The following is a 111,055-nucleotide window of genomic DNA, read 5'->3' on the forward strand; positions in this document are numbered from 1 at the left end:
GACCACTGCCGAGCGTGCCGCCGCCTCGTTGCTGCCGTTGCCACCGCGAGTGCCGGACGGTCCGGGTCAGTTTGCGTTCGCGGATGCGGACAAGGTGCGGTGGATTCTGGAGTCGGCGAGTTGGAGCGAGGTGGCGATCACGCCGCTGGACATGTCCTGCGAGATCGCACGCGACGATCTGCGCACCTACCTCTCGCTCTTAGGACCAGTCGGCACCGCGCTGCGCAACGAAACGCTGGACGCGGCAGAACGCGAGCACATTCTGGACACCCTCGAAGCCGCCTTCTCGCCCTTCATAGTCGGCGACCGCGTGCAGTTCACCGCCGCCTGCTGGGTGATCAAAGGCGCGAACCCATAGAGCCGGGCTTGCCCGGCTGAACCACCGACCCACCCACCGTAGGGACGCGCATTGCGAGTCCGTCAGATCGCCCGGCACCGCGATGACACGCATGGCATGTCATCACGCCACCCGCAGCACCACCGCCCCCGCCACAATCAACCCGGCCGCCACCCACCGCCGCCGGGTCACCCGCTCACGCAGCACCCACGCCGAAATCAACACCCCAAACAGAATCGAGGTCTCGCGCAGCGCGGACACCATCGCCACCGGAGCCAGCGTCATCGCCCACAACGCCAGCCCATACGACACCAGCGTCCCAACACCGCCAACCACCCCATAGCCCCAGTTACCACGCGCATACACACCCAGCTGCCTGGCCCGCGTACACAGCGCCCACACCGGCAACGGCAAGCCCGACAACAGGAACAACCACAGCGTGTAAGCCGGCGCAGAGCCGGACAAGCGGGCTCCGGTCGCATCCACCAGCGTGTAGGTCGCAATCACCATCGCGTTGATCAGGGGCAACGCCAGATGCCGACGTTGCACGCCATGGGTCATGCTCAGAATGCCCAGGCACACCAGCCCGATACCGCCCCAGGCCAGCGCAGGCAAGCGTTCACCCAGCCACTGCGCACCCACCACCGCCACCAGCAGCGGGGCCAACCCACGCATCACCGGGTAGGACGCACTCATGTCGGTGACCCGATAGGTCCGCGCCACCAGCACGTAGTAGCCCGCCTGCAGCACCGTGGACGCCGCCAACCACGGCCAACTGCGCGGATCGATCGCCGGAACGAACGGCAGCAACGCCGCCGAGATGACGGCCGCCGACCCGGTCACCAGCAACGTGGTGAGCAGCGTATCGGTACCGCGCTTGACGATGGCATTCCAGCTGGCATGCAGCAGGCCGGCGAACACCACGATGCAGAACAGGAAGGGAGACATTGCCCCGGATTGTAACGACCCACCATCACCGACCCACCACCGTAGAGCCGGGCTTGCCCGGCTGAACCACCGACCCACCCACCGTAGGGACGCGCCATGCGCGTCCATCGGACCGCCCGGCATGCGATGCTGAACCCCTCTCAGCCGGAGCAGCGCCATGGATCGTCGCGATTGTCTGAAAGCAGGCCTGGGCCTGTCCCTGTTGCCCCTCTCCAACGCGATGGCGTCCAACGCCCTCCCCACCCGCGCCACGGTGCGCCCCGGCGATGCAGGCTGGCCCAGCCAGGCCCAATGGGACCGCCTCTCCGAACAGGTCGGCGGCCAGCTCTCCACCCCGATCTCACCCTTCCTGGCCGACGAAGCCACGCGCGCTGAAGCACTCGCGCAGATCAAGAACCCCTTCTACATCGGCGACCAGCCAGCACTCACCCAGACCAGCGGCTACCACGGTGCGTGGCTGTCGCAGCCCAGCGCCCAGGTGGTCGCCGCACGCAACAGTGCCGACGTCGTCGCTGCGGTGAACTTCGCCCGCGAACACAGGCTGCGGCTGGTGGTGAAAGGCGGCGGCCACAGTTACCACGGCACCTCCTGTGCTCCCGATTCGTTGCTGATCTGGACGCGGGCGATGAAGCAGGTGGAGCTGCACGATGCGTTCGTGCCCGCAGGTGCGCCAAGCGGGAGTGCCCCACTACCGGCGGTCAGCCTCGGCGCGGGTGCGATGTGGATCCACGCTTACGATGCCGTGACCACCCGCGCCGGGCGGTATGTGCAGGGCGGCGGCTGCACCACCGTCGGGGTAACGGGGCTGGTCACAGGCGGCGGCTTCGGCAGTTTCTCCAAGGCGCACGGCACTGCGGCAGCCAGTCTGCTCGAGGCCGAAGTAGTCACCGCCGACGGCCAACTCCGCGTGGTCAACGCTCACCAGGATCCGGATCTGTTCTGGGCCTTGAAGGGAGGCTGCGGCGGCAGCTTCGGCGTGGTCACCCGCATCACCCTGCGCACCCACGCGCTGCCCGACTTCTTCGGCGGTGTCTCGCTGAAGGTGCAGGTGGCCGACGAGGCCAGCTGGCAGGCGCTGGTGGCGCACAGTCTGCGCTTCTACCGCGATGCGCTGTGCAATCCGCACTGGGGCGAGCAGCTGCGGTTCGATGACGAGCGCTGCCTGCAGGTGTCGATGGTGTTCCAGGGCATCAACGAGCGCGAGGCCAAGGAAGCCTGGACTCCGTTCCTGGCGTGGCTGGGTGAGAACCCTGCGTATTCCATCGTTGAGCCACTGCAGGTGTCTGCCCTGCCCGCCGAGCACATGTGGGACGCGGCGTTCTTCCGCAAGTACGCGCCGCAGTTCATCGCCCGCGATACCCGTGCCGGCTCACCGTCGATCCATATGCTGTGGAAGGGCGATCAGGGTCAGGTCGGCTGGTACCTGCATGGCTACGCCTCGGCGTGGATGCCGTCGAAGCTGCTGGATGATGCGCAGCGCGATGCGGCAGCCAAGGCGATCTGCACGGCGGCGGCGCATATGCCGGTGGAACTGCATTGCAACAAGGGGTTGTTCGGGGCACCGAAGGAGGCGCTGGACGCAACACGAAACACGGCCATGCATCCGGCCGTGCTGGATGCGTTTGCGCTGGCGTTGATCGGCAATGCCGGTGATCCGGCCTACGCTGGTAGTGGTGGTGTGGTGAATGAGAAGAAGGCTGAGAGAGGGGCCCAGCGGGTGCAGGCGTCGTATGACGCGTTGCGCGCTGTTTTGCCTTCTGCGCCGACGTATGTGTCGGAGTGCGATTTCTTCCAGCGCGACTGGCAGCAGGCATTCTGGGGGCCGAATTATCCGAGGCTGTTGAAGGCGAAGCGGCGCTATGACCCGGATGGAATGTTCGTGATTCATCATGGGATCGGAACGTAGTGACACGCCATGCGTGTCAGCTCTTCGTTCCGGCGTCATGAACCCCTGACACGCGGCTTCGGCTTGGGTTAAACGTCGGACGCATTCGATTGCCGGTACCGATTCGCCTTCGAAGGCTTGTGCCGCGCGTTGCGCGGTTGACACGCATGGCGTGTCACTACGAATTGTTACGTGCGCAGGACGATGGCGCTGTTCGCCGGGGTGTTGCCCGGCGGCGCACATTTCGCGCACTGCGGTCAATCGAACAACCGTGTTTCTTCGATTGATTTCTTCGATTGTGGAACAGGGTTCGCGGTTCTGGTGAGCCAGACGCGACAGCCCCCTTGTCGCACAGGGGTTCCGAAGAACACGTCGTTTTTGCCTGTTTCAATGCGATTGCGGAAGGCGCACTGTCTGCGTCGGGTTTAGTAGCCCTTCCACAAGCCATAATGTTCGCGCATCCCGAGTCGGGAGGGTGGTTAATACAACACCCTTTTTGGGGGAATACGCCACACCGTGTGCTTGTGGACGGCTACTAACCTCCCGACCCCTCTCGCCGCAATGGCGAGAGGTCTTCCAGAACAATGGAGACTGTGTATGCGCAATACCGATTTTGATAACGACGACACCACACCCAAGGCGGAACGCTGCAAGTGCTGCAACAGCGTGCTCCGGCCGCCGCACCTTCCGCACAAGCCCGCGCCGTTCCTGCTGCTGCATGGGGCGTGGATGACCCATGTGGGCATCGCGGTGGGTTCGCGGGTGCGGGTTGAAGGCGGACCGGGCCAGATCAAGGTCACCCTGGTGGGGCCGCCGCGACGGGTGCGTTCGGTGATTCCGGAGGGGCCGACCGGTGAGGTGCGCCACGTGCATTACGTGGACGTGCACGCGGATCCCATTCCGCCCATGCCGTCTGCGGCGTAACGCAGGATAGAACGGAGGTGTCCGACCGGCCGGCGGACACACCGTTGTGACACCCCTTGCGTGTCAACGTTTCGCCCCACCATGCGGTACGCTGCAACCCACCTGCCCGCCCGGAACGCCGCCTGTGAAGCCACGTCCGTCCGCCCTCGCCTTATGCCTTGCCCTCTGCACCGCCCTGCCGCCCGGCATCGCCCTGGCCCAGGACGAACCGGTGGCCACCGCCGCCGAAGAGGCCAGCGCCTACAACACCCTGCTGGACGCGCAGACCATGGCGGCAATCAACGCCGATCCGGAACTGCGCACGCTGCTGGGCCTCAATGGCGGACCGGCCGGTGACACCTCAGACCAGCTCACCGACGTGTCGCTGGAACGGCGCGCGATCAACCGGCAGATGCTGGCCGACAATCTGGCCGCGTTGAAGGCCTGGAAAGGCCCGCCGCTGGATGCGCAGCAGCGGCTGAGCGACGGCCTGGCGCGCTGGTTCTACCAGTCACAGATCGACCTGATGGCGGTGCCGTGGAGCGCGGCATGGCTGCCGGTGGGCGGCAGCACCTATGCCATCGACCAGTTGTTCAGCCTGCCGGTGAACCTGCCGCAGTTCTTCGACAATCAACACGCGGTGACCGACCTCACCAGCGCCGAGCACTACATCGCCCGCTTGAACGCACTGGGCCCGAAGCTGGACCAGGTGCTGGCAAACGCCGACCTGCAAGCCGAACACGGTGTGGTGCCGCCAGAAGTCGCACTCGAGGGGGCGGCCAACCAGTTCCGCACGCTGCTGGAACCGGCCCCGAAGGACAGCCTGTGGGTGACCTCGTTCCGGCGCAAGCTTGAAAAGGTACCCTCGATCAAGCCGGCCGAACGCGCAGCGCTGGTCGCGCAGGCCATTGCCGCCGTCAGCACCTCGGTGAATCCCGGCTACCAGCGCCTGCTCGAGCGCAGCGAGGCGCTGTTGGCCACGCATCCGGGCAACACCGGCATGTGGTCGCTACCAAACGGCGATGCCTACTACGATGCGGCGCTGCGCTGGTACACCAGCACCAACCTGGGGGCGGACGCGATCCATCAGATCGGCCTGAATGAGGTGGCCCGGCTGGAAACGGCGATGGACGAACGTCTGCGCCAGCTCGGCCTTGAAGAAGGCAGCGTGGCCGAACGCGTGCAGGCGCTGGCTGCGGACCCGCGCTACACCTATGCCGACAGCGACGCCGGCCGCGCCGAGGTGCTTGCCGACATCGAAAAGCGCCTGCGTGCGCTGGACCCGATCCTGCCGGACTACTTCGGCCTGCTGCCGTCACAGAAGCTGCTGGTTCAACCGGTACCAGCGCACATGCAGGCCACCTCACCCGGCGGTTACTACTATCCGCCGGCGATGGACGGCTCGCGCCCGGGTACGTTCTTCATAAACCTGGGGGACATGAAGGCCAATACGCGCTGGAGCGTGCCGACGCTTACCTATCACGAAGGGGCACCGGGACATCACTTCCAGATTGCGATTGGCCAGACCCTGGAGCACCTGCCGATGCTGCGCCGCAGCCTCAACCCCAGTGCCTTCAGTGAAGGCTGGGCGCTGTATGCGGAACAGTTGATGGCCGAGGCCGGGGTTTACGAGGACAACCCGGCGGGCGACCTGGGCCGGCTGCAGGCCGAGATGTTCCGCTCGGTGCGGCTGGTGCTGGACACCGGCCTGCACCGCAAGCGCTGGACGCTGGAGCAGGCGATGGCCTACATGCAGGAGAAAACCGGCATGACCGAGGCCGAGGTGCGGGTGGAAGTGAACCGGTATCTGGTGCAGCCTGGGCAGGCGTCGTCGTACAAGATGGGGCATCTGCGTTTGCTGGAGCTGCGCGAGCAGGCGAAGCAGCAACTGGGAGATCGCTTTGACATCCGCCGGTTCCATGACCTGATTCTGGGCAATGGGGCGATGCCGATGACGGTGGTGACGCAGGCGGTGGACGCGTGGGTGGCGGAAGGCGGGGGGAACCCTCCCCCTCGGTAATTTTACTGGTGGCTCCTCGGTGTATCTCCGCTTGTTCGTGCCGCCCGGCCTGCGCAATGTGACGCTTTGGGACGGACACGGAGCGTGCCATGCACTCATTGCGTCGCTGCCTGATGGGCATGGTGATCCTGACCGCCGGGTTGCTGGCCGCCCCGGCGGCCTCAGCAGCCGCAGATCCTGCCATCGACCCCGCCGCGATCACGGCGGTAGAACAGATGGGCAAGGCGCTGCGGGCGCTGCCGAAGTTCGCACTCACCGCCAGCACGCGCACCGAATACGTGCTGGATGATGGCCAGAAGCTGTCGCTGGCGGGAACGGTGAACTACAAGGTGCTCGGCGCGGACCACTTCTTCGTGGAGATTCTCAGCGACCAGCAGCACCGGCAGCTGTTCTACGACGGCCACACCCTCACCCTGTTCGCGCCGCGCCTGAAGTACTACACCACGGTGGAGAATCTGGATCGCAGCAGCCAGGCGCTGGTGGCCGATGCGGCCACCGAGCTGGGCGTGGAGTTCCCGCTGGCGGACCTGTTCCTGTGGGGTACGCTGGCCTTCCCGACCACCTCATTCCAGTCCGCCTTGAAGGTCGGCAGCGAAACGATTGAGGGCGACGCCACCGACCATTTCGCGTTCCGCCAGCCGGGCGTGGATTGGCAGGTGTGGATCTCGCGGCGTACGAATCTTCCACGCGAGGTGCAGATCACCAGCCACAGTGACCCTGCCCTGCCCACCTATCAAGCCACACTGGACTGGGATACGCGGCGGGCGATCAGCACGGCGGATGTGACCTTCAAACCCGGCGATGCAACCCGCATCGCCTTCGTGCCGGCGGTGGCGGTGGTCGATGACACGGCGGGAGGTCGCTGAGATGGCCATCCTCTCGTTGCGACACACGCTGCTGAGCGCAGTGCTGGTATCCCTTGCTGCCGCCACGCTGGCACCGGATGCACACGCGCGGCCGGGGTTGCGTGGTTTCGCGCACCCGTCCATCTCGCACGCCGGTGGCTTTGGCGGCGGTGGCTTCAGCGGTGGCGGGCACGGCGGCTTCACTCCGCATCCCGGACCGGGCCCTGCGCCTCGTCCGGGCCCCGGTCCACGTCCGGGTCCGGGTCCAGGGCCGGGTCCACATCCTGACCCTGGTCCGCACCCTGGGCCTGGCCCTGGTCCCCACCCTGGCCCTGGACCGCATCCGCCAGGTCCGGGTCCGGGTCCCGGCCCTGGCCCTCATCCGCCGGGTCCACGTCCGCCGCCGCCTCCACCTCCGCCGTACTGGGACCATCCGTTCTGGGACGCGGCCGCATTCGGTGCGGGCGTGGCAGTGACCTCAGCCATGATCGGCTCGATCGTGTACAGCCTGCCTGCCGACTGCACCACCGTCATCGTCAACGGCATCGGCTACCAGCAATGCAGCAATGGCTGGTACCAGCCGCAGTACATGGGAACCACGGTGCAGTACGTGGTGGTGGACGCACCGCAATGAAGGGAGCACGACCATGCCACGACTGAAGCGCACGGCCTTTGCGATGGCGCTCGCGGCGACCGCGCTCGCCGGTCTGCCGGGTTGCCGTCCGGCGTCGATTGCGCGGGCGACGACGCCGAGTACCGGTGGCGCGTTGGCCGGTGCATCCGAGCTGCCTGCACGACGAGCGCTGGCGCGGGAGCTCTATGTGGCGGGTGTTCCGCTGCTGGCGCGTTATGCGGTGGTGCATGCGCGGAATATTGATCGTGGTGGTGCGGAGTATCAGGGGCCGTTGAATGTGTTGCATTGGGTGACGGATTCCGCGGAGAGCAGCCGGGCAGAGCCCGGCTCTACGGTGTCCGCGAGTCTGGATCTGCGCGCCGAGCCGGTGGTGGTGCGCGTGCCTGCACTGCCGGCCGAGCGCACCTACGTGTTGCAGTTGACCGACCTGCAGGCGTCGGTGCCGGCGCAGATCAGCAGCCGCAGCACGGGCAACCAGGCCGGTGATTACCTGGTGGTGGGCCCGGGCTGGCACGGTGAGGTACCGGTAGGCATCGTTGATGTGATCCATGCCGATACCACATTGGTCAGTGTCAGCGGTTGGGTGCAGGGGCTGGACAGCGATAGCGCACGGATCCAGCAGACACTGCAGCGGGGCTTTCAAGTGAAGCCGCTGTCCCGGCATCTCGCCATTGCGCCACCGCCCGCCACGCTCGATGACTGGCCGCAGCCCTTGCCTGCCGATATGGCGCGGCATTCGGCGCTGTTCTTTGCACAGCTGGAGGCCTTGCTGTCGTTCGCACCGGCGCAACCCGGCGAGGTGGATATTCGCCAGCGCCTGCAGCAGTTGGAGGTCACTCCACGCAGCACACTGGCGCAGGCCGCCACCCGCGCCCTGCGCGAAGGCATGGCGGACGGGCAGCGCGAGATCGACCAGCGCCGCGCGGCACTCAGTGGCTGCGATGCTGGCGACGCGGATGCCGCGCACAGCGATGCCATCACGCGTGCCTGTGCCGCGCAGCGCACATCGCAGGAGGGGTGATGCCACAGCATCCCTGGCTCTGGATGGCCGCGCTGTTCCTTGTGCCGTTGATGGCGGCGCTGGTGGTGAGCCTGATCGTGCGCAAGCGAGGGCTGCGCGCGAATGCGGTGCTGGCGTGGTTTGTGCTGGTGTGCTGGATCGGGGCGCTGACGGTGATCTGGTTGCAGGTTACGTGACGTTACAAGGTCTGGCCCAATTCGATGAACACCACGCGTTCGCCGCCTTCGCGCATGCCCATGCCGAAGATCAACGGGCCAATCCAGGAATCGAAGCCGAGGAACAGGCTGCCGTTCCAGATACCGTCTTCCAGCGACATGTCGCTGCGCCGCTGCCAGGCGTTGCCGTATTCCACGGTGCCACCGACCTGCGCCGAACGCCCCAGCACTTTGCCCAGCTCATAGGTGTAACCCACAAACCCCAACGCGTAATGCTGTCCGGTCAACTGGTTGTGCTGGAAGCCGGCCAATCGCCAGCGTCCGCCCAGCCGGTACAGGTTCTGCACCGGGGCCTCACCGGAAGCCGTGACGTGATAGCGCAGCCCCAGCTGTACCGCCTGCTTGCCGAACGGGAACGCGCCGACAGCGTCCAGATCGACCTGCCCGAAGCGGGTATCGGCCCCCAGCGCCTCGCGCGACTGGTAGGTGCCCAGGGTGGCCAGGAAACCGTCACGCGGGAAGTACAGGCTGTCGATGTTGTCGTACGTCGCGCTGGCGGTGAACGCACCTTCGTCGAAGTCGGTGCGCGGTATGGTCGGGTCACCCACCTCGACCTTGGCATTGCCGCGATAGCGCTCCACCCCAACACGCAGGGCAAGAACGTTGGATACCTCGCGCACCAGGCCGATCGACGCGCCCGTGCGCTGCACCCGGAACCGCGCGATCTTGTTGTCATCGTCATCATCGAACAGGTTGAAGGACCGGGTCTGGAAGCCACCCGCGGCTTCGAAGCCGTAACGATTGTGCAGGTCGAACGGATGGTAGTAGCTGCCGGTCAGCGCCGGCTCGCTGCCCACCTGCAGGGTCACCCGCGCTTCGGCCCCATACGGCGACAGGGGTGCGAACAGCAGCCCGGCGCGCAGGTTGCTTTCGTGGTTGCCTTCAAAGTCGTTGCTGATGGTCCAGCCGGCCTGCAGATAGGCGGGGCCATTCGGCTTGGCGCGTGCGCTGATGCGTACCCCGGCCTGGCCGTCGCGCTCGATCTGTTCGTAGCTGAAGCTCGCCAGGGTATCCATGCCATAGCCGCGCAGGATGCCTTGCTGCATGGCTTCGCTATCCAATGGTTTGCCCACCTCCACCGGCAGGTAGGACAGCAGCACGGCATCGGCATAGCCGGTCTGGTTGTCGACCTCGATGAACGCAATCGGCGCGGGCGCGGCCGACACCGCCCGCTGCTGCCGGGCCACCTGCCATTGCTGATATGCCGCGGACGGCTGCGAGAAGGCGCGCAGGGCCGGAGCAGCAGCATCGGCAGCCTGCTGGCCGATCTGCAATGCCAGGGGGGCCTTGTTGAAATCACCGGTAGCCACCTGCCCGGTCAGCGGTGGCGTGATCAGCAGATCCTGTGCTCCCAACGTAGCCAGTTGCTGATTCGCGTTGCGAGTGGTGAGGAAGCCACTGAGCTGTCCGATCACATCCAGCAGGCTGGCATCCTGGTCCAGCTCGCTCAGTGGCGTGCCCACGTCCACGGCGATGACCCGCTCGGCCCCCATGGCGCGCACCACGTCCACCGGCACGTTGTCGGCGACGCCGCCATCCAGCAGCACGCGACCGTCAACGCTCACCGGACGGAAAATGCCGGGCAAGGACATGCTGGCGCGCATCGCCATCGGCAGGTTGCCGTGCGACAACACCACCGCCTGGCCGGTATTGAGGTCGGTGGCCACGGCGCGATAGGGAGTCGCCAGCTTGTCAAAGTCACTGCTGATGCGGCTGCCGCCGGTGGCGCGCTCGAACAGCGCGATCAGGCGTTCGCCCTGCGACACACCGCCGGACACCTGCACGCGTTTGCCGGCACCGCCCAGGCCGATGCCCACCGCCGTCATCTGGGTGTAGTCGTCGCCCTTGCGACGCAAAGAACGATCGCGGCGCGGCAGGGTGTCGCTGAACATCGCCATCCATTCGGTATCCAGCACCACCTGCTCTATCTGCGCCGGGCTCTGACCCGAGGCATACAACGCACCTACCAGCGCACCGGCGCTGGTGCCGGCAATGCAGTCCACTGGAATGTTCAGCTCCTCCAGCTTGCGCAGGATGCGCACGTGGGCAATGCCACGCGCCCCACCTCCACCCATCGCCAGGCCAATCCGCGGCCGGGTGTCACCGGCCACGCGCACGCCGCAACTGTTGCCGGTGGGCATGTTGACCACGTCCACCGCCTGCGCCGCTGCGGAAGCGCACAGCAGCGCGAACAATGCGATCCATCGAGCCACGTTCAGCGCCATGGCGAGCCCACCTGGATGTAGAAGGTTTCATCCTCCGGACCCCATGCGTAGTCGACGCCCACGTGCATACCCAGCTTGCGGGCGATCAGATAGCGGAAGCCGGCTCCCTTGGCCACTTCGTCGCTGCCCTCGCTGAAACTGTTGTGTCGCCCCCAGGTCCGCCCTGCCCCCACGAAGCCGACCAGCGCCCAGCGCGAGGTCATGTTCCAGCGCAGCTCGGTTTCCAGCACCGCCGCGCGGGTGTCCTGATAGCGCGCCGACCCGATACCGCGCAGGTCGATGTACGGCAACCGGTAGAACGGAATGTCACCGTTGGCCCAACGTGCATCCACGCGCCCGCCCAGCACGAAGGCCTTGCCCAGCGGCCAGTAGCCGTAGGCGTGCCCGCGATAGCTCTGAAACGCATTGTCGCTGCCGATGCCCGGCAGGTAGGCATTGCCCTCGATCATGCCCAGCCAGCCGCTGGACGGGCTGAAGGTGTTGTCGCGGCTGTCGTACTCCAGCGACAGCCCCAGCCCCGAACTCTTCGACGCCAGCTCGCGCGGGGTGAAGTTGCCCCGGTCCGAGGCGACATCGAAGCCGATGTCCATGTCCATGTAGATCCAGGCCAGACCCAGATAGAGATCGCGCGTTCCCAGGCGACGGAAGCCCTGCTGGAACGACACAATGCCATCCACGTTGTAGTCGATCTCCAGCGGCGGCAGTCGCCGCCCCGGCGTGTGATAGGCCAGGTTGAGGGATGCTTTGGCGACGCCGCCGCGATAGCGCCAGCGGTCATCGTCGAAATGCAGCGACGCACCTACGCCATAGAATTCACTACCGTTGCTGGTACGTGCGCCACCGGCACCATACAGATTCGGGCGGGTCACCGTCGCACCCTCTGACCCTGGGGCAGTAGCACCACCGTGCGGCCGCTGGAAGAAGGCCAATGCCAAACCGCCGCCATTACCCAGTGCGGGGTCGGTGATGATGATCGGCACCGGCAGAAAACCGCGATGATCCAGCAGCCAACGCGACATGTCGAAGCGGCCGTCTTCAGGGTCGCGGAACATCGACGCTTTCGGAGCATCAGAAGCTGGGGGCTGCGCCTGGGCCGCTACGACAAAAGGCAGCAGTACCAGGCAGGCGATGATCAACGGTGAGCGGATCGACACGGCATCACCTCGTGCCGCGCTGCACCCGCGCGGAAGGGAGTAGAGATGCACGGCGTCGCGTCGCTGGGGAGGGAGAGCCGCGACGCGACGCCGCGCGGTGAACCGAAGCGCGGCTCAGCGTGCCGCTGCGCTGCCCGGCGGGAAGTCGGCGAACATCTTGTCGAGTCCCGCTTCAACGGCCGCATTCACCCGATCGGTGGAACTGGGCACGGTGCCGCTGGCCGACCCGCGCCACACCGCCTGCTTGGTGCGCGAATCGAACATGTCCACCACCAGGGTGCCGACGTCATAGGTATGCACGGTCGTCGTGGACGAGGCCATGCCCATGCCGCCGCCCCAGCCACCGCGCCAGCCCCAGCCGCCCATGCCGGTGCCGGTGTAGAACGTGTCCAGGGTCTGGCGCTGGCTGTTGGCGATGTTGGCGACCAGCGCGATGTCACCATTGGGGGCTTCGGTCAGGCCGCGCGCACGCAGCCGCGCATCCACCCCATCCACGATCCGCTGGACCACCAGTGGCGACGCGCCCTGCGGCTTCTGCGCCCAGCTGTAGGTCTTGAAGGAGGCAAAGTTGGCGCTCGGGTCATGGTCGGTGCGCACCGTGGGCGACGACGCACAGGCCACCAGGCCGGTCGCCAGAACAGCAAGGACGAAGGCTTTCATCACAGCAGGCTCCAGCGTCGTGAACAGGGTTTCAGGCTAGCGCTCCGCCACCGGCCGGAGCATCCGCATAACTACGCAGAACGGGCAGAAAAACTACCGGTTCAGCGCGGGGCGTTGATCACCACGTACTGCACGCTGGTGCCGGCGTAGCGCGGCTCATACCAGTCGTTCCCGCACTGCTGGTAAGCCACGCCGTTGATCACGGTGGTCACGCAGCTGGGCGGCAGCGAATACACGATGGACCCGATCACTGCCCGCGTGACTGCCACACCCGCCGTCACGGCGGCAGCAGTGGCAAAGGGATGGTCATCCCAGTCGTTCCAGTGGTCGTCATGGTCGTAGTGGTGATCCACATCGACGTGGACGTCACGGTCGATGTTGCGGTTCACATTCCGGTTCACGTCGCGGTTGCGGTCGATGTTCCGGTTGTGGTCGATGTTGCGGTTGGCACCGCCGCCGGCAGGCCGGTTCACCGGATGATTCGCAGGTCGCTGGGCGGCACGGTTCACATTGGCGTGCGCCGAGGCGCGTGCACCACCGCCGCCGCGATGCCCGTGCTGGGCCGACGCGGTTTCGAACATCGCCGGGGCCAGCCCCAGCGCGGCAGAGGCCAGCGCCGTCAGCAGCAGCGTTCTTACAGAGGGCATGCTCATCTCAGTTCTCCGCGTCAGGCGCAACAACGGCAACAGCCACCGGCACCAGCTTGATCCGATGGGCGTCCGCCGGCGGGGTGAAGACGAATGCGCTATCCGGCACCGGCGTGCGGGTATCCCAGCGCAGGCGGGCCCGGTACTGAGGCTGCGCCGGGTCATCCAGCGAATTGATGATCAGCTTCACCGGCAGTGAGCTCGCCTTGGAGATCCACACCTGCCAATCCACGCCGTCCTGCTGGAAGGCGTACTGTTCAATCGGCTGACCGTCCTGGGTGCCGCCGCCAATATGCCGTGCGCTGCGGATCAGGCTGCTGGGGGCTTTATCGGTGCCCCACAGGAACATGTCCGCCAGCGGAAACTCGATGTCGTAGCGCGTGGCGGCCTGTTCCACCAGCTCGCCCAGGGTCGCATGCAGGCCGTCCACCTGCGCGTAGTACTTCAGCTTCGGGGCATACACCGTGAGCGCCTTGCCGTCATAGATCAGCTGGCGCTGCTGGCGGTCGCTGTCGAGCGCCACGAACACCTGGTTGGGTCGTTTGACCCGGTAGCTGACCTTGCCGTCCAGCTCGATCTTCTGCCCGTCCTCCAGTACCACCTCGGTACTGGCATCGGAGGTCAACGAAAATTGATTGAGTGCGCGCAATGCCGCGCCCATGCCTTCAAGTGCGGCCAGCGCGTCGGGGTCGCGTTCGGATGCGGGTGCTGACGTAGCGGTTGCGGTCGCTTTGGGCGTGGCCGCCTGCGCGGGCAGGCCCAGCGTGCCCAACCCTGCCAGCAGCAGGCAGGTGGCGGTGCTGAGTGCAGTTGTGGAACGGATCATGCGCTTGTCTCCTTAGAACCCAGCACTGATCGACACGCTCCAGGGATCCCCCTCGAAGCGGTTGCGCACGCTGAATTCACTGATGTAACGGAACGAGATGTCCAGGTGTTCGCCCCCGGACCACTTCTTGCCATAGGTCAGCACTGGGCCTACGCCCCACGAGCGTCCTTTGAACCCATTCAACTGATCGGCCAGATCGCTGTCGTCGTCCTGCACCTGCTGGATCCACCCGGCCGCCGCGCCAAAACCCCAGCCGCTGGGCGTGCGTTTCACCAGCAGTGCGTCGGTACGCAGTACCAGGCCGTTCTTGTAGTCGGTGTCGTCATTGCGGCTGTACCAGTCGAACGCGCCCAGCACGCTGAACTCCAGCGTGCCCTGCTGGAACAGATGGGTGTAGCCGACGCTGGGCGACAGCGTCCAGACATTCAGACCGGGGTTGGCAAGGTTGTCGGGGTTGTACTTCGCGGTCGGGGCGTACACGTACAGCCCCATCGAGACATGCTCGACCTCGCTGATGTGATAGCCGGCAATGAACGGCGCGAAGTACACGTCGAACAGGTTGGAGGCGCTGTCGCTGACCCGGATCTGGTTGCCCAGCGGGCCCTGCAAACCGGCATCGATGTCGGCGTCGATATAGGGAACCGTCAACATCGAGGCGAAGTTCCAGCGCCCGGTTTTGGTGGGCCACACGTACACACCGGTGGCGGCGGTGAGGCTGACATCCGCCTCCAGACCGAGCGAAACACGCCCCGCGATAGGAGCCGAACGACTGCCGCTGATCTTGCCGTCATAGCCGATGTAGCTCAGCGACCACTGGAAGCCGGGCTCGGGTGGAATGACACCGGCATAGGGGGTGATCTGCATGCCCGTGATGGAGCGACCCAGCGCCCCTTCGGTCGCCTGCGCTCCGCCTGCAAGCACCAGCATGGTCAACGCCAGCAGCGCCATGGCTGGCCGCACGCGGCGGAATCGGACCTCGTTCATGACTTCACCTCCAGGGGTGGCGTTGTGTGGTCTTCACGTCCCTCGCGACGCTCTCTTACCCGGCGCTGACGCTCGCGTATTTCGGCGATGTCCTTTTCCAGGAAGTAATTGAGGAAGGTCCGGATCACGGCGATTGCTGCGAGCTGGCCGATGCTGTCCCAGCTGGTGTAGATGGCCGACTCCAGAATGTCCGCGGCCAGCTGCACCGACAGGCCGGCCACCAGCCAGCGGCCGTATTCCAGCCAGATCGAGCGTCGCTGGTCGCCATCCGCATCGCCGCGGATCAACAGCCAGAGGCCCTGGAAGAACAGCTTCACCGTGGCCAGCGTGATCAGAATCAGCGCCATGAACTCGATCAGGGTGACGATGGGTTCGGTGATCGTCACCAGCACTTCGTGCAGTTCGAACATGGCAGGCTCCTGGTCAGCCGCGCTCGACGCAGCGGAAGCCGACGTGGCAGGTGGTGGTATCCACCGGCTGCGCCATCCGTGCGGCGGGCCGGTAGCGGCGGCAGTAGTTCGGCGCGCACAGGTGCGAGCCGCCCTTCATCACCCGACGTGGAATGGACACGGGGTCGCGCGGGTCGCGGCTACCGTCACGCGTGCCGCCACGCGGGTTCTCGATCGCGCAGCAGGGTTTGCCCTGCAGCACGCCATGGTGCTGGTACCAGTCGCCGGTCCACTCCCATACATTGCCGATCATGTCGTACAGGCCGTAGCCATTCGGCGCGAAGCTGCCAACCGGTGACGTCCAGCGGTAGCCGTCCTCGTCGAGGCTCTGCCACGGGAACTCGCCCTGCCAGGTGTTGGCCTGATGCCGGCCGCGCAAGGTGAGCGTGTCTCCCCAGGCGAACTCCTCCCCGTCCCGGCCACCGCGCGCGGCAAACTCCCATTCCGCCTCGGTGGGCAGGTCCTTGCCGGCCCACGCAGCATAGGCGAGCGCGTCGTCGAAACCGATATGCACCACCGGGTGATCATCCAGCCCGGCCAGGCTGGAATCCGGCCCGCGTGGGTGACGCCAATCCGCACCGGCAATGTACTGCCACCAGTTGTGCGTGTTGCGCATGTCCACACGCTGCGTCGGTTGTATGAACACCACCGACGACGGCACCAGCAACGCCGGATCCGCGCCCGGATAGTCGCGTGGGTCAGCGGGCTTTTCCGGCGCGGTCACATAGCCGGTCTCACTGACAAAGCGTGAGAACTCGCGGTTGGTCACCGGGTAGCGGTCAATCCGGAAGGCCGCCACTTTTACTTTGTGCGCCGGCGCTTCTTCCGGATAGTGGTCGTTGGACCCCATCAGGAACACGCCACCGGCGATGTCGACCATGTCATCCACGACCGCATTCATGGGCAACCCCGTGCGTTGAACGGCAGCGTTGCGGGGAACAGGCACTGTGTCATCGAAGCGCTCCATGGTCAGCCGAACGGCCAGGTGTTGAAGCTCATGCTGGTGATCGCCGCCAGCCCCAGCAGCCACAGCAGCCCGGCGGTGATCAACGTCAGCGAAATGGGGTAGTGGCTCTCGCCGTGGACGAGCCCTTCCTTGATCATCAGCTCGCGCTCCTTACGCAGGCCCTGCATGTAACGCAGGTGATAGACGATGCCCAGGGTCAGCATCACCAGCCCCAGCATTACCAGTGCCATGCCGAAGTTGCGCGGCGCTTCCGGCTTCAACGTGCTGCCCGGCAGCTCCAGCACGTGGCCGAAGAACTGGAAGATGGTGAAGCCGAAGCCGATCAGCGACAGCGCGGTGCGGATGATCGACATCAGCGTGCGGTCGGCGCTCATGCGGGTGCGCTGGAACGACATGCCGGTGCGCCGCGAGGACAGTTCCAGCGACGCGGCATCGCTGCTGCCGAGAATCTGGCTGGCACGCTCGATGTTCAGCGCACTCGTCTCCAATGCACGGGTCGGATCCTGCTCGGTCATCATGCATCTCCTCGTTGCTTGATCCAGCGCCCCGCCAGCCGCCGGAACGGGCCGCGCAGCAGCAGGTAGGGAATGAAGGCCAGCAGCACCGCCACCACGAACGCCTCCAACGGGTACGGGAAGCCACCAAACGTGCGGATCTGGTAGATCACATCCATCGCCACACCCAGCAACAGAATGCGCGCTGTGGCACTTACCCCATCGCGCAGTACCGTCCTGCGTTCGATGTAGCCCGGTGCATGCAGCAGCCGTTGGAAGTACGGACCACGCCCGGCGCGGGCATCACGCATGCCATCAATCAAGGCCGTGATCAACGCCATGATCGGCTGCAGGAACAGACGGAAGGTCATGACCCCGTCGGTGCGTGCGATGAGGTCGGACCAGAACCGGGTCAGGAAATCGATCACCAGAAGCATGTTCATCGGCCGCTGCACTGGGCCTTTAGAGTCGCCTGCGTGCACAGCTTCGGCATCGGGAGACGTACTGCACTGCATCCAGTATTTTTACTGCTCCATCGCGCCGGCAGCCCGGCGCTATGCTGACGCATGGGCGCCTATCACTATTCGCTGATGCGCGGTGGTCTGGTCCACCGCCTGCTGCACGCCAGTGGCACACTGCAGCGTACCCGCCATCTTTCAGTCTGGCTGGCGGTGCTCCTGCTGGTGCTGGCGCTGGTGCCCCTGCTGCTGTTGACCGCGCAGGCGGGCACCCTGTGGCCCACACCCGAGGCGGCACCCGGACATATTGCCCTGCTGGCCGACTACGATACGCTGGCGCGCCTGCTGATCGCCCTGCCCCTGCTGGTGCTGACCGCGCCGCGCGCCGACGCCCTCCTGCGCGGTGCGGTGCGCCAGCTGACCCGCAGCCATGTGGTGCACGCGGTGCGCGCGCCACGTCTGGAAGCTTTGCTGGAGCACGTGCGCACCCAGCGTGACAGCTGGTTGCCGGAAGCGGTGTGCCTGGCGCTGGCGTTTGCCCCGGCGTGGTCCGGTGCACCGGTGGCGGGCGTGCTGCCAGGGCTGGACGACTGGCGCTTCCACGGGGCCAGCCCAAGCGCGGCCGGCCTGTGGTTCTCGGCCGTGGCCGTACCCCTGCTGCGCCTGTTGCTGCTGCTCTGGTTCTGGCGCTTCCTGCTGTGGACGCTGGTGCTGTGGCGGCTGCCGCAGGTGGGGCTGGATCTGCATCCACAACACCCGGACCGGGCCGGCGGTCTTGCCTTCCTCGGCCGCGCGGAGATGCGCTTCAGTCCACTCGCTGCCGCGGGCGGGATCATGCTGGCGGGCGCGTTTCTCAATCAGATGCTGCACCAGGACCAGACTTTGTACGGCCTGCGCCACCTGATCGCCGGCTACGTGATCGGCTCGACCCTGCTGCTGATCGCGCCATTGCTGTTGCTGGCACCGGCATTGATCCATGCCAAGCGGCATGCGCTGTACCGTTTCGATGCGCTGGGCAGCCGTGCCGCACGCGTGTTCGACCAGCGTTGGCGGGTGGGTGGCGAGGCACGCGCGGACGGCGACTCGTTGCTGGACCACAATGATGCGTCGGCCTACTGCGACTTCGGCGGCGTCTATCAGGGTGTCTCGGCGATGCGGGTGATACCGCTGTCGCGCTGGAACATGCTTGGCCTGGCGCTGCCCGCGCTGGCCCCGATGCTGCCGTTGCTGCTGGTGGCGATGTCGGTGGATGAACTGGTGGCCAAGCTAATGGGCCTGCTGGCCTGACGACCGTAGTGTCCGCAGCGAATGGGAAAGATAGGTCTCACCCTGTAGCGCCGCCTGCACTGCCGGCAGCAGGTCTTCGCCTGCATCGGCCTTCAGCACATAACTGCAGGGACCCAGCGCCATCGCCCGGGCCACCATCTGCGGTTCTGCATGCACCGTGGCAAACACCACGCCCAGCACCGGGCGCTGTGCCCGCAGCTGCCGCACCGCTTCAAGCCCATCCAGTTGCGGCATGGCGATGTCGGTCACCACCACGTCGGGCAGCATGCGCTGGGCCGCGTTCAGCAGCGAGGCTCCGTCCTGGACCAGTCCGATGACGTCGTAGGCATCGGTCAGCAGTCCACGCAGTTGCCGGCCCATGGCGGAGCCGTCTTCAGCCAGCAGCACCCGGACTGCGCTCATGCTCTTCCGCCATCGCCCACCGAGTCTTGATGGTGGGCGGCGCTGCGGACACCGGCAATGGAAAAACAACGGGACGGCGGCAAGTAAAATTACTGCCGGATGGTCCGCGATGACACGCATGGCGTGTCACTACGCGTCGGCAACACACCGATGGCGTGTCATTACCGGTCTGCGGCATCGGTGGCGGACAACGGTAGTGACGCGCCATGCGCGTCATCGCGTCAATGCCGGATCAAGCCTTCCAGCTCGGCCTTGCGCACCAGTTCCAGCGTGCCATGCACCCCCAGCTCCTGCATGATCGCGTACTTGTGCGATTCGATGGTGCGCACCGACACCCCCAGCTCATAGGCAATCTGCTTGGAGCGCAGGCCGCGCGCCACGTATTCCAGAATGCGCAGCTGCTTCTCGGTAAGCAGATAGCGCGGCCGCCCGGTGCTGACGATCGCATCCGCGGCCAGGGTCGGAGTGACATAGGTCCGCCCGTCCATCACCCCGTCCAGGGCGCGCACCAGCTCCTCACCGGCCGCGCTCTTGAGCACATAGCCCCGGGCACCTGCGCGCAGTGCCTGCGCCGCCATGTTGGTCTCATCGTGCATGGTGAGAAACACCACCGGCACGTCGTAGCCTTCCTCGAGGATCACCCGCATCGCATCGATGCCACTCAGGCCGGGCATGCTGATGTCGGCGACCACCACATCCGGCGGATCGCGCCGCACCGACTCCACCAGCGCCTCACCCGAGGTCACCAGTTCGATGTTGTCGAAACGACCCACCAGCAACTGCTCGATTCCCTGCGCGACCACCCGATGGTCGTCGGCCAGAACCACCCTGCGATAACGACATTCTTCCTGCACCTGCAAGGCCTGCATAGTCGTGTCTCCGGTTGCGTCCACCCTTCCCTGTGGCGGGTGCCTCCCGCATTCTTGAACGGCACCTGCACAAGGTTATGACGGTGCTTCCACCGCCGTGACGGGAACGTGATGCGAACGCATCAAAACCGTGACATTGCGCTCAACCGCGCAGGGTGTCGCGCGGGCTCTCGCCAAAAACATCCCGGTACATCACCGAGAAGCGCCCCAGGTGGCCAAAACCGTAGCGGGTGGCCACATCGGTCACCGCCCCTTGGCCGCGGGCCTGGCGCAACGCGCTGCGGGCCAGGTTCAGCCGTGCCATCTGGTGCCATTGGCAGGGGCCATGGCCATAGGCATCACGGAACAGGCGCTCCAACTGGCGTTCGCCGACCCCCAGTGCCGTGGTCAGCGCCCGGCTGTCATAGGGCCGGTCGGACTGTGTTTTCAGGTAGTTTTCGGCACGCCTTACTACTGCGTCGCGGTAGCGCTCGCTGTAGCTGCCCAACGCACGTGGTGGCTGCCCCGCATCGGTAGCGGCCACGGACGCCAGGAACGCGGTCAGCAACGTCTGCGCCTGCACCTGGATCTGCGCCGGGGTCACCAGTCCCTTCGGATGCGCGGCATCCTCCAAGGTGTTCAGCACAGTGCGGCGCAGCCGCGCGGCATCGGTGGCGCTGGCCGTGCGGCTGTACCAGCCTGAACGCGGCACCTGCAGTTCGCGCCCCAGCCAGGTCACCGCTGCACGCTGCAATACCGGTCGTGAGATCAGCAGCACCGCCCATTGCCAGCCGCCCGGACGCGGCCGCACATTCAGCTCGCTGTCTTCGGCGAACACCATGATCTGACCGGCCGGAATCCAGCGCCCGTTGGCCCACATCGGCCCGTCGCTGTTGACCGCCATGGCCAGGCCGATCAGGTCCTCGCCGAAGCTGCCACTGGCAAAAATGGGAAGGTTGTAAGCCCCGCTGTCGAGGCTGAATTCGGGAAAGACGACCCGCTGCACGCAGGCTTTGAACTGTCCACCCGCCAGCAGGCGCTGCTCGAAACGGGTGTCACGCACGACCCCCAGCAGCGCGTCGGCGTCAAAGCCGTCGACGTCGAAGCGACTGTACTGGGCAAGCGAATCGTCCATGCCAACTCCGGGTTCATGTCGGAAAGTGGATAGCGCGGGACACAACAACCTGCTTGTATGCGAGCGATTGTGCGACCGTAATGCAGCGCCGACAAGCCTTTTTGACCCCCCGCGGCCCCGTACTCCGGGTGACCCTCCCGCGACCGCTTATGAGGTGCGACGTGCAGGCAGGCAGTCAAGCATCCCGTGTGGGCACCCGTCCGCGTACCGTGCGCAGACCGGGTGCGGATGCCGTACCCCGCACGCACGCACCCGGTTCAATGGAGTTGCGCCGGCTGCTGCTGCGTACCCTGCCCTTGCTGGCTGGGTGTCTGCTGGGCCAATGCCTTCCGTATCTGATCCCCCAGCCTGGCGTGTCCTTGCACTTGTTCTGGCTGCCAGGCCCGCTGCTGCTCGGCTGGCTGCTGTCCCTGCCGCTGCACCAGTGGCGCGAAGCCCTGGTGGCCGCCACAGCCGGCAGCCTGCTGGCGCTGTTGCTGGTCCCCGCCGCTGCCTACGCCCAGGTCCTGACCAGCCTCGGCGAATTTTCGATGGTGGCGATGTTTGCCTGGGCGCTGGTGCGCTGGCAGCAGCAGCGTCCGCTGCTGGAGGGGTATCGCGACCTCACCCTGTTTCTGCTGATGGGGTGCGTGCTGCTGCCGCTGTGCTGCGCGTGGTGGTATGCGCTGGCCAACGGTGCCCGGATCTCCAGTGTCCAGGACCTGCGTGGACTGGCCCTTGGCCATGCCGTGAGCTACCTGCTGGTGGTCCCGGCGGTATACAACCTGGGCCGTTGCTTCCGTTCACCACAGCGTCGGCAGGGCTGGCATCTGAACGCCGCCGCGCTTGCGTCGGTGCTGCTGGCGCTGCTGGTACTGCTGTGGACGGTCGACTGGCGCGACGGGGTGGTCACGCCCCTGCTGTCGCTGGCCCCGGTGCCGATTCTGGTCTGGGCGTTGATCGTGTTTGGTGTCGCCGGTGCGTCGGTAGGCATGCTGCTGGTGGCGGCGCTGGGCTCCGTGCTGGGGCAGTATGGCCTGGGACCGTTCGGCTTCTGGAGCCCGGAGCGCAATCTGCTTACCGCGCAGACCTGGACCATCGGCACGGGCCTTGCGCTGCTGTTCCTGGGTGCACTGTCGGACCAGAAGATGTCCAGCCGCATCAAGCTTCACCGCGCGTACCAGCGCCTGGGTGAGGTGACCGGTCGCATGCTGGTGGTGCAGGAAGAAGAGCGCACCCGGATCGCCCGCGACCTGCACGACGACATCAACCAGTCACTGGCGGCCATCTCGATCCGGATGAGCGCGCTGCGTCATCAGCTGCCTGACCGCGAGCGCCCGATCGTGACCGAACTGCAGGACCAGTTGTTGGCGGTGTCCAACGACATCCGCTCGATTTCGCACGAACTGCATCCCAGCATCCTGCGCTTCACCGGCCTGGCCAGCGCACTGGACGCGTTCTGCAACAAGCGTAATGCGCGCGGCAGCCTGCGGCTGTGCTGCAGCATCGACTGCGCGCCCCGCCTGGGCGAGGACAGCGAACTGAGCGTGTTCCGCATCGTCCAGGAAGCGCTCAACAACGTTGATCGCCATGCCCGTGCCAGCGTCGCCGACGTGCGCATCAATGTGCAGGGAAACGACGTGGTGCTGCGGGTGGACGATGACGGCGTGGGCATGTCGTCGTCCGGCAGCACCCGTGCGCCGGGGCTGGGGTTGATCAGCATGGAAGAACGCGCGCGGCTGCTCGGCGGCAGCCTGCAGGTCAGCCAGAGTCCGCTGGGCGGAACCCGCATCGAAGTGCGCTTCCCGGTGCCCGGCACGCGTCCCCAGGCCGCAGCGGCTCAGTAGTTTTACTGAGGCCCCCTCAGTAAATCGCCGGTTGTCGGGCTGCCCGGCAACTTCGAAAGTAACACCAGCCATTCCGCACCCGTACACCGGGGCCCTCCCTTACCGGGTGTACGGGTGCGGGATTGGCTGACCCCTGTCCAAGGAAGGTCACCATGCGCACACCCAGCCGTCGTCTGGCCCCCTTCAGCGCCGTGCTGGTCTGTTCCGTCCTGTCCGCGTGCGCGACGGGTCCTTTGGAACCAACGGCCGCCGCGGTACCGCCAACCGCGGCGGCCCCTTCCCCGGTTCCTGAGATACGCCCCGGCATTCCGGCCGGGTACCTCGGTCGTAACCTGCCTGACAGTCTGGCCCTGTTACCGCCGCCGCCCGCCAAGGGCAGCGCTTCATTCGCGCGAGACCAGGCCACACACGCCGCTGCACGCAAGCTGCGCGGCACGCCGCGCTACGCGCTGGCCACGCGTGATGCCAACCTCGACTTTCCGCAGGTGGCCAGCACGTTCTCGTGCGCGCTCGGTGTGCCGGTCAGCAAGGCCGACACGCCACGCCTGTACCTGCTGCTGCAGCGAAGCATGGTCGACGCCGGCCTGGCAACGTATGTGGCCAAGGATCACTACAAGCGCACGCGACCGTTCGTGTTCTACAAGGAAAGCACCTGCGCGCCCGGCGACGAGGACGCGCTGCGCAAGGATGGCTCCTATCCTTCAGGGCATACCGCAGTGAGCTGGGCCTGGGCGTTGATCCTGACCGAATTGAGTCCCGACCAGGCCGACGCCGTGCTGGCGCGTGGCCGTGCGTTTGGCGAGAACCGCCTGATCTGCAATGCGCATTGGCAGAGTGATGTGCTGCAGGGCCGCGCGGTGGCGGCCGGTGCGGTTGCCAAGCTGCACGCCAATGCGGATTTTCTGGCCGACATGAAAGCGGCGCGCGCCGAGATCGATGCGCTGCGTGGTGCGGGCGTTCCTGCGACCGACTGCGAGACCGAAGCGACTGCGTTGAAGCTGAAGATAGCCGGCGTCGAATAGGTTCGGCGTCCGCCGCACTGCTGTTGGATCTACCTGCTGCCAAAACAGATGACCTGGCTCGCTGCTCCCTCAGCGATGACGGGGGAGACATCCCGCGGCCGACAGCGAGCCAGGTCAAGCTCTGCACCCATGCGACCTGAACTCCATGCATGGATACGTATCCGGTCCAACGACTTCCCCCTGTTACGGTGCGCACATTCGTCGCTTGCCCGTGATGTGGGTGTGATGGATTTGAAAGCAACAATCCTGTTTCTCTTACCCGGCATTAACTTTATTTTAAAGACGAACGAAAACAAGGACTTGAGAGATACTTTACCGTCCGGTTCTGATTATCTTTCCGCTATTTTCTTGCCAGCTGCGCAATGCCGGATATTTCAACCCGGCGATTTGGCGCAAGACAGTCGATCAGTGCGTCGCCGGGGGGCTGCGCGCACGCCACTACCGGAGCGGTTTCACCGCGCCCTTCGGCCACGATCGCCGTTGACGGCACGCCACCGGCAATCAGCGCCGCGCGTACGGCCTCGGCCCGACGCTGCGACAGCTTGTGGTTGTAGTCGTCTGCGCCAATGCGGTCGGTGTAACCGGTGACCGCAATCATCTGTACCTGGCTTGCCGCTCGTACGCGCTGTACCAGCGCATCGACGCTGCGACGTCCCTGCGCTGTCAAACTGTCGCTGTCGAATCCAAACAATGCGTCGGCCTGCAGCGCCAACGGCTGCGCGGGCAGCGGCTGCGCAGTGGATGCGGCCGGCGCAGCGTTACCCGCCTGCAGCATCGCCGCGCAGGACTGTGGCTTCCAGTAACTCTCCTGGGCGATCCCGTTGCGGTCGAAGTGCACCTGGAACTGGCAGGAGAAGTAGTCGCCGTTGGGCTGGCTGCGGAAGTTGAACAGATAATTCCATTCCCTCACACCCCACATGCCTTCATTGAAGTGCGGCGTGCCCAACAGTCCGTACAACTGGCGCTTGCTCATGCCACGTGCGTATTGCCTCAGGTTGTCGAGATTGACGAACAGTCCGCCTCTCGGCGAGGCCTTCGCCGTGTCGGGGAAGGCGACGGCTGCAGCGGCGTCGGACCCCCTCATGGGGGCGTGGGTGGCGCAGGCGCTGAACAGCAGCGTGGCCAGCGCCAGACCCAGCGAGCGCACCAGTGCGGTGTCGTGTGCGATCTGCGTTTTCATGGCTGTCTCCCCAGGGCTCACCATTGGAAACCTGCGCCCACCGACACACCGCCTTCGCCACGGCTGTTGGTGGACCCGCTGGCCTTGTAGATCCAGCGCCCGCCCTGGGACACACCAGACAGGCCCACTGCCAGACCCGACTCACCGTTGTAGCTGCCTGCCGCCACGGCGACCATACTGCGCCCGGCTTCGGAAGGCTGCGGCAATCCCGCCGTCGCCATCGCGCTGGCAACGCCGGCCGAGGCCCGGTTGTCGGTGCGGCGCAGATCACGGTCAAAACCGCCCATGCGTTCATCGGTATAGGCCTTGGACGCGTCCAGGGTCTGGTTCATGCCGGCACGCAGCTGGTCGACGTTGACCGCATCGGTACCTGCGGTTCCGGGGCCGACGTTGTGCACCACGGTGGTGCCGCCGCCGGGTGCGCCGAGGGTGACGCTGTTGTAGTTGGTATCACCCTGCACGGTGGTGTCGTAGCGCAGCGTGCCCTGCTGCGATGCCTGCAGCTGGCGCAGATTGACCGCGTCGGTAACCTCGGTGCCGTCGCCCACGTTTGTGATCTGACGGGTGGCGGCAGCGCTGCCCACCGACACCGCGTTGTCGCGGTCGGCGACCGAACCGGCCCCCAATGCCACGCTGTTGGTCGCCGTTGCGGAGGCCGTGTCGCCGATGGCAATGCTGCCTGCACCGCTGGCGCTGGCGACGCCGCCAACCGCGATGCTGTCAGTGCCGCTGGCGTTGGCGGCCGCCTTGGTCGAGTTGACCTGGAAGTAAGGGCTTGATGTCGACGGCAGGCGCGGCATCTGGTTGATGCGCGTGTTGAGGGTGGTCAGCGACGCATCCACTGCAGCAAAGGCCGAAGTAACGTCGGCATAGACGTCGGTGCTGGCGCTGCCACTCATGCCGAATGAGGAGATCGCAAAGCTCGGCGGGGTCCACGCGCCGGTGCCGCCATCGAACCCGGTGCTGCCGCCGAAGAACGCTGCCAGCGTGCTGTGGGTCTGGAACAGCTGCCCGCCATTGATCGCCTCGGTGCTGCTGGCAGTGATCTGGCCCGCGGCGAGATTGCCGATCGCTACCCCTGCCCCGCTGCCGTCACCGACCAGGCTGACCCGGTTGACCGCGTTGCCGCTGCCATCCACGTCGTACTTCACCGCCAGCCGGTCCACCGTGTCGGTCTGCTCGGCTACGTTGGCCAACGACAGGCTCACTGCATCGAAGGCACTGCCGACGTTGGTGTAGGTGCCCGGCGTGACCACACCGGTGCTGGACACGGAGTTGATGGTGTAGGTCGGTGCCGTCACATTGCCGTTGGCATCCAGGGTCGAGCCACCGCCCAGATGGGTGGACACCGCCTGGTTGGCCGCGAACAGCTGCGCGCCGTTGACCGCGTCACTGCTGCCTGCGTTGACCGCGCCAGCAGCGAGGTTGGTCACCGTGGTCGGGCCCGCCCCGTTGCCCAGGGTCACCCTGGCGTAGTTCGGCTGGCCGGTGCCGTCATCGTCGTAGGACACCGCGAAGATGTCGGCTGCCGCGCTGATCTGCGAGATAGCGCCCTGCAGCTGCGCGACGTTCACCGCGTCAGTGCCTGCGCTGCCGGCGGCCACGTTGCTGATCTGACGCTCGCCGCCGGCAAAGCCCACCGACACCTCGCCCGCCGACACCTGCGAAGCAGTCAGACCGTAGGCCGCGTACGCGGCCTGCGCGCCGCGGTCGGCCACGCTGCGGAAGCCCAATGCCACACTGTTGGCCTGGGTGGAACGCGCTTCCGCGCCCAGCAGTACCTGGCCATTGGCCGTACCGACGGCACTGTCGCCCACCACCACGGAATGGCCCATGCGCGCCGCGTAGTCGGCCGTGGGCACGCCGGTCGGATCGGTCGGGTCGTTCAGACCCGCACCCGGGAACGCCACGTTGGCATCGACCTGTGGCAGTTCATGCCGCGCATTGGCACCGATCACTACTTCGCGCGAACCGTTGGCATAGGCCCCGTCGCCCATCAGCACCTGGTAGTCCTGTGCCGGATTGAGCGCCCAGCAGTCGATGTCGGCCACCAGCAGGTCCACGCACTTGCTGGCCCACGCCGGGGCCTGGCCCGGCAGGATCAGACCAAGCAGGCCGTTCGGGTCGCCATTGTTGATGTTGTAGATATAGCTGTCGGAGGTGACGCCACCGATCAGGGTCAGATGTGAGTTGCCGCCGGTGGTGGCCCCGCCCAGCCCGTCCAGCAGGGTGCCGACCGGACTCAGGTTCACGACCGGAAGGCCGAGCACGTTGGTGACCGAGTACGCCTGCATCACATTGGCACTACTGACCGCCAGGTTGCCGTTGCGCACATAGCCGTCGCCGCCGAGCAGCCCCTGCGCGGTCGGCCCCACCAGCTCACTCAGACTGCCGGTCAGCCCGCCGGTGCCGATGATCAGGCCCGCGTTCGGGTCGCTGGCCGCCGGTGCCTTCGGGCTGCCCGGCGGCAAGGCGTTGACCACGCCGCCGCCCAGCCCATTGCCAACCGCTCCGACCAGGCCTCCGAGATCGCCAACCGTATTGCCAAGGCCATTGCCCAGTTCACCCAGCAGGCCAGAGCCGGCTACGGTGCTGCCGACGTTCTGGACCACGCCTCCGACCACGGTGGCGAGATCACCCACGCCGCCCAGCAGGCCACCCACGAGTCCCTCCCGGTTGTTCTGCAGCGCGCTGGTCTGCACGCTTACGTCGGCTGCTACGAGCTTGTCATTGCGATCAGCAACCTGCACCTGCGCCTGCACGGCCTGCACATCCGCGGTGCCGTCGACGCTGGCGACCACACTCGCACGCAGCGCCTCATCGGCCTCCACCGTGGCATCCACGCTGGCATCCAGGGCAACGGCGTCGACCAGGTTCACCTCGACGGGAACATGCACGGACGCCGCCACCGGCAACCGCGATGCGGTCCGCGCGTTGAGGCCAACCCGCGCGGCCGCTGCCACCGGCCGCGGTGCGGGCGCTGCGAGCGCTGTTGCACGCGTGCCCAATCCCACCTGTACATGGGCGGCAACGTCAGCCAGGGGCGACGTGGGGGGCGTGGCTGACGTTGCCGAAACCAGCGTCTTCAACGCCACTTCGGCGTCGACCTGCACCGGCAGGTATTTGTCGGTGAGCGCCTGCAGGTCACTCAGGGTCTGGTTGTCCGACGCCAGCGCCGAGCCACTGCCCAGCGCGCAGGCCAGGCCCAGCGCGAGCAGCTTCAACGGCACCTTCAGGTGTACGACCACCGGACCGGCGACCAGGCTGCCACGCGAGGTGGCGATTTCCGAGACCACCACCAGCGCATTGAGCTGGTGGTTCCATACCAAACGGAAAATGCGGTTCATGATCACTCCCCCCGTTGGAGTTCTGACGGCGTGCCCGCCGGCACGTGGGGGTCATTACAGGCGCTTGCGCGAACGCGGGGCACTTCATTCCGGCAGCACGAACGTGCGTTCCGGCAAGAGACGGCAGGAAACCGGCAGGCGAATGTGCAATTCCGGCAGATTGCCGGAAACGTGCAATCAGGCCGGATGGCCCATCGACGCTGGCGCGCGCATCAGCGTGTCGCGCGGCAGCTCGCCAAACACCCGACGATAATTGTCGGCAAACCGGGACAGGTCCCACAGCCCGCAGCTGAGCGCGACCGCCTTCACCGACTTGCGATGGGCGTCGGCGGTGGACAGCCCCCGGCATGCCGCGCACAGGCGCAACATGGACAGATACCGGTTGGGCGAGGTGCCGAACAGGTCTTCGAAGGCATAGCGCAGCGCGCGCTCGCTGACCCCGGCGGCATCGCAGATTTCATGCATGTAGATGTAGCGGCGCAGGTTCTGGCGCATGAAATTCTCGGCGCGCTGCGCTATCAGGTAATGCGTACGGCGTGCGCGGCTGCAGCTCGGACGCTCCTGCGACTCCGCACCCAGCAGTGCCTGCACGTGCTCGTGCAGCAGACGCTCCACGGCGTCATCGGGCAACCCCTGGCCACCGCCGTCCAGCCACGCGGGCAATTGCGCGTAGCGCTGCGCCAGCCGTGTGGCTCCAGTACCGGTGTCGCCCATGAAGACAGAGAGCGCCTGGCCCGATGGCAGCGTGCTGCGCAGGGTCAGTTCGGCCAGCTTGCGTTGCAGGCGACGGGTCGGGGTGAGCAGCAGGCTCAGCTGCGTGCCCGCACTCAAAGAAAACTCACTGATGCCTTCCGGCAACACAGTGACGGCCATACCTGCGGTCAGCGGCAATCCATGGCACCAGCTGCGCTCGGGATCGGTGGCGTGAATGAAACCGAGCAGGCACCAGTCCGGCGGCAGCATGAAACGGCCGCGAAACTGGAAACCGCAGGTCGCAAAAAGAAACAGGGATTCATCGTGCACCTGCGACTGCACACTGGCACGCGGACCGTTGGCATCCAGCAATACCAGTTCAATATCACACACGCGCAGCACGCCACCCAGCGTGGCCAGGTCGAACGTTTTCAGCGGATTTACTCCAGCCGCCTCCCCCGCACCATCGACCATGACAGTGAAGCCCCCTTGTGATTCAACGTCCCGGCAGCGCCGCCAGCGCGCCGGGCCTGTCCGCCAACGGACGAGGCCAGTATGCCTTAATCGCTACGGCGCAAATCAAGCCGTTTGCGACATTAACTGCCACATTAACCATTAAGCCAAACCCATGATTTCTGGCTGTTTATGCGTCAATTTTCCGACATCACGGCGCATTCACAAAGAATATACGAACGCTTCACTGTCAGGACTTTACATCGGAGATACGCGAGGTGTAGTTTTGCCACCGCGGTCACAGATATAAACTCAAGTTCGTCACTGGAATGCCGTTTCTGTGCATTGCCAGGCAGGAAAATGTTCAAGAGTTAATGCAGCACAGCCCGGCACGTTCTTGGCGGAAATCCGGACTGACCACAAGGGGGATGCAATGCAGCAGCTTCATATCGCGTCGCGACAGTTCTGTCGCCGCCGCCATCGGGTGTTCGCCACCCGCAGCGGCCGGACGCTCATTCCCTGTTGACCCACTCTGCGTGATGCGGGCTTCGGCCTGGCGCAGTTCAATGGTGGTGCCCGGTGCAACCCGGCGCGGCCACTCCAGCAGTACAGATGATTGACCGGAACAGGGAGACGACCGTCATGAACGTTTCAATCCGCAGTTTTCTTGCCGAAGAAGATGGCGTGACCGCACTCGAGTACGGCCTGCTGGCCGCGGTGATCGCCGGGGTCCTGGTGGTCGCCGGCCGCGAAGGCCTCAGCGAGATGTTCTCCACGCTGTTCACCAAGCTCAAAGAGCTGGTGGAAAGCACCATCGGCACCACCGGCGGCGGTAGCACCAGTACCTGATTCCCCTACGCCAGGCCTGACGGCCCTGCCCCACCGTTTGCTTGGGCGTACGGTGATGGGTTCGTTCGGCCTGGCGTCGGGGGCACCGCAGCGTCCTGCTCTGGAGGAGCACCCGGATGTCCTTTCTCGCCCTGCTCGCGCTGTTGTTGAGCCTGCGGATCGCGATCAGCGATCTGTATGCGCGACGCGTGCCCAACGCCTGGCTGCTGGCCGGCGCGTGCGGTGCCGCGCTCGGGTTGCTGGGTGCGCAGCTGGCAGGCCAACCGGCTGCGGTCAGTGACCATCTTCTGGGTGCGGGGGCGGGGCTGGTGGCGTTGTTGCCGTTCTATCTGGTCGGTTGGATGGGCGCGGGTGACGTCAAGTACTTCGCCGTGCTGGGCCTGCTGCTGGGGCTGCACGCGTTGTTGCCGGTGTGGCTGGGAGCCAGCGCGCTGGCGGGCGTGCATGTGCTGTGCGTGGTGGGGCTGCCGCGTCTGCGCGCCGTACTGCCGCTTCCGTTACAACACCTGCAGGCACGGGCGGTGCAACAGTGGCAGCAGCACCCTGCCCTGGTGCAGATGCACCACGCGCGGCAAGGCCGGGTGGGCATTCCGTTCGCGGCCTACCTGGCCATCGCCACGCTGGCCTGGGTGCTGTGGCCGGCGCAGGGAGCATCGTCATGACCGCCAGACGTGCACGGGGTGCGGCCACGATCGAGTTCGCCTTCATGCTGATCTTCGGCCTGCTGCCGTTGCTGATGCTGACCTATACCGGGGTGATGATCATGGCAGTGCAGCAGACCTTGTCGCTGGCCGCCGCCGAGGGCGCACGTGCCTCGCTGCGCTATGCCGCCCCCAACGAGCGCCGCGCCGCCGCCTGTGAAGCCGCGCGCAGGTCGATGCAATGGCTGTTGAGCTACGCCGGTCAATCGCCCAACTGCGCTGCGGCCAGCGCGGCCCCCATCGTGGTGTCCGCACCGACCCCGTGCAGCGGTCTGCCCAGCGCGCAGTGCATGCAGATTTCAGTGAGCTATGACTACCAGGCCAAGCCGTTCCTGCCCGGCACCGGCCGGGTGTATGGCTGGGTGATGACCCAACCGATCCGCAGCACCGCCGTGGCCCAACTTGACCTGGGAACACCGTGATGACGCTTTCCTTCTTCCAGGAGTCGTACGCATGCTCAAGCTGACCCGCCTGGCCGCGATTGGACTGATCGCACTGGCCGTGGTGCTGGCGCTGGCCGCCTTTGCGATGAGCCGGCGTGCACCCGCATCCACTGTCGCTCCCTCCACCGTGGACCACGCGGTGACGCCACAGCGTGTGCCCGTCGTGGAAGCCAGCACCATGCTGCGTGCCGGGCAACCGATCCGTGCCGCCGACCTGCGCATGGGTGAGGCAGCAGCCGCACCCGCGGGTGCCTACACCAGCGTGGCGGAGGCCGCAGGCGCGGTGCCGGTGCGCGACCTGCCCGCAGGCAGCGCGCTGGATCGCGGGCTGATGGCACAGGGCTACGCGCTGCGGCTCAACCCGGGTGAGAGGGCGCTGGCGGTACCCGTCGATGAGCTCGTCGCCGCGGGCAACCGCATTCTGCCGGGCGACTACGTCGACGTGTTCCTCAACCTGCGCGCACCACCCGGGATCAACACCGACGGCCAGGCCCAGGCGCGCCTGCTGCTGTCGCGTCTGCGCGTGCTCAGCTACGGCGCGACCGACACGGCCCCCGCCGTTGCGGCAGCCCCTGCCAGCGGTGATGCCGCCGACAGCCGCGCCGCCGACATCCAGGGCAGCAGCTCCGCCAGCGGCAGTTCCTCGGACAGCACATCGGCACCGGCCCGAAGCGCAGTGCTGGCGGTGCCGGTGGAGGAAGCCAATCGGCTGCTGCTGGGCGCGCAACAGGGCAAGTTGTTCCTGGCACTGCGCAACCCCACCGACGTCGGCCTGCCCGACCAGGACCTGTTCGCCCCGAGCGTGGCGGTGCTGAGCCCGCGCCGGGCGCTCAGTCCGGAACAGCAACTGGCGCTGGCCTCGCCCGAAAACGATGCGTTCGCCGGTATCGACGCCGACGCACTGGCCGGTCGTCGCACCGGCCAGGGTGCTGCACCCGCACCCGTCGCCCGTGTCGCGGCCCCGGTGCGTCGCTCCGCCCCACGACTCAGCCCCGGCGTGGAGATCATCCGCGGCGAGCCTTCCTCCCACAGCGGTTCTCGTTGACACCATGCAGAGACCTTTCATGACGCGTCGTCCCGCTGCCATCGCTCCCCTGCTGCCGCCCATCGCCGTGCTGGTGGCGTTGCTGCTTGCGTTCGTGCTGTTCCCGCAGCCCGCCTGGGCACGCGCCGACGTGGTGCTGCAGGTGCGCGAGCAGCGGCCGTGGACACTGCCCGCGAATCTGGAACGCGTGGCCATCGCCGACCCTGGCGTTGCCGACGTGGTGATGTTGAAGAATCGCCAGGCGCTGCTGGTCGGCAAAAACGCCGGTGTCACCACGCTGCTGTTGTGGCAGCACAAACAGACCGAACCGCAGCGCCTGCAGGTGGAGGTGCGCAGTGCGGTACACGGCGCGCTGGCCGAGGATGACGCTCTGCAGCTGACCGTGCAGGAGCAACAGGGCCTGCTGCAGGGCAGCGCCCCCAGCCTGCTGGCCCACGAACGCAGCCGCAAGGCCGCGCAGGCCACGCTGGGTCGCGAGGGCCAGTTGGCGGACGTTTCCACGGTGGCCAGCAGCGGCGTGGTCCAGGTGGAAGTGAAGGTGGTGGAGTTCAATAAGACCGTGCTGCGCCAGATCGGGATGAACTTCGCCAACCAGAACAACGGCTTCTCGTATGGCGTGGTTCGCCCGGGTGGCCTCGTGCCTGGCATCACGCCGCCGGTCGGCAGTGTCACCACTGACACCGACGCCAATCCGCTGTCATCGGCGTTCGGCCTGGTGTTCAAATCGCTCACCCATGGCTGGGCCGCCAACATCGACCTGCTGCAGAGCAACGGCATGGCCCGGGTGCTGGCCGAGCCGACCCTGGTGGCGTTATCCGGCCAGAGCGCCAGTTTCCTCGCTGGCGGCGAACTGCCCATACTGGAACCGCAGGGCCTGGGCACCACCACCGTGACCTTCAAACCCTTCGGCATCGGCCTCACCGTCACCCCGACCGTGCTCAGCCCGGACCGCATCGCGCTGAAGGTGGCTCCGGAAGCCAGCGACCTCAACTACGCCGCCGGCATTGCCTACAACGGTGTGCAGATTCCCTCCATCACCACCCGCCGCGCCGACACCACGGTGGAGCTGGGTGATGGCGAAACCTTCGTGATCGGCGGGCTGGTCAGCAGTTCAGTCAGCTCCAACGTCGACAAGGTCCCACTGCTCGGCGACCTGCCGATCATCGGATCGTTCTTCCGCAGCCTGAACTACAAGAAAGAGGAGAAGGAACTCGTGATCATCGTGACCCCGCGTCTGGTGCAACCGCTGGCCAAGGGCACCACTGTGCCGCTGCCGGGCGAACGCGAAGCCACGCCCAACCAGCCGGTGTGGGGTGCATGGCTGCTCAGCCCTGCCTCCTCCGACCAGCTGCCTGGTTTCTCCCGCTGACCCCGTGCCAGGACCGTCGCTTCCATGTCCGCCTCTTTGCAGCTTCTGCACCCTGCCCCGGCTCCCATGACCCTGGTGCTGTTCGCGCCGGTACGCGATCTCGCCGGCCTGCTCGGCGAACGCCTGCCGGTGGGCGTCAGCGTGCACTGGATCGACAGCGCCGGCGGCGCTGCCGCGCTGGACGCGCACCGTCGCCAACCGCACTGCGTGGTGCTGCTGGACTTCCGTCGCGCCGCCGCCTGCGCCTCCACCGAACTCGCTCGCCAACTGCAGCGCAGCCAACCGGAGCTGGCACTGGTAGCGGTGGGCTCCACCACCAGCGATCAGGTCGACGGCATTGTCGCGGCGGTCCGCTGCGGGCTGCGCGACATCCTCGACATGGACACCAGTACCGCCGACATCGACGCGGTACTGCGCCGCGCGGCCGGCACCAGCGGCGCCCGCGCCGCGCCGGTGGAAGCACCGCACAAGGCACGCCTGGTGCTGGTGCTGGGCGTGCGGGCCGGCGTCGGCAGCAGCACCCTGGCCGCGCACCTGGGCGTGCTGGCGCAGCAGCTGAGCCAACCATCGGCTGCCGATGGCAGCGATCCAACGGCACCGGCCACCGCCAACAGCACGCTGCTGCTGGACCTGGGGCAGCCCGCTGGCGACACCGCGCTGTACCTCAACCTGGACAGCCAGTTCCACTTCGATGATGCCCTGCGCCACGCCGGACGCATTGACGCCACCTTGGTACGCACCGCGATGACCCGGCACAGCGGCGGCCTGACCCTGCTTGGCCAGCCGGCCGGCAGCGACGGCGGCCTGCTGCCCGATCCGGCGGTGCTGGTGCAGCGCCTGCGTGGCGTGTTTGAGACCGTACTGTGCGATCTGGGCGGTGTGCCGGTACGGCAGATTCCACGTTCGCTGTTCAACAGCGCCGACGAGGTCTGGCTGGTCGCCGACCAGGCCATCGGCACCCTGGTGTCGCTGGACCAGGTGCTGAAGCAGCTGGAATCGCTGGGCCTGCGCGACACCCGCCTGCAACTGGTGATCAACCGGCATGAAGAAGACGGCGGGCTGACCCCGGCGCAGATTTCCGAGCGTTTCAGTCTGCCGCTGCTGGCCACCCTGCCGGACTGCCACCGCCTGCGCAGCAGTGCCAACCATGGCCACCTGCTATTGCAGGACGCACCGCGCGACCCGTACCTGCGCGCACTTACGCCGCTGCTGCTGCACCTGGACCAGGCCGCCGCGCGCGCCCTGCCGCGCAGCTGGCGCGAAAAACTGGCACTTGCCCTGGGGGGCCTGCAATGGAAGACAAAGTGACGCCCTTTGCCAGCGAGCGCGGCGACGCCCCGGATGCAGCGGGTGCCGCAGCGGTTCCGTTCGCCCAGTCCGACGAGTACCAGAAGGTGCTGGTGGCCGCGCACGAGCATCTGCTCAATGCGATTGAGGACGAGCGCATCGACATCGATGCCTGGGCTCCGGATACCGTGGCGCGCTACGTGCGCACCCAGACCGCGCAGTTCGTGCAGCAGTGGCGTATTCCGGTCAACGAAGCGGAAATGGAAGTGGTGGCCGCCGCCCTGGTAAAGGAACTGACCGGGTTCGGGCCGCTCGACGACCTGCTGCACGACCCGGCCATCGAAGACATCCTGATCAACGGCTACAAGGACATCCATGTATCGCAGGGCGGCCGGCTGGTGCGCGCGCCGCAGCGCTTCAGCGACGACAGCCACCTGCTGCGCATCCTGCGCCGCATCCTGGCCCCGCTGGGGCGGCGGCTGGACGAGTCCAATCCGATGGTGGACGCGCGCCTGCCCAACGGCGGACGCCTCAACGCGATCATCTCGCCGCTGGCGGTCGACGGCCCGATGGTGTCGATCCGCAAATTCCGCAAGGACCCGTTCACGCCGGACGAACTGCAGCGGATGGGCACCTTCGACACCGCCATGCAGGCCTTGTTGCATGCCATGGTGCTGGGCCGCTGCAACATCCTGGTGTCCGGTGGGACCAGCTCGGGCAAGACGTCGCTGCTGAATGCGCTGGCCAGCTACGTTCCGGCCGAGGAACGGGTGATCACGGTGGAAGACACCGCCGAACTCTCGCTCAACCATCCGCATGTGGTGCGGCTGGAAAGTCGACTGGGTGGCGCTGACGGGCACGGCGCGGTCAGCATCCGCGATCTGGTGCGCAACAGCCTGCGCATGCGCCCGGACCGCATCGTGGTCGGCGAAGTGCGCGGCGCGGAAGTGCTGGAAATGCTGCAGGCGATGAACACCGGCCATGACGGTTCGATGGCCACCATCCACGCCAACTCGCCGCGCGACTGCCTGTACCGGATCGAGATGCTGGCCGGGTTTGCCGGCTTCCAGGGCAGCGAGGACAGCCTGCGCCGGCAGATTGCCAGCGCCATCGACTTCATCGTGCAGATCTCGCGCCTGGGCAGTGGCCGCCGCGTGCTGGTGTCGATCACGGAGATCACCGGGGTCAGCGACAACCTGATCAGCACCCAGGAAATGTTCCGTCACGAAGTGATGATCGACGCCGACGGCAAAGAACGCGACCGCTGGATCGGCCTCGGCTTCCAACCGCATTCGCACAAGCTGGAGCCGTTCCGTCGGCTGCTGCGCGAAGCCCTCGACGGAGGGTACTGAACATGACCGGGGTGTTGCTGCTGTGCAGTGCGGTGCTGGTGCTGGTGGCGGCGGCCATCGAGCTGTGGTGGGGCGCGGCCCGCCGCGAGCGCCAGCGCGCCTCGCTGCAGCACACCGAACAGCGCCTGGCCGCGGCTCTGCCGGTGACCCAGCTGGCCGGCATGAGTCCGCGTGCACCTGCTGCTGCGCCCGCCGCACCAGCACCGGCAGCGCTGCCGTGGGATGCCCTGCTGCAGCGCGCCGGGTTGCGCGGCGGCTGGACCTTGCCCCTTGTGTGGCTGGTCAGCGGCCTGCTGCTGGCATGGCTGGCTGCAGCGCGCATCGGCACTGCATGGATGTGGCCGATCACCTTGGCCCTGTTCGCGCTGGTGCTGGGGGTGTGGCTGTCGCGCCGCATCCTCGGCCTGCAGCGCAGGCTGCTGCGCCAGCTGCCTGACTTCCTGGACAACCTGGTGCGCCTGACCGCTTTGGGCAACAGCCTGCAGATGGCGTTCCAGACTGCCAGCCAGCAGGTGCCCGCGCCACTGCGCGGGCTGCTCGACGACACCCTTTCCGGCGCGCGCAGCGGATTGGACCTGGACCGTGCACTCAGCCAGGCCAGCCGCCCCTATCGCCTGGAAGTGCTCGACGTGCTGGCCGTGGTGCTGGGCGTGAGCATCCGCATCGGCGGCCGTTCCGATCAGATTCTGCAGCGCATGAGCGACTTCATGCGCGACCTCGAACAGGCCCAGCAGGAACTGATGGCGACCACCTCGGAAACCCGCATGTCGGCCTGGGTGCTGGGCCTGTTGCCGCCGCTGTGCGCGTTGCTGATGGCGATTGCCAGCCCGGATTTCTTCCAGCCGGTGCTGCACGCCCCGCTCGGCCATAAACTGCTCGGCGCGGCGCTGCTGCTGGAATTGATCGGCGGCTTCCTGTTGTATCGACTGGCACGCTCGCTATGAACGCGCATCCGTTGTGGTTCATCGCGCTGTTGCTGCTGGCGGCCGGGCTGTGCCTGCTGGGCGTGGTCGCGCTGCTGCGCGGTGCCCAGCAGCAGCGAAATGCGGCAGCCTTGCAGAGCGCACTGCGCCCGCGCGAGCCCAGCGCGGATGCCGCCGCGACGGCCAGCACAGGCACCACACCCACGCCCACTGCCACCGCCGACAGCGGCCCGCGCGGACTCGGCTGGCTGGCCGCACTGGGCGAACGCTTCCATGGCGGCCGTCTGCAGGCCGCGCTGCTGGCCCCGGAAGACCGCCTGCTGCTGGACCAGGCCGGCTGGAACACGCGCAGCGGCACCGCGATCTTCCTGGCCCTGCGGCTGCTGCTGGCGGTGCTGTGCCTGCTGCTGGCCGTGGCGCTGTTCGATACCAGCGGGGTACAGCGCGCGGTGGTGATGCTGGCTGCGCTGGCGTTCGGCATCCTGCTGCCCAAGTTCGCACTGCGCGCGTGGGCCGGCCGCCTGCGCCAGCGCGTCAATGCCGAGCTGCCGCTGCTGATCGACCTGCTGCGCCTGCTGCAGGGCGTGGGCTTCAGCATGGACCAGAGCCTGCAGACCCTGGGCGACAAACTGCGCGGGGCGATTCCGGTGCTGGGCCGGGAAATCCACCAGGCCAACATCGCCTACATGCATGGGCGCACCCGCGCGCAGTCGCTGCGGCGGCTGGGCGAGTCATTCGACGACGAGGACCTGCGCAGCCTGGTGCAGCTGATGCTGCAGGTGCATGAGCACGGCGGTGCGGTGCAGGAACCGCTCAAGCAGTTCAGCCTGCGTCTGCGCGAACACCGCCGCGCCACGTTGAAAGAGAAGGTCGGCAAGCTCTCGGTGAAGATGACCGTGGTGATGATGCTGACCCTTTTACCGGCATTGATGCTGGTGCTGTCCGGCCCGGCGATCATCGCCCTGGCCGACGCCATGACCAGACTGGGGTCCTGACATGCGGATGCACGTTCTCCCGTTGCTGATGCTGCTGGGCGCGACGGCGCTGACCGGCTGCAACACCACCTCCGTCGCTCAGTACAAGCAGGATCCGGTCAGTCTGGCCGCACCGGAGCGCCCACCGCAGGACGACAAACAGCTGTACCTGGAGCTGATCACCCAGATGCAGCGGCAGAGTGCGTGGTACGCCTCGCTGGCGCATGTGGACGCGTACCGCCAGCGTTATGGCGACAGCCCGGCGCTGCGACTGCTGCAGGCCGACGCGCTGCGCGAAACCGGTCAGCTGCCCGGCGCGCAGACCTTGTACACCAGCCTCACCAATGGCCCGCAGGCCGCGGCCGCATGGCATGGACTGGGACTGATCGCCGTGCGCAACGGCGACGACACCCAGGCCGAGCAGGCGCTGGCCCGGGCGGTGCAGCTGCAACCGCTGAATACCGATTACCTGGGTGACCTCGGATTTGCACGCCTGCGCGCCGGCCAGCTGGACCAGGCACGCGAACCGCTGGCGAAGGCGGCCGAGCTCGCGCCGGGCAACGTCAAGGCCAACGCCAACCTGGCGGTGTACGCACTGCTGCGCAATGACACCGCTACCGCGGAACGGATCTTCAGCAGCGCTGCGCTGCCGGAGGCCGCCCGTCAGGAGGTGCGCCGGCTGGCCCAGCAGCTGCGTCAGCCCGCCGCACGCGCCGTGGAGCCCACCACCGCACCCACAGCGGCGACGCCCCCGCTTCGCCGCGGCACCGCGGCGTCGGCACCGGCAGCGCCGCGCAGCGAGCCCCGCCTGGCCCCTTCGATGCTGGAACGCTTCGGTAGCACCCCGACTTCCCAGGAGAGCACCCCATGAGTGATGCCATCCGCACCCTCGCCCACCTGCACGCCGCCCTGCTGCTGGCGCTGCTGGGCACCGCGCCGGCCACCGCCCAGCAGCGCCCGCTGACCGGGCAGATGCTCGGCGAGCAACCGCCTCCACCACCGCCTGCGCCACCCGTGACGCCTGCGCCGGTGGTGGTGCCGGTTGCGGTGACACCCGCACCGGTGGCCTTGGCGCTGCCACCCCGTCCGCAGCTGGGCGATACCACCCGCGCGCTGCTGCAGCTGCAGGCCAGCGGCGAACGTGCGGGCAAGCCGCACACCGTGCTCGGCGACCAGGCCAGCCGCAGCTACGCACGCTACCTCAACAGCTTCGATCACCCCATTCCCGAATACCTGGAGTACAGCGTGCGCAAGGATGTCGCCAGCGAGGGCGGGGAATAGTCCATGAGCGGCCTGCGCCAGCTGCCATTCTCCCGACGCCGCGTGCAGCGCGGCGGCATGTCGGTCACCATGATGCTGGTCATGCTCGGCCTCGTTGGCATGCTGGGACTGATCGAGATCGGTTACCTCTACTGGGCCAAGCGCGATGTGCAGAAGACCGCCGATCTGGCTGCGCTGGCCGGCGCGCAGCGATTGGACCTGTGCAGCGCCGACCGTGCCGATAACGCGGCGGCACGTGCCAATGCCGTGAATGCCAACCGCTTCCCCGGCACGCTCCGGGTGCAGTGCGGTGACTGGAATCCCGCCCATACCACCGAGGACAACTTCGCCGCGGTTTCCCCTGCTGCTCCGCCCAACGCGGTGAAGGTGGTTGCCGAACGCTCGGTGTTGCCGTTCCTTGGCCAGAACCAGAACCTGCCCACCGTGCGCGCGCAGGCCGTGGCGACCCGTGCACCGCCCTTTGCGGTGCTCAGCGTCGGCTCGCAGCTGCTGCGGGTGAACGGCAACACCCCACTGGGCGGCGTGCTCAAGCTGGTCGGCGTGGACCTGGACCAGACCACCCTGCTCGGCTATGACGGGCTGGCCCAGGTCAAGGTCACCCCAAAGGGTCTGCTCGAGGCGCTGGAGATTCCTGTCAAGGCAGACATCAGCATCGGCGAGTTCAATGCGCTGCTGGCGGCGAACAAGGTGTCACTGGGCAGGCTGGTGGAGGCCACGGCCACGGTGCTGTCCCAGAGCGGTGTGGCCCATGCCGATCTGGACGCACTTCAAAATGCATTGGCGGCCAAACTGGATGTCGACCGGCTTGCGATCCAGCTCGGCAGCAATGATGCCGCCAGCGGGCTGTTCGGCCGCATTGTCGCGCCCGACGGTCCGGCCACCGCGGCATTGGATGCGCAGGTGAACGCACTGGACCTGCTGACCACCGCCATCAGCATTGCCAACAGCGGCCGCGCGGTGGAGGTGAGCCAGCTCAATGTGCTGGGCGTGCAGGCCAAAGCGGCCATCATTGAACCGCCGTCCATTGCGATCGGCGGGGTCGGTACCCGCGCCTACAACGCGCAGGTACGCCTGTTCCTCGACATCGACAGCAACAACCTGGCGCTGGGCCTGGGCAAGGTGCTTACCGCGCTGGGCATCCGCCTGCGCCTGCCGATCCATGCCGATGTCACCAACGCCATGGCCACGGTCACCAGCCTGCAGTGCAGCGCGATCCCGGCCACCGCCACCGTGCAGGTGGATTCGTCGGTACTGCGTGCCTGCGTCGGCAAGGTCGCCGAGGCCGACCGCTTCTCCACCCGCAATGTCTGCGAAGCGTCCCTGCAGAACGAGCAGCTGCTGACCCTGCTGGGTGCACCGCTGATCAACGACCGCATCCAGCTCAACGCGCTCAGCCACAGCGAGAACCTGACCCTCGCAGCAGGCGAAACCAAATCCACCTGGATCAATCCGGCGCAGATCGGCACTGCGGTCAGCGACCTGGTGCAGCAACTGCTGCGGGTGCTGGGCGGCATGCTCAATCCCGCGGCCAAGGGCATGAACACCGCCAGCACCGCCGACCAGCTGGCCGATCAGTTCCTCAAGGCCTCCAACCCGGGCAACGGCGTGTACGACGTGGACCGCACCATCGCGCTGCTGCGCAACGGTAACCCCGCGCAGGGCATTTCCGCATTCGGCGACTGGCAGGTGCACAATGGCGTGCCGTATGCGTGCGTGCTGGGGCTGGGCACCTGCTACAAGGACGGCTCGGTCTGGGAGGGCTACCGCGCCACCGTTACCGGCCAAGGCCTGGGCCTGCTGGATGGCGTGCTGGGCACGCTGCTCGGCGGTCTGGTGATCAACCGCTGCAGCGGGCTGGTCAGCGCGCTGCTGGCCTACAACGCCTGCGTCAAAGGCAATCTCGCCTCGTACATGCAGACCGCTCCGGCCGGCGTGCTTGACGCCTACCAGGGCAGCGGCAGCGTCACCGATCCCGGCACCAACACCGTGGCCTGCAGCGGCCTGCTCTGCACCCTGCTGCGCCCGGTGTTGGAAGGCGTTCTCAAACCCCTGCTCAACGGGGTGGGCACCCTGCTCACGGCCACCCTGGCCACCGTGCTGGGCATTGAACTTGGCCGTACCGATGTGCACCTGCAGGCCACGCACTGCAATCCCGCGCAGCTTGTCTACTGAACCTACTGATGGAAGCCCCGATGATGACCACCACCCTCTCTACTGTTTCCGTCAGCCGCAGCCTGTTGGCCATCGGCGTACTGCTGGCGTCGCTGACCCTGTGCCCTGACGCCCAGGCCCGCCGCGGCAAGAACGACGCGCCGGACATCGACCGCAGCGCCCCGGTGGTGCGCAACACCGTGGACGAGCTGCGCCAGCTGATGGACGGCCAGCAGCTCACCGAGCTGCGCACCACGTACAATGGCACTTACGGTGCCAGCCTGCTGTTCAATGCCAGCACGCTGCAGTACTACGTGTCGTTGTTCCAGGGGAAAGAATTCTGGCGGGTGATCAAGACCGATTCGGTGGAGACCGCCGAAAATGTGTACGAGACGTTCGTGAAGCAGACCCGCGACCTCGCACAGGTGAACATCGACACCATCCGCCTGGAAGCCGGCAAGCGCTACACCGAAAGCCTGGTGGCCTACAACGAGCAGCGGCTGCGCAGCCTGCAGCAGGAAGCCGACCTGCAGCGCCAGCAGGCCCAGCAGGTCAGCAGCGCGATCCAACAGGCCAAGCAGCAGGCCGTGTCGCTGAGCACCGACCTGCGCAGCAGCAACACCCAGCTGGAACAGCTCAACCAGCGCATCCAGGCGTTGCAGGCACAGCAGGGCAATCCCGAACTGTCGCTGCCGACGCCGGCGCACCCCACGGCCAGCACCGCACATCCGGTGGCGGGGGAAGCGGGAACGCCGTGAGGGCAAGGGGCACCCGGTGGGTGGGTCGGGATGCCGGTACAACGGACGCTGCCCCGACGCAGGGGATGCTGGGGATGCTGGATGTTGGTAGGGTCGCACGATGGTCGACCGCCGATAACGGCGGGTACTTCATTGGGGCATGACCACTGAACGAAGGCGCTTCTCCGTTCCATGGTCATGCGTTACCGATCCCGGCCACATGGTCGGCGGTCGACTATCGTCCGACCCTACCATCTCCCATTTTCCATGCGACGTGGGCCACGACCACATCGACCATCCTCCATAATGCACAACGTGCTCCTATGGACTGTCACCATGTCATCCCCCGATTCGCCGCTGGTCTTCTACGTCCGCCTGCAGGTCAAACCCGAGCGCACCCAGGACTGGCTCGACGCCGTCCACACACTGATCGACCGCATGTCCGAGGAACCGGCCTTCATTTCCTGCGACCTGCATCGTGACGCGCACGATCCAACCCTGTTCACGCTCTATGAGCGCTGGGATGAGGCGTCGGTGCAGGACTTCCTGGCCCATCAATCCACGGATTACCGCGCCGCCTACGATGCGCTGCTGCCTGATCTGCTGCAGAAGCCACGCGAACCGCAGGTGCTGGAGCTGGTACAGAGCTGGGGGTGATGCAGAGGGTGGTGATGGTGATGCCGGGGCGATTGGGGCGTTGGGGCTATTGGGATATTGGGATATTGGGATATTGGTAGAGTCGCACGACAGTCGACTGCCGATGACGCTTGGCACTGCATTGGGGCATGACCACTGAACGAAAGCGCATTTCCGTTCAATGGTCATGCGTTACCGAGCGCGGGCCTGCCATCGGCGGTCGTCTTTCGACCGACCCTACCCGCCCCCAACCACCCCGAACACGCTGGCGCGCCAGCACGCCGGACATCCCAGCACCCATCAGGCATTCCGCATTCCGCATCACGCACAGGTGATCGCGTTGTCGCGCCATTCCCCACAAACAAGAACGGCGACCCGGAGGTCGCCGTTCCCACATCACATCACCGGCATGATCAGGCCGCCTTGGCCTGCTCGCTCTGGCGCTTCACCAGCGCGTTGAAACGCGACAGCGAGGTCAGGTGGTGGTGCACCAGCGCCAGCCAGCCGTTGCGGTGCCAGGCCAGCACGATATCGTCCGGCAGCTTGGCGAACTTTTCCACGTCGACGACGTGGAAGCCGTTCACCGACATCTTCTCACCATTGTTCAGGGTGACGTCGATGCTGCGCTCGACCAGCAGGTCCTGGGCCAGCAGCGCGGCGCTGAACTGACGGGTCTGCTCGTACTCGCGGGTGAAATCGGCGCAGAACTTCATGGCATTGTCGACCAGCTCGGTGGCCTTGCCGTCAACGAACAGCGGCTCACCTTCGTCGCTGGTGCCCTGATTCACCTGCTCGGACGCAGCGTCCAGCGCCAGCAGGAAGTTGCCTTCGTCATCGGACTGCATGAACACGAACGGGTAGCGGCGCAGGTAGGCCGGCGCGTAGGTGTCATCCGCCCACTTGCCGTCGGTGACGAACAGATTGTTGCGGCTCAGGCCCACGGCCACGATCGGCGAGGCGTCCTGGCCAGTGAACAGGATCGGGAAATGCTGTGCGGCCATGCCGAACTCGCCGATCACTGCCGGAATGGCGTTGGTTTCAGCAGCGAACGCCAGCGAACCCGGGCGCAGACGCCAGTTGGCGTGCTTGTCCGATTGCAGCGGCAGCGGCTCACGGTAGAACAGCGGACCGGAAGCCTGGGCCGGAGCGGCCGGCGGAGTAGTCGTTTCAGCAGTCATGGAATTGGTCAGGTACGACGCGCCAGACAGCCCGGGCGCGAAAGCGGGCACCACATTGATCGGTCACTATAGCGTGGCTTTTTGACGATTTCTGCCATGCCGGTTGGCACGGTCCACTACAGCCCGGTGAATTCGCTGCAGTCCGGCAGCGGGGTGTCAGGTCGATACTGGCCTTCCTGCCAGCGCAGGCGGCGCTGGTAGGTGCAGGTGCGGTCGGTTTCGGTGCTCAGGTCCTTGGCGGTCAACGGCCCCTTTTCCAGCGAATCGCCAAAGCGTGAAACACCGGCTGGGAAACGGGTGGCCCGGGTGTGGAACTGCAGCACGGGCATGCCCCGACCCGCCGGATCCAGCCCCAACTGCGCAGCAAAGCGGTATTCATCGTGGCAGGCATCCGCCCGCGCGGCGACGTCCGCCTCGCTGAAGCAGGCCCGGATCATCGCGTTGCCCGCCATCGGCAGGGTTGCCACCGTGTCGATCTGGATGCCGTCGTTCTCGTGATACAGACGCACCAGCATCAGCTCGGAGGTGCTGGCCCCGCCGCCTGAATACGATGTCCGCCACTGGCGTAGCGCCCCCACCAGCACATTCTGCAGCGCTGCCTGCCCAGCATCCGTCGGCGCTTGCGGCGCACCGATGCCCGGGCCCAGTCGCACAATGAAGGGCCAGGGCTGCTCGCTGTCCGCCTCATCCTCGCTGGGCAGCGGCACGTAGCGCAGGCGGACGTCGCGCTCCCCGGCTACCTGCTGGGCCAGTTCCAGTTGCGCCCCGGCTTCGTCCCGTACGGTGCGCACGCACCAGGCACGGTCCGTGGTGCAGTACCACGCCGAGGAATCCGCATCGGCAGCCGCTGCACCGGGCGGTGCCGCCTGTTCGGTCAGCGGCTCCAGCCGGTTGCCGGCAGCATCCTGCGCGTGAGTCGCTGGCTGGGCCTGGGCGCTGCCGGCGGTCAAGGCCAACAGCAGCAGGGAATGGGAAAAGCGTCGGCGTGATGCCGTCATGGGAATACGTCCTTGTGGTGCCCTTTCGGACCCATCATGACACGCATGGCGGCGTATCGAACGCACGGGCATGGCGTTGACACGCATGGCGTGTCACTACGACCCTTGGTCGAATAACCTGTAGTGACGCGCCATGCGCGTCAACGCACCCCGTCCAGCGCCTCCGAGGCCCCGGTCAGCACCGCGCAGGCATGGTCCTGCAGTTCCTCGCCACTGGCCTGGTGGCCGGCGTCGGCATCGGCCTGGGTCGCCAGCAGCACGAAACCCGGCGCGCGGGCGTCGTCGCCCTGCCCCACCACCACCAGCGACCAGCGCCCCATCTCGCCGGGCGCGGCCAGGTCATCGGCCAGCAGGCGAATGGGATCGGCGGTCAGCGTTTCACCGTCCAGCCGCCTGGCTTGATACACATGCCCGCGCAGCGGCTGCGGCAGAGGCTGCCACGTCGGGCCGATGGCCGGCTGCATCGCCTGCAGCTGGTCGCGGATGTCCGCGCGCAGGCAATCCACATGGATGTGCAACTGGTTCTGCGAACGGCCGTGTGCGGAATTCAGCGCCAGGCTGGCCACGTCACGCGGCAGCGGCTGGCCCAGCGCGCGTTCGGTGTAGGCGCGCGCCTGCCAGGCGGCGGCGAAGTAGTTGGGCGTACCCGCCTGCAGCAGATGCGGGCTTTCAATGCCGGCCACCTTGTCCAGCGGCATCAGCAGGAACTGGTAATCGCCGTGGGTGTCCTTGACCAGCACATCGCGACGCTGCGGGGCGGTTGAGACCGCCAGGCAGGAGCCGCGTGGGGCATCGGTACCCACGCAATCGCGCTGGATCACGCCCCACAGGGCATCGGGATTCGGGGCCGGCTTCGGCGGTGGCGCGGTGGTGCAGGCGGCCAGGCACAGCGGCAGCGCCAGCAGGGAAACACGGAGGGAAGACACAGGACAGCAGTTCCATCACCCGGCCCGGTGCGGGGGGCTTTGGTGGACATTGTAGCGGTCACCCCATCACCCCGCCCCCACCGCACGGTGGTATGGTCGCCACAGGCTACCGCAGGAGCGACCGATGTCACGGCATACCCGCATTGCAGTTCCCGTCCTGGCCGTCGCGGCCACCCTGCTGTCTGGCTGCGTCAGCAGTCCGGGGCCTGAGGTACGCGGCAGCGGCCAATGTCACGACGCACCGCTGCAATGGGCGGTGGGCCAGCCCGCTGCGGAAGAGACCATGCGCAAGCTGTTCCGCGAAAGCGGAGCCGGCCTGATCAATCCCATCGGCCCGGCCACGGTAGTCAGCAAGGACCGCCGCGACGACCGCCTGCGGGTGTTCATCGACAAGGACAATGTGATTACCGCCGCGCGGTGCGAATAACGGACACCCTCAGCCACCGCGATCGATCCGGCACCGCGTTGACGCGCATGGCGCGTCACTACAGGTCGTTCGACCCAGGATCGTAGTGACACGCCATGCGTGTCAACGCCATCCACGTCCGTTCGATCCACCGCCAATGGCCAACGCCTCACGCCCGATATCGGCGACGGTCCGCGCGCCGGTCAGGGTCATCGCCACCCGCATTTCCTTCGCAATCAGATCCAGCAGATTGGCCACCGCGGCCTCCCCGCCGGTGGCCAGCGCATAAACGAACGCGCGCCCAAGCAACACGGTATCGGCCCCCAACGCCAGCATCCGTACCACATCCAACCCTGAGCGCACACCCGAATCCACCAGCACCTTCAGCTCGCCCTGCACGGCATCGGCAATGGCCGGCAATGCGCGCGCGGTGGACAACACCCCATCCAGCTGACGGCCGCCATGGTTGGACACCACGATGCCATCGGCACCGAAGCGCACCGCATCGCGCGCGTCGTCCGGGTCCAGGATGCCCTTGATCACCATCGGCCCGGTCCAGAACTCGCGGATCCACTCCAGGTCCTTCCACGAAATGGAAGGATCAAAATTCGCCCCCAGCCAGCCGATGTAATCGGCCAGACCGGTCGGTGCCCCCCGATACGCCGACACATTGCCCAGGTCATGCGGCCGCCCGAGCAACCCCACGTCCCACGCCCAGCGCGGATGGGTCACCGCCTGCAGCATGCGCCGCAGCGGTCCATTCGGCCCGCTCATGCCCGAATGCGCATCGCGGTAACGCGCCCCGGGCACCGGCATGTCGACGGTGAACACCAGGGTGGTCACGCCCGCCGCCTTGGCCCGCTCCAGTGCGTTGCGCATGAAGCCACGGTCCTTCAGCACATACAGCTGGAACCACATCGGCCGGGGAATCTTCGGAGCCACCTCCTCGATCGGGCACACCGACACCGTCGACAAGGTAAACGGAATGCCCCGGCTGGCGGCCGCGCGCGCGGCCTGTACTTCGCCGCGCCGGGCGAACATGCCGGTCAGGCCTACGGGGGCCAACGCCACCGGCATCGCCAGCCGCTCACCGAACAGCTCGGTGTCCAGGCTCAGCTCGGACATGTCGCGCAGCACGCGCTGGCGCAGCGCCACATCGGACAGGTCGGACACGTTGCGGCGCAGGGTCTGCTCGGCGTACGCACCGCCGTCAATGTAGTGGAACAGAAACGGCGGCAGGCGACGCTGCGCGGCAGCGTGGTAATCCGAAGCAGCAGAAATGATCATGGGTCAGCAACACCGGGCAACAGTCCGCTCACAGCATACCGGGGCACCCTGCCCCGCTGCGCACGCCACGCATTAGACCAAAGGGTAGGTGCCGACCGTTGGTCGGCACATCGGCCGCAGCCGTGTGCCTCAGCAACCGCAGTCGCTGCTTGGCCCCTTCAACTCCACGCCATTGCCATCGGGATCCTGCACGTACAGCGACAGTCCGTCGCCCTCGGCACCGAAATTGCTGCTGGCCGGGGCATCCACGGCGATGCCGTGCATCTGCAGGTGTTCGCGCAGCTGCGCTTCGTTGAACGGCTCCACGCGCAGGCACAGGTGCGCCATGTTGCGGCCCTGTGCACCCGCAGCGGCCCCGCCGGGAAGCCCCAGCTTGCCGTGGATGTCGACCAGGTCGATCATCGAACTGCCCGCATGCAGATGCACCATGCCCAGCGACGGCCGTTCGCGCGCCACCGTGCAGCCCAGTACATCCCGGTAGAAGTGCAGCGCGCGCGGCAGGTCGCTGACCCGCAGCACCACATGGTCCAGGCACTGCACGGCGAAGGTGGTTTGTCGGGCGGCGGTGGCGTTCATAACTTCTCCAGCTTGTCGGAAACCCGGCGGAAAACCGCCAGCACCAGCACGCAGAGCACACTCACGCCCAGCGCGATCACATATTCGCCAATGCCGACGGCAATGCCGATGGCCGCGGCCATCACCAGCGAGCTGGCGGTGGTCAGCCCGCTGACCTGGTCGTCGCGGCTGCCGCGCAGAATGGTGCCGGCAGCCACGAAGCCAACGCAGGCCACCACGGCCTCGATCAGACGCACCGGATCGACCTGCAGCAGGTCGCGGTAACGCTCCTGCTGGAAATGTTCGGCAATGCTGTCGCCCAGGCCGACGATCAATGCGGCGGCCCCGGCAATCAGCATGTGCGTGCGCAATCCGGCAGCGTGCTTGCCGAGCTCGCGCTCGATGCCCAGCACCCCGCCGAACAGCATGGCCGCGGCCACCCGCAGCAACAACGACAGATCCTGCTCCCAGCCCATCCGCGTCTCCTCGGCGATGCAGGAAGCGTTGCGCGAAGCGCGTGGCAGCGCTGTGAAACGATGTGAATGCGGCTGTGACCGGCAACCTCAGTGCGCCAGATAGCCGCCGTCGATGGCGTAGTAGGTGCCGGTGGCGAACGAGGCATCGTCACTGGCCAGCCAGGCCACCAGGGCGGCCACCTCTTCGGAGCGGCCCAAGCGGTTGAGCGCGTGCTTGGCCTCCAGCGCCTTGCGCACCGCCGGGTCCATCTTGTCCAGCAGCGGCGTGGCAATGAAGCCCGGGCCGACCGCATTCACGCGGATCTTGTCCGCGGCATGCTCCCAGGCAGCGGTCTGGGTCAAACCGACCACGCCATGCTTGGCCGCCACATAGGCCGCCGAGTTGTCGAAGCCCACCTGGCCGAGGATCGAGGCCATGTTGATGATGCTACCGCCCTTGCCGGCCTTGCGCAGCGCCTGGATCTGTGCGCGCTGGCACAGGAACACGCTGTTGAGGTTCACATCGATCACGCGCCTCCAGCCATCGACCGGATAGTCGCCACTGGGCGCAGACGGTCCACCGATACCGGCGTTGTTGACCGCGATGTCCAGGCCGCCCAGTTCCTGCACGGTCTGCTTCACTGCTGCGTCAACGGCGGCTTCATCGGTGACATCCAGGGCAATGCCGAGGGTCTTCACGCCGCGTGCGGCCAGCGCTTCAGCGGTCTTCTTCACTGCGTCTTCCTTCAGGTCCCACACCGCCACGGCCGCACCGGAGTCGGCGAACAGTTCGGCTACGGCCAGGCCGATGCCGGATACGCCGCCGGTGACGATGGCGACCTTGCCCTTGAGCTGGTAATCAATCATTGCGTGTGTCTCCACAGGTATCAGGGGGGGGAAAGCACCCCTACGCTACGCCTGTGATGCGTTGCACAAGGTGCATGCAAGGCGCTTTCCGACCGCAACAAACCTTCCCATCGCTGCAACGCACGCAGCCGTATGCTGAAGGTCGTACCGTTCTTCCCTTCCCCACAAGGCCCTGCACATGACTGCAACGACCGACGGTTTGCTGTTCACCCCCACCCGGCTGGGTTCCATCGACCTGCGCAACCGCATTGCGATGGCCCCGCTCACCCGCAACCGCGCCATTGAAGGCCGCGTGCCCAACCCGCTGGCGGTGCAGTACTACCAGCAGCGTGCCAGTGCCGGGCTGATCATTGCCGAGGCCACCCAGATCAGTCCGCTCGGCCAGGGCTATCTGGACACGCCCGGCATCTACAGCCAGGCGCAGATTGACGCCTGGCGCAAGGTCACCGACGCGGTGCACGCCGAGGGTGGACGCATCGTGTTGCAGCTGTGGCACGTGGGCCGCATTTCGCACACCAGCCTGCTGCCGGAAGGCGAAGTGCCGGTGGCCCCCAGTGCGGTGCAGGCCAAGGCCAAGACCTTCACCGCCAAGGGGTTTGAAGATGTATCCGCGCCGCGTGCACTGGAACTGGAAGAGATTCCCGCGCTGATCCAGGACTACCGCCAGGCCGCACGCAACGCCATCATCGCCGGCTTTGACGGCGTCGAAGTGCATGCGGCTAACGGGTATCTGATTGATCAGTTCCTGCGCGACGGCAGCAACCTGCGCACCGACGAGTACGGCGGCAGCATCGAGAACCGCACCCGCCTGCTGGACGAAGTGGTGCGCGCGGTCGCCGCCGAGATCGGGGCCGAACGCACGGGCGTGCGCCTGTCACCGACCACGCCGGCCAGCGATGCCTACGACTCCAATCCGCAGCCGCTGTTCGAGCGTGCGGTGGAGCGACTGGATGCGATTGGCCACCTGGCCTTCGTGCATGTGATCGAAGGGGCCACCGGTGGCCCGCGTGACAACATTCCGTTCGATTACGCCGCGCTGCGTTCGAAGTTCCGCGGCCCGTGGATCGCCAACAATGGGTATGACAAGGACAGCGCCGAGGCTGCCATCGCCAGTGGCTATGCCGACGTGATTGCGTTCGGTCGTGCTTTCATCGCCAACCCGGACCTGGTGGAACGCCTGCGCTTCGGGGTGCCGCTGTCAGAGTTCAACCCCGACACGCTGTATGGCGGCGGGGCTGAGGGGTATACCGATTATCCGAGCGTATCCGGGTCCAACGTCGCTGAATGACGTTGGATGGGGTCATTCAATACACCGGTAACGTGATCGAACTGGCCTGCTGCGGCGAATGCCAGATCTGCTGCGTCGCCTTCTGGTAATCGCCCGGCTTGGCCAGGTAGATGTTGGGCACGAAGGTCTGCGGGTTGCGGTCGTACAGCGGGAACAACGTCGACTGCACCTGCACCATCACCCGGTGCCCCGGCCGGAACACATGGTTGGCGGTGGGCAGGCCGAAGCGGTAGTCCAGCACCTGATTCGAGGCGAGCGCCTTGGGGGCGCTGAAGCTTTCACGATAACGCCCGCGGAAGATCGCCATCGACACCGCCAGCTCATAACCGCCCATTTCCGGCGTGGACGGCACCTGGTCGGGATAGACATCGATCAGCTTCACCACCCAGTCGCTGTCACTGCCACTAGTGGCGGCCTGCAGGTTCACCTGCGGTGCACCGCCAATCCGCAGCGGCTCGGTCAGCGGTTCGCTGACGAAGGTCAGCACATCCGGGCGGCCATCGACAAAGCGCTGGTCCTTGACCAGCCAGCTGGTCCACATGTCACGGTCGGCGAAGCGTACCGGGCGCGGCACGAACGGTACCGGCTTGGCCGGGTCGGAGACATACGCCTCGTAGTTGGCCTCACCGGCCTGCGGGGCGTCGAACGACAGCTTGCCGCCAGCTCGCAGATACAGCGGGCGGCTTTGTGCCGTGGTGCGCGGCCACTGCTGCAGGCGGTCCCAGTGATTTTCACCGGTGTTGTAGATCAGCACCGGCGGCGTATCGGCCTTGCCCGCGCCGTCCACCAGGTACTGGTCGAAGAACGGCTTGAGCACATCGCGGCGGAACTGCAGCGCGGTATCACCGTCAAACTTCAGCGCGCCCAGGCTGCTGCCATCGTAGTTCACCTGGCTGTGTCGCCACGGCCCCATCACCAGGTAGTTGAGGGTATTGGTCGAATCGCGCGGCTCCATCGCCGCATAGCTGTGCACCGCGCCCCACATGTCCTCCTGGTCCCACAGGCCCTGCAGCCACATCGTGGGCACCTTCAGCGGGGTTTTGGCCATGCGCGCATCCAGCGCCTGTTCCTGCCAGAACGCGTCATAAGCCGGGTGCTCGACCAGCTTGTGCCACCACGGCAGCTGCTCCAGGCCGTTGGCCTTGGCGTAATCACCCGCCGAACCGGCGCGAAGGAAGGTGGTGTAGTCGTCATAGCCGACGCTGGGAATGGCCGGTCCCTTGCCGCGCTGGGCCAGTTGGCCGGTGAAGTAACCGAAGTTGACCTGGCGGAACGCGCCGTAATTGAGCCAGTCGTCCCCCATCCAGCCGTCGATCATCGGGCTCTGCGGCGCGGCCACTTTCAATGCCGGGTGCGGGTCGTTCAGCGCCATCACCACGGTGAAGCCTTCGTACGAGGAGCCCAGCATGCCGACCTTGCCGTTGCTTTCCGGCACGTGCTTGACCAGCCAGTCGATGGTGTCCCATGCATCAGTCGCATGGTCCACCTTGGTGTTGTTCAGCGGACCGCGCAGCGGCCGGGTCATCACGTAATCGCCTTCGGAGCCGTGCTTGCCGCGGATGTCCTGGAACACGCGGATGTAGCCGGCGTCAACGAACACCTCGTCGCCCTGCGGCAGGATGTCACGCATATGCGGCGAATCCAGGCGCTTGGCGCGGTTGGCGGCGTCATACGGCGTACGGGTGAGCAGCATCGGCGCGTTGTGCGCGCCCTTGGGCACCACGATCACCGTGTACAGCTTGGTGCCATCGCGCATGGGAATCATCACCACGCGCTTGTCGTAGTCGTAACCCGCGGTCGGGGTGACGAAGCCCTTGGCCGGAATGTCCGGCGTCATCGGCGCGGTCTGCGCCGATACGCTGGCGGCGATCATCAGGCTCAACAGCACAACAGGTACGGCACGCACACACATGGCTCTCTCCGGTGGCACCGGGCGGTGCCCGGATATCCGGACACCCTACGCCCAAGCCGTGTGTGCGATATGTGCCGTAGGTTGGCCGCGAACGGACAGGGTCGGCAAAGGTAGCGCACGACCGTTGGTCGTGCGCCATATCGTCACCGGACGACCGTCGCCTCCAACTGCACCGGCACCCGCTGCAGCGGCTCGCTGGCCGAGCGCGACAGCTGCACCTCGTACTGCCCGGCCGCGATCTTCCACTGCTTGTCGGCGGTGTCGAAGCTGGCCAGGGTCTTCGGCTCGGCCTCGATCTGGATGCGGCGGGTCTCGCCCGGTTGCAGCGTCACCTTCTGGAACCCAACCAGCCGGATCGGGGTGGCACTGCCTTCCGGCAGTTTCAGATACAACTGCGCCACATCCGCACCGGCCACCATGCCGGTGTTGCGCACGTCCACCGTCGCAAGCACGCGCTGGCCGTCGGCCACCACGCTCAGGTTGTCATAGGCGAACTGCGTGTAGGACAGCCCATGGCCGAACGCGAACTGCGGCACCAGACCCTTGGCGGCAAACCACTTGTAGCCGACGTTGGCCCCTTCGATGTCGTAATTGATGGTCTCGTCCGGCTTGTGCTTCGGATTGAAGCCCAGCCCGTTCACCTCCGGACGCGGCAGCTGGCTGGCATCCACCGGCCAGGTCACCGGCAGGCGGCCGGACGGATTGACCTTGCCGGTCAGCAGCGCGGCAATGCCTTCGCCGCCGCGGATGCCCGGGTACCACGCCTGCAGCAGCGCCGGCACCTGCTGCAGCCACGGCAGCTCGACCGGGCCGTTGGTTTCCAGCACCACCACGGTGTTCGGATTGGCCTTGGCCACGCCGGCAATCAGCGCGTCCTGGTTGTCGGGCAGGCGCATGTGCGGCAGGTCGACCGATTCGGCCGACCACTGGGTGGCGAACACAATCGCCACTTCGGCCGCGGCAGCCGCACGTGCGGCAGCGGCCACATTGGTGCCATCCACGTAGTCGATGGTTGCGTTCGGCAGCTCGGCGCGCAGCGCCTCCAGCGGCGAGGACGGGTGGAAGATCACCGGGCCCGGCCAGGTGGTCGGCAGCACACCCGGCACCGCATTGGTGCCACGGGCGGTGTAGCCCACGTGCGACGAGCCGCCGCCACCGATCACGCCCTTGTCGGCATGCCCGCCGATCACCACGATGCGCTTCACGTCGGCCGCCAGCGGCAGCACGTTGCGTTCATTGCGCAGCAGCACGCTGCCCTCTTCCACCGTGCGCTGGGCGGCATCGAAACCGGCCTGCACGTCGATGGCCACATGCTCCGGCGGCAGGTCGAAGTTGCCGTGCGCGAACATCGTGCGCAGGATGCGCGCGACCATGTCGTCCAGGCGCGCCTGCGGCACCACCCCGCCCGCCACAGCCAGGCGCAGCGGTTCATCGAAGTACACCGCCTTGTCGAACACCTCGCCCGCCGACTGCTGGTCCAGCCCGGCCAGTGCCGCCTTCGAGCCGCTGTGCACGCCGCCCCAGTCGGACATCACGTAACCGGGGAACTTCCATTCCTGCTTGAGCACTTGGTTCATCAGGTAGTCGTGTTCGCAGCCGTAGGTGCCGTTGATCTTGTTGTACGAGCACATCACCGAACCGGGCTTGCCCTCTTCCAGCGCGATTTCAAACGCCAGCAGGTCCGATTCACGCATGGCCTGCTCGCCGATCTCGGCGCTGTGGAAGTTGCGCGAGGTCTCCATGTCATTCAGCGCGAAGTGCTTCATGGTGGAGATCACGTGCTGGCGCTGCACGCCACGGATCGATTCGCCGACCATGCGACCGGCCAGCAGCGGGTCTTCACCGGCGTATTCGAAGTTGCGGCCGTTGCGCGGGTCGCGCTGCAGGTTGACGCTGCCGGCCAGCAGGATGTTGAAACGCTGCTGCCAGGCTTCACGGCCCATGGTGGCACCGCCGGTGTAGGCGATCTGCGGGTTCCAGCTGGAGGCGGTCGACGGGCCCGACGGCATCGCGGTGGCGATGTCGCCCTTGCGGATGCCGCCGGGGTTGGTCACGCCCACGCCGGCATCGGCCGACTGCTGGGCGGGAATGCCCAGGCGCGGCACGCCCGGCACGAAGCCGGCTGAGCCTACCGCGCCTTCCGGCAGCGGACCGCCGTCCTTGCCCAGCCCGAAGTAGCTGTGCAGCATCTGGAATTTCTCGTCCACCGTCATCTGCGCCACCAGCAGGCGGGCGCGCGCGTCGGCGCTCAGGCCGGTGTCCATCCACGGGGTGGCACCACCCACCGGCGCGGTGTAATCGAGGGTCAGCAGCTGAGCCGTCAGCGGCTTGCCGTTGGCGCTGACCTGCAGCTTCACGTCCTGGGCACGGGCTGCGCTGAAGCCCTGGCGATAGCCGGCGGCACCTTCCAGCGCCACATAGCCGGTGGCTTCAGCGCGCGCGGTGTCCACGGCCCCCAGCAGCAGGGCCGGTGCACCCATGCGCGTCTGCGCGGCGGTATCGACGACCCGTGCAGGGTCGGCCTTTGGAGCCGGCGCATACAGGGCCACCACGTGGCGGCCATCGTTCAAGCGCAGGTAGCTCACGCCCGGCGCTTCCACGCCGGAAGCGGCTTCCACCGGCAGGCGCGAGAGCACCACGCGGCCGCGCGATCCGGCCGCAGCGGGGTCCACGGTGATGAAACGCGCGGTGTAGCCCAGCGCATCGGCCAGGGCCACCAGCCGGTCAGCCTCTGCGCGCTCGACGTCTTCCACGGTCAGCGCATCCACGTCCAGCGTCTGCAACTGCGCGCCCACGGTGGCGGCGTCGAGCGTGGCAGGCACCTGTTGCAGACGCAGCACGGTGAAGGCGTCCGGGCCCGCGGCCGGTGCAGCGGCGGCGGTAGCGGCCAGCGACAAGGCAATGGCAGTGGTCAGGACGAGCGGCTTTGTAATCGTTTTCATAAGCGGGCGAAACACCTTTGCTGACGCAGAAAATCCGGGGAGTCTTGCCGCAGAAGGGTGCAGCGCAGGCTGCGGAACGCGGCACGATCAGGCCCCTCCGCCTGTCGCAATGCCATTGCGCCCACAGGGGGTGAAGAGTGGTCGAGCGCGTTCATGTCTGTCAACACGACGTTGGCATGACGCGTACCGACCCGCCATGTGCGTGTTCCGATAATGGATCCGGAGCCCCGCCGGGCGTGCGCCCGGCGAACGGCGCGATCGTCCTGTGCCCGTACCAATTCGTAGTGACGCGCCACGCGTCAACCGCGCGCAGCGCGGCGCAAGCATCGGAAGACGATATCCCCGAAATTGCGCGCCATTGCCCGACGTTTGTATATGATCGAAACCGCGCGGCAGGCGTTCATGACGCCGGAACGAAAAGCAGACGCGCATGGCGCGTCTCTACGGAGCCCCCGGGCGCGCCCATCTCGGACTATTAGTATTTTTGCTAATTCCCGGTAGCATGTCGGTCTCAGCTCTTGATCTTTGCTTTCCCGACACTCCCACCATGCCCCGGCCCTCCGCCCCCGCCCAGCAGCCCTCACCCCACCAGGAGACCCCCTGATGGCCGCCGTGCGGGCGCTGGAAGACCTGCTGGCCAGCCGCCAGGTCTGGCGTGGGCAGCCGCGGGCGGTGCCTTCGGAAGCCCCGGCCCACCCGACCGGGCATCCGGCACTGGATGCGCGCCTGCCCGGTGGCGGCTGGCCGCCGGCCTCGCTCGCTGAAGTGCTGCTGGCTGCCCCCGGCCAGGGTGAACTGGCGCTGGTGTGGCCAACCCTGGCGCGGTTGAGCCAGCAACAGCAGACCGTGGTGCTGGTCGCCCCGCCCTACCTGCCGCACGCGCCGGCCTGGAGCCGCGCAGGACTGGCGCTGGCCCAGCTGCAGGTGGTGCACGCGTCCCCGCGCGAAGCGCTGTGGGCGGCCGAACAATGCCTGCGCTCGGCGGCCTGCGCGGCGGTGCTGTGCTGGCCGCAGACCACCGACGACCGCGCCCTGCGCCGCCTGCAGGTGGCCGCCGAAAGCGGCCAGTGCCTGGGCATCGCCTTCCGCGACGCGCGCTGGAGCCGCAACCCCTCCCCCGCGCCACTGCGCCTGCAACTGGACGACGGCCAGGTGCGGGTTCTCAAATGCCGCGGCGGCCAGGCACCGGCACAGCCGCTGCCGCTGGCCCGGGTGCAGTGAGGACGCGCCGTGCACTGGGCCTGCCTGCTGCTGCCACAACTGGCGCTGGACGCTGCCCTGCGCCAGCAGCCGGACCCGCGCGCGCCGCTGGTGCTGGTCACCGGCCCGATGCAGCGCCGGGTGTTGCATGCGGTCAGCCCGAGCGCGCGCCAGCTCGGCCTGCGCCGGGGCATGCTGCTGTCCGCCGCACAGGTGCTCACCCGCGACCTGCGCACGCTGGAGTACGACCCGCGCGCCGAACAGGACACCCGCCAGCTGCTGGCCAGCTGGCTGTATGGCATCAGCTCGCAGGTCAGCCTGGCCTTTCCGCATGCGCTGGCACTGGAGATCGGGGCCAGCCGTGCCCTGTTCGGCGACTGGCCGGCAATTGAACAGCGCCTGCGCGACGGGCTGAAGGAACTGGGCTTCCGCCACCGCCTGGTGGCCGCGCCCAATCCGCATGCGGCCTGGGTGCTGACCGGTGTGCATGCCCGCCTGGGCGTCGATGCGACCACGCTGGAAGCGGCCCTGGCCGACATTCCGATCAAGCGCAGTGGCCTGCCTGCAGAGGCGGTCACGGTGCTGGCCCGCTCCGGCCTGCGCACCCTGGGCACCGCCTTCGCCCTGCCCCGCGAAAGCCTGGCGCGGCGTTTTCCGCCGCAGGTACTGACCCATCTGGATGCCCTGCGCGGGCTGCATGCCGCGCCGCTGTCGTACTTCCAGCCCCCCGACCGCTTCGATGCGCGCATCGAATTCGAGTACGAGATCGAATCCACCCAGGCGCTGCTGTTCCCGCTGCGCCGCCTGACCACCGACCTCGCCGCCTTCCTGTGCTCGCGCGATGGCGGCGTGCAGCAGTTCGACCTGTGGTTCGAACACGAAAGCCACCCGGACACGCAGCTGCGCGTGGGTCTGCTGTCACCCGAACGCGATGCCGGCGTGTTGTTCGACCTGGCCCGCAACCGCGTCGACCATCTGCAGCTGCCCGCCGGCAGCCGTGCCCTGCGCCTGCAGGCCACGCACCTGCCGCCGTTCGTGCCGGCCGCGCGCGACCTGTTCGACCCGCGCCCGCAGCAGGCGATGCCGTGGGAACAGCTGCGCGAACGGCTGCGGGCGCGGCTGGGCGATGACGCGGTGCAGAGCGTGGGACTACGCGCCGAACACCGCCCGGAACGCGCCAGCGGTGATGCCAGCGGTGCCCCCAAGGCCCCGCCGCCGGCGCTGCCGCTGCGCCCGGGCTGGCTGCTGCCGACCCCGCAACTGCTGCGCGACCCGGAGCTGCGCATTCTGTCCGGACCGGAACGAATCGAATCGGGCTGGTGGGACGAAGGCGACGTGCGCCGCGACTACTACGTGGTGGAAACCGGCACCGGCCAGCGCGGCTGGGCCTACACCGCCGCCGGCGCGCGACATGGTCCGTTCATGCTGCATGGCTGGTTCGCATGAGCACCGACCTGCCCGACTACGCCGAACTGCATTGTCTTTCAGCCTTCAGTTTCCAGCGCGGTGCCTCGATTGCCGACGAGCTGTTCGAGCGCGCCAAAGAACAGGGATACCGCGCGCTGGCGATCACCGACGAGTGCTCGCTGGCCGGCATCGTACGCGCCTGGCAGGCGGCGAAGAAACACGAACTGGCGCTGATCACCGGTGCTGAATTCCAGATCGAAAACGGCCCCAAAGTGGTGTTGCTGTGCACCGACCTGGCCGCCTATGCCGCGCTGTGCCAGCTGATCACCACCTGCCGCCGGCGCGCACCCAAGGGCCAGTACCAGTGCCTGCGCGAAGACTTCGACGCATTGCCCGACGGCCTGTTATGCCTGTGGCCAGCACGCACGCCCAATTCGGAAGATGCACGTTGGCTGCAGGCGCGCTTTCCGCACCGGCTGTGGCTGGCGGTGGAACTGCACCGCGAAGCCGATGACGTGGAACGGCTGGAAGCCCTGCTGGAGTTCGGCTATGCCCACGACATCCCGCTGGTGGCCAGCGGCGACGTGCACATGCACGTGCGCCGCCGCCGCGCGCTGCAGGACACACTGACCGCGATCCGCCAGCACTGCACCATCGCCGATGCCGGCTGGCACCTGTTTCCCAATGGCGAACGCCACCTGCGCACGCGCCAGGCGCTGGCCGCGCTGTACCCGGCCGAACTGCTGGAAGAAACCCTGCGTATTGCCGCGCGCTGCACGTTTGATCTCAAACAGCTGCAATACACCTATCCGCACGAACTGGTGCCGGCCGACCACGACCCGGCCAGCTGGCTGCGCGCGCTGGTCGAAGAAGGCATCCGCTGGCGCTGGCCGGGCGGCACCTCGACCCGGCAGCGCAACCTGATCGAGCACGAACTGAAACTGATCAACGGCAAACAGTACGAGTCGTATTTTTTAACCGTGCACGACATCGTGCGCTTCGCGCGCAGCCAGCAGATCCTGTGCCAGGGCCGCGGCTCGGCGGCCAACTCGGTGGTGTGTTACGTGCTGGGCGTGACCGAGATCGACCCCAGCCACATGGAACTGCTGTTTGAGCGTTTTATTTCGGCAGAGCGCGACGAACCGCCGGACATCGACATCGATTTCGAGCACGAACGCCGTGAGGAAGTGCTGCAGTACGTATTCAACCGCTATGGCCGCGAGCGTGCCGCGCTCACTGCGGTGGCGATCAGCTATCGCGGCCGCAGCGCGGTGCGCGACGTGGCCCGTGTACTCGGCCTGCCCCCGGACCAGGTCAACGAACTGGCCGCCTGCCTGGATCGCTGGAGCAGCCACGAACCGCTGCCCGAGGCGCTGCGCGAACGCGGCTTCGACCCGGACACCCCGCTGATGCAGCGGGTGGTGGCGCTGACCGCCGAGCTGGTGGATTTCCCACGTCACCTGTCTCAGCACCCGGGCGGTTTCGTGATTTCCGAACACCCGCTGTCCACCTTGGTGCCGGTGGAAAACGCGGCCATGAACCACCGCACGGTGATCCAGTGGGACAAGGACGACCTGGATGCCACCGGGCTGATGAAGGTCGACTGCCTGGCGCTGGGCATGCTCACTGCGGTGCGCAAATGCCTGGCGGTGCTGCAGGGGCGAGGCGTACGCACGACTGCGGGCGAGGTGCTGACCATGGCGCGCCTTCCCGCCGACGATGTACCCACCTACGACATGATCTGCCGCGCCGACACCCTGGGCGTGTTCCAGATTGAATCGCGCGCGCAGATGGCGATGCTGCCGCGCATGCAGCCGCGCTGCTTCTATGACCTGGTGATTGAAGTGGCGATCGTGCGACCCGGTCCGATCCAGGGCGACATGGTGCATCCCTACCTCAACCGGCGGAAGCAGCTGAAGGAAACAGGCACCGAAGAGATCGACTACCCGCCGGAGCTGGAGAAAGTCTTCAAACGCACCCTCGGCGTGCCGCTGTTCCAGGAACAGGTGATGCAGCTGGCGGTGGCCGCGGCCGATTTCACGCCCGGTGAAGCCGACGCGCTGCGCCGCTCGATGGCCGCCTGGAAACGCCATGGCGGGCTGGAGCCGCACCGCGACAAGCTGCTGGCCGGCATGGCGAAGAACGGCTACAGCCGCGAATACGGCGAACGCCTGTTCGAGCAGATCAAGGGCTTCGGCAGCTACGGTTTCCCGGAAAGCCACGCCGCCAGCTTCGCGCTGATCACCTATGTGAGCTGCTGGCTGAAATGCCACCATCCGGCTGCGTTCGCCGCCAGCCTGATCAACAGCCAGCCGCTGGGGTTCTATACCCCCGACCAGATCCTGCAGGACGCGCGCCGGCATGGCGTGGCGGTGCTGCCGGTAGATGTGCGCCACAGCGACTGGGACTGCACGCTGACGCCGGACCCGGACAGCCCCGGCATCCGCCTGGGTCTGCGCATGATCGACGGCTTCAGCGAGACGATGGCGCTGGCGCTGATGCAGGCGCGTGCGCGTGGGGCGTTCGACAGCGTGGCCGATCTCAGCCAGCGCGCGCGGCTGGACCGTCGCCACCAGGGCCTGCTGGCCGACGCCGGGGCATTGAAGGGCTTGAGCGGACACCGGCACCGCGCCCGCTGGGATGTGTCCGGTGTGGAAAAGCCGCTGCCGCTGTTCGACAACGTGCGCGCCACAGACGATGCCGAGGTCGCGCTGCCCGCACCGAGTGCGTTCGAGGACATGCAGGCCGACTACAACAGCACCGGCACCACCCTGGGCCGGCATATGGTGTCGTTCATCCGCCCGCTGCTGGAGCAGCGCCGCTGCCAGCGCTCGGACCAGCTGGCGCAGCTACCACACGGGCGCAGCGTGCGCTTTGCCGGGCTGGTGCGCATGCGCCAGCGCCCGCAGACCGCCAGCGGCGTGACCTTTCTAACGCTGGAAGACGAGTACGGCATGGTCAATGCCGTGGTCTGGCGACGCACCGCCGACCGCCAGCACCGGGTGCTGGTGGAAGCGCAGCTGATGCAGATCGACGGCCGCCTGGAACGGGTGGATGGCGTGCAGCACCTGATCGTGCAGCGCATGCATAACATCGACGAGCTGATTGCCGGGATCCGCACGTCCAGCCGCGATTTCCATTGACGGCCTGTGACCTGCTTCACGCAAACGAACCGATTCGGACTTTTCTGACTGGTGTCATAAACCCGCAATCGGGTATTGTCGCTGCCATTCCAAGGATCCGGAGCCGCCTGTGTCGCGCGCACTCACTCTCACCACGCTGGTGGTATCCAGTCTTGCCCTTATCGTTTCGGGGTGGACCGCCATCAAGCTGCACCAGAGCCAGTCTGACCAGCGCGTCATCACCGCACGGGGGCTGGTCATCCAGGACGCCAACGGCCAGGCCCGGGTCATTCTGGGCGCACCGGTGCCCGACCCGGTCAGCCAGGGGGTCACCCAGGGGCCCCGCGCCTCACCGCTGTCCGGCTTGATCCTGCTCGGGGCGGATGGCTCCGAACGGGGCGGCTATGGCACCGCCGATGTCGGCGACGAAGCCGTGCTCACCCTCGACGACGCCCGCGGCACCACGGAAGTCTTCAAGGTCACCGCCAACCCGGACCGCGGTGCCACCCTGGTGGTGAAGCACCAGAACAACACCGGGGCCATGCTGAGTTCCTGGCAGGGCAAACCGGAACTGATCTTCCTCAGCGACAACGGCCAGTCGCATTACGTCCGCCCGGGGTCTCAAGCAGCCCCCTGACGTGACCACCCGCGTGCGAAAATCCCTATACATCCGCACCCGGTTCGGCCCGTGTCCATTGCCCCGCCCGTCTGGCCACAAGCCAGCACCGTTGAAGACTTCCGCCACAACCTGGACGCCGTGCACGCGCGCATTGCCGCCGCCTGCGCCCGTGCCGGCCGCGATCCGCACAGCGTGCGCCTGCTGCCGGTCAGCAAGACCGTCGACGAAGCCCGGCTGCGGCTGGCCTACCAAGCCGGCTGCACCGAACTGGGCGAAAACAAGGTGCAGGAAGCCAAGGCCAAAGCCGAAGCGATGGCCGACCTCGGCATCCGCTGGTCGGTGATCGGCCACCTGCAGACCAACAAGGCCCGCGACGTCGCCCGCTTCGCCAGCGAGTTCCAGGCGCTGGACAGCCTGCGTGTGGCCCAGGCGCTGGACCAGCGCCTGGAACTGGAACAGCGTCAGCTGGATGTGTTCGTGCAGGTCAACACCTCCGGCGAAGCCAGCAAGTACGGGCTGGATCCGATTGAAGTGGCTGACTTCGTGCAGCAGCTGCCGGCCTTCCAGAACCTGCGCGTACGCGGGCTGATGACCCTGGCGCTGTTCTCACCCGATCCCGAACAGGTGCGCCCCTGCTTCGTGCGCCTGCGCGAACTGCGTGAGCGCCTGCAGCCCACCCTGCCCGCGGGTGTCAGCCTGGATGAACTGTCGATGGGCATGTCCGGCGATTTCGAGATCGCCATCGAGGAAGGTGCGACGGTGGTGCGTGTGGGCCAGGCGATCTTTGGAGCGCGGGCGACGCCGGATAGTCATTATTGGCCGTCAGCCGGGTGATCCGGTCATGTGGGCTGCATGGGCCTTGGCTTCTGCCATCACCCATTCGCGGAACGCCAGGAACCCCTGATGCGTCGCCGAGCGCGCGGGATACACCAGCCAGTGCGACCAGCGCGTTTTCAGGCGATGCGGTGACAACGCGATCAACTGCCCGGACTGCAGCAACAGCTGCGCTCGTGTCACCCGTCCCAATGCCACGCCGATCCCATCCAGCGCCGCACGGTGGTGCGATTCGGAATCGTTGAGCATGGCGACGTAACGGCTCGGCGCGCGCTCGCCAGTCAACGCAAACCAACGCTGCCATTCGCCGTCCGGATCCCCCAGCAACGGCCATTGCGACAACGCGATGGTCTCCACGCCCCCCATCCGCGCCACCAGCGCCGGGCTGGCCATCGGCACCAGCCAGTCGTCGAACAGCGGCTCGGCGGTCACCCCGGGCCACTGCCCGGACCCCACGCGCAACGCCGCATCCACCTGCAGTTGCCGCTCGAAATCGGTCAGCCGCTCGGTCGATTCCAGATTGATCTCGATCTGCGGATACGCGGCCACGAACTGACCCAGGCGCGGCACCAGCCAGTTCGATGCCATCGACGGCACCGCACTCACCGTCAGCACCCGATCGTGCCGTGCGGCGAACGGCTGGAACGCCTCGCCAATTGCATCCAGATGCGGCCCCACCTGCTCCAGCAGGCGCTGCCCTTCCGGGGTCAGCCGCACCCCGCGTGCCTGCCGCAGCAGCAGCGGATAGCCCAGGCGCTGCTCCAACTGACGCATCTGGTGGCTGAGCGCGCTGACCGTCAGGTTCATCGATTCGGCGGCACGGGTCAGGTTGCCCAGGCGGGCCGCGACCACGAAATTGTGCAGCGCCTGCAAGGGCATCCGGGACATTGAGGCTTGAATCCTGTTCAAGTCGAAGTTGCGGAAATGTCGCTTTTCCGGTGCCGATGGTGCGCTCAAGATGACGGCTATTCAAGCCTTGAGGTGACGCCATGAACATCTACGAAGGGTTGTTGTTCCTGCACGGGCACGTGGCCAGCGCCGAGCTGGCCCGGCAGTTGGTTGAGCCTGAAATTGTGGAACCCGTAGTGACACGCCATGCGTGTCATGAACCGCCGGAATGCGCGGAAGACGCATCTTTACCGTCATGAGCGACCAGAGTTCACGTTGACACGCATGGCGTGTCACTACGCGTATATTCCGAGCAAGCCCGCCCCCCACACCCGTCGTGGCCGTAGCGTCCACCATTTGGCACATAGATGCCTGGGTCAGGGGCGGGCCCTTTTCCGTCAACGCGGGGCCGGCAGCACGCGCGGCCGGCTCTCGTACCACTCGCGCGCGCCGGCCAGATGCCACTGGCGCTGGTCGCCGTCCAGCTCGATGCCCGCGCCCAGCACGCCCCAGCGCAGATACAGGTCCCCCTTCTTCTGCGCCTTGGCCATCTGCAATCGCGCTCGCAGCGACAGGCGCTCGTTCTCTGCCTGCAGATCGTCAATGGTCACCGCGCCGCGCTTCCAACGCAGCTGCCCGGTCGCCTGCACCTCCCCCGAATCCAGCAGCCCCAGCACCCAGCGCGGGTACGCGCTGCGTTCGGCGAACACGCCCAGCAGCGGCCCCGCATCACGCAGGCGCACATCTGTCTGTGCATCCACCTCGAACGGTGCCGCCGCGTCGATCTTGCCCTCACGCAGGGTCAAGCTGCCCCACCATGCTGCATCGCCCTTGCCGTCGCCGGTGCGGATATTCCGCAACAACACCGTGCTGCCGCCCAGATCGAACTGCTTGGCCTCCAGGTCCGCGCGTTTCAGTTGCGCCTTGACCTGCGCATCGCCGGCCAACTGCATCCCGGCCACCTGAAGCTGTGCACCGCGCCCACGCAGGTCGGCGCGACCGCGCCCTACCCGGCCCGACGTATCCAGCTCCACATCGCCGCTCAGCAGTCCGGTACCGCCGAGCAGGCGCACGCTGCCTTCGCCCAGATATCGGTTGTACGCGGTCAGGTCGGGTACCCGTGCGTCGGTGAACTGCAGCCGCGATTGCAGCGTGTCGCGCATCTGCTGCAAGCGGGCATCGGCCTGCAGTGCCAGGTCCATGTTCTGCCCTTCAAACAGCACCTGCTTCTCGCCGGATGCCGCCGCGCGGAACGTCGGAATGCGCACATCCAGATGTGCCTGCGCCGGCTTGCCTGCTGCAATGCGTCCCTTGGCCCGCGCATCGCCCTGCATGCGCACGCCGGCCACTTCGGCCACCGCCGCCACCTTGGGGATATCCAGCGTACTGCCCGGGGCCAGCGTGCCATCCACGATCTTGAGGTCGGCGTTGAGCAAGCCGCCGCCATCCAGATGGAACCACGGCTTGCGCACGAACAGGTCGGCGATCCAGTTCAGCGACTCGAACTGCCACGCGCCACGCACCTCGCCCGACAGTCGCGGCAGCAACGTGGCCGGGGCCTCGAACGGAATCTTCCGCCCTGCCACTTTCAGGTCTGCATCCAGCTCACTGCCCGTGTCTTCATCGCGCGGTAACCGCGCCTGAACGCGGATGTCCTGCGCCACGTCCAACTGCAAGGCCAGCAGCCCGCGGTCGGTGGCGTGCACGCCGGCATGCAGCGGCAAGCGCCACACCAGCCGGCTGCCCGGGCGTAGTTCGCCACGATCCAACCCCAGTGCGCCCTTGATGTGCGCTTCGGCCGGTGCCGTGCCGACCTTGGCGTGCGCCCCGGCGGTATCGATCTGCAAGGCGCGACTGCGGCCCTCGATCTCCAGGCTGGCCTGCACCAGTCCGAACTTGCGGATACCCGGCGCTTCGTCGCGGTAATGCCGCGGGTAGCTGAAGCGCGCATCCAGCCGCGTGTCTTCCAGCAGCTTTACACCGTCCCAGCTCACCGTGGCGTCTTTGAACCCGGCGTTGGAATCCAGCAGCTCTGACGGGCCGCCCTTGATCTGCTTGACGAAGCCGACCGTACCATCGCCCTTGCCGGCAATCATCAACTTGCCGAAACGGGCGCTGTGGATGCTGTCGCTGTGGATCGCATCCAACCGCATCACCCAGCCGCGGTCACCGCGCGGCGGTGGCGGGATGGCTTTCTCCACCCGTTCCACTTCAGCCTCGACATCGGTCGCGTTGATGCGCGGAATGTGGACCTCCTTGCGTACCAGTGCCGGCAGCGAAATCCACGCGCTGGCGCGTTCGGCGCGGAAGATATACACCGTGTGGTTGGCCTGGCCGCGAATACGGATGTTCCAGACAATGGCGTGCCCCGGCAGCAGGGTCACGGCGGGCCCGGTCTGCAGGGTGAACTTCTCCGGCTTGCGGTTCACCACTGTTTCGAACAACGGCGTGTTGAGAAACACGTTTCCGGCCAGCAGGTACACCGCGTAGATCGCCAGGAACCACAGCAGCGCGGTGCGCCATGGCCAGGGCAATCGTCGCACACGCTCAGGAATCAACGGCATCGGGGAAGGAGGAAGAACGCAGACATGCGTCCACTATCGGCAACGCCCGCGCGATGCCGCGTGAAAGCCCCCGCGTTCTGCTTACCGGTTCAGCCCGGGCGACGCTCCGGGTCCCAGGCATTGGGCTGCCACAGTTCGACCTTGTTGCCGTCCGGATCGACGATCCACGCGAACGCCCCGTTCTCGTGCGGCTCCGGCCCGGCCACCACCTGCACGCCGGCCTCACGCAACTGCGCCAGCAATGCGTCCAGGTCATCGACCCGGTAGTTGATCATGAAGGCCGAGTCACTGGGGCTGAACCATTGCGTGTCGCGCTCGGCTACATGCCAGACGGTCAGGCCGCCATCATCGGCGCGGTCATCCGGCCAGCGCAGCACCGCGCCGCCAAAGTCCTCCAGCGCCATGCCCAGGTGCTGGCGGTACCAGTCGGCCAGTTCCTTGCGGTCGCCACGCGCCTTGAAGAACACCCCACCAATTCCGGTCACCTTCGCCATCACGCCCTCGAGCACCGTTATGTGCGCCGAGGGTACACCAGGGCAGGGAAAAAAAACGGCAGACCGTTGCCGGCCTGCCGTCCGCATCGACGAGGATGCTGGTAACGCGTGCTATCAAAAACGGAATTCGCCACCCAGGCTGTAGGTGTCCACGTCCACGTCCACGCCGCTGAAGTCACCCTGGCGACGGTCATAGTTCAGGCTCAGGCCCCAGCGACGGCTGAAGTCGTAGCCAACGTTCACGCCGTAGTACGGCTTGGTCGAGCTTTCGTCATCGACCACGTCCCAGGTGTCTTCGCGGACCTGCGCGGTCATGCGCGCGATACCTGCACGGGCACCGATGAAGAAGCCGGTGTTGTCCGCGCCGAAGTTCTTCTTGACCACCAGACCGGCACCGATCGAGACCAGGTCCAGCTCTTCGTCGTAGCCCACGCTCTTGTTGTACAGCGAGCCGACATGGCCTTCCACACCGATGTTCGGGGTGAACCAGTAGCCACCGCCGAGGATCGCGGCGGTGTCGGATTCGCTGCCGCGGAAGCCGTCGAAGCTGACTTCGGTTTCGCTGCTGCCGAGCTCGCCGCGGACAAAGGCCTGGCCGGCGAAGGCGTTGGTGGACAGGGTGGCCAGTGCAAGGGCGGCGGCCAGGGAGACGTACTTCTTCATTGAAATCCTTCCAGGGAGTTTTTGGTGCCCATCCGGGCGGTGCCAACTCTGCCCTCTGTTCATGCTCATGTCAATTTTCCGTTAATACCGCCTTCACGCATCACTCAGCGCTCGCTACAGGGCTGGACAGCCCCCAGTCTTATCGTTTATCAATAAATAGACGGCCACTGGCGGCCGTCCATTCCGGAGGCCCGCGTGGCAGGCAGTACCGACCGCCCCCCTGCGTCGGGCGACATCGTTCACTTCACCCGCATCGCACTGCGCGCCGTCATGGCCCTGTGCTGGCTGGGCATCCTGGCGGCGCTGTGCGCCTTCCCCATCGTCTACTTCGACCGCAGTTGGCTGCTGCAGGCTGCAGGCCTTAGCGCCGAGCAGGCGCAGCAGCAGTGGCTGTTCCCGCACTTCAGCCTGGGCCTGCTCGGCATCGTGGTGCTGCTCAGCATCGGCCTGGTGTTCCTGCGCCACCTGCAGCGCTTCGTGCGTGCGGTGCGCGGCGGGCACCTGTTCGCGCACGGCCATGCGCTTCGGCTGCGGCGCATGGCCTGGCTGATGCTGGCAATGGAACTGCTGTCGATTGCCATTGGTCTGCATGCCAGCTGGATGGGCCCAGCGTTCGCGTGGATGGAGGTCGGCGGCGGCATGTCGATCACCGGCCTGATCGCGGTGCTGATGCTGTTCGTGATGGCGCGCGTGTTCGAGGCCGGTGCGGCCATGCGCGAAGACCTGGACGGCGTGGTCTGATGGCGGTGGTCATCACCTTGGACCAGATGCTGGCCAAGCGGGGAATGACCCTGTCAGAGCTGTCCGCGCGGGTGGACATCACCCTGGCCAATCTGTCGATCCTGAAGACCGGCAAGGCCAAAGCCATCCGTTTTTCCACGCTGGACGCCATCTGCCGTGAGCTGCAGTGCCAGCCCGGCGATTTGATGATGCATGACCCTGATAAGGCAGATATTTAATGGAATGGCTCGCTGACCCCAACCTCTGGCTGGGGCTTGCAACCTTGGTGGTGCTGGAAATCGTTCTCGGCATCGACAACCTCGTCTTCATCGCGATCCTTGCCGACAAGCTGCCGCCGCATCAGCGCGACCGCGCACGGATGATCGGCCTGACCCTGGCCCTGCTGATGCGGCTGGTGCTGCTGGCCGCGCTGTCGTGGATCATGAAGCTCACCGAGCCCCTGTTCGAGGTGTTCGGGCACAGCTTCTCCGGACGCGACCTGATCCTGCTCGGCGGCGGCATATTCCTGCTGTTCAAGGGCACCATGGAGCTGCACGAGCGCCTGGAAGGCCGCGAACACAACGAGAATGGCAGCAAGGTGTACGCGGGTTTCGCCGCTGTGGTCACCCAGATCGTGGTGCTGGACGCGGTGTTCTCGCTGGACTCGGTAATCACCGCAGTCGGCATGGTCGACCACCTGGGCGTGATGTACGCCGCGGTGACCATCGCCATGGCAGTGATGATGCTGGCCAGCAAGCCGCTGACGCGCTTCGTCAACAAGCACCCCACCGTGGTGGTGCTGTGCCTGGGCTTCCTGTTGATGATCGGTTTCAGCCTGGTCGCCGAAGGCTTGGGTTACAAGATTCCGAAGGGCTATCTGTACGCCGCGATTGCGTTCTCGATCCTGGTGGAAAGCTTCAACCAGTGGGTACGTTTCAACCGTGAGCGCAACGAAAAGCGCCTGCCGTTCCGTCAGCGCACGGCCGATGCGGTGCTACGCATGCTGGGCGCACAGCCCAGGCAGGGCCATGACGACGAACACGAAGAAGGTACGGACGAAGAGCGCTTGGAGCCAGCCGAGCAGGACATGATCCGCAGTGTGCTCAGCCTGGCCGATCGTCCGGTGTCGAGCGTCATGACGGTGCGTGCGGATCTGGAATGGATCGACACCGGTCGTGGTGAGGCGCATGCGATGCAGAAGCTGATCGACTCGCCGCACACCCGCATGCTGGTGGCCGAGGGCGACCTGGACCAGGTGCAGGGCATCGTGCAGAGCCGCGACCTGCTGGCGGGCGTGCTGAAGGGCAAGCCGCTGTCATTGCAGGATGCGCTGCGCGAGCCGGCGTATGTGATTTCCAGCGCCAGCGTGCTGCAGGCGCTGGAGGTGATCCGCGAACAGCCGGTGCCGGTGGCGGTCGTGGTGGATGAGTACGGCAGCGTGGAAGGCCTGGTCACCGCCAACGACCTGCTGGCGGCGATTGCTGGCGACCTGGCCGACACCCAGGATGAACGTTATGGCGTGCAGACGCAGGCTGACGGCAGCTGGGAAGCCGACGGTGCCCTGACCCTGGATGACCTGCAGCGCCTCACGGGGATCAACTTCCCACGACACGCGCGCTACCAGACCCTGGCCGGTTTGCTGCTGCAGCAGTTGGATCGTCTGCCGGTGGAAGGCGACGCCATTGAGCACGAGGGTTACACAGTGCAGGTGGAGGCCATGGACCGCAGGCGCGTCACCCGCCTGCGGATCAACGCTCCGGCAACTTCGCCACCACCTTGAACTCCACGTCGAACCCGGCCAGCCAGGTCACCCCTACTGCGGTCAGCGTCGGATGCGGGGCCTCGCCCCAGTACTCCATCACCACCGGCCACACCCGTTCCAGGATGTTGGCCGGGTCGATCATGAACACTGTCACATCCTGCACGTCATCGAACGTGCAGCCGGCCTCGGCGAGGATCGCGTTGAGGTTCTGAAACGCCCGCCGGACCTGCGCCTCGACGTCCGGCTCGGGGGAACCGTCTTCCCGACTCCCGACCTGCCCGGAAACAAACAGCAGGCCGTTGGTCTTCACCGCCGGCGAATAGCGGTAACGGTCATACAGATCCTGCCGCCCCTTCGGAAACACCACATCACGCTTAGCCATGAAACTCTCCACGGGGCTGCGCCCCTGATTGCGATGGCACCATGCTGGACCTGCCCCGGCCACGGATAAACCGCCCCGTTTGTCCATCACTGTTTGTAGAATCCAAACAATCACCCCCTCAGGAGCGCCGATGGACCGCTTCGATGCCATGCGCGCCTTTGCCCGGGTCGTGGAGACCGGCAGCTTCACCCAGGCCGCGCAGACCCTGCATATGAGCCGCACCACCGTGACCCAGTTGGTACAGCAGTTGGAGGCCCGGTTGCGGGTGCGCCTGCTCAACCGCACCACCCGGCAGGTCAACGTCACTGCCGACGGCGCGGCCTACTACGAGCGGGTGATTCGCCTGCTGGCCGACCTCGACGATGCCGAGACCAGCCTGTCCACCTTCGCTGCAAACCCCCGCGGTCGGCTGCGGGTGGACGTGCCCAGCCCGCTGGCACGGCTGATCATCGTCCCTGCCCTGCACGACTTCCACGCCCGCTGGCCGGACATCCAGCTCGACCTGGGTGCCAGCGACCGCCATGTCGATCTGATCGACGAGAACGTGGACTGCGTGATCCGTGGTGGTGCGATCACCGATCCTTCGCTGGTGGCCCGCCATATCGGCGACCTGCAGGCCGGGTTGTATGCCGCACCGGCCTACCTGGAAAAACATGGCACCCCGGTACACCCGTCCGAACTGGAAGCCGAGCCGCACCAGATCATCGGCTACCTGCGCAAACACGGCGGACGCCTGCTGCACGTCACCCTGCAGCGCGGTACTGAACGGCTCACCGTGCAGGGGCGACACACCTTCGCCATGGACGACGGCAATACCTACATGGCGGCGGGGCTGGCCGGGTTGGGCGCGATCTGGTTGCCCGACTACATGGCCGATGCGCACGTGCAGCGCGGCGAACTGGTACGGTTGTTCCCGGACTGGACGCTGGATGCGATGCCCTTGAACCTCGCCTTCCCGCCCAACCGGCATGTCAGCGCCAAGCTGCGGGTGTTCATTGACTGGGTGGTGGAACTGATGGATCGACACGTACCGGTACGGAGGCCGACGCAATGATCGAGGGCATGCTGGATATCTTTGGTACACGTCTCACACTGACTTTTGCGGCGATCGCGCTGCTGTATCTGCTGTGGTCGACCGCGCCGATCTGGTGGCCAATGCAGCGGGTGCTGCGGCGGAAGGACCTCCAGCAGCGGTGGAGTTTTGTCTTTACTGCACTTGCGTTGATCTATGGCGCAACTGCACTGGTGCTTGTTCCGCTGGTTGCGATGCTGAAGCTGCATGAGCTGTTGGTTCAACCCGCTCATCTGCCGTGGTCATGGATCGTGACGCCTGGTGCGTGGGTGATCGAACATGACCGAAAGGTATTTGCTGCAGTGTTGGCACTTTCTCCCCTGCTGTTGACCTGGTGGATCACCCGCACGCTGGCCACACACTGGACAGTGCTGTGCACACGCAGTGCCACTCCGCCCAAGGACCCACGCTGATGCAACTGTCTGACGATGGATTCAACTGGCTGATGTGGCTGTTGTTTGAACAGGGGCTGTGGATCGTCTGGATCAGCACACCGATCTGGTGGCCGGCACTCCGGGTGCTGATACAGCGCGGCCGTCTGCCGCGCCCGCTGGCTTACATCACCGTCTGCGCCGCGCTGGGCTATGGCTTTGTTGCCGCCGTGCTGCTGGTTGCCGTTGTTCCGGTCAAAGTCATCGGCATCTATCTGGTGCCGCAACTGCTGGAGGCCGGCATTGCCGGTGGCGAGCAACTGCAGGCCGCGGACCAGGAAATGAGCTTCCTGACGGCAGCACTGCTCTTCTCCGTGCCGTTCGCGGCGATCTTCGGCTCGCGCACGCTGACCCGCCGCTGGCCCGCGCTCTGCGGCCTCGGGACATCTAACGACCGGACAACCGGATGACCGGATGACCGGATGACCGGATGACTGGTAGGGTCCCGCATCTCGTTACAATTGCCGCAACGGACTCTCTGCAAGGATCGCAATGCAACCGGCAACGGTCGAAACCTATTTCCGCACTCGACGTGTTCTCACCAGCCTGCTGGTCTGGCTGCTGTGTGCACCCGGCATCTTCTTTCATTGCGCGTTTGCCATCATTGCAGGGGGATCGCTCCTTACCGGGCAACACCTCTCTCCATTTGACGCCAGCGAAGTACTGGCCGGCGTGTTCGGCGTCATCACCCTGTTCGCCTGGGTTGCGCTGGGCTGGATGGATTACCGCTGGATGGAAGACCGTACCTTTCATTGGGCGTGGCCCGTATTTGGAACCCTGATCGCGCTCGTCGCAGCTGTATTCACCCATATCCTTGCGCTGATCTTCGCTGGACCCGGCATTCTGTTGGCGACCTACCTCTGCATCTGGCACATCCGCCGGGCGCGGCTGGACGCGGCTGGGGCGGCCGGCTGACCAACGGTCATGCCTTCCCGAACGCGGCACCGCTATCGGCGGTCGACTGTCGTGCGACCCTACCGCGTCTCATTGCCGCGGCAACGGCACTATCACCAACGTATCACCCTTGCACGCATCCACATCGCGATACACCGCTTGACGCCCATTGCGAAACTGCAGGCGCACATCAAAGCGGCAACCCGCCTGCCCCAGCCGCACCGTCGTACTCCCACCGCCTCCGGGCACCGGGTCGATCACGCGCGGCAGGTAAGCCTCACTCCCCTGCGCGGCCACCTCCACCGCAACAACACTGTCATGCGCACGATTGAGCAGCGTCAGGTAGCGCGCCTGACCGGCCAGCGCCACACCCGAAAGCAACAGAGTGCACATCACGGCAATACGCGTCACGATCATGGCAGCAGCTCCTTCAGTTGGGGGTGGCTGCATCAGAGCCCCCCGCAACCGGGCACGCCACCGATCGGGGACGAATCGTAGCCACACCGGGACCAATCGCAGCGGGCCCATTCCCACACTTCTCCCACCACCCCACCACGCCTAAGATGACCCTGGCCCTTCGGCCCAGGACCCCGGTCATGCCCATCCGCCTTGGCACCACCTCCCTGCCCGTGCACCGTTACCTCGCACTCTGGGGCGTGGTAATCGTGGTTTTCGCCATCCAGGACTGGATCGCCGGGCATGTCCACGGCCAGCACTGGTCATGGTTCACCCACCTGCGCTGGTCGGCCATTCAATGGGGCACCTGGGCCGCATTGGCTCCCCTCGTGTTCCGCCTGGGCGCACGCTATCCGCTGCTCAGCGAAGCACGCTGGGTCGGTCTGGGCCGCCACATACTGCTCAGCTTCGGCATCACCTCGGCCGCCATGGCGATCGGTGCGCTGGTGTCCACCTTCTTTGAACCCAGCGGCTTCTTTGAACAGCTGGCGTACTTCATTGCCCAGCACTTCGCCATCGGCCTGCTCACCTACTGGGCGCTGCTGGCGATCCAGCAGGCGCTGCACTACCACGCCGAAAAATCGCGCCGTGAACTGGAATCCGCACGACTGGCTACCGAACTGGCACAGTCGCGGCTGGTCGCGCTGAAGTCGCAGCTGCAGCCGCATTTCCTGTTCAACACGCTGCACGCCATCATCACCCTGCTTGACGAAGATAAGCTGTCCGCCGAAGACATGCTGCTGCGCCTGAGCGAACTGCTGCGTGCCTTCCTGGAGGATTACGACGGCCAGGAGATCCAGCTGCGGCAGGAACTGGATCTGCTGGAGCTGTACCTGGGCATCCAGCGCACCCGCTTCAAGGACAGGCTCACGACCCGCACCTACATCGCCCCCGACGCGTTGGATTGCGCGGTGCCCAGCCTGATCCTGCAACCGCTGGTGGAGAACGCCGTCCGCCACGGCATCGGCCAGCGCGTCGGCAGTGACGTAATTGAAATTGAAGCGCGTCGCGACGGCGACAGCCTGCTGCTGGAGGTCCGCAACCGCAACAGCGTGCTGGAAGCCGGCGACAGCAAGGCGGCCGGCCACGGCATCGGCATGGCCAACACCCGCCTGCGACTGCGTGAGCTGTACGGCGACGCCGCCGAGGTCCGGCTGGACATTACCTGGCCCGAAGGCGTGGCCTGCCGTGTGCGCCTGCCGTTCCGGGAAATGGAAAACGCGGAGGATGCGCCCGAGTTCAATACCGGACTGGCGGCACCATGAGCATCACCGCACTGGTGGTGGACGACGAGCCGATCGCGCGACGGGCCATTGTGCGGCTGCTGGAGCAGGATCCCGACATCACCGTGCTGGGTGAATGCGGCGACGGCGTATCGGCAGTCAAGGACATTCGCGCGCAGTCACCCGACCTGGTGTTTCTGGACATCCAGATGCCCGCCATCACCGGGCTGGATGTGGTCGCGACCATTGGTGCGGAACGCATGCCCGCCACGGTGTTCGTCACCGCCTACGAGCAATACGCGGTGAAGGCGTTCGAAGCGAACGCGGTGGACTACCTGGTCAAGCCTTTCAGCCGTGAACGTTTCGCCGCCACGCTGCAGCGGGCCAAGGCGCGGCTGACGCAGGCCGGCGGCACCGGCGCACAGACGTCGCAACAGATCCTGCAGGCGCTGGATGCCTTGCGTCAGCGCGACCAGTACCTCGAACGCATTCCGGTTCGGGTGGACGAGCATGTCGTGCTGGTGCCGGTGGATGACATCATCTGGATCAAGGCGTCACGCAACAGCGTGCTGATCCATGTACCGGGGCATGTGCATGAACTGCGGCAGACCATGACCCAGCTCACAGCCCAGCTGGATCCTCGTCACTTTGCTCGCGTTCACCGCTCGGCTATCGTGAATGTGCGGCGGGTGAAAGCGATCCATCCGTGGTTCAACGGCCATCACGTAGTGACGCTGGATAACGGGCAGCAGCTGCGGATGAGCCGATACCAGAACGAGGCGTTCCTGAAATTGGTGTCGACGCGGACGTGATTGTGGGCTGTGGCTGTGGCTGTGGCTGTGGCTGTGGCTGTGGCTGTGGCTGTGGCTCTGACGTGGACGTGGACGTGGACGTGGACGTGAAATGGTAGGGTCGCACGACAGTCGACCGCCGATAGGCGATCAACGTCCGGTAGGGCATGACATTGGACGACAACGTATGCCCGTCAGAGTCCATGCCCTAATGCGCCGATCACCTTTATCGGCGGTCGACTGTCGTGCGACCCTACCGAGCCTCCGCCTGTCCGGCATCGGGCAGTCAAACAACCCGCTACCCCGTCAGCACATCCGCTATGATCCAAGCAGGCAAAGATGATCCAAAGGCAAGGGGACGAAGTGAATCGATGGGACAAGCCCTTCCAGCTGGGGTGGGGCCGTTTTGCTCGCGTGGCCATTATGTTCCTGCTGCTTGCCGCAGGCTGTATTGCATTGGACTCAGGCGAAGATGACATCGGCGCGGGCACCCCCATGGCAATCTCGGTGGTGCTGATGCTGGCTTATCAGGCGACTGGATGGCGGCGCATGCAGAGGGCGCACGCGGTCGAGCCCCTTTCGCTGTCGCAGCTGGATCGCGTGATGAAGGTGATGATCGGTCCGATCATCCCGGCCGTCATCTGGGTAGTGGTCATCATCGCCCCGATTCCAATCTACCTGATCTACTTCATCATCAATCTCCGGTAGGGTCGCACGCCAGTCGACCGCCAATAACGGCGATCGGTGCTGCAGGGCATGGACCCTGCCGGGCATAGGCTTTCTCCAAAGTTCATGCCCTACCGGGCGTTGAACGCCTATCGACGGTCGACTGTCGTGCGACCCCACCATGCGTTTCCGCGAACTGCGCGAAGCACGCCAGAACGCCAGAACGCCAGAACGCCAGAACGCATGTTACGCAGGACCGAGTCCGATGGTGTTTCCATCGCTGGAATGACGGATCATGATTTTCCCCCTGTTCCCATTCTGATCCCAGTAAAACGCTTCCAGGTGCTCGGCAATGGACGGATTGGGATAGATCCAGCACGAGATGCGCGCCACCGATGCTTTCCCTGAATACTTATTCACCGTGAACCACGGTGCCAGATGCTCCTCTCCTGATGGAGGGTTACTGGGATAACGGAAGCTGCGCTTCTCCCCCACGGCGAATGCAATGTGAACCTTGGAACGCCAGCCGCCCTTCTCCCACCGATAGTGCGGCTTGTTCAGTTCGTGGGAGTTGGATAGATCCCTCACGATCCGTAACGATTCATCCTTGAACCCGATGTAGTACATGTCGATGTCCACCCACATGGAGTCCAGTTCATCCTCCCGTTCGATCTTGAAGGAATCAACGGTATGAACGACCTCCGGAACCATGATCGCTTGAATCCAACTGTCGAAATGTCCAGGACCGGTGGTAGTGTGGTTTGTCTTGAACGTACTGCCGTCAGGCGAAATGACCATCGCGGAAGCTTTGATGTTCGTGCTTCTCGCCGCAATCAGGTAGCGCATGACCGTCTGGACACCCGCAGGCGCAGCCTCCGTTGCCGCAGCATCACCGTCCCCCTGCTCGCGTCCAACCGTCCATCCGTACTCAAAGACGGGGTTGTACTGTGCCGTCGGCAAAGAGCTCTCGTCGTAGAAGTCGATCAACTTGATTCCGTCCAACTGACTCTGACTCAGCGTAACGACGTTACCGTTTGCGTCCAAAGCCCTGATTTCGATAGAAATCGGCATCTGTTGGTAGCCGTTGGCATATATGGGGGCGTCGACAAACTCCCTGCCCTGGCATTTAACCCGAAACCAATCCAGCGTCTTCCACGCTGTCTGCGCTTCAACGCCGTCGTCGGGAGTCTTCTGCCCTACTGAATCTGCAGAATCATTGCTCATCACACGTTTCTCCTTGGTTGGATCCGTTTGGCTTGAACAGCAACCAACATGGATCGCAAGCAGGGAGGGCGCGCGACGCACAGAAGCGCCCGCGCAGGGCTGCACCGAACAGATGAAGTCACAACAGGACACGGTATCGCCTTGGCCGCCCCGCCGGACCGTCCACCGCTCGCGATTCACCCCCGTGAGGCTCGGACGCTACGCCCGGCGCTGTTAGAAGCGCGTCATGATCTGAAAGACTGAAGAGCAATGCTGAGGTTGCTTCGGTAGGGTCGCACGACAGTCGACCGCCGATAACGGCGATCGGCGCTTTAGGGCATGGACTCTGACGGGCATAGGCTTTCCCCCAAGGTCATGCCCTACAGGACGTTGAACGCCTATCGGCGGTCGACTGTCGTGCGACCCTACCAAAGCACCAGCAAAGCACCAGCAAAGCACCAGCAAAGCACCACCAGAGCGCCACCCTCCACCGCACCATCCGCGGCGATCAAGGGGCGCGCTCGCCCTCGCGCACCGTCAACACCTGCACACCATCAGCGGTCACCAGCACGGTGTGCTCGAACTGCGCGGAAAGCTTGCCGTCGCGCGTGGTCACGGTCCAACCGTCATCGCTGTGGTCAATCGCCGCGCGCCCCTGGTTGATCATCGGCTCGATGGTGAAGGTCATGCCCTCTTCCAGCTCCAGCCCGGCACCGCGCTTGCCGTAGTGCAGCACCTGCGGCTCTTCATGCATCTCACGGCCAATGCCGTGGCCGCAGAATTCCTTCACTACGCTATAGCCGTGCGCCTTGGCGTGCTGCTGAATGGCGAAGCCGATATCACCCAGCGTTGCCCCAGGGCGCACCACCTCGATGCCTTTCCACATCGCCTCGCGGGTGACCCGCACCAGGCGCTTGGCGGCGTAGTCCACCTCGCCGATCAGGTAGGTCTTGCTGGAATCGGCGATGAAGCCGTTCTTCTCGAGGGTGATATCGAGGTTCACGATGCTGCCGGCACGCAGGATGTCGTTGGCCGAGGGCACGCCGTGGCAGACCACGGTGTCGATGGAGGTGTTGAGCACGTATTCGAAGCCGTACTGACCCTTGCTGGCCGGGCGGGCCTGCAGTTCGTCGACGATGAAGCGCTCCACCCAGTCGTTGACCTGCAGGGTGGACATGCCTTCCAGCTGCAGCTGGTCCAGCGCTTCGAACACGCGTGCCAGCAGACGACCGGATTCGGCCATCAGGCGGCGTTCTTCGGGGGTCTTGATCATGCTTCGGCCACCCTCAGTGCGCCGGGGTCGACCCCGGCGGCGCGTAGTTCGCGACAGACGATCTCCTGGTAGCTCAGGCCGGGGTTCATTTCGCAGAGCATGCCGACCTTGATCCAGAAGCCCGCTTGGGCATTGATGGAGCGGCCGGAAACGGCGCTGGCGCGGCGCAGGTTGTCGTGCAGCTGGTCGTCAATGTTGACGATGCCCATGGGGGCTCCGGGTGTATATGAACCATATATGGTACGCATATGCCCCGGTAGAGTCGACCCCCGGTCGACTGCACGGAACCGATCAACGTTCGATATCGGCATGACCGTCGAACGGTGATGCGCGTTGCCGTTGTGGATACGGCCTTCGCCGCGCCGATCACCGTTATCGGCGGTCGACTGTCGTGCGACCCTACCAATCGTCTCCCCGTCCAATCGTTCCAATCGTTCCAATCGCGCCGATTGTTCCAATCATTCGGAACGTTTCGAACGCGCCCGCCATTACGCCCCTCACGTCCACGCGGGGTCTGCGGTGAAATCAATCGTCAGCCAGAAGTCGCTCCCCCGCGCATCCAGCCGCTCGGCAATCTCGTCCCGCAACGCATCCACATTGCCGATGCTGCCGATCACCGTATCCGGGCGGGTCAGGATATGAATCTCCACGAACCGCATCCGCCCCATCTTGGCCACGTGGCTGGTGAAGTCCAGATACCCATGCTCAGCCACGAACGCACTCATCACCGCCTGCACCCGCGCATCCAGCGTGTCAGGAGCCACCTGCAGCACCTCACGCATCGCCCGCCAAGCCCCACGCAAGGGCACCGGAAGCACCGCCAGACTGATCGCAGCCAGTACCAGCGGATCCAGATAGGGAATCCAATGCGCGTGCTCTCCATCGCGCAACAGCAACGCAATCGCAAACGCCAGCACCACGGCCAGACTCATCAGCCCGCTCAGCAGCCACGCACGCACATCCAGCCACAGCAGTCCGGACTGCAACCTCTGCGCATAAACCCGAACAATTGCGGCCATGGCCAGATTGCTCACGCACAACAGCGAGGCCCACGCCAGCGCAGGCCCGGCCTTGACCGTATGCCCGCCGGTGGTCAGCCCAATGATCGAGTTGGCCAGCGCATAGATGCAGGCCAGCGCCAGGATCGCCCCGCCCAGTGCCTCCACCATCGGTTCCAGATGCCAATAGCCATACTGGAAGCGCGGGCTTTCCTCCCGCGCCACCAGCCGCAGCACCGCCAGCGCCACCAAGGTGAGCGCCACGTCCACCAGACTGTAGACGCCGTCGAACAGAATCGCCTGCGACCCCACCAGCAGGCCGCCGACGAAGCCGGTGGCGCTGACCGCCACCGTGACCCCGATCGAGAACTTCAGAACCCGCTGCTCGCGTGCTGTATCCATCGCCCGCCAAAGGTCCTGTGCGTGCGCTCAGACCTTCAGCACCTCCACCTTGTAGCTCGGCGCGTCGCCGCTGCGGTCGATGATAAGCCCGTGCACGTCCGACTCGAAACCCGGGAACCGGGCGTTCTGCTCGCGGGCAATTCGCAGCGACTGGATGATGGGCTCATCGGAGGCCCCGAAGCGCTCCCCCGGCATGATGGTCGGAATGCCCGGCGGGTACGGCACCAGCATGGTGCCGGCGATGCGCCCGCTCAGCGCCTCGATATCGACCCGCTCGATCTCCCCGCGCACCAGATGGTCGTAAGCCTTGGCCGGGGTCATCACCGGCGTGGGCAGGTCCACGTACATCTCGCGCATCACCTTGGCGACCGCGAACTCGCGGTTGAAGTCATGCAGGGCCTGGCACAGGTCGCGCAGGCCCCAGCCGTCGTAGATGGCTCCATAGTCGGCGGCCAGGTCCGGCAGCGCCCGACTCAGCGGCGCGTTGTGGTCGTACAGCTCCTTGAACGCCATCAGCTCGGTCACCAGGGTGCTCCACTTGCCCTTGGTGATGCCCATCGAGAACAGGAACAGCACCGAGTACAGATTGGTCTTCTCCACGGTGATTCCGCGCGTCCACAGGAACTTGCTGAGCACCGCGGCGGGGATGCCATGCTCGGCCACCTCGCCACTGATCGACAACCCCGGGGTCAGAAGGGTGACCTTGATCGGGTCGATCAGCACGTAGTCTTCCACCAGCCCGTCGAAGCCGTGCCAGTACGCATCCGGCTGCAGATACCATTCCTCGCGCTTGGCCACCAGCGGGGCCGGCGCATCGCCCTTGGCCAGCGAACGCTCCAGCTTGTCCGGCTGCCAGACGCTGAACCACCAGTCATCGCGCCCCAGATCATCGCGCACATGCAGCATGGCACGGCGGAACGCGATGGCCTCATCGTGCATTTCCTGCACCAGTGATTCGCCGGCTGGCCCCTCCATCATCTTCGAGGCCACATCACAGGCAGCAATCACCCCGTAATGCGGGCTGGTGGTGGTGTGCATCATGAACGCCTCGTTGAAACGCTCGGCATCCAGCTCACGGGTGGCGGCATTGCGCACGTGGATCATCGACGCCTGCGAGAACGCGGCCAGCAGCTTGTGCGTGGAATGGGTGGTGAAGATGATCGCATCCTGCTCGCGCGCCTTGCCCTTGGCCATGCCGTAATGGTTCTCATAGAACGGATGGAAGGCCGCGTAGGCGTACCAAGCCTCGTCAAAGTGCAGGAAGTCCACCGCGCTACCGATCTCGTCGGCAATCTTCTCGGCGTTGTAGCACAGCCCGTCGTAGGTGGAATTGGTGACCACGGCGATGCGCGGCTTGGAACCCGCCTGGAACGCCTGGCTGGCCAGGGGATTGGCGGCAATCGCCTGCAGCAGCGCCTCGGGCGTGAACTGATCCAGGCTGATCGGCCCGATGATGCCGTGCGCATTACGGCTGGGGGTGAAGTAGACCGGAACGCCGCCGGTCATGATCAACGCATGCAACAGCGATTTGTGACAGTTACGGTCCACGAACACCACATCGCCGCGCCCCACCGTGCCGTGCCAGACAATCTTGTTGGCGGTGGAGGTGCCATTGGTCACGAAGAAGGTGTGGTCTGCACCAAAGTTGCGTGCGGCCTCGTTCTCGGCCTCCTTGATCGGCCCGCTATGGTCGAGCAGCGAGCCCAGCTCGGGAACCGATATGGAAAGATCGCTGCGCAGCGTGTTCTCGCCATAGAACTGATGGAACGCGCGCCCCACGGGTGATTTGGTGAAGGCCACGCCACCGGCATGCCCCGGCGTATGCCAGGAGTAGTTGGACTCGGCCGCGTGATGGATCAGCGCCTTGAAGAACGGCGGCAACAGCGTATGCATGTAGTCTTCGGCCGCACGCATCACCTGGCGGGCAATGAAGCTCTTGGTGTCCTCGAACAGGAAGATGTAGCCGTGCACGTACTTCAGCAGCTTGCTCGGCACCTTCTCGATGGTACGGCGCTCACCGTACAGGAACACCGGCAAGCCTCCTCGGCGCGCGCTCTGCTCACGCAGGAAACCGAGCAGGCGCTGGAACTCAGTGGGCTCATCCTCGGTGCCGTCGATGGAGATCAGCACCGCCGACGCAGCCACATAGGTGCGCGCCCCGGCTTGGGCGTCCGCCAGAGTCAGCCCGCAGAGCACGCGCTGCTCGTTCTTGCGCAGCTCCTCCACCAGCGCGCGGATCAGAATGCCACCAATGCGCGGCGACTCGTAGTCGGCATCGATGACGATGACCGGGTAATCCAATGATTTGAAGTACACAGCATTTCTCCTGGGGGCAGACTCACGAAGCCTTCGACGCATCCAGCGGCGGCAGCTGGCCGCGCTGGCGGCGGCGCTCCTCGCTGAAGAACGGGTAGAACACGGTGATGAACAGCACGAACAGGAACGCGTACTGCACGATGCTGCCGGACGAGCCGAATATCGCCCACAGGCAATACACGACGGTGATGCTGGTCAGGAACCAGAACGCGCCGATGTGCACCAGCGTGTGCGAACGTTCCACCACGAAGTAGCAGGCCACGCAGGAGTAGATGTACGGCAGCAGCGTCAACACCACGGCCGCCGAGGTGATGACATCGAACTGGGCCGAGGCGGTTTCCGAGGTCGACGTCACAAGCACGGCGACGGTCATCAGCACCGCCACGATCAGCACGCCCTTGACCGGCACGTCGTCTTTGTTGGTCTTGCTGAAGATGCTGGGAAACAGGCCGTCATCCGAGGCCGCCTTGGCACTCTGTGCGGTCAGCAGGATCCAGCCGCCGAGCGAACCCGCCGCACCGACGAAGGCGCACAGGCTGACCGCCGCCCCACCCCATCCGCCTACCGCGTTGGCGGCGGCCAGCGCGAACGGCGCATCGGAGGTCTGCAGCTCGCCATTGGGGACCATCCCCATGATTACTGAAGAACTGGCGATGTAGGCGATGGCGGCCAGGAACACGCCGGCCAGGGTCGCACGCGCGACATTCTTCTCCGGGTTCTCCACCACGCCGGCGGTCACCGAGGCCGATTCCACCCCGATGAATGCCCACAAGGTGAGCGCGGCGGCGCTGGAAATCGCGCCGAAGTTGGATTCGCCGGACACGTTGTACGCGCCCTTGAAAATGGCCGGATCGAAGAAGAACCAGCCGAAGATCGCGATCCCGAGTATGGGAATCAAGGCGAAGCTGGTGGTCACGGTCTGCACGCGGCTGACAAAGGCCGGCCCGATCACATTGGCGAAACTGAGCACCCACACCAGCGCCAGCACCGCGATGCAGCGCGGAATGGGTTGGGACAGAATCGGGAAGAAGTAGCTGAAATAGCCTACCGCCGCGATGGGAATGGCGACATTGCCGATCCAGTTGGCGAACCAGTAGATGGTGTTGGTCTGGAAGCCCATGTACGGCCCAAACCAGTCGCGCGCATACGCGTAAGGACCACCGGCCTTGGGGGCGAGCTTGCCCAGTTTGGCGAACACAAAGGCCAGCAGCAGCGCGCCGGCGGTGGTGATCAACCACCCCCAGATTGACGCGGTACCGATCTTGGCCAGGCTGGACGGCAGCAGAAACACCCCCGACCCCATCATGTTGCCGGCCACCAGGAAGGTGGCTCCGACCACTCCGATCTTCTTGCCCTGCGCCATGACGCTTCTCCTCGGCCGCTACTTGATGAAGTTGTATTGAAGGCTGCCCTGCAGCCGCATCGTGTCGGCGCGTTGGCCGTCCTGTTGTTCCAGCTGCCCGTACAGCAGCTCCATGCCCATGGTCCAGGACGGGGCCGGACTCCAGATCAGGTTCAGCACCCCGTAGCGGCTCTGTCGGAACGCATCGGCCGCCAGCGCGTCGTCACGTCCGAGCGTGAGCTGGCCCAGCACCAGGTTCGAACGCCACATCGGTGACCAGTAATGGGTGTAGCCGACGAAGCCACCGGCCAGAGACAGCATCCGCAGCCGACCATCCAGCGCGATGGCGGCGTCCAGGCCGGAGCCGGTGAGATCGGCGGTGTAGCGGCTCAGGCCCTTGCCACCGAGCACACCGAACAGCAGCAGGTCCTGCTCGCCGACACTGGCCGAGCCACTCAACTGCACGCCACCGCCGAGCTTGCGCTCATCACGGTCGATGCCGTCGTAGCCGATGCTGCGTGCCACCGCGCCCAGTTGCAGGTGGCCCCAGTCACGTTCCATGCGCGCGGTCAGGGTCACGTCGGGCAAGCGGCTTTCAGCGCGGGTGTCGTCAGTGGTGCCAGCAAGTTCGCTGTCCGGGTCCTCCGCGGCAATCGTCAACGTATTGCCCTTGCCCATGGCGAAGGTGTGGTGGATGCCGGCCACCAGCAGGTAGCCTGCGCCGCCCGGACCTGCGAAGTCCAGGGTGTCGGGCAGGCTGTCGGCATCCATGAAGCTCGAATAGCCGTAACCGGCGTACGTGTTGCCCAGTTGTCCGTAGGCATGACGCAGGCGGAACTCATAGCCGTCGCTGCTGCCGAAAAAGTCGTTCTCCAGATAGAAGCGCAGGTTGCCGCGCGTGGTCGGGCGGCGTGCCTCGAAACTGAAACGGGTCTGCTTGGCATGCAGATTGAGGTTGCGCATGTCGCGGTGGTCGCCGCCCACCGGAATGGTCGAGGTGATGAACTGGTCCTCGTCACCACTGGCGCGCGCATCGGCAATCGCATCCAGCTTGGCGTAGCCGCCAATGCGGATCATCGTGTCGGTGTTGGGAATGGCGAAGAAGCCTTTCAGCTCCGGGTCGGTCGGACCGGCGGCGCTGTCAGGGCGCGAGGCTGCGGTGGAGGGATCACCGACCGAATCACGCGGCGGCAGAATCGCCTGGCCAGTGCCGGGCACCTGGGCAGCGCGCGCCAAGGTACTGGCAGGAGCCGTGGCGACTACCGCGGGCGGCGGTGACGCGACGGCAGCCGCAGGCGTACCGGCCTCGGTCTGCTCCAGCGCCTGCAGGCGCTGCTCCATGCTTTCCAGCGTTCGACGCAGGGTCTGGATGTCCTGGCGCAACGCCTGCGCCGAATCCTGCGCCTGTGCCGGCATCGCCGCCGCACAAAGCGCGCACATCACCATCCACACAGACAGGCGCATCGCATCCTCCGTGAACTGCAGTCAACACTGCCGGTCCACGTGAACGCACAGGCGCTACGAGGTCAGACCGGCAACCCGGTACTGCAACGCAGGATTGTGATGCGCAACACACTGCGTGACCGCGCACGCAGTGAACTCGCCCTCAGGCACCCGCGTGGGATTCCCTCCTCATCCCGGGTGATCTGCCGTTCGCCGGCGGCAGACCAGCGCCTTGATTAACAAGACGCTGGTGAGTGCGTCGTGAAGTGATGATGAAACGTCGCGCGGCGATCAGCGCGGACCCATCACCTTTTCCATGTCCTCGCCCTGTGGCATGCCGCTCACGCGCTGCACGACGCCCTGCGCATCACGGAACAGAATGCCGGGGGTGCCCTGGAAGCCGAGTTCCAGCATCAGGCGCTGGTTGGCATCCAGCTTGTTGGCCAGGGCCGGGCTGATGCTGGCGGCCGGCTTGATGCCGCCCTTGCTGAAGCTGTGTTCGTTTTCCAGGAACACGGCACTGGGATTGGGTGCCCCGAGAATGGCCGCGGCCTTGGCCGGGCTGTCCTCTCGGATCACACCAACCATCACATGGCGCAGCTGCACCTTGCCGCTGTCCACCCACGGCCGCGCGGCCTGCCAGAAGTGATGGCAGTACGGGCAGTTGGCGTCGCTGAAGGTGTAGATCACCCGGGGCGCATCGGCACGGCCGTCGCGTACCCAGCTGCTGGCATCCAGCTTGCGCCAGATGGTGTCGGACATCGGCTTGGCCACCAGCCGGTCCAGCGCGGCCGCGCCCACGTCCTCGCCCTTGTCGTTGAACAAGGTGCCGAACAGCACATGCGAGCCATCGGCGGTGACGTAGGCCGTGGCCGGCTGCTGCTCGCTGACCACGCCGGCAAAGCCCCGCAGGCCGGCGGGTGCATCGAATTCACCCAGCACCTTGAAGCCCTGCTTCTCAATGCCCTGCAGCACCGCCGGGCGGGCCTTGGCAGCGGGTGCTGCCGCGCCGGAAGCAGCCTGTGCGTGGCCGGCAATGGGCAGCAGAGTCAGCGCGGCGACCAACATGGACGCCCGCACGGACGGTGGTTTCAACAACATGGCAACTCCTGGCAATGAACGCGTTCGCTCTGCGCACAGGGTAGTCGCAACCGCGAAGCCTGCCCACCACTCATGCAACCGATGCCACCGAGCGCATCGGTTCACTCTGCGTCTTGCCAGGGGCCGGACGCGCGCGCTCGCGCCGTGCCGAGAAGATCTGCCGGCGATAGCGCGCCGGGGTCACCCCCACAATGCGCAGGAACAGGCGACGGAACGCACTCTGGTCGGAATAGCCGACCGTCCACGACACTTCATCGACCGCACCGCCGGCCTGCAGCAGCAACTGCGCCTTGGCGATGCGCAACCGCTGGCAGTACGCAATGGGGCGCATGCCGGTGGCCTTGAGGAAACGACGCTGCAGCGTGCGCGGCTCCAGCCCGGAGGCCTCGCAGATGTCCGGCAGCGAGACGCCGCGCGCGGCGATGCTGTGCAGCCAGCGCTGGGCCTTGAGGATGCCGCGGTCACCGTGCGCGAAATTCGGGCTGAAGCGCTCCAGGTCTTCCTGCACGGCCTTGGGAATGGTGAGCTGCAGCTGCTGGATGGCCGCGCTCATCACGCTCTGGCCGTAGATGCGGGCCAGCAGGCGCAGGCTGAGGAACTTCCAGGCATCGTTGCCGGAGGAGGTCATGAGGTCGCCTTCGTCGACCAGCGCTCGCTCGCTCGGCAGCCAGCTGGGCACCATCTGCGCCAGCGGCGGGCAACGGGTGAGTGCCGGCAAGCTGACCGAGCGCCCGGTCAACAGCCCGGCCATCGCCAGCATCAACCCCCCTTCCTCGCAGCCCGCCAGCATGCTGCCCGCATCATGGCTGTCGCGTAGCCAGCTGAGCATGCGTTCATCCGGGCGCGCCAACGGCCAGGTCGGCTCGTTGCCCGGCACCACGATCACCGACGGCACCGCATCACCGAACAGTTCCGCACCGGCCACCCGCTGCATGCCGGTACCGCGTGTGGACATGGTCCAGCGGGTGACCAGCATGCGCGCGCCCGGGCGACGGCCCGCCGCGGCCGTCCGGTTGCAGCGCTGGGCCAGTTCCGACAGGACCGGGGCGGCCTGACGGAGGCTGCCGGGGTATTCCAGGACCCCGACTTCCATCAGGAGGGGCGAGGATTTCGAGGGGGACGAGGAAGAAGGGGGCGATGCATCCATGGGTCACGCTCCTGGAACGGCTGCACTGGCGGGCTGTTTTGGCGAGGGCAAACCCTGTGGAAACAAGGATTTGCGGCGATTGAACGGAGCGTACGGACCACCCTCTGCGCCAGCTATGAAACTTGTTGCAAATCTGGTCCGGACGCGACATCCCCGCCCCGGCCGCCAACCCTTGACTCTTGACCAGACTCCAGGGTGCAGACTGTCCGCACGCCTCCTCCAGGACCGCCATGAACATCGGACAACTTGCACGCCAAGCCGGCGTGCCCATCGACACCGTGCGTTACTACGAACGCCAGCACCTGCTGCCCACCGCACAGCGCAGCGCGGGTGGATACCGGGTCTTTTCCGACAGCGACCTCATCCGCCTGCGCTTCATCCGCCGTGCCAAGGCGCTGGGCTTCACCCTGGAGGAGATCGGCGAACTGCTGGCACTGAGCGACCAGCGCCACCACGACGTGGCCAAGGTCCGCGAAACGGCCGTACACCGGCTGGATGACATCGAGCAACGCATTGCCGAACTGCAGCGCATGCATGGCGCGTTGAAGCAGCTGGTGGATGCCTGCCCTGGGCACGGGGCCAATGAGGCCTGCCCGATCCTGGCGGCACTGACGGAGCCCCGCGCATGAGCGCCCATGGCAACTGCTGCAGTCACAAGGGCCACGCCGCCCCGACCGTGCTGAAGAACCCGCCCCCGCCGGGCACGCGGTACACCTGCCCGATGGACCCGCAGATCGTGCAGGACGGTCCCGGCACCTGCCCGATCTGTGGCATGGCGCTGGAGCCGATGATGCCCAGCCTGGAGGACACCGAGAATCCGGAGCTGACCGACTTCTGCCGCCGCTTCTGGTGGAGCCTGCCGCTGAGCGTGGCGGTGATGGCGCTGGCCATGCTGGCGATGACGCCTCTGCTGCACGGGCTGCCGCCCACGGTGCGGGTATGGATTGAATTCGCCCTGGCCACCCCGGTGGTGCTGTGGGCGGGCTGGCCGTTCCTTCAGCGTTGGGCGCAGTCGATCGCCAACCGCAACCCGAACATGTGGACCCTGATCGGCACCGGCGTGATCGCGGCCTATGGCTACAGCGTGGTGGCCACCATTGCGCCCGGCCTGTTCCCGCCCTCGTTCCAGCAGCACGGCCATGTGGGCGTGTACTTTGAAGCCGCCGCCGTCATCATTTCGCTCACCCTGCTGGGGCAGCTGATGGAACTGCGCGCCCGCGCGCAGACCTCGGCGGCGATCAAGGGGCTGCTGGGCCTGGCCCCGAAGACCGCGCGCGTGCTGCGCGACGATGGCCACGAAGAGGACGTGGAACTGGCGAACGTGCAGGCCGGCGATCGCGTGCGCGTGCGTCCTGGCGAAAAGGTGCCGGTGGACGGCACCGTGCTGGAAGGCGGTTCCAGCGTGGACGAATCGATGCTGACCGGCGAACCGGTACCGGTCAGCAAAACCGCCGGCGACACGGTGATCGGCGCAACCCTCAACGGCACCGGCAGTCTGGTGATCCGCGCCGAGCGCGTGGGCGACGACAGCATGCTGGCGCAGATCGTCCATCTGGTGGCGCAGGCGCAGCGCTCGCGCGCGCCGATGCAGCGCATGGCCGACAAGGCCGCCTACTGGTTCGTGCTCGCGGTGCTGGGTGTGGCGGTAGTGACCCTGCTCGGCTGGGGCCTGTTCGGGCCCGAGCCATCGTGGACGCATGCGGTGCTGAGCGCGGTGGCGGTGCTGATCATCGCCTGCCCCTGCGCGCTGGGCCTGGCCACGCCGATGACAATCATGGTCGCCACCGGGCGCGCCGCCCAGCACGGCGTGCTGTTCCGCGACGCCGAAGCGATCGAAGCGTTACGCAAGGTCGACACCCTGGTGGTGGACAAGACCGGTACCCTCACCGAGGGGCGCCCGGCGTTCCGCACGGTGCAGGCAAATGCCGCATTCAACGACACCGACGTGCTGCGCTGGGCCGCCAGCCTCGACCAGGGCAGCGAGCATCCACTGGCCGCCGCCATCGTGGCCGAAGCCCGCAGTCGCGGCATCGCACTCGCCACGCCGGGCGACTTCGATTCGCTGACCGGCATGGGCGTGCAGGGCAGCGTCGACGGCCGACGACTGCTGCTCGGCAATGTGTCACTGATGCACGAACACGGCATTGCGCTCACCGAGTTGGACGCCGATGCACAGCAGCTGCGGTCCAGCGGTGCCAGCGTGATGTTCCTGGCCGTGGACGGCGCACTGGCCGGATTGCTGGCAGTAGCCGACCCGATCAAGGCGTCCACCGCCGAGGCGATCAAGCAGCTGCACGACGCCGGCCTGCGTATCGTGATGGCCACGGGTGATGGCACGGCAACCGCACAGTCCGTTGCCGCCGCCCTGGGTCTGGACGAGGTGCACGGTGAAATGCGCCCCGCCGACAAGGCGGCGTTGATCCGCACGCTGCAGGCACAGGGACGCACCGTGGCGATGGCAGGCGACGGCATCAACGACGCGCCGGCACTGGCCAGCGCGGATGTGGGCATTGCCATGGGCAACGGCACCGACGTGGCCATGTCCAGCGCACAGGTGACCCTGGTGAAGGGCGATCTGCGCGGCATCGTGCGGGCACGCCAGCTCTCCCAGGCCAGCGTGCGCAACATGCGCCAGAACCTTGGCTTTGCTTTCCTGTACAACGGACTGGGCATTCCGGTGGCCGCCGGGGTGTTGTATCCGCTGGGCATTTCGCTGTCGCCAATGCTGGCTGCCGTGGCGATGAGCCTGAGTTCGGTGTCGGTGATCAGCAACGCCCTGCGGCTGCGCTTCCAGCGCCTGCCTGGCGCGCAGACAGGGTCGTGACGGAAGTTCATGCGGAACATGAAGCAATGCGTGCAAATTTCGCTTGCCAAGCGAAAACGCCATCGCTATAGTTTCGCTCCTCACGACGTGGGGCCATAGCTCAGCTGGGAGAGCGCCTGCATGGCATGCAGGAGGTCAGCGGTTCGATCCCGCTTGGCTCCACCACTTCAATCATTAGGCCGATTGAAGGGTTGTGATCAAAATTTAAAGTTTCGTGCGTCCCCATCGTCTAGAGGCCTAGGACATCACCCTTTCACGGTGGCGACCGGGGTTCGAATCCCCGTGGGGACGCCAATAACACAACGAACCTCGGCCTGGCCGGGGTTTTTTGTTGCCGGTCCTGCAGCGACATCGCGCGTGAAATTTTTCACTGCGATGTCACACAAAAGACTTGGCGAAAGCGGCATTCACGCGTAGAATTCCGCCTCCAGCATCGTGGGGCCATAGCTCAGCTGGGAGAGCGCCTGCATGGCATGCAGGAGGTCAGCGGTTCGATCCCGCTTGGCTCCACCACTTCGAACCTTAGGCCGTTCGGGGTTGCTGAAAAAATTGATGAGTTACATGCGTCCCCATCGTCTAGAGGCCTAGGACATCACCCTTTCACGGTGGCGACCGGGGTTCGAATCCCCGTGGGGACGCCACTCATCATTGCTGCAAACCTGGCCCGCCAGGTGTTTCGTGGGGCCATAGCTCAGCTGGGAGAGCGCCTGCATGGCATGCAGGAGGTCAGCGGTTCGATCCCGCTTGGCTCCACCACTTCTTCAGACATAGGCCGTCTGCAGGAAGCAAAATTCAAAGTTTCGTGCGTCCCCATCGTCTAGAGGCCTAGGACACCACCCTTTCACGGTGGCGACCGGGGTTCGAATCCCCGTGGGGACGCCAATAACGCAACAGACCCCGGCACTGCCGGGGTTTTTTGTAGGAAATGTTTGCATTTCCTGAAAATGCCGATATGATAGGCGGCTCGCAGCATCACTGTGGGGCCATAGCTCAGCTGGGAGAGCGCCTGCATGGCATGCAGGAGGTCAGCGGTTCGATCCCGCTTGGCTCCACCACTTCAATCATTAGGCCGATTGAAGTGCAAAAAAATTAAAAGTTTCGTGCGTCCCCATCGTCTAGAGGCCTAGGACATCACCCTTTCACGGTGGCGACCGGGGTTCGAATCCCCGTGGGGACGCCAATAACACAACGAACCCCGGCCCTGCCGGGGTTTTTTGTTAGCCTGATCCGCATGTGCTATTCCGCCCAGATCCGCGCCGATTACACCAAGCTGGTCCGCGAATACGGGGCGGTGATGTCGCTGGATGAATTCGCCCAGCTCTACGCCCACGACGCCGGCAAGCAACGCCCGAAAACGCCGAAGGCGATGGATGACGGGTTCGCCGGCGCACGCACGCCTGCCGGCCAGGACATCGTGGCAAAGATCCAGCAGTGGCATGCCGAAGAGATGCAGACCCTGGATGACGAGCTGAGGACCCAAGGGGCACGCCTGAAGGCGGCTGAAGATGCCCTCGCCCACCGGCCCACCCAGAAGGCCCGCAACGAAGTCCGCATTGCCGGCAACCGGATCGAGCGCGCCCGCGCGCGGCTTGAGGATCTACACCGCACCAGCCTGCTGCCGCGCGACAGCCGCATCTTCCCGGGCGTGTACGCGCCGGTGATCGTGTCCGAGCAGGGGCAGCGGGTGATCAAACCAATGCGCTACCAGTGCCGCCTGGCCGGCAAGCCGGCGCGCAACGATGCCCTGTACCCCGGCACCTACAATGCCCGACGCGACAGTCTGGAGGCCTATTGGAAGAACGCATTCGGCCACACCCACGGCGTGGTGGTGGTGCAGTCGTTCTACGAGCACGTGCCCAGGCACGCCATGGAGCACAGGTCGCTGCATGCCGGCGAGAAGGCCGAGAATGTCGTGCTGGAGTTCAGATCTGAGCCGCCGCGCGATCTGCTGATCGCGTGCCTGTGGTCGGAATGGGAGGGCCCCGACGGCCGCCTTCTGTCGTTTGCCGCCATCAGCGACGAACCGCCCGTGGAAGTGGCGGCCGCCGGGCATGACCGCTGCATCGTGCCGATCCGGCCGGAGAACCTGGACGCGTGGTTGAACCCGGATCCGAGTGACCTGGCTGGTCTGTACCGGATTCTGGATGACCGGGAACCCGTGCATCTGGAGTACGCCGAGTCGGCGTGACCTCACGCGTTCGCCGACTGCCCCTGTAACGCCCGCACCAGCGCCGCATTCAGCTCAACGGTCAGATACGGCTTGGTCAACACCACCCCACCCCGGAACGCATCCGGCAACTGCTCCCGGGCCATGCCCGTGGCCAGCACAAAAGGAATGCCCCGCGCGGCCAAGTCGGCCGCCACCGGCTCACTGGTCTGATTGCGGGCAAGCTTGTAATCCAGCAGAGCGACCTGCGGGACCGTCTCTTCCACGAGGCGCAACGCCTCGTCCACACTCCCGGCCAGGCCAACAACGACAGCGCCCCCCTGAACCAGCTGCATCTGCAGCAGGGTCGCGCTCATCTCGTCGTTTTCCACCACCAGTACCCGCAGATCCTGCAGCGCGCTCATCGCTGGCTCCCTGTATGGTTCAGCGCCATGAGTATAGCGTCGAGCCCGGATGAAGGCGTTCCACATCCCTGAAGCATTCAGACCTGCCCAAAACGGCGCGAGTTGTATACACTACGCGGCCAGCCAGCCGAAGTGGCGGAATCGGTAGACGCAGCGGACTCAAAATCCGCCGCCCTTAAAAGCGTGTGGGTTCGAGTCGGTGGTATTACCCACACCAACTCATTGAATCAGAAAGACTTTCCGCCAAAAAGTGTGCCAAACACAGGCGGATACAACTCCACGAGTGGAACTATTTCAGGACACGGAAGAGAGCGTGACACGCCTCGCACCGTTCCGCTCTTCCAGCGCTCCGGCCAGATCGAGCAAATCCCCGTCCATGACGTTGGCGTAGCGCTCCGTCATCGTGACCGACGAGTGCCCCAGCATCCGGCTCACCTTGTAGATCGGGACACCCGACAGGACCAATCGAGACGCGCAGGTGTGCCGCAGGGTATGCAGGGTGGCGTCCTCAATCTCCAGCTTGCCGCAGACATAGTTCCATCGCCGCAGGACAGCCTGGGCGGTCAGCGGGTGGCTTGGGTGGGTCAGCAGGGTCTCCACGGATGCCGCCGCGCGGGTCGTCAGCGGGACCAGCCTGCCCTCCCCTGATTTCGTCTTTCCGTGTCGGAGCCGCAGAGCGACGGCCTTCCCGTCCCGGCGCATGACGTTGACCTCAGTCACCTCCCCCAGCGCCTCGCTAATGCGCATGCCGGAGTCCAGCAGCAGGCCCACCATGGCGATCATGTAGGACTGCTCGCGGCCCCAATGCTGGAGCGGGTGCGCCCGGAGCCAGTCGAAGATGCGGCGTTCCTCGTCGTCGGTCAGGTAGCGTTCCTTGACGTTGTTCTCGGCCCAATGCGGGAACTTGGGGAGCGTCAGGTCGGGGATCGACTCTTCCTTGGCGTAGGTCATGGCCCGGCTGATGGCGGACATGTAGCGGTTCTTGGTGGCCGCAGAGACGAGGGTCGAGGAATCCTTGCGATTCTCGTTCGTCAGGCCGTCGGCCCAATCGCGGAGCCGCTGGCGGGTGATCTGCGGGATGGTCCAGTGCCCAATCTCGCGGATGATCCTGGTGATGCGGGTTTTGATCGACTTCGCGCTGCGCTTGTGCCGCCATTCGGCGTGGTAGACCTCGCGCAGCAGGCTCGCCAGCGTGGTCATTTCCAGCCCGGAGCCGCGCCGTTCCGACAGAGGGACGGATTCGACCAGTACCTCCTGCATCATGGCGAGGGCCTTCAGCTTGGCCTCTTCCTTGTTGGTGCAGCCTGTTGAGAGCCGCTTTCGGGAACCGTCAGGCCCCTCAAAGTGCGCCTGCCATACACCGCCTGCGCGGCGCTGCTTCAGTTCCAATGCCATTTCACACTCCTGTTAGCTTGGCGATGGCCGCACGGCCTGCCTTGGTGAGGCGGCTCAGGCGCAAGCGCCCATCCGCCGGGTCGAGGAAGGTTTCAATGAGGCCCAGACCTATCGGCCCGAGCCACTTCAGGTAGCGGCTGATGGCCGCAGGGGAGCCGTCGGTCTTCGTTGCGAGGGCTGTTTGATCGGTGCCGGCCTCTCCCGATTGAGCAATGACCAGCAGCGCCAGTGCTTGTCGCAAGGTCGCATCGGGGCCAAGTAGGTCGATCAACGCACGTACGAGAAGAGCGGACTGCTGGACAGACATAGGGGTTCCTTTCAGGGGTGGTTATCGTCGCGTGAGCGACAGGATGATTCGCCGCCGGAACAGTACCACGGCGACGGTGATATATGCAGAGGTGGAAGCAACGGACATGAATGGGGCGACCTCGCCCACAAGAAGCGACTCAACAGCAAACATCAGGGACAATTCCAAGGGGGAGTAATTGGCAGCGCCCGCACGCATCCGGCGCACTCGCTGCATTCAATGAGGCGTGTCCCTTCGCCTGTTCGACTATTTGGTGAGCTGCTATCCAGCGGCTTGCATGTAATAGGTTACGGCCGCGTGAAGCGAAACATTAGTGTCCGTATGTCGAATTTACAACACACGTCCATTCAGCCATCAGGCCGCACCCGGCGCACTATAAGTGGCCCTGTACTGCCAGCGTGTAGGCCCTCATGCAACCACCTGCATCTGCGACCGGCGGCAGGCCGCAATCGCCGCGCTGTAGGTCGATGCCTGGACAACACGCGTCGTGCCATCGGTCAGGCGGAATGTGTATTCATTGCCCGGCTTGCGGGTGTAGGAACGGACGGTCATCCCATGCGCTCCACGAGGCGGGCGACATGCTCGCCCATGACCTTTGCGGTAGGCGGCGCGTCCTGTTTCAGCGCCTCGGCAACCCACAAGTGGCCCAGCGGTTCGCAGACCTCGTATGCCCAGCACCCGCCCACGCCGTCCTCACCCACTGCGGCCCACGCGGCTTGCACCAGCGGCGCACAGGTGGACACCATGTCCTCAATCAACCCGCACTCCCCGCCGCCCTCCGAAAGTACCCCGTAGGTGGACGCATCCAGCTTCGCCAGCGCCTCGGCGCAGCCCTTCCCGAGATAGGCCACGTCGGTGAGGTCCGGGGCGTTTTCAAGCTCCCTCACGGCGTCCTGCAGGACAGCGGCGATGTTGCCCCCGATCACGTCGGCGGCGTTCTTCATGCGTGCAATGAGTTCAGTGTTCATGGGTGTGTCTCCGATAGACAGACGCGCAGCGCCGGGCCGCCAGAGGGGCACCGGGCGGGCGCTTAGGGATTGGTAGAGGGTGGCGGCTCAGGGGCCGCGAGCGGGCCGCGTAGGGCCTCGCTCAGAGGGGTGGCGGCGGTGGCCGCTGGGTATTACAGGAAGAGCTTTGCGAACGCAGTGGCGGCACCAAAGAAGGCCGCGCCCACCATGAAGGGATACCAGCGCGATTCGGCGTTGATCTTCGTCGTTTCGGCCATCAGCTTGGCAATCTCGGCCTCTACCTTTTGAGCGTCCATGTGCTTCGTTCGGGGTGTCATCGGGTTTCCTTAGTGTAGCGCTGTCCGCGCTGGGGTTGTGAAGTGGGCTGGCGGTGTCCCTTTCGATGCCTGGGCAAAAAGGGACACGACGAACTCACTTGAGGGGTTCCACCCGGGTGACGATTGCCCCCGGCTCAGACCAGCGGATGGCCCGGCGGGCGTCCTCTTCGGTGCTTGCGGCCACGTGGCAGGTGTTGGGCTTGCCGGCCCGGGTGGTGTAGGTGACGGCGTAGGTCATGCGCGGCTGCTCCGGAGTGCTTTAGCCACCTTGTGGCCGTTGATGGGTCGGGTCTCGAAATACACCAGCGCATCGCGCACCGTGCGGAAACTGTTCGTGCTGCCGAGATACGGCGAGGTGAACCCGTCACCCTCGCGGTACATGTCAATCTTCGGATTCGTGTCCCGGTACTCCGGCACGGCCTCAAAGATGCATACCCCGTCGCTTGCGCGGTTGCTGCTGCCGTACCAATCACCGGTCCGGCTTGCAGGGGCTTTAAAGGTGTCGCCACTGATGCGGCTGCGAAGAGTCGTGGTGCGCATCAGGTGTTCTCCAGAATCCAGCGGTGTGCGTCGAAGGTGTCGGCGTTGTCAGGCATTGGTGTTGGCCTCTTTGCAGGTGTCACAGGCATTGCAGCTAAAGCAATAGCGACAGTCGCAGTCGTATCCACCGCAGTCGCAGCAGGTGAACCGTTGGTCACACGTCAAGGTGTGGTAGGGAATGCTCAGGAGTTCGCAGGCCACGGCTCAATCCTCGATCACGGTCCACATGGTCAGATTCAGAGCGCGAGCGACTGCGTTCAACGCCTCACGTACCGCCGTCATGCCGTGCCCGTCGATAGGGTCACGCAAGGTCACACCAGCGTTCTGCAAGGCGTACGCGATGGCCGCGCTTCGCTTGCAGTAGCCCCAGCCGGAAGCAGTGCCCGACCCGCTGCGGTAGTTGTCCGGCGCATGAATCCAGACCGTCGCGTAGACCGCCATTGCCGACTTGCTGCGGCCCATGTAGCAGCGCACCGTCACCACGTTGCGGAGCTGGCCGTCTACCAGCCCGACAAGGTGCAGCACGTCGGTAAGCTCTTTCTTGTCGCCGTAGTTCGTGCCGGCCTCGATTGCCTTTGCGCTAAAGGTTGCTTCGTTCTTATTCATGGCATTAGTTCCGTTAGTGGAAGGATTAGACGTTAAAGAAGCGAGCCACGGCGCGACCCAAGGTCCACCCGGTGACACCGCAAGCAAGTAAGACAGCGATCATTGGGCCGGCCCGTAAGCGCACATCAGGCCGAAGGTCAGGCACACCGCAGCGGACTCGTTCACGCAGTCGGCGATCCAGTCATGCCCGGTGGTGCCCGCCTTTTGCAGATACATACCCCACACCTGCGCCTCTTCCTTCGCACAAGTAATCATGTTCCCGGTGCCGTCATCCTTACGCGGTCCGTACTGGATAGAGGTGCCGTTGGCGAGCGTCTTAAAGGTGTCCGTCATGTTCAGTTCTCGATAGCGGTGGAAGTGAATTCGCTGGGCCGCGAATGGCGCGAGATTGAGTAGCCCTCGCTGGCCGGGAAGGCCCGCCGCAGTTCATCCTCAAGCCCTGCCGTAATGTCGAAGGTCTGACGCTCAGCCGTGGCGAACAGGTGACGCCCGTTCTTGGCGATGTTGTATGAGACGTACATTTGTTGCTCTCCGTGGTGATCGTTGATGCGCCCTCATGTGTTCCGAAGGCGCATCCCCAATCCGTTCGGATGGGTAGCTCTATGTTGGGAAGGAGCGTGGGGCTGTGCCCCGTCCGGTTGGCCTCAGCGCCGCCCGGTGGAAACACTATCCTCCGATCCTTCCACTTGTGCAAGCACTTTCGTTGGTGAAAGTTAACGATGGTTCAGGAAGCGATTCCCGATCAGGTAGCTGTTACCGGTCTGTAATAGCACGCGCGCGTAGAGGCATCAGGAGCGCATCAGGCGGGCATCAGGTGGACTCAGGCACCACCGTAGCGGGCACCTTATGTACGGGCCAAGGCGGGGCGCACAGCGCGCCTCATGGACACTTCATGTGTGCAGGGTGACAGGCTGGCATCAGGTGTGCCGTGAGTGGGCATCAGGTGTGCATCGGGTGTGGCCTTGGGTGATGCCCTGCCCTGTCGAAAAAAAAACAGATAGGCGAGAGAGGACGCGCCAAACGGCGAGGCTTGCCCATGCCCACATCAGGGCCACATCAGGCCACCTCATGCCACTCAGGGCGCACCACACGTACCCCGAAGGATGCTGCATCCACTGCTAGCACCTGTCGAATCAAGGGGTTAGCGCAATGTGTGCCATCAGGTGTGCCGCAGGTAGGCGCATCAGGTGGGCATCAGGCGGCGTAGGGTGCCACCCCGTGCCCCACGAAACGCCTGCGCATGCCAGGGCCATGGGGGTAACTGACCGCCGATGACCTATCGAGACCCCTTCGGATTTTTTCAACCAAATCCGCAGGCCCACCCCATGCACACCCAGGTCCACTTCGGGTACACTTGCCGTCCGCTGCCGGTGTGGCGGAATGGTATACGCATCTGACTCAAAATCAGACGGGGGTGACCCCATGGAGGTTCGAGTCCTCTCACCGGCACCAGCTCCATCAGGAGTACCTGAAGTGATCCCCAGGTACTCCTCATGTGTTCTCCTTAAGAGACACCCTCATAATACTCTTGACAGTAAATACTTAAGGAGATACTTAAGTATTCTTAAGGGGCGCGCGCATGCGCGTGGTACAGAAATGGATCTTCCCTGTCAACGACGAAGCCGATGCGTGGTCGCATTGGATCGGGTCTGAGTCCCAGCCCCTCGTCGGTTGAACCATTCTCCCCACCTACGCTCGTCTTCAGCCCGCCGAATCTCGGCCTCGGCCTTCTCAGCGTCTACCTTAAGTGCCTCTCGGAACCACCGAACCCCGTGTGCCAGGGCGTCGATACGGTCGTCGTGTCGCAGGCACCCACGGTCCTTGGTGATGCGCGTGAGCTGGTACAGCAGGCTGTACTTCTGCTCCCTCTCGTCGCCCTTGCAGGCATCCATGTCTGCCTTTGCGGCCCTTGCGTCCACGATCAGGCGATGCTGGTTCAGCAGAGGCTCCAGGTCATCAATGATCCGGCGCTCCTTCTGGCCGCTCGCACGGACCTCTTCAAGAGTGCATGGGTAGTTCGCAGCCAGGACAGGCTCCAGCAGAGCCGAGAACATGCCGTCGCCGAAGTTGGATTCGACAAGGATATGGTTCACCCGGTGGCGTCGGGCCACCTCGGCCAGACCCTCCAGGCACTGCCGGTCGTAACCGGAGCGGAACCCGCCCCAGGACTTCAGGAACACCTGCCCTTCAAGCATGTAGAGGACCACCCAGGCGGTCTCGTCTCCACCTCGGCCGGACGGGTCCACGATCAGGAGGCGACCTTGGTACTCCCGACGCGTCTCTGAGGTGTGCAGCGGGCGGTACATGCGGTCACCCGCGAAGCCCAGGTTGGGCATTTCCTCGCCGTAGGCAAGGCGCGGATCAGAGGCCCAGGCGAACTTCACCGGAGCGTCGTCGTCGTCCACGTCGGTGACGATCAGGTCGGCAGTCTTCAGCGGGTAGCGGTCAGCGTCCGCCAGGGACGTGTCGAGCATGAACTGAAGGGCGAAGCCGGAGCGACCGTAGGACGCCTCACGCTCAGCCAGGTCTAGATCGGTGAACCGGGTGGGTTCGACGGTGCGCCCAACGCGGCTCGGGTCGGCCTGCAGGTCGGCCAGAATGTCCGGCGCAAGGGCACCTTCAAACTTCCCGGGGTCTTCCGGGTAGCGAACGGGCCAGATGCGACAGTCATATCCGCGCTCGCGGACCTTCTTGTAGATCGACTGCTCGGTCTGAGGCGTCCCCAGGTAGATGATATCGAAGCCCTCGGGCACCACCAGGGCGTCGTACTCCTTAATCAGCTCGGCCAGCTTCTCGCGCATGGTCTCGGTAACCGAGTTCTTCGGCACCTCCACGTCGTCGGAGATAAGGATGGTGGCGCGGCCACCGGTGAGCTGGCCCGTGATGCCCACGCAGGAGACCGAAGGCGTCACTGCGGCGTCCGACGGGCCAACGTCGAATGCCTGGATGCTGTCACGCTGCCCTGCCCTCGCCTGGAGGAACTGGAGCTGCGGGACTTCTTGGATCAGGCGCTTGATGAAGACGGCGTTCTCAAGGGCCTTGCCCTCGTTCGCCGAGACGATCTTGATGCGCTCGTTGGGATTCCTGTAGAGACGCCACAGGGCGTAGGCACAGGTGATCCACGTCTTCGCAGCGCCTCGCCACGCCTGGATCATGCGGCGCTTGGGGCCGGTCGCGACGTACTGCGCAATTGCGTACTGGCGCTTGGTCGGCTCAGGCAGCTTCAGGTGCCGCCACAGGACGAACAGGAACACCCTGAAGTCGTCGTGCATGCGCCGTTCGGACTCGCAGGTTACCCACTCGGGATAGGAAATAGTTTCTGACACGGAAGTAATGCCCAGCAAGGCCCCTCCCGCGCTCGTGGCGGGCCTCTCAGGGGCGTGGTGATATGGACGTAGCGGGTACGTGTGTAGAGGCGCTGTACGCGCGCTCAGGAGCTTGAGAGAATGGGCACCCAATGAACCTTGAGGTCACCCAATGTCGTCCTTCGTAGTAGTCCCGCTGGCTATCGCAGCGGTATTCGCCCGCTTCATTTACGTGGCGAAGAAGGACCAAAGGTTGCTGAAGGTGTTCGCAGGTGCTGTCAAGGGGTGTGGGGACGACGCCCTGCATTTCGCCCTGGAGCGGGCGACTCGGTTCCCTAAGTCTCCGCTGGAGACCTCAGAGTGGAAAGTGCTTCAGGAGGCCGTGACGCCGCTGTACGTCGAGCGCACCATGGCGCAGTACGGAGACCCGCTGGCGACGTATGACGCGTTATGCAGGCTCCGTGCGCGGATGCACAAGGTGCAGCTCAAGGTTCAGTGAGGGACGCCTGAAACCATGTCCTCGGGGCCGAAGTCCGGCAGGTGCGGCGCGAGTTCGTCTGCCACCTTGCGGGCGCGAACAGGCGAGTTGATATCGTTGTCCTTCAGCAGCTTGATGGCCTGGGCCAGCAGCGCCGGAGGCACCGGCTCACCGCGATCACGGTAGCCCTCAATCTCTTCTTGAACGATCTGAAACGTCAGGGCGTGCAGCGCGTCGGCTGCTTCTTCACTGGCGCGAGCCATGCTTCACCTCGTCGTTGAATCGGGTCTCCAGTACGGCCATGTGCTTGTTGGCCTCGGAAAGCTGGTCCGATAGGTTGTCGATCTTGTGCAGCGTCTCTTCGTGACGTGCGAGCTGTGCGTCCTGCAATGCGTCCTTGGTCTTTCCTTCGACCAGGGTAGATACGGCCCACAGGGAACCGGCGGTGGCGAAGCCGAAGATCAGCTTCGTCAGCAATGCGTTTGCAGTAAGTTGGGTCATCAGGGTTTCTCAGGAGGGCGAGAGGGAACCGAAGTTCCCCCTCAAGTGCCCCTTAGCGGACCTCGGTCTGCTTCGGAACGTCGCGCGGGTCGCCAGCCGAGCCAGGGGCTGCGGTGGAAGCCGAGGCGGTCTTGCGCTTCGACAGGTGACGCACGAGGAAGACGACAGCAGCGACGGTGACGAGGCCAGCGATTACGGAGAAGGTGGTCATTGAGTGTCCTTAGAGGGTGTTGTAGTAGTTGTAGGAGGTGGAGGTGTAGACAACCACGGCGTAGCCGCTGGAGTTGTCGGTGACGACGCACTGGAGCGAGACCGAACCACCACCGTTGATGGAACAGGTGGCGTAGACGGTGCAGCCAGAAGCGTTCGCGTTGGCGAGGGAGACGGCGGTGACGCCGGACGAACCGGTGACGGACCATGCGTAGCTGTAACTACCGGAGCCGCCGGAGACCGCAGCCGACACACCGATGGCGGTGGCGATGGTGCGCGGGGTACTGGAGTTGCCATTGTTCCGCGTGAAGTTCCCGCCGGTAGCACTTGCGGTCATCCCGTAGTACACCGGAACCCACACACCCCCACGTGCAACGCGTACCGTCTTCACGGTGGCTGCGTTGGCACGGAGGTAGCGGGCCGGATTCCACGCGCCGTTGCGGGCGACGTAGATTTGAGCCATCAGCTCACCAGGGTCAGCGCCAGCTCGTAGGTCGCGCCCAGGGTGTAACCTGCGGCTTCCTCGGCGGTGATGTTCAGGGCAATGTTGGACTGCCCGTAGGCAATCGTGCCGGGCGTTGCAAGTTCGCCGGTGTTGGAGAACATCAGAGTGTGAGTGCGATCCGTTGGAACGCTGGTCTCACTGACATTGCTTGCGATGTTCTTGAGCTTGAACTTCATGTCGATCCTTTAAATTTGAATCCAGATGCGACCTTCGATGTAACCGGGGTCGGCGGAAGAGATAATGAGGTTGTTGTCGTCCCACACGGTTCGCCATGCGTGGACCACAGTGCCGTTACCGTGGATGCCTCGGAAGTACATCGCAGAGCCGGAGTTGTTGTCTGTGTTGTAGGGCATCAGAAGCTGCGTGGTCGTATCGCCGCCGCCGCCGCTGCTCACAAGCATCTGACCGTAGGAGCCGCCGCCGGGAAGGTTGGTGGAGTTCGATCCATCGCCCATGCGGTACAGGCCCGACTTGAGGCACTGATTCATGTTGCCGTACCAGGGGCCGGTGCCGAAGTTTCCGGTGTGCCACACATAGCCCGCCGAGGTGGTCCCCAGGCCGGAGGTGTGCGTGCCGTCGGCGTACAAGCCAGCGGTGTCCCAACCGATCCGCGCACCCGCGTTGCCGAACTTGATGAATCCAGCGGCGCGATTGGCGAGGGACTGGATGCCGAGCGTGTGGTTGATATTCACATCGATCAACATGGAGTCGTCGCCGATCTGAAGAGACCCACCACCGTTTCCATTCTTGATGTAGGCGTCACCACTGATGCCGACAGTGAAAATGTCGCCGACAGTGTTGGCCCACACGCGATACTGATTGCCGGTGGCATAGGTGGACCACGTTTGGCCGTAGTCGCGCGCAACGATGTTGTAGCTGGCACTCGTACCTTCGACTTGGACGCCGCCCGTGGAGGTCGCCTTGAAGACGGTCTTCAGGTCACTCCCACGCATACCCATCACGCCCAGCGTTCGGTTGACGTAGAAGTCGAGGTAGCCGGTGTGGTCAGTTGCGGACGGCCAGGAGCGGACGAGGGTGTCACCGTTCCACGAACCGACGAAACCCTCGCCCTGGGAGATAGCTGCGCCCGGCTGACGGAACTCAACTAGCGGATACGCGTGAGCGATGTATGCCTGGGCATTCCGCATGTTGAGCGATCCGTCCGTCGTGATCGACCCGCCGAAGTAAGCGCCGTACTGGTTCCAGAAGGAGCCATCAGTCAGGAGCGAACAATAGCCAGCGAGCGTGCCGTCCGCCTTGTTCTTCGCCCAAATCATTCCGTCACTGGCGATGTTCCAGTACAAGGAGCCTTTCGTGTTCCCGTTGTAGTCGAGGAAGCGCAGCACCGGGTTACTCGTGGACGTGTTCGGCTGAATCATCAGCGCATCAGAGATAACCGGGTCCACGCGCAGGGCGTAGTTGTTCGGTTCAAACACCTGGGCCTTGGTGGCAGAGCTGGCGGCAGCGGTAGCGGAACCTGCGGCTGCGCTTGCGCTACCTGCGGCTGCAACTGCGTCAGCGTGGACGCCAGCCTCGGATGCCTTGGCTGCTGCTGCGGAGGCCGCTGCGTTGGTCTCGGAGGTCTTGGCGTTGACTTCAGAGGACTTCGCGTTCGTCTCGGAGGTCTTCGCGTTGGAAGCCGAGGTGGCGGCGCTGTTTTCTGAGGTCTTCGCTGCGTTCTGCGAAGCCAGGGCTGCGGAGGCACTTGAGGATGCCTGAGAAGCGCTTGAGGCTGCACTGGAGGCCGACGCGGATGCAGCGGATGCTGACCCTGCGGCTGCACGCTCGGAAGCGGCTGCGGCCTGCTCCGACGCCAGGGCGGCACTAGCGGAACCTTGGGCTTCGGCAACCGCTTCGTTGAGGGTGTCCAGGGAGGCCAGAGCCTCGGATGCCGACTGTGCGGCTGCGACGGCGCTGGATGACGCCGCCTCGCTGTAGGACTTGGCATTCGCCGCGTGCGTGCCGGCAGTGTCGGCATACATTTGAGCGAGGTCACGCGCAGCCTTCGACGCATTGGCGAAGTCGTTGGCCGCGTCCTGGGCCAGCTTGGCGTTGGTCACGTTCGTTACGGCGGCTTCGGCGGATGCCTGGGCGGCATCGGCGAACGAAGAGGCCGAGTTGACCTCCCCGTCCACGCGGGATGCCTCAAGGGCCGGGCAAGGGACCATGAAGGTGTTGCCCAGGTGGTCCGTGAGGGGGAACATGCCGTCGCCGTTGGGACCACCCGTCGCGGTGCCGCCGAGCCACGCCTGGAGCTGGGACGTGTAGGTACGCCAGCGCTCCATGAGGGCCGTCATGTCGGACGCAAGCTGCGCCGGGGTTGGGGTGGTAGTGGTCATTACTGTTCCGTAGAGACGACGGTGAGCTTCGCCGTGGTGGATTCGCTGGTGATCGCGCCTCCCACGGTGGACATGGAGAGCTGCGACAGGCGAACGGTGTAGACGTAGTTGTTGGACGCACCTGCGGTGTCAACGAAGGTGAAGCTTCCGTTGATCGAACCCCAGGCATCGGACGCACCGTCGGAGACGTTGCTGATGGACCAGTTGCCGTAGACGTACTGCTGGGCTACGAGAACGTCGCCAGCGCCGTTGAGGTTTCGATACAGGGACACAAGCGCAGAGTTCTGTCCGCCGCCGTTAAAGCCGGTGTTCGGCACCCTCTGATTGACGACGTGACGGGACCGCGTGTAGGAACACACGATGGTCTTTGCACGCCCATTGGATGCGAAGGGACCAACGACAGCGTAGGTGTCACCAGCGATGGACGTAGAGGAAGCGGCGTTGTAGAGGACACCTGCGGACAGCGTGCCGCCGAAGTAGGCGGAACCGTCCATGCCCACGTAGGTGATCGCGTTACCCTTCGTGCATGAGCTAATGGCCATCTTCGGGCCGAACCACTCGATCAGGTCGCGGTTTGCACCGAAGCCGACACCGAGAACCTTCATGAATGCGCCCGTGTCAAGCACGATGCGTCCGTTGGTGGAGTTCAAAGCCCACTCGGCACTGATGGCACCGCCGGTGATCTTGTCCACCGTCAGGTTGCGAATGTAGGCGTTGTTCATGTAGACGCCGTTGGCGTCCACGGCGAACGGGACAATGCCCGGATAGCCCGGCGAGACGATGGCGAAGTGATCGGCCAGAATGTTGAACGTCGAGGTTGCCCCGTTGTTCCACAGACCGAAGCCTGCGACATAGCCGTTCACGTCCGTCTTCAGCATGTACTGCGCGGACAGGCCATTGGCGACACTCGCGGTCTGCTGGATGCTCGCCTCGTTCTTACCTACTCGCGTCTGGAGGGTGGAGATATCGGACGCCAGCGCGGAGTCCTTACCGGCCTGGACCGTCACCTGCTGGTCGAACAGAGCCTTGTTCTCCCCGACGGTCGTCAGGATGCCGTCGAGGCGCGTACCCAGGGCACCGTCTTCATCAGCGCGGGCCTTCGCCTCTTGCGTAATGAGCGCCTGCACGGGACCGTCAGGGTCCGTCAGGGATGCCACGACGTTATCCACCCGAGTCGCCATCGCTGAGTTCTCGTCGGTGCGCGTGGTGGCTTCCTGGGCGATTGCGGCGGTGTTCTCGCCGGTCTTCACCTGCATTGCCGTCAGGCGGTCGCCCAAGGACTCGTCAGGGGAAACCTTCAGCGTCCCGAGGTTGGCAATGAAGCCGGTGCCGTCAGCGCTCTTCGCGCCGATCAGGTCGATGGTCTCAACGATGCCGGTGTCGCCCTCAACGCGTGCGTTGGCTTCCTGCTGGATCAGCGTGGCAACGCCGCCGTCAGGTGCCGTCAGGGCGTCGATGATGGACTGGAGGCTGCCCAGGTCGATCTGCGTGGAGAGGATCGTGTTTGCGTTCGTGTCGATATCCACGATGCGAGCCTGAAGTTCCTTCAGCTCTTCGCTCGATAGAATCTGCTCAATCACCTTGTCGATGACCGGGCCTGCCTCTGGAGCGCCCGACTGGAGGACCAAGCCGTCCAGTGCGCCGTTGACCAGGGCTTCGTAATAGTCACGGGTTTCCTCGGTGGCGTAGAGCGCCTGGAGGAACGCCATGTTCAGCTCGTCCTGCGTGAGGACCGAACCGTTGTGGAAGGCCACCAGGGCCTTGCTCACAGGAGTCTGCCGGATAATCTCCAGCACGCCTTTACCCGGCGGATGGTAGAACTCGATGTTCGCCGAGTCCCGCCAGTAGTAGTCCAGACCCTGACGCTTGATGCGACGGTTGTACGCCACGGTGACGTGGGTGTTGGAAATGTAGGGGAACGGGACGGAGAACTGGAAGTCCCCCGCCTCGATAGCGAGTGCTACTCGTGAGGTCATGGGGTGTCCGTATGAATGATTAAGGGGGCCGTAGCCCCCTTTCGGTTATTGCCAGAACCACTCGGCGTGTTCCTTGTCCGTGTCGTCGTCGGTCTCGGGCAAATCCTGGGCGAATGCCTGGAAGAGCGGAGCCACCGCGAGGTGGTTGCCGAACGGGATCACGGCCTGGAGCGCGCGAAGGTCTTTCTGCTTGTACTGACGGTCGCCACGCAGGATTGCCTGGGACACACCGCCGGCGGCGTTGCCGACGTTCGCGGCCATCGCAAAGCCCGGCACGCTGCCCCCGACGCTTGCGGCGTTGGAGCTGTTACCGGAGTTGCGGTAGTCGAAGTACGTCTGACCCAGCAGCGGACCGGTGAACGAGTCAACAGCGTCAGGCAGGAGGAACATGAAGCCCGAGTTGCGGACTGCTGCGCGGGCCATTGCGCCCCCGCCCATGTATTCCTTCTTCCACTTCTCGATCTTCTCGGAATCGACGCCGGCCACCTGCATGCCCTGAAGCTGTGCTTCGGTCTTCGCGTAGTACGCCGCACCGGCCAGAGCCAGGGCCATACCGTTACGGGTGACCGTCTCGGCGTCCCGCTCATTGATCGACCGCAGGAACTGCTTGGAGTAAGCCGTGATGCCGAACCGACGGAACTGCATGAGGAACTTGGCGAGGTTCTTGTGTTGCCACAGGAACGTATCGCCCAGGTCTTCTTCCTGAATGCTCTTGCGAGCCTCGCGAACCACACCGTTGAGCATGCGGTCGCGCGCTTCCAGGTCCGTCCAGTCGGCCCAATTGACCTTGCGGATTTTCCCGCCAAGCTCACCTTCAGCCCACTCTGTGTGTTCCTTCATCTGCGCAGCGATGCGCTTACCCATCGGCTCGTCAATGCCCAGCGCGGCCATGCGTTCGGCACTGAAGCCACCACGGTCGAACAGGTCATCCTTCATGCGCAGCAGAATGTTCTGAGCCACGACACGCTGCGAGAACGCGTTGAGACCCGCCATGCCGGAGCCGACGGTGACTGCACGGCCCGTAACGCGAGCTGCGTGGCCTACGGTGGAAGCCGTCTGTGCCGCCTTGTTCCACACGGAGCGGCCCAAGGTTGCAGCGCCGTCCCCCTGGAACGCACCGGCCACGTCGTAGGACGAGAACACGGAGTTGTTCAGGTAGTCGGTGCCGACCCCCAGCCACTCTTCCTGCTCACGCCACAGCTCGGACTTGAGCTGCCCATCCTCGCCTCGGCGGAACAGCTCTCCGAGGTTCATGATGTGGCGGAAGGTGTACCGAAGGTTGCCGTGGGCCAGCAGTGCGCCCAGGTCCGGCAGGTTGGCGAGGCCGGCGTTCTCCATCTGAGTGGCGTAGGTGATATCGCGCGTGGTGCGCATCAGCTCACTCCAGAACCCAGCCTCTTCCAAGGGCTTGCCGGTAATCAGGTCGTATGCGCCCTGCCCGGCCTTCAGGATTCGGTCGGCGTCTTCCTGCCCCTCAAGGGCGTTCTTCACGGCCTTCACTCGGCCAGTCCAGTCAGCGGCACTCTTGATGCCGATGTGCGCCAGGGCGGTATGCCCCGAGACGGTACGCACGTAGCGACCCACGAGACCTTCCACGTTGTTATCCAACAGGTCGCTCACTCGGACGCGCTCCAGGGAGCCGTCGCCGCCACGGACGCGGAGGTCCAGGGCGAAGTTCTCGTCAAACTTGGCGCGGCGCTTGGCGTTGCGGAAGGAACCCTCGCCCTTTGCAGCGCGATCCCCCAGCTTCACCTCGGCGAATCGGGCGACCGTCTCTTCCAGTTCGTCGGCACCAACGCCGGCTTCCTGAAGGAACTGACGGAGATACCCAATGTCATCGAAGGACATGCCGGCGAGGACGCCCGGGTCGTTGCCCACGCGCATTTCGCGCATCTTCTGGACATAGTGCGCACCGGCCTTCGCGGCAATCTCGTCGGACAGCTCCGGGTTGGTCTCCTTCATGGCCTGAGTAATCAGGTTGGAGAGCTGGTCGGAACCGAAGCGCTCTTCCAGTTCGCCGAAGCGCTGGAAGTTGAACACACGAGGCAGGTAGTTGGCATTGACTTCGACGTTATCGAAGCCCTGGACGCCGGCACGCTTCGCCTCGGTCAGCACGTCAGCGAACAGCTTGCTCACGCGACCGGCCATTGCGGCGACCGCAGGGGAATCGCTGGCCTCTCCACGAACGTGGCGACCAACGTCATCCATGAACTGCGCACGGACCTGACGGTCGTAGTACCGGTACTTGGGGATGCCCTGCTCTTTCATCCAGGGGCCGTAGGAGGAATCCACGCCCTTGCTGAAGTCGGCGATGTAGCGGCGCTGGAGCGTCGAGCTGATTTCCGAAGCGCCCTCACGGACGGCGGACCCATCGACGTTGCCGAAGATATTGCCCACCAACAGGCCGAAGTTGTCGCGCACGGCCTGGAACTCGGAACCGCGCAGGATTCCCGACAGGGTGCCTCGGTTCTTCAGGTTCGTTGCGCCCGACATACGGGCACGCGGGACCACTTCGCCGGTGCCGGAGGCATTCGGGTACAGCTCGTCGGAGTAGCCGATCGCTCGCGCAGCCGACAGGGTGTCGGTGCCAAAGGACGGCCCGGCGTTTGCCTCGGTCAGGCCCTGTGCAACGGTGTCGTTGGCATCCAGCTTGCCCAACGTCTCACGACGTGCGGCGGTCTGTTCAATCTCCCGGCGCAGACCCAAGGCTGCACGCAGGTTGTCACGGTCGGCCTGCTGCGAGCGGAGGCGCTTGGCTTCCCCACGCGCGGCCAGGGCGTTGTCGTCCAGGGTGCGGCGTGCGGTTGCGTCTGCAAGCTCACCTCGGGTGCGCTTCAGGTCAGCGGCGTCTTCCTTTCGGACACCGCGGATTTGTTCGGCCAGGGTACGGCGGTCGGTGTCCACTGCATCGCGCACAGAACGGCGGCGCAGCTTCGCCACGGCGGGCGCATCCACTTGGTCACCGAAGGTAGCGGCGTCGGCCTCGCGGGCCACACGCATGCGCTCAGGAGCGCTCTCGGCCACCTTGGCGTCTTGCGCCACGAGGCGGTCAAGGTCGGCCTTACGGGCACCTCGGGAGGTTCCGTAGAGGGCCTTGGTGTTGGCCTCCAGGGCGTCGATGGCACGCTCCAGCTTGCGCCGTGCGCCCTGCTTCATGGCAGTGCCAGCTTCAAAGTCCAGACCCGGAAGGCGGGCCTCGGCTTCATCAGCCTGACGGACACGTTCGATCATCGACTCGGTGCTGAAGTCAGTCACCTGGGCGGTGCGGTATCCCTCGGCGTCGGTGACACCGGAGCGGCCCAGCATGGCGTCGGTATCGACACCACCTTTGCGGGCGCGGTCGGTCCAGTTGGAGACCACCTCTGCCTTGGTCTTCCCGCGAAGATACGGGTTGGCCTTCAGGACGGCCTCGGGGAAAAGCTCGTCCATCAGGGCATCGTCAGCCGCCTTGGCGAACTTCACCGCACGGGACGGACCAAAGTGGTGCGCCGCGTACAGGGTGTAGTTGTTGACCGGTGCCCCCGCGCGCTCCAGGGCGGACGCATTCTGTGCGTCGAGGAACTGCGCCATTTCACCGGAACGCTCAGCGTTGGTACGCTGGGCCAGGATTTCGTCACGGGACAGGCCCTCGGCCCATGCCGGCTTCGCCTGCTCCACGGTGGAGAGCCAGGTCTTTTCAAGGAACTGGTCAGCACCGGTAGCGGTGGAAGTCGAGGAACGCGCGGAGGCGTCACCGCCGGACTCCAGCACTCGGCGGAAGTCAGCGTAGCTTTCGGTCGGGCCGTTGTTGGATGCCAGGAAGGAACCTACGCGCCCCTGAAGCTGACCTTCGGCTGCACGTGCGGCATCCTCGCCGCCCACCAGGGACGACACCAGGGCCGTGCGGTTCTCAGCCACGCCTTCGGCGAGCTGGAGGGTGTCCATGCGGTCCTTGTAGAGACGCACCACGTCGTTGACGCGGCCATTGGCGTACACGCGACCGCCGATGCTGAAGGTGCTGTGCAGGGCGAAACCCGCGAGAGCGGCATGCACTACGTCAGTGCCGTCCTTGTTCGCGTTGTTGGAGTTCAGGCCGGCAGTGATCGCGGCATTCTCCAGGGCTGCGCCGGTGGAACCATAGGCGATACGCCGGATGGAACCTGCGGTGCCCAGGGAGGCGACCTCTTCGGCCAGCGGTGCGAGCGCCTTGGTGGACGCAGCGATGCGGACAGCGTTGCCGATCTGCTCGGCCTTCGCCACAGCGCCGAGACCGCCAGTGCCCACCATGAGGGCGAGGTTCGTGGGGTCTGCCAGCGCGCCGACGAAGCGGCCCGTGGTGCCCCAGCCGCCGTACTCGGCGAGCTTCTGTTCATTCTCTGCCTGCTGGCGGGCTT

109 protein-coding genes and 10 tRNA genes (2 of these 119 only partly in view) are annotated in these 111,055 nt (G+C 65.4%); 57 read left to right on the plus strand and 62 right to left on the minus strand.

What is annotated here, in order from left to right:
- On the plus strand, window positions 1-358 hold the 3' end of the coding sequence (locus PDM29_RS18620) for a class I SAM-dependent methyltransferase (protein WP_311191523.1). Its footprint begins 479 nt before the window's first position; the window shows 358 of its 837 coding nt (coding positions 480-837); its start codon lies beyond the left edge, outside the window; its stop codon occupies window positions 356-358.
- A gap of 102 nt (window positions 359-460) precedes the next feature.
- Here the strand turns inward: PDM29_RS18620 and PDM29_RS18625 are convergent, their stop codons facing one another.
- Entirely contained in the window at window positions 461-1,285 is an 825-nt protein-coding gene (locus PDM29_RS18625; protein ID WP_311191524.1) for an EamA family transporter, read from the minus strand.
- Window positions 1,286-1,442: 157 nt separating this feature from the next.
- Between PDM29_RS18625 and PDM29_RS18630 the strand changes: the two genes are divergently transcribed.
- The 4 genes from PDM29_RS18630 (at window position 1,443) to PDM29_RS18645 (ending at window position 6,959) form a co-directional block, all read left to right on the plus strand.
- Window positions 1,443-3,191 (plus strand): FAD-binding oxidoreductase, encoded by a 1,749-nt coding sequence (locus tag PDM29_RS18630; RefSeq protein WP_311191525.1) that lies wholly within the window; start codon window positions 1,443-1,445, stop codon window positions 3,189-3,191.
- A 576-nt stretch (window positions 3,192-3,767) separates the two neighbouring features.
- Window positions 3,768-4,094, plus strand: a complete 327-nt coding sequence (locus PDM29_RS18635; protein ID WP_311191526.1) for a hypothetical protein — start codon at window positions 3,768-3,770, stop codon at window positions 4,092-4,094.
- A 124-nt stretch (window positions 4,095-4,218) separates the two neighbouring features.
- The gene (locus PDM29_RS18640; protein ID WP_311191527.1) at window positions 4,219-6,093 is read left to right on the plus strand and encodes a DUF885 domain-containing protein; all 1,875 of its coding nucleotides are present in this window, start codon (window positions 4,219-4,221) and stop codon (window positions 6,091-6,093) included.
- 89 nt (window positions 6,094-6,182) lie between these two features.
- On the plus strand, window positions 6,183-6,959 hold the full coding sequence (locus PDM29_RS18645) for a DUF2092 domain-containing protein (RefSeq protein ID WP_311191528.1): 777 nt from the start codon (window positions 6,183-6,185) through the stop codon (window positions 6,957-6,959).
- Between the two features lie 179 nt (window positions 6,960-7,138).
- Here the strand turns inward: PDM29_RS18645 and PDM29_RS18650 are convergent, their stop codons facing one another.
- Window positions 7,139-7,393 carry a hypothetical protein gene (locus PDM29_RS18650; RefSeq protein WP_311191529.1) on the minus strand — a complete coding sequence of 85 codons (255 nt, stop codon included), beginning with the start codon at window positions 7,391-7,393 and terminating at the stop codon, window positions 7,139-7,141.
- Between the two features lie 11 nt (window positions 7,394-7,404).
- Here PDM29_RS18650 and PDM29_RS18655 point away from each other — a divergent pair, with 11 nt between their 5' ends.
- Genes PDM29_RS18655 through PDM29_RS18665 form a run of 3 tightly spaced genes read left to right on the plus strand, consistent with a single transcriptional unit; the run spans window position 7,405 to window position 8,769 of the window.
- Window positions 7,405-7,572, plus strand: a complete 168-nt coding sequence (locus PDM29_RS18655) for a hypothetical protein (protein ID WP_311191530.1) — start codon at window positions 7,405-7,407, stop codon at window positions 7,570-7,572.
- Between the two features lie 13 nt (window positions 7,573-7,585).
- Entirely contained in the window at window positions 7,586-8,593 is a 1,008-nt protein-coding gene (locus PDM29_RS18660; RefSeq protein WP_311191531.1) for a DUF1254 domain-containing protein, read from the plus strand.
- On the plus strand, window positions 8,593-8,769 hold the full coding sequence (locus tag PDM29_RS18665; protein ID WP_311191532.1) for a hypothetical protein: 177 nt from the start codon (window positions 8,593-8,595) through the stop codon (window positions 8,767-8,769). Before PDM29_RS18660 ends, PDM29_RS18665 begins: the two co-directional genes overlap by 1 nt.
- A 2-nt stretch (window positions 8,770-8,771) precedes the next feature.
- Here PDM29_RS18665 and PDM29_RS18670 read toward each other — a convergent pair whose 3' ends face one another.
- The 10 genes from PDM29_RS18670 to PDM29_RS18715 form a co-directional block, all read right to left on the minus strand.
- Window positions 8,772-11,033 carry a patatin-like phospholipase family protein gene (locus PDM29_RS18670; protein ID WP_311191533.1) on the minus strand — a complete coding sequence of 754 codons (2,262 nt, stop codon included), beginning with the start codon at window positions 11,031-11,033 and terminating at the stop codon, window positions 8,772-8,774.
- Window positions 11,024-12,187 carry a BamA/TamA family outer membrane protein gene (locus PDM29_RS18675; RefSeq protein ID WP_311191534.1) on the minus strand — a complete coding sequence of 388 codons (1,164 nt, stop codon included), beginning with the start codon at window positions 12,185-12,187 and terminating at the stop codon, window positions 11,024-11,026. The genes PDM29_RS18670 and PDM29_RS18675 overlap by 10 nt, the downstream gene beginning before the upstream one ends.
- A gap of 114 nt (window positions 12,188-12,301) precedes the next feature.
- Window positions 12,302-12,847 (minus strand): DUF4136 domain-containing protein, encoded by a 546-nt coding sequence (locus PDM29_RS18680; RefSeq protein WP_125362113.1) that lies wholly within the window; start codon window positions 12,845-12,847, stop codon window positions 12,302-12,304.
- 101 nt (window positions 12,848-12,948) lie between these two features.
- On the minus strand, window positions 12,949-13,500 hold the full coding sequence (locus PDM29_RS18685; protein ID WP_311191535.1) for a hypothetical protein: 552 nt from the start codon (window positions 13,498-13,500) through the stop codon (window positions 12,949-12,951).
- 1 nt (window position 13,501) lies between these two features.
- A complete protein-coding gene (locus tag PDM29_RS18690; RefSeq protein WP_311191536.1) occupies window positions 13,502-14,320 on the minus strand; it encodes a DUF2092 domain-containing protein in 819 nt (272 codons plus the stop codon).
- A gap of 12 nt (window positions 14,321-14,332) precedes the next feature.
- A complete protein-coding gene (locus tag PDM29_RS18695; protein WP_311191537.1) occupies window positions 14,333-15,304 on the minus strand; it encodes a SphA family protein in 972 nt (323 codons plus the stop codon).
- The gene (locus PDM29_RS18700) at window positions 15,301-15,714 is read right to left on the minus strand and encodes a DUF1622 domain-containing protein (RefSeq protein ID WP_311191538.1); all 414 of its coding nucleotides are present in this window, start codon (window positions 15,712-15,714) and stop codon (window positions 15,301-15,303) included. The genes PDM29_RS18695 and PDM29_RS18700 overlap by 4 nt, the downstream gene beginning before the upstream one ends.
- A 13-nt stretch (window positions 15,715-15,727) precedes the next feature.
- Entirely contained in the window at window positions 15,728-16,654 is a 927-nt protein-coding gene (locus tag PDM29_RS18705; RefSeq protein WP_311191539.1) for a formylglycine-generating enzyme family protein, read from the minus strand.
- Between the two features lie 68 nt (window positions 16,655-16,722).
- A complete protein-coding gene (locus PDM29_RS18710) occupies window positions 16,723-17,235 on the minus strand; it encodes a YidH family protein (RefSeq protein WP_311191540.1) in 513 nt (170 codons plus the stop codon).
- On the minus strand, window positions 17,235-17,657 hold the full coding sequence (locus tag PDM29_RS18715) for a hypothetical protein (protein ID WP_311191541.1): 423 nt from the start codon (window positions 17,655-17,657) through the stop codon (window positions 17,235-17,237). The genes PDM29_RS18710 and PDM29_RS18715 overlap by 1 nt, the downstream gene beginning before the upstream one ends.
- A 123-nt stretch (window positions 17,658-17,780) precedes the next feature.
- Between PDM29_RS18715 and PDM29_RS18720 the strand changes: the two genes are divergently transcribed.
- Entirely contained in the window at window positions 17,781-18,959 is a 1,179-nt protein-coding gene (locus tag PDM29_RS18720) for a hypothetical protein (protein WP_311191542.1), read from the plus strand.
- Here PDM29_RS18720 and PDM29_RS18725 read toward each other — a convergent pair.
- The 3 genes from PDM29_RS18725 to PDM29_RS18735 all read right to left on the minus strand — a co-directional run bounded on the left by PDM29_RS18725 (window position 18,939) and on the right by PDM29_RS18735 (window position 21,344).
- Window positions 18,939-19,361, minus strand: a complete 423-nt coding sequence (locus PDM29_RS18725; protein ID WP_311191543.1) for a response regulator transcription factor — start codon at window positions 19,359-19,361, stop codon at window positions 18,939-18,941. The two genes, PDM29_RS18720 and PDM29_RS18725, sit on opposite strands and share 21 nt — an antisense overlap.
- A gap of 221 nt (window positions 19,362-19,582) precedes the next feature.
- Entirely contained in the window at window positions 19,583-20,230 is a 648-nt protein-coding gene (locus tag PDM29_RS18730) for a response regulator (RefSeq protein WP_311191544.1), read from the minus strand.
- 142 nt (window positions 20,231-20,372) lie between these two features.
- Window positions 20,373-21,344, minus strand: a complete 972-nt coding sequence (locus PDM29_RS18735) for an AraC family transcriptional regulator (RefSeq protein ID WP_311191545.1) — start codon at window positions 21,342-21,344, stop codon at window positions 20,373-20,375.
- Between the two features lie 353 nt (window positions 21,345-21,697).
- Here PDM29_RS18735 and PDM29_RS18740 point away from each other — a divergent pair, with 353 nt between their 5' ends.
- Window positions 21,698-23,170, plus strand: a complete 1,473-nt coding sequence (locus PDM29_RS18740) for a sensor histidine kinase (RefSeq protein ID WP_425508691.1) — start codon at window positions 21,698-21,700, stop codon at window positions 23,168-23,170.
- A 152-nt stretch (window positions 23,171-23,322) separates the two neighbouring features.
- Window positions 23,323-24,192, plus strand: coding sequence for an acid phosphatase (locus PDM29_RS18745; protein ID WP_311191547.1), 870 nt, complete (start codon window positions 23,323-23,325; stop codon window positions 24,190-24,192).
- Between the two features lie 340 nt (window positions 24,193-24,532).
- Here the strand turns inward: PDM29_RS18745 and PDM29_RS18750 are convergent, their stop codons facing one another.
- From PDM29_RS18750 to PDM29_RS18760, 3 genes are all read right to left on the minus strand, one after another.
- Entirely contained in the window at window positions 24,533-25,372 is an 840-nt protein-coding gene (locus tag PDM29_RS18750) for an OmpA family protein (RefSeq protein WP_311191548.1), read from the minus strand.
- 17 nt (window positions 25,373-25,389) lie between these two features.
- The gene (locus PDM29_RS18755) at window positions 25,390-28,719 is read right to left on the minus strand and encodes a YadA-like family protein (RefSeq protein WP_311191549.1); all 3,330 of its coding nucleotides are present in this window, start codon (window positions 28,717-28,719) and stop codon (window positions 25,390-25,392) included.
- 177 nt (window positions 28,720-28,896) lie between these two features.
- Entirely contained in the window at window positions 28,897-29,886 is a 990-nt protein-coding gene (locus tag PDM29_RS18760) for a helix-turn-helix domain-containing protein (RefSeq protein WP_311191550.1), read from the minus strand.
- A gap of 621 nt (window positions 29,887-30,507) precedes the next feature.
- Between PDM29_RS18760 and PDM29_RS18765 the strand changes: the two genes are divergently transcribed.
- The 14 genes from PDM29_RS18765 to PDM29_RS18830 all read left to right on the plus strand — a co-directional run bounded on the left by PDM29_RS18765 (window position 30,508) and on the right by PDM29_RS18830 (window position 43,634).
- Window positions 30,508-30,714 carry a Flp family type IVb pilin gene (locus tag PDM29_RS18765; RefSeq protein ID WP_311191551.1) on the plus strand — a complete coding sequence of 69 codons (207 nt, stop codon included), beginning with the start codon at window positions 30,508-30,510 and terminating at the stop codon, window positions 30,712-30,714.
- 116 nt (window positions 30,715-30,830) lie between these two features.
- Window positions 30,831-31,376 carry an A24 family peptidase gene (locus PDM29_RS18770; protein WP_311191552.1) on the plus strand — a complete coding sequence of 182 codons (546 nt, stop codon included), beginning with the start codon at window positions 30,831-30,833 and terminating at the stop codon, window positions 31,374-31,376.
- Window positions 31,373-31,837 (plus strand): TadE/TadG family type IV pilus assembly protein, encoded by a 465-nt coding sequence (locus PDM29_RS18775; protein ID WP_311191553.1) that lies wholly within the window; start codon window positions 31,373-31,375, stop codon window positions 31,835-31,837. The genes PDM29_RS18770 and PDM29_RS18775 overlap by 4 nt, the downstream gene beginning before the upstream one ends.
- Before the next feature lie 31 nt (window positions 31,838-31,868).
- Window positions 31,869-32,903, plus strand: a complete 1,035-nt coding sequence (gene cpaB, locus PDM29_RS18780) for a Flp pilus assembly protein CpaB (protein ID WP_311191554.1) — start codon at window positions 31,869-31,871, stop codon at window positions 32,901-32,903.
- A gap of 19 nt (window positions 32,904-32,922) precedes the next feature.
- Complete coding sequence (locus PDM29_RS18785; protein ID WP_311191555.1) at window positions 32,923-34,272, plus strand: type II and III secretion system protein family protein; 1,350 nt, start codon at window positions 32,923-32,925, stop codon at window positions 34,270-34,272.
- A 24-nt stretch (window positions 34,273-34,296) separates the two neighbouring features.
- On the plus strand, window positions 34,297-35,580 hold the full coding sequence (locus tag PDM29_RS18790; protein WP_311191556.1) for a CpaE/TadZ family protein: 1,284 nt from the start codon (window positions 34,297-34,299) through the stop codon (window positions 35,578-35,580).
- Window positions 35,565-36,911, plus strand: a complete 1,347-nt coding sequence (locus PDM29_RS18795) for a TadA family conjugal transfer-associated ATPase (protein ID WP_311191557.1) — start codon at window positions 35,565-35,567, stop codon at window positions 36,909-36,911. The genes PDM29_RS18790 and PDM29_RS18795 overlap by 16 nt, the downstream gene beginning before the upstream one ends.
- 2 nt (window positions 36,912-36,913) lie before the next feature.
- Complete coding sequence (locus PDM29_RS18800) at window positions 36,914-37,855, plus strand: type II secretion system F family protein (RefSeq protein WP_311191558.1); 942 nt, start codon at window positions 36,914-36,916, stop codon at window positions 37,853-37,855.
- Complete coding sequence (locus PDM29_RS18805) at window positions 37,852-38,829, plus strand: type II secretion system F family protein (protein ID WP_311191559.1); 978 nt, start codon at window positions 37,852-37,854, stop codon at window positions 38,827-38,829. Before PDM29_RS18800 ends, PDM29_RS18805 begins: the two co-directional genes overlap by 4 nt.
- 1 nt (window position 38,830) lies before the next feature.
- A complete protein-coding gene (locus PDM29_RS18810) occupies window positions 38,831-39,679 on the plus strand; it encodes a TPR domain-containing protein (protein ID WP_425508692.1) in 849 nt (282 codons plus the stop codon).
- Window positions 39,676-40,089 (plus strand): DUF3613 domain-containing protein, encoded by a 414-nt coding sequence (locus PDM29_RS18815; protein WP_311191560.1) that lies wholly within the window; start codon window positions 39,676-39,678, stop codon window positions 40,087-40,089. The genes PDM29_RS18810 and PDM29_RS18815 overlap by 4 nt, the downstream gene beginning before the upstream one ends.
- A gap of 3 nt (window positions 40,090-40,092) precedes the next feature.
- Window positions 40,093-42,261, plus strand: coding sequence for a TadG family pilus assembly protein (locus tag PDM29_RS18820; protein ID WP_311191561.1), 2,169 nt, complete (start codon window positions 40,093-40,095; stop codon window positions 42,259-42,261).
- A 23-nt stretch (window positions 42,262-42,284) separates the two neighbouring features.
- Window positions 42,285-42,998, plus strand: a complete 714-nt coding sequence (locus PDM29_RS18825; protein ID WP_311191562.1) for a DUF2968 domain-containing protein — start codon at window positions 42,285-42,287, stop codon at window positions 42,996-42,998.
- Between the two features lie 315 nt (window positions 42,999-43,313).
- Window positions 43,314-43,634, plus strand: coding sequence for a putative quinol monooxygenase (locus tag PDM29_RS18830; protein ID WP_311191563.1), 321 nt, complete (start codon window positions 43,314-43,316; stop codon window positions 43,632-43,634).
- Between the two features lie 392 nt (window positions 43,635-44,026).
- Here the strand turns inward: PDM29_RS18830 and PDM29_RS18835 are convergent, their stop codons facing one another.
- The 3 genes from PDM29_RS18835 to PDM29_RS18845 all read right to left on the minus strand — a co-directional run bounded on the left by PDM29_RS18835 (window position 44,027) and on the right by PDM29_RS18845 (window position 46,715).
- A complete protein-coding gene (locus PDM29_RS18835; RefSeq protein ID WP_311191564.1) occupies window positions 44,027-44,791 on the minus strand; it encodes a SapC family protein in 765 nt (254 codons plus the stop codon).
- A 116-nt stretch (window positions 44,792-44,907) separates the two neighbouring features.
- Window positions 44,908-45,789, minus strand: coding sequence for a hypothetical protein (locus tag PDM29_RS18840; protein WP_311191565.1), 882 nt, complete (start codon window positions 45,787-45,789; stop codon window positions 44,908-44,910).
- A 140-nt stretch (window positions 45,790-45,929) separates the two neighbouring features.
- Window positions 45,930-46,715, minus strand: a complete 786-nt coding sequence (locus PDM29_RS18845; protein WP_311191566.1) for a CDP-diacylglycerol diphosphatase — start codon at window positions 46,713-46,715, stop codon at window positions 45,930-45,932.
- Window positions 46,716-46,839: 124 nt separating this feature from the next.
- Here PDM29_RS18845 and PDM29_RS18850 point away from each other — a divergent pair, with 124 nt between their 5' ends.
- Window positions 46,840-47,142: a hypothetical protein gene (locus tag PDM29_RS18850; RefSeq protein ID WP_311191567.1), complete on the plus strand. Its 303-nt coding sequence runs from the start codon at window positions 46,840-46,842 to the stop codon at window positions 47,140-47,142.
- 102 nt (window positions 47,143-47,244) lie between these two features.
- Here PDM29_RS18850 and lldD read toward each other — a convergent pair whose 3' ends face one another.
- From lldD to PDM29_RS18870, 4 genes are all read right to left on the minus strand, one after another.
- Entirely contained in the window at window positions 47,245-48,408 is a 1,164-nt protein-coding gene (gene lldD / locus PDM29_RS18855) for an FMN-dependent L-lactate dehydrogenase LldD (RefSeq protein WP_311191568.1), read from the minus strand.
- A gap of 129 nt (window positions 48,409-48,537) precedes the next feature.
- The gene (locus PDM29_RS18860) at window positions 48,538-48,984 is read right to left on the minus strand and encodes a VOC family protein (RefSeq protein ID WP_311191569.1); all 447 of its coding nucleotides are present in this window, start codon (window positions 48,982-48,984) and stop codon (window positions 48,538-48,540) included.
- The gene (locus tag PDM29_RS18865; RefSeq protein ID WP_311191570.1) at window positions 48,981-49,439 is read right to left on the minus strand and encodes an MgtC/SapB family protein; all 459 of its coding nucleotides are present in this window, start codon (window positions 49,437-49,439) and stop codon (window positions 48,981-48,983) included. The genes PDM29_RS18860 and PDM29_RS18865 overlap by 4 nt, the downstream gene beginning before the upstream one ends.
- An 87-nt stretch (window positions 49,440-49,526) precedes the next feature.
- Window positions 49,527-50,285, minus strand: a complete 759-nt coding sequence (locus tag PDM29_RS18870; RefSeq protein ID WP_311191571.1) for an SDR family NAD(P)-dependent oxidoreductase — start codon at window positions 50,283-50,285, stop codon at window positions 49,527-49,529.
- 178 nt (window positions 50,286-50,463) lie between these two features.
- On the opposite strand from PDM29_RS18870, the gene PDM29_RS18875 reads away from it, so the two are divergent.
- Window positions 50,464-51,573: an alkene reductase gene (locus PDM29_RS18875; protein ID WP_311191572.1), complete on the plus strand. Its 1,110-nt coding sequence runs from the start codon at window positions 50,464-50,466 to the stop codon at window positions 51,571-51,573.
- 16 nt (window positions 51,574-51,589) lie between these two features.
- On the opposite strand, the gene PDM29_RS18880 is transcribed toward PDM29_RS18875, so the two are convergent.
- Both PDM29_RS18880 and PDM29_RS18885 read right to left on the minus strand, forming a co-directional pair.
- Window positions 51,590-53,485 carry a CocE/NonD family hydrolase gene (locus PDM29_RS18880; protein ID WP_311191573.1) on the minus strand — a complete coding sequence of 632 codons (1,896 nt, stop codon included), beginning with the start codon at window positions 53,483-53,485 and terminating at the stop codon, window positions 51,590-51,592.
- Window positions 53,486-53,628: 143 nt separating this feature from the next.
- A complete protein-coding gene (locus PDM29_RS18885; RefSeq protein WP_311191574.1) occupies window positions 53,629-56,427 on the minus strand; it encodes a beta-glucosidase family protein in 2,799 nt (932 codons plus the stop codon).
- Window positions 56,428-57,030: 603 nt separating this feature from the next.
- Between PDM29_RS18885 and imuA the strand changes: the two genes are divergently transcribed.
- From imuA to PDM29_RS18910, 5 genes are all read left to right on the plus strand, one after another.
- The gene (gene imuA / locus PDM29_RS18890; protein WP_311191575.1) at window positions 57,031-57,648 is read left to right on the plus strand and encodes a translesion DNA synthesis-associated protein ImuA; all 618 of its coding nucleotides are present in this window, start codon (window positions 57,031-57,033) and stop codon (window positions 57,646-57,648) included.
- A 9-nt stretch (window positions 57,649-57,657) separates the two neighbouring features.
- Window positions 57,658-59,073 carry a Y-family DNA polymerase gene (locus PDM29_RS18895; RefSeq protein ID WP_311191576.1) on the plus strand — a complete coding sequence of 472 codons (1,416 nt, stop codon included), beginning with the start codon at window positions 57,658-57,660 and terminating at the stop codon, window positions 59,071-59,073.
- Window positions 59,070-62,177: an error-prone DNA polymerase gene (locus tag PDM29_RS18900; protein WP_311191577.1), complete on the plus strand. Its 3,108-nt coding sequence runs from the start codon at window positions 59,070-59,072 to the stop codon at window positions 62,175-62,177. Before PDM29_RS18895 ends, PDM29_RS18900 begins: the two co-directional genes overlap by 4 nt.
- A gap of 109 nt (window positions 62,178-62,286) precedes the next feature.
- A complete protein-coding gene (locus PDM29_RS18905) occupies window positions 62,287-62,793 on the plus strand; it encodes a hypothetical protein (RefSeq protein ID WP_311191578.1) in 507 nt (168 codons plus the stop codon).
- Window positions 62,794-62,844: 51 nt separating this feature from the next.
- A complete protein-coding gene (locus PDM29_RS18910; RefSeq protein WP_425508693.1) occupies window positions 62,845-63,609 on the plus strand; it encodes a YggS family pyridoxal phosphate-dependent enzyme in 765 nt (254 codons plus the stop codon).
- On the opposite strand, the gene PDM29_RS18915 is transcribed toward PDM29_RS18910, so the two are convergent.
- Window positions 63,598-64,497, minus strand: a complete 900-nt coding sequence (locus PDM29_RS18915; protein ID WP_311191579.1) for a LysR substrate-binding domain-containing protein — start codon at window positions 64,495-64,497, stop codon at window positions 63,598-63,600. The genes PDM29_RS18910 and PDM29_RS18915 overlap by 12 nt on opposite strands.
- A gap of 101 nt (window positions 64,498-64,598) precedes the next feature.
- On the opposite strand from PDM29_RS18915, the gene PDM29_RS18920 reads away from it, so the two are divergent.
- Window positions 64,599-64,757, plus strand: a complete 159-nt coding sequence (locus PDM29_RS18920) for a hypothetical protein (RefSeq protein ID WP_311191580.1) — start codon at window positions 64,599-64,601, stop codon at window positions 64,755-64,757.
- Window positions 64,758-64,895: 138 nt separating this feature from the next.
- Here the strand turns inward: PDM29_RS18920 and PDM29_RS18925 are convergent, their stop codons facing one another.
- The 3 genes from PDM29_RS18925 to PDM29_RS18935 all read right to left on the minus strand — a co-directional run bounded on the left by PDM29_RS18925 (window position 64,896) and on the right by PDM29_RS18935 (window position 68,218).
- A complete protein-coding gene (locus tag PDM29_RS18925; protein ID WP_311191581.1) occupies window positions 64,896-67,061 on the minus strand; it encodes a hypothetical protein in 2,166 nt (721 codons plus the stop codon).
- An 89-nt stretch (window positions 67,062-67,150) separates the two neighbouring features.
- The gene (locus PDM29_RS18930; RefSeq protein WP_311191582.1) at window positions 67,151-67,555 is read right to left on the minus strand and encodes a VOC family protein; all 405 of its coding nucleotides are present in this window, start codon (window positions 67,553-67,555) and stop codon (window positions 67,151-67,153) included.
- A gap of 114 nt (window positions 67,556-67,669) precedes the next feature.
- Entirely contained in the window at window positions 67,670-68,218 is a 549-nt protein-coding gene (locus tag PDM29_RS18935; protein ID WP_311191583.1) for an outer membrane beta-barrel protein, read from the minus strand.
- 276 nt (window positions 68,219-68,494) lie between these two features.
- Here PDM29_RS18935 and PDM29_RS18940 point away from each other — a divergent pair, with 276 nt between their 5' ends.
- Genes PDM29_RS18940 through PDM29_RS18950 form a run of 3 tightly spaced genes read left to right on the plus strand, consistent with a single transcriptional unit; the run spans window position 68,495 to window position 70,718 of the window.
- Window positions 68,495-68,959 (plus strand): DUF2975 domain-containing protein, encoded by a 465-nt coding sequence (locus PDM29_RS18940; RefSeq protein WP_311193839.1) that lies wholly within the window; start codon window positions 68,495-68,497, stop codon window positions 68,957-68,959.
- Complete coding sequence (locus PDM29_RS18945; RefSeq protein ID WP_311191584.1) at window positions 68,959-69,177, plus strand: helix-turn-helix domain-containing protein; 219 nt, start codon at window positions 68,959-68,961, stop codon at window positions 69,175-69,177. Before PDM29_RS18940 ends, PDM29_RS18945 begins: the two co-directional genes overlap by 1 nt.
- Window positions 69,177-70,718 carry a TerC family protein gene (locus tag PDM29_RS18950; RefSeq protein WP_311191585.1) on the plus strand — a complete coding sequence of 514 codons (1,542 nt, stop codon included), beginning with the start codon at window positions 69,177-69,179 and terminating at the stop codon, window positions 70,716-70,718. Before PDM29_RS18945 ends, PDM29_RS18950 begins: the two co-directional genes overlap by 1 nt.
- Here PDM29_RS18950 and PDM29_RS18955 read toward each other — a convergent pair.
- The gene (locus tag PDM29_RS18955) at window positions 70,687-71,082 is read right to left on the minus strand and encodes a RidA family protein (RefSeq protein WP_282296291.1); all 396 of its coding nucleotides are present in this window, start codon (window positions 71,080-71,082) and stop codon (window positions 70,687-70,689) included. The two genes, PDM29_RS18950 and PDM29_RS18955, sit on opposite strands and share 32 nt — an antisense overlap.
- A gap of 130 nt (window positions 71,083-71,212) precedes the next feature.
- Here PDM29_RS18955 and PDM29_RS18960 point away from each other — a divergent pair, with 130 nt between their 5' ends.
- The 4 genes from PDM29_RS18960 to PDM29_RS18975 all read left to right on the plus strand — a co-directional run bounded on the left by PDM29_RS18960 (window position 71,213) and on the right by PDM29_RS18975 (window position 73,500).
- Window positions 71,213-72,136, plus strand: a complete 924-nt coding sequence (locus PDM29_RS18960) for a LysR family transcriptional regulator (protein WP_311191586.1) — start codon at window positions 71,213-71,215, stop codon at window positions 72,134-72,136.
- The gene (locus PDM29_RS18965; RefSeq protein ID WP_311191587.1) at window positions 72,133-72,567 is read left to right on the plus strand and encodes a hypothetical protein; all 435 of its coding nucleotides are present in this window, start codon (window positions 72,133-72,135) and stop codon (window positions 72,565-72,567) included. Before PDM29_RS18960 ends, PDM29_RS18965 begins: the two co-directional genes overlap by 4 nt.
- The gene (locus tag PDM29_RS18970) at window positions 72,567-72,995 is read left to right on the plus strand and encodes a hypothetical protein (protein WP_311191588.1); all 429 of its coding nucleotides are present in this window, start codon (window positions 72,567-72,569) and stop codon (window positions 72,993-72,995) included. Before PDM29_RS18965 ends, PDM29_RS18970 begins: the two co-directional genes overlap by 1 nt.
- Before the next feature lie 82 nt (window positions 72,996-73,077).
- Window positions 73,078-73,500 (plus strand): hypothetical protein, encoded by a 423-nt coding sequence (locus tag PDM29_RS18975; protein WP_311191589.1) that lies wholly within the window; start codon window positions 73,078-73,080, stop codon window positions 73,498-73,500.
- Between the two features lie 69 nt (window positions 73,501-73,569).
- On the opposite strand, the gene PDM29_RS18980 is transcribed toward PDM29_RS18975, so the two are convergent.
- On the minus strand, window positions 73,570-73,896 hold the full coding sequence (locus PDM29_RS18980) for a hypothetical protein (RefSeq protein WP_311191590.1): 327 nt from the start codon (window positions 73,894-73,896) through the stop codon (window positions 73,570-73,572).
- A 179-nt stretch (window positions 73,897-74,075) separates the two neighbouring features.
- On the opposite strand from PDM29_RS18980, the gene PDM29_RS18985 reads away from it, so the two are divergent.
- From PDM29_RS18985 to PDM29_RS18995, 3 genes are all read left to right on the plus strand, one after another.
- Window positions 74,076-75,200 carry a sensor histidine kinase gene (locus tag PDM29_RS18985; protein WP_311191591.1) on the plus strand — a complete coding sequence of 375 codons (1,125 nt, stop codon included), beginning with the start codon at window positions 74,076-74,078 and terminating at the stop codon, window positions 75,198-75,200.
- Window positions 75,197-75,970: a LytR/AlgR family response regulator transcription factor gene (locus PDM29_RS18990; RefSeq protein WP_311191592.1), complete on the plus strand. Its 774-nt coding sequence runs from the start codon at window positions 75,197-75,199 to the stop codon at window positions 75,968-75,970. The genes PDM29_RS18985 and PDM29_RS18990 overlap by 4 nt, the downstream gene beginning before the upstream one ends.
- 318 nt (window positions 75,971-76,288) lie before the next feature.
- On the plus strand, window positions 76,289-76,657 hold the full coding sequence (locus tag PDM29_RS18995; RefSeq protein WP_311191593.1) for a hypothetical protein: 369 nt from the start codon (window positions 76,289-76,291) through the stop codon (window positions 76,655-76,657).
- 204 nt (window positions 76,658-76,861) lie between these two features.
- Here PDM29_RS18995 and PDM29_RS19000 read toward each other — a convergent pair whose 3' ends face one another.
- The 9 genes from PDM29_RS19000 to PDM29_RS19040 form a co-directional block, all read right to left on the minus strand.
- Complete coding sequence (locus PDM29_RS19000; protein ID WP_311191594.1) at window positions 76,862-77,839, minus strand: hypothetical protein; 978 nt, start codon at window positions 77,837-77,839, stop codon at window positions 76,862-76,864.
- Window positions 77,840-78,326: 487 nt separating this feature from the next.
- Window positions 78,327-79,091, minus strand: a complete 765-nt coding sequence (gene map, locus PDM29_RS19005; RefSeq protein ID WP_311191595.1) for a type I methionyl aminopeptidase — start codon at window positions 79,089-79,091, stop codon at window positions 78,327-78,329.
- A complete protein-coding gene (locus PDM29_RS19010) occupies window positions 79,088-79,300 on the minus strand; it encodes a ParD-like family protein (RefSeq protein ID WP_125360453.1) in 213 nt (70 codons plus the stop codon). The genes map and PDM29_RS19010 overlap by 4 nt, the downstream gene beginning before the upstream one ends.
- A 288-nt stretch (window positions 79,301-79,588) precedes the next feature.
- Window positions 79,589-80,491: a cation diffusion facilitator family transporter gene (locus PDM29_RS19015; protein ID WP_311191596.1), complete on the minus strand. Its 903-nt coding sequence runs from the start codon at window positions 80,489-80,491 to the stop codon at window positions 79,589-79,591.
- A 27-nt stretch (window positions 80,492-80,518) separates the two neighbouring features.
- Complete coding sequence (locus tag PDM29_RS19020) at window positions 80,519-82,807, minus strand: Orn/Lys/Arg family decarboxylase (protein ID WP_311191597.1); 2,289 nt, start codon at window positions 82,805-82,807, stop codon at window positions 80,519-80,521.
- Between the two features lie 22 nt (window positions 82,808-82,829).
- Window positions 82,830-84,170 (minus strand): arginine/agmatine antiporter, encoded by a 1,341-nt coding sequence (gene adiC / locus PDM29_RS19025; RefSeq protein ID WP_311191598.1) that lies wholly within the window; start codon window positions 84,168-84,170, stop codon window positions 82,830-82,832.
- Window positions 84,171-84,188: 18 nt separating this feature from the next.
- A complete protein-coding gene (locus PDM29_RS19030) occupies window positions 84,189-85,613 on the minus strand; it encodes a DcaP family trimeric outer membrane transporter (protein WP_311191599.1) in 1,425 nt (474 codons plus the stop codon).
- A 270-nt stretch (window positions 85,614-85,883) separates the two neighbouring features.
- On the minus strand, window positions 85,884-86,693 hold the full coding sequence (gene dsbG / locus PDM29_RS19035; protein WP_311191600.1) for a thiol:disulfide interchange protein DsbG: 810 nt from the start codon (window positions 86,691-86,693) through the stop codon (window positions 85,884-85,886).
- Between the two features lie 70 nt (window positions 86,694-86,763).
- Window positions 86,764-87,840, minus strand: a complete 1,077-nt coding sequence (locus tag PDM29_RS19040) for a GlxA family transcriptional regulator (protein WP_311191601.1) — start codon at window positions 87,838-87,840, stop codon at window positions 86,764-86,766.
- A 230-nt stretch (window positions 87,841-88,070) separates the two neighbouring features.
- Between PDM29_RS19040 and PDM29_RS19045 the strand changes: the two genes are divergently transcribed.
- The 11 genes from PDM29_RS19045 to PDM29_RS19095 all read left to right on the plus strand — a co-directional run bounded on the left by PDM29_RS19045 (window position 88,071) and on the right by PDM29_RS19095 (window position 92,852).
- The gene (locus PDM29_RS19045; protein WP_311191602.1) at window positions 88,071-88,469 is read left to right on the plus strand and encodes a heavy metal-responsive transcriptional regulator; all 399 of its coding nucleotides are present in this window, start codon (window positions 88,071-88,073) and stop codon (window positions 88,467-88,469) included.
- Window positions 88,470-88,561: 92 nt separating this feature from the next.
- Entirely contained in the window at window positions 88,562-90,664 is a 2,103-nt protein-coding gene (locus PDM29_RS19050; RefSeq protein WP_343237514.1) for a copper-transporting P-type ATPase, read from the plus strand.
- Window positions 90,665-90,753: 89 nt separating this feature from the next.
- Window positions 90,754-90,829, plus strand: a tRNA-Ala gene (locus PDM29_RS19055).
- 53 nt (window positions 90,830-90,882) lie between these two features.
- A tRNA-Glu gene (locus tag PDM29_RS19060) sits at window positions 90,883-90,958 on the plus strand.
- 143 nt (window positions 90,959-91,101) lie between these two features.
- Window positions 91,102-91,177, plus strand: a tRNA-Ala gene (locus PDM29_RS19065).
- 52 nt (window positions 91,178-91,229) lie between these two features.
- Window positions 91,230-91,305 (plus strand) — tRNA-Glu (locus PDM29_RS19070).
- Window positions 91,306-91,344: 39 nt separating this feature from the next.
- A tRNA-Ala gene (locus tag PDM29_RS19075) sits at window positions 91,345-91,420 on the plus strand.
- Between the two features lie 50 nt (window positions 91,421-91,470).
- Window positions 91,471-91,546, plus strand: a tRNA-Glu gene (locus tag PDM29_RS19080).
- Window positions 91,547-91,643: 97 nt separating this feature from the next.
- Window positions 91,644-91,719: transfer RNA gene (locus tag PDM29_RS19085), tRNA-Ala, on the plus strand.
- A gap of 49 nt (window positions 91,720-91,768) precedes the next feature.
- Window positions 91,769-91,844 (plus strand) — tRNA-Glu (locus tag PDM29_RS19090).
- A gap of 51 nt (window positions 91,845-91,895) precedes the next feature.
- Window positions 91,896-92,852, plus strand: a complete 957-nt coding sequence (locus PDM29_RS19095; protein WP_311191604.1) for an SOS response-associated peptidase family protein — start codon at window positions 91,896-91,898, stop codon at window positions 92,850-92,852.
- A 2-nt stretch (window positions 92,853-92,854) separates the two neighbouring features.
- Here the strand turns inward: PDM29_RS19095 and PDM29_RS19100 are convergent, their stop codons facing one another.
- A complete protein-coding gene (locus PDM29_RS19100; protein ID WP_311191605.1) occupies window positions 92,855-93,235 on the minus strand; it encodes a response regulator in 381 nt (126 codons plus the stop codon).
- Between the two features lie 134 nt (window positions 93,236-93,369).
- Here PDM29_RS19100 and PDM29_RS19105 point away from each other — a divergent pair.
- Window positions 93,370-93,452: transfer RNA gene (locus PDM29_RS19105), tRNA-Leu, on the plus strand.
- Window positions 93,453-93,529: 77 nt separating this feature from the next.
- Here the strand turns inward: PDM29_RS19105 and PDM29_RS19110 are convergent.
- The 10 genes from PDM29_RS19110 to PDM29_RS19155 all read right to left on the minus strand — a co-directional run bounded on the left by PDM29_RS19110 (window position 93,530) and on the right by PDM29_RS19155 (window position 97,889).
- Window positions 93,530-94,630, minus strand: a complete 1,101-nt coding sequence (locus tag PDM29_RS19110) for a tyrosine-type recombinase/integrase (protein ID WP_311191606.1) — start codon at window positions 94,628-94,630, stop codon at window positions 93,530-93,532.
- A gap of 1 nt (window position 94,631) precedes the next feature.
- Window positions 94,632-94,937, minus strand: a complete 306-nt coding sequence (locus tag PDM29_RS19115) for a hypothetical protein (RefSeq protein ID WP_311191607.1) — start codon at window positions 94,935-94,937, stop codon at window positions 94,632-94,634.
- 408 nt (window positions 94,938-95,345) lie between these two features.
- A complete protein-coding gene (locus tag PDM29_RS19120; RefSeq protein ID WP_311191608.1) occupies window positions 95,346-95,489 on the minus strand; it encodes a hypothetical protein in 144 nt (47 codons plus the stop codon).
- The gene (locus PDM29_RS19125) at window positions 95,486-95,905 is read right to left on the minus strand and encodes a hypothetical protein (protein WP_311191609.1); all 420 of its coding nucleotides are present in this window, start codon (window positions 95,903-95,905) and stop codon (window positions 95,486-95,488) included. Before PDM29_RS19125 ends, PDM29_RS19120 begins: the two co-directional genes overlap by 4 nt.
- Window positions 95,906-96,057: 152 nt before the next feature.
- The gene (locus PDM29_RS19130; RefSeq protein ID WP_311191610.1) at window positions 96,058-96,201 is read right to left on the minus strand and encodes a hypothetical protein; all 144 of its coding nucleotides are present in this window, start codon (window positions 96,199-96,201) and stop codon (window positions 96,058-96,060) included.
- A 115-nt stretch (window positions 96,202-96,316) separates the two neighbouring features.
- On the minus strand, window positions 96,317-96,460 hold the full coding sequence (locus PDM29_RS19135) for a hypothetical protein (RefSeq protein ID WP_311191611.1): 144 nt from the start codon (window positions 96,458-96,460) through the stop codon (window positions 96,317-96,319).
- On the minus strand, window positions 96,457-96,762 hold the full coding sequence (locus PDM29_RS19140; protein ID WP_311191612.1) for a hypothetical protein: 306 nt from the start codon (window positions 96,760-96,762) through the stop codon (window positions 96,457-96,459). The genes PDM29_RS19135 and PDM29_RS19140 overlap by 4 nt, the downstream gene beginning before the upstream one ends.
- A 204-nt stretch (window positions 96,763-96,966) precedes the next feature.
- Window positions 96,967-97,368, minus strand: a complete 402-nt coding sequence (locus tag PDM29_RS19145; protein ID WP_311191613.1) for a hypothetical protein — start codon at window positions 97,366-97,368, stop codon at window positions 96,967-96,969.
- Window positions 97,369-97,467: 99 nt separating this feature from the next.
- The gene (locus PDM29_RS19150; protein ID WP_311191614.1) at window positions 97,468-97,701 is read right to left on the minus strand and encodes a hypothetical protein; all 234 of its coding nucleotides are present in this window, start codon (window positions 97,699-97,701) and stop codon (window positions 97,468-97,470) included.
- Window positions 97,702-97,703: 2 nt separating this feature from the next.
- Complete coding sequence (locus PDM29_RS19155) at window positions 97,704-97,889, minus strand: hypothetical protein (protein ID WP_311191615.1); 186 nt, start codon at window positions 97,887-97,889, stop codon at window positions 97,704-97,706.
- Window positions 97,890-98,734: 845 nt separating this feature from the next.
- On the opposite strand from PDM29_RS19155, the gene PDM29_RS19160 reads away from it, so the two are divergent.
- A tRNA-Leu gene (locus PDM29_RS19160) sits at window positions 98,735-98,820 on the plus strand.
- A gap of 158 nt (window positions 98,821-98,978) precedes the next feature.
- Here the strand turns inward: PDM29_RS19160 and terL are convergent.
- Window positions 98,979-100,640: a phage terminase large subunit gene (gene terL / locus PDM29_RS19165; RefSeq protein WP_311191616.1), complete on the minus strand. Its 1,662-nt coding sequence runs from the start codon at window positions 100,638-100,640 to the stop codon at window positions 98,979-98,981.
- A 205-nt stretch (window positions 100,641-100,845) separates the two neighbouring features.
- On the opposite strand from terL, the gene PDM29_RS19170 reads away from it, so the two are divergent.
- A complete protein-coding gene (locus PDM29_RS19170; RefSeq protein ID WP_311191617.1) occupies window positions 100,846-101,172 on the plus strand; it encodes a hypothetical protein in 327 nt (108 codons plus the stop codon).
- On the opposite strand, the gene PDM29_RS19175 is transcribed toward PDM29_RS19170, so the two are convergent.
- The 8 genes in view from PDM29_RS19175 to PDM29_RS19210 are tightly spaced (at most 52 nt apart) and all read right to left on the minus strand, a layout consistent with a single transcriptional unit that may run on beyond the window.
- Window positions 101,166-101,414, minus strand: a complete 249-nt coding sequence (locus PDM29_RS19175) for a hypothetical protein (protein WP_311191618.1) — start codon at window positions 101,412-101,414, stop codon at window positions 101,166-101,168. The genes PDM29_RS19170 and PDM29_RS19175 overlap by 7 nt on opposite strands.
- Entirely contained in the window at window positions 101,398-101,652 is a 255-nt protein-coding gene (locus tag PDM29_RS19180; protein ID WP_311191619.1) for a hypothetical protein, read from the minus strand. The genes PDM29_RS19175 and PDM29_RS19180 overlap by 17 nt, the downstream gene beginning before the upstream one ends.
- Window positions 101,653-101,704: 52 nt before the next feature.
- Window positions 101,705-101,863 carry a hypothetical protein gene (locus PDM29_RS19185; RefSeq protein ID WP_311191620.1) on the minus strand — a complete coding sequence of 53 codons (159 nt, stop codon included), beginning with the start codon at window positions 101,861-101,863 and terminating at the stop codon, window positions 101,705-101,707.
- A 9-nt stretch (window positions 101,864-101,872) separates the two neighbouring features.
- Window positions 101,873-102,325, minus strand: coding sequence for a hypothetical protein (locus tag PDM29_RS19190; protein WP_311191621.1), 453 nt, complete (start codon window positions 102,323-102,325; stop codon window positions 101,873-101,875).
- Window positions 102,325-102,543 (minus strand): hypothetical protein, encoded by a 219-nt coding sequence (locus PDM29_RS19195; RefSeq protein WP_311191622.1) that lies wholly within the window; start codon window positions 102,541-102,543, stop codon window positions 102,325-102,327. The genes PDM29_RS19190 and PDM29_RS19195 overlap by 1 nt, the downstream gene beginning before the upstream one ends.
- Window positions 102,544-102,552: 9 nt before the next feature.
- A complete protein-coding gene (locus PDM29_RS19200; RefSeq protein ID WP_311191623.1) occupies window positions 102,553-104,706 on the minus strand; it encodes a hypothetical protein in 2,154 nt (717 codons plus the stop codon).
- Window positions 104,706-106,682, minus strand: coding sequence for a phage tail fiber domain-containing protein (locus PDM29_RS19205; RefSeq protein ID WP_311191624.1), 1,977 nt, complete (start codon window positions 106,680-106,682; stop codon window positions 104,706-104,708). The genes PDM29_RS19200 and PDM29_RS19205 overlap by 1 nt, the downstream gene beginning before the upstream one ends.
- 45 nt (window positions 106,683-106,727) lie before the next feature.
- Window positions 106,728-111,055, minus strand: partial view of a hypothetical protein gene (locus PDM29_RS19210; protein ID WP_311191625.1) — the 3' portion only. Its footprint extends 298 nt past the window's final position; 4,328 of the gene's 4,626 nt are visible here — the last part of the coding sequence; its start codon lies beyond the right edge, outside the window; its stop codon occupies window positions 106,728-106,730.

This window comes from Stenotrophomonas oahuensis (assembly GCF_031834595.1).
In the GTDB taxonomy this organism is placed as follows: domain Bacteria; phylum Pseudomonadota; class Gammaproteobacteria; order Xanthomonadales; family Xanthomonadaceae; genus Stenotrophomonas; species Stenotrophomonas oahuensis.

What these genes read in the sequence shown, in the direction of transcription:
- PDM29_RS19095 (WP_311191604.1), top strand. Translation starts at nt 91,896, where the DNA reads ATGTGCTATTCCGCCCAGATCCGCGCCGATTACACCAAGCTGGTCCGC.
- PDM29_RS19180 (WP_311191619.1), bottom strand. Translation starts at nt 101,652, where the DNA reads ATGACCCAACTTACTGCAAACGCATTGCTGACGAAGCTGATCTTCGGC.
- PDM29_RS19135 (WP_311191611.1), bottom strand. Translation starts at nt 96,460, where the DNA reads ATGACCTACGCCGTCACCTACACCACCCGGGCCGGCAAGCCCAACACC.
- cpaB (WP_311191554.1), top strand. Translation starts at nt 31,869, where the DNA reads ATGCTCAAGCTGACCCGCCTGGCCGCGATTGGACTGATCGCACTGGCC.
- PDM29_RS18875 (WP_311191572.1), top strand. Translation starts at nt 50,464, where the DNA reads ATGACTGCAACGACCGACGGTTTGCTGTTCACCCCCACCCGGCTGGGT.
- PDM29_RS18935 (WP_311191583.1), bottom strand. Translation starts at nt 68,218, where the DNA reads ATGAAGAAGTACGTCTCCCTGGCCGCCGCCCTTGCACTGGCCACCCTG.
- PDM29_RS19125 (WP_311191609.1), bottom strand. Translation starts at nt 95,905, where the DNA reads ATGAACACTGAACTCATTGCACGCATGAAGAACGCCGCCGACGTGATC.
- PDM29_RS18995 (WP_311191593.1), top strand. Translation starts at nt 76,289, where the DNA reads ATGATCCAAAGGCAAGGGGACGAAGTGAATCGATGGGACAAGCCCTTC.
- PDM29_RS18985 (WP_311191591.1), top strand. Translation starts at nt 74,076, where the DNA reads ATGCCCATCCGCCTTGGCACCACCTCCCTGCCCGTGCACCGTTACCTC.
- PDM29_RS18745 (WP_311191547.1), top strand. Translation starts at nt 23,323, where the DNA reads ATGCGCACACCCAGCCGTCGTCTGGCCCCCTTCAGCGCCGTGCTGGTC.
- PDM29_RS18830 (WP_311191563.1), top strand. Translation starts at nt 43,314, where the DNA reads ATGTCATCCCCCGATTCGCCGCTGGTCTTCTACGTCCGCCTGCAGGTC.
- PDM29_RS19155 (WP_311191615.1), bottom strand. Translation starts at nt 97,889, where the DNA reads ATGTACGTCTCATACAACATCGCCAAGAACGGGCGTCACCTGTTCGCC.
- PDM29_RS18760 (WP_311191550.1), bottom strand. Translation starts at nt 29,886, where the DNA reads ATGGTCGATGGTGCGGGGGAGGCGGCTGGAGTAAATCCGCTGAAAACG.
- PDM29_RS18765 (WP_311191551.1), top strand. Translation starts at nt 30,508, where the DNA reads ATGAACGTTTCAATCCGCAGTTTTCTTGCCGAAGAAGATGGCGTGACC.
- PDM29_RS18925 (WP_311191581.1), bottom strand. Translation starts at nt 67,061, where the DNA reads ATGCCGTTGATTCCTGAGCGTGTGCGACGATTGCCCTGGCCATGGCGC.
- map (WP_311191595.1), bottom strand. Translation starts at nt 79,091, where the DNA reads ATGATCAAGACCCCCGAAGAACGCCGCCTGATGGCCGAATCCGGTCGT.
- PDM29_RS18975 (WP_311191589.1), top strand. Translation starts at nt 73,078, where the DNA reads ATGCAACCGGCAACGGTCGAAACCTATTTCCGCACTCGACGTGTTCTC.
- adiC (WP_311191598.1), bottom strand. Translation starts at nt 84,170, where the DNA reads ATGGCGCAGGGCAAGAAGATCGGAGTGGTCGGAGCCACCTTCCTGGTG.
- PDM29_RS18990 (WP_311191592.1), top strand. Translation starts at nt 75,197, where the DNA reads ATGAGCATCACCGCACTGGTGGTGGACGACGAGCCGATCGCGCGACGG.
- PDM29_RS18685 (WP_311191535.1), bottom strand. Translation starts at nt 13,500, where the DNA reads ATGAGCATGCCCTCTGTAAGAACGCTGCTGCTGACGGCGCTGGCCTCT.
- lldD (WP_311191568.1), bottom strand. Translation starts at nt 48,408, where the DNA reads ATGATCATTTCTGCTGCTTCGGATTACCACGCTGCCGCGCAGCGTCGC.
- PDM29_RS18665 (WP_311191532.1), top strand. Translation starts at nt 8,593, where the DNA reads ATGCCACAGCATCCCTGGCTCTGGATGGCCGCGCTGTTCCTTGTGCCG.
- PDM29_RS19150 (WP_311191614.1), bottom strand. Translation starts at nt 97,701, where the DNA reads ATGACGGACACCTTTAAGACGCTCGCCAACGGCACCTCTATCCAGTAC.
- PDM29_RS18705 (WP_311191539.1), bottom strand. Translation starts at nt 16,654, where the DNA reads ATGAATGCGGTCGTGGATGACATGGTCGACATCGCCGGTGGCGTGTTC.
- PDM29_RS18680 (WP_125362113.1), bottom strand. Translation starts at nt 12,847, where the DNA reads ATGAAAGCCTTCGTCCTTGCTGTTCTGGCGACCGGCCTGGTGGCCTGT.
- PDM29_RS18960 (WP_311191586.1), top strand. Translation starts at nt 71,213, where the DNA reads ATGGACCGCTTCGATGCCATGCGCGCCTTTGCCCGGGTCGTGGAGACC.
- PDM29_RS18735 (WP_311191545.1), bottom strand. Translation starts at nt 21,344, where the DNA reads ATGGACGATTCGCTTGCCCAGTACAGTCGCTTCGACGTCGACGGCTTT.
- PDM29_RS18860 (WP_311191569.1), bottom strand. Translation starts at nt 48,984, where the DNA reads ATGAACGCCACCGCCGCCCGACAAACCACCTTCGCCGTGCAGTGCCTG.
- PDM29_RS18930 (WP_311191582.1), bottom strand. Translation starts at nt 67,555, where the DNA reads ATGGCGAAGGTGACCGGAATTGGTGGGGTGTTCTTCAAGGCGCGTGGC.
- PDM29_RS18920 (WP_311191580.1), top strand. Translation starts at nt 64,599, where the DNA reads ATGAACATCTACGAAGGGTTGTTGTTCCTGCACGGGCACGTGGCCAGC.
- PDM29_RS18730 (WP_311191544.1), bottom strand. Translation starts at nt 20,230, where the DNA reads ATGCAGGCCTTGCAGGTGCAGGAAGAATGTCGTTATCGCAGGGTGGTT.
- PDM29_RS18750 (WP_311191548.1), bottom strand. Translation starts at nt 25,372, where the DNA reads ATGAAAACGCAGATCGCACACGACACCGCACTGGTGCGCTCGCTGGGT.
- PDM29_RS18870 (WP_311191571.1), bottom strand. Translation starts at nt 50,285, where the DNA reads ATGATTGATTACCAGCTCAAGGGCAAGGTCGCCATCGTCACCGGCGGC.
- PDM29_RS18840 (WP_311191565.1), bottom strand. Translation starts at nt 45,789, where the DNA reads ATGACGGCATCACGCCGACGCTTTTCCCATTCCCTGCTGCTGTTGGCC.
- PDM29_RS18885 (WP_311191574.1), bottom strand. Translation starts at nt 56,427, where the DNA reads ATGAAAACGATTACAAAGCCGCTCGTCCTGACCACTGCCATTGCCTTG.
- PDM29_RS18635 (WP_311191526.1), top strand. Translation starts at nt 3,768, where the DNA reads ATGCGCAATACCGATTTTGATAACGACGACACCACACCCAAGGCGGAA.
- PDM29_RS18835 (WP_311191564.1), bottom strand. Translation starts at nt 44,791, where the DNA reads ATGACTGCTGAAACGACTACTCCGCCGGCCGCTCCGGCCCAGGCTTCC.
- PDM29_RS18790 (WP_311191556.1), top strand. Translation starts at nt 34,297, where the DNA reads ATGTCCGCCTCTTTGCAGCTTCTGCACCCTGCCCCGGCTCCCATGACC.
- PDM29_RS18815 (WP_311191560.1), top strand. Translation starts at nt 39,676, where the DNA reads ATGAGTGATGCCATCCGCACCCTCGCCCACCTGCACGCCGCCCTGCTG.
- PDM29_RS18670 (WP_311191533.1), bottom strand. Translation starts at nt 11,033, where the DNA reads ATGGCGCTGAACGTGGCTCGATGGATCGCATTGTTCGCGCTGCTGTGC.
- PDM29_RS18785 (WP_311191555.1), top strand. Translation starts at nt 32,923, where the DNA reads ATGACGCGTCGTCCCGCTGCCATCGCTCCCCTGCTGCCGCCCATCGCC.
- PDM29_RS18795 (WP_311191557.1), top strand. Translation starts at nt 35,565, where the DNA reads ATGGAAGACAAAGTGACGCCCTTTGCCAGCGAGCGCGGCGACGCCCCG.
- PDM29_RS19110 (WP_311191606.1), bottom strand. Translation starts at nt 94,630, where the DNA reads ATGGCATTGGAACTGAAGCAGCGCCGCGCAGGCGGTGTATGGCAGGCG.
- imuA (WP_311191575.1), top strand. Translation starts at nt 57,031, where the DNA reads ATGGCCGCCGTGCGGGCGCTGGAAGACCTGCTGGCCAGCCGCCAGGTC.
- PDM29_RS18710 (WP_311191540.1), bottom strand. Translation starts at nt 17,235, where the DNA reads ATGACCGAGCAGGATCCGACCCGTGCATTGGAGACGAGTGCGCTGAAC.
- PDM29_RS18820 (WP_311191561.1), top strand. Translation starts at nt 40,093, where the DNA reads ATGAGCGGCCTGCGCCAGCTGCCATTCTCCCGACGCCGCGTGCAGCGC.
- PDM29_RS19175 (WP_311191618.1), bottom strand. Translation starts at nt 101,414, where the DNA reads ATGGCTCGCGCCAGTGAAGAAGCAGCCGACGCGCTGCACGCCCTGACG.
- PDM29_RS18630 (WP_311191525.1), top strand. Translation starts at nt 1,443, where the DNA reads ATGGATCGTCGCGATTGTCTGAAAGCAGGCCTGGGCCTGTCCCTGTTG.
- PDM29_RS19050 (WP_343237514.1), top strand. Translation starts at nt 88,562, where the DNA reads ATGGACCCGCAGATCGTGCAGGACGGTCCCGGCACCTGCCCGATCTGT.
- PDM29_RS18950 (WP_311191585.1), top strand. Translation starts at nt 69,177, where the DNA reads ATGGAATGGCTCGCTGACCCCAACCTCTGGCTGGGGCTTGCAACCTTG.
- PDM29_RS18915 (WP_311191579.1), bottom strand. Translation starts at nt 64,497, where the DNA reads ATGTCCCGGATGCCCTTGCAGGCGCTGCACAATTTCGTGGTCGCGGCC.
- PDM29_RS18805 (WP_311191559.1), top strand. Translation starts at nt 37,852, where the DNA reads ATGAACGCGCATCCGTTGTGGTTCATCGCGCTGTTGCTGCTGGCGGCC.
- PDM29_RS18880 (WP_311191573.1), bottom strand. Translation starts at nt 53,485, where the DNA reads ATGTGTGTGCGTGCCGTACCTGTTGTGCTGTTGAGCCTGATGATCGCC.
- PDM29_RS19120 (WP_311191608.1), bottom strand. Translation starts at nt 95,489, where the DNA reads ATGACCGTCCGTTCCTACACCCGCAAGCCGGGCAATGAATACACATTC.
- PDM29_RS19170 (WP_311191617.1), top strand. Translation starts at nt 100,846, where the DNA reads ATGTCGTCCTTCGTAGTAGTCCCGCTGGCTATCGCAGCGGTATTCGCC.
- PDM29_RS19190 (WP_311191621.1), bottom strand. Translation starts at nt 102,325, where the DNA reads ATGGCTCAAATCTACGTCGCCCGCAACGGCGCGTGGAATCCGGCCCGC.
- PDM29_RS19040 (WP_311191601.1), bottom strand. Translation starts at nt 87,840, where the DNA reads ATGGATGCATCGCCCCCTTCTTCCTCGTCCCCCTCGAAATCCTCGCCC.
- PDM29_RS18965 (WP_311191587.1), top strand. Translation starts at nt 72,133, where the DNA reads ATGATCGAGGGCATGCTGGATATCTTTGGTACACGTCTCACACTGACT.
- PDM29_RS18645 (WP_311191528.1), top strand. Translation starts at nt 6,183, where the DNA reads ATGCACTCATTGCGTCGCTGCCTGATGGGCATGGTGATCCTGACCGCC.
- PDM29_RS18695 (WP_311191537.1), bottom strand. Translation starts at nt 15,304, where the DNA reads ATGAACGAGGTCCGATTCCGCCGCGTGCGGCCAGCCATGGCGCTGCTG.
- PDM29_RS18650 (WP_311191529.1), bottom strand. Translation starts at nt 7,393, where the DNA reads ATGCGGCCGCGTCCCAGAACGGATGGTCCCAGTACGGCGGAGGTGGAG.
- PDM29_RS18770 (WP_311191552.1), top strand. Translation starts at nt 30,831, where the DNA reads ATGTCCTTTCTCGCCCTGCTCGCGCTGTTGTTGAGCCTGCGGATCGCG.
- PDM29_RS19015 (WP_311191596.1), bottom strand. Translation starts at nt 80,491, where the DNA reads ATGGATACAGCACGCGAGCAGCGGGTTCTGAAGTTCTCGATCGGGGTC.
- PDM29_RS19140 (WP_311191612.1), bottom strand. Translation starts at nt 96,762, where the DNA reads ATGCGCACCACGACTCTTCGCAGCCGCATCAGTGGCGACACCTTTAAA.
- PDM29_RS18660 (WP_311191531.1), top strand. Translation starts at nt 7,586, where the DNA reads ATGCCACGACTGAAGCGCACGGCCTTTGCGATGGCGCTCGCGGCGACC.
- PDM29_RS18775 (WP_311191553.1), top strand. Translation starts at nt 31,373, where the DNA reads ATGACCGCCAGACGTGCACGGGGTGCGGCCACGATCGAGTTCGCCTTC.
- PDM29_RS18955 (WP_282296291.1), bottom strand. Translation starts at nt 71,082, where the DNA reads ATGGCTAAGCGTGATGTGGTGTTTCCGAAGGGGCGGCAGGATCTGTAT.
- PDM29_RS19130 (WP_311191610.1), bottom strand. Translation starts at nt 96,201, where the DNA reads ATGGACGCTCAAAAGGTAGAGGCCGAGATTGCCAAGCTGATGGCCGAA.
- PDM29_RS18700 (WP_311191538.1), bottom strand. Translation starts at nt 15,714, where the DNA reads ATGTTCGAACTGCACGAAGTGCTGGTGACGATCACCGAACCCATCGTC.
- PDM29_RS18980 (WP_311191590.1), bottom strand. Translation starts at nt 73,896, where the DNA reads ATGATCGTGACGCGTATTGCCGTGATGTGCACTCTGTTGCTTTCGGGT.
- PDM29_RS18900 (WP_311191577.1), top strand. Translation starts at nt 59,070, where the DNA reads ATGAGCACCGACCTGCCCGACTACGCCGAACTGCATTGTCTTTCAGCC.
- PDM29_RS19115 (WP_311191607.1), bottom strand. Translation starts at nt 94,937, where the DNA reads ATGTCTGTCCAGCAGTCCGCTCTTCTCGTACGTGCGTTGATCGACCTA.
- PDM29_RS18800 (WP_311191558.1), top strand. Translation starts at nt 36,914, where the DNA reads ATGACCGGGGTGTTGCTGCTGTGCAGTGCGGTGCTGGTGCTGGTGGCG.
- terL (WP_311191616.1), bottom strand. Translation starts at nt 100,640, where the DNA reads ATGCACGACGACTTCAGGGTGTTCCTGTTCGTCCTGTGGCGGCACCTG.
- PDM29_RS19045 (WP_311191602.1), top strand. Translation starts at nt 88,071, where the DNA reads ATGAACATCGGACAACTTGCACGCCAAGCCGGCGTGCCCATCGACACC.
- PDM29_RS19205 (WP_311191624.1), bottom strand. Translation starts at nt 106,682, where the DNA reads ATGACCTCACGAGTAGCACTCGCTATCGAGGCGGGGGACTTCCAGTTC.
- PDM29_RS18625 (WP_311191524.1), bottom strand. Translation starts at nt 1,285, where the DNA reads ATGTCTCCCTTCCTGTTCTGCATCGTGGTGTTCGCCGGCCTGCTGCAT.
- PDM29_RS19200 (WP_311191623.1), bottom strand. Translation starts at nt 104,706, where the DNA reads ATGACCACTACCACCCCAACCCCGGCGCAGCTTGCGTCCGACATGACG.
- PDM29_RS18810 (WP_425508692.1), top strand. Translation starts at nt 38,831, where the DNA reads ATGCGGATGCACGTTCTCCCGTTGCTGATGCTGCTGGGCGCGACGGCG.
- PDM29_RS18825 (WP_311191562.1), top strand. Translation starts at nt 42,285, where the DNA reads ATGACCACCACCCTCTCTACTGTTTCCGTCAGCCGCAGCCTGTTGGCC.
- dsbG (WP_311191600.1), bottom strand. Translation starts at nt 86,693, where the DNA reads ATGTTGTTGAAACCACCGTCCGTGCGGGCGTCCATGTTGGTCGCCGCG.
- PDM29_RS19030 (WP_311191599.1), bottom strand. Translation starts at nt 85,613, where the DNA reads ATGCGCCTGTCTGTGTGGATGGTGATGTGCGCGCTTTGTGCGGCGGCG.
- PDM29_RS19100 (WP_311191605.1), bottom strand. Translation starts at nt 93,235, where the DNA reads ATGAGCGCGCTGCAGGATCTGCGGGTACTGGTGGTGGAAAACGACGAG.
- PDM29_RS18850 (WP_311191567.1), top strand. Translation starts at nt 46,840, where the DNA reads ATGTCACGGCATACCCGCATTGCAGTTCCCGTCCTGGCCGTCGCGGCC.
- PDM29_RS19145 (WP_311191613.1), bottom strand. Translation starts at nt 97,368, where the DNA reads ATGAATAAGAACGAAGCAACCTTTAGCGCAAAGGCAATCGAGGCCGGC.
- PDM29_RS18970 (WP_311191588.1), top strand. Translation starts at nt 72,567, where the DNA reads ATGCAACTGTCTGACGATGGATTCAACTGGCTGATGTGGCTGTTGTTT.
- PDM29_RS18755 (WP_311191549.1), bottom strand. Translation starts at nt 28,719, where the DNA reads ATGAACCGCATTTTCCGTTTGGTATGGAACCACCAGCTCAATGCGCTG.
- PDM29_RS18865 (WP_311191570.1), bottom strand. Translation starts at nt 49,439, where the DNA reads ATGGGCTGGGAGCAGGATCTGTCGTTGTTGCTGCGGGTGGCCGCGGCC.
- PDM29_RS18690 (WP_311191536.1), bottom strand. Translation starts at nt 14,320, where the DNA reads ATGATCCGTTCCACAACTGCACTCAGCACCGCCACCTGCCTGCTGCTG.
- PDM29_RS19010 (WP_125360453.1), bottom strand. Translation starts at nt 79,300, where the DNA reads ATGGGCATCGTCAACATTGACGACCAGCTGCACGACAACCTGCGCCGC.
- PDM29_RS18715 (WP_311191541.1), bottom strand. Translation starts at nt 17,657, where the DNA reads ATGAACATGCTTCTGGTGATCGATTTCCTGACCCGGTTCTGGTCCGAC.
- PDM29_RS19185 (WP_311191620.1), bottom strand. Translation starts at nt 101,863, where the DNA reads ATGACCACCTTCTCCGTAATCGCTGGCCTCGTCACCGTCGCTGCTGTC.
- PDM29_RS18945 (WP_311191584.1), top strand. Translation starts at nt 68,959, where the DNA reads ATGGCGGTGGTCATCACCTTGGACCAGATGCTGGCCAAGCGGGGAATG.
- PDM29_RS18725 (WP_311191543.1), bottom strand. Translation starts at nt 19,361, where the DNA reads ATGAGCGCAGTCCGGGTGCTGCTGGCTGAAGACGGCTCCGCCATGGGC.
- PDM29_RS19195 (WP_311191622.1), bottom strand. Translation starts at nt 102,543, where the DNA reads ATGAAGTTCAAGCTCAAGAACATCGCAAGCAATGTCAGTGAGACCAGC.
- PDM29_RS19000 (WP_311191594.1), bottom strand. Translation starts at nt 77,839, where the DNA reads ATGAGCAATGATTCTGCAGATTCAGTAGGGCAGAAGACTCCCGACGAC.
- PDM29_RS18720 (WP_311191542.1), top strand. Translation starts at nt 17,781, where the DNA reads ATGGGCGCCTATCACTATTCGCTGATGCGCGGTGGTCTGGTCCACCGC.